This window comes from Mesorhizobium sp. M0292, from assembly GCF_040321695.1.
In the GTDB taxonomy this organism is placed as follows: domain Bacteria; phylum Pseudomonadota; class Alphaproteobacteria; order Rhizobiales; family Rhizobiaceae; genus Mesorhizobium.
Genome location: NZ_JAMYSB010000015.1, coordinates 56,391 through 144,772, shown reverse-complemented (window position 1 = coordinate 144,772; position 88,382 = coordinate 56,391). Strand labels below are relative to the sequence as shown.

At 63.2% G+C, this 88,382-nt stretch carries 89 protein-coding genes, 1 tRNA gene, 1 other RNA gene and 3 pseudogenes (1 of these 94 only partly in view); 52 read left to right on the top strand and 42 right to left on the bottom strand.

The features are described from left to right. Window positions 1-953: ATP-dependent helicase (locus NKI96_RS22330; RefSeq protein ID WP_352806184.1), on the bottom strand; the 953-nt coding region annotated here is incomplete at its 3' end. An 80-nt stretch (window positions 954-1,033) separates the two neighbouring features. After that, entirely contained in the window at window positions 1,034-1,897 is an 864-nt protein-coding gene (locus NKI96_RS22325) for a DUF2059 domain-containing protein (RefSeq protein WP_352806182.1), read from the bottom strand. Between the two features lie 215 nt (window positions 1,898-2,112). Between NKI96_RS22325 and NKI96_RS22320 the strand changes: the two genes are divergently transcribed. After that, window positions 2,113-4,452: a glucose/quinate/shikimate family membrane-bound PQQ-dependent dehydrogenase gene (locus NKI96_RS22320; protein WP_502900287.1), complete on the top strand. Its 2,340-nt coding sequence runs from the start codon at window positions 2,113-2,115 to the stop codon at window positions 4,450-4,452. Window positions 4,453-5,112: 660 nt separating this feature from the next. After that, window positions 5,113-6,018 (top strand): dienelactone hydrolase family protein, encoded by a 906-nt coding sequence (locus tag NKI96_RS22315; RefSeq protein WP_023682108.1) that lies wholly within the window; start codon window positions 5,113-5,115, stop codon window positions 6,016-6,018. 3 nt (window positions 6,019-6,021) lie between these two features. On the opposite strand, the gene NKI96_RS22310 is transcribed toward NKI96_RS22315, so the two are convergent. The 5 genes from NKI96_RS22310 to NKI96_RS22290 all read right to left on the bottom strand — a co-directional run bounded on the left by NKI96_RS22310 (window position 6,022) and on the right by NKI96_RS22290 (window position 8,706). Next, window positions 6,022-6,471, bottom strand: coding sequence for a response regulator (locus tag NKI96_RS22310; protein ID WP_023668313.1), 450 nt, complete (start codon window positions 6,469-6,471; stop codon window positions 6,022-6,024). Next, on the bottom strand, window positions 6,468-7,616 hold the full coding sequence (locus tag NKI96_RS22305) for a histidine kinase dimerization/phosphoacceptor domain -containing protein (protein ID WP_023682107.1): 1,149 nt from the start codon (window positions 7,614-7,616) through the stop codon (window positions 6,468-6,470). The genes NKI96_RS22310 and NKI96_RS22305 overlap by 4 nt, the downstream gene beginning before the upstream one ends. Before the next feature lie 55 nt (window positions 7,617-7,671). Beyond that, complete coding sequence (locus NKI96_RS22300; RefSeq protein WP_155929625.1) at window positions 7,672-7,890, bottom strand: hypothetical protein; 219 nt, start codon at window positions 7,888-7,890, stop codon at window positions 7,672-7,674. Continuing rightward, window positions 7,877-8,074, bottom strand: coding sequence for a hypothetical protein (locus NKI96_RS22295; protein ID WP_013531006.1), 198 nt, complete (start codon window positions 8,072-8,074; stop codon window positions 7,877-7,879). Before NKI96_RS22295 ends, NKI96_RS22300 begins: the two co-directional genes overlap by 14 nt. A gap of 146 nt (window positions 8,075-8,220) precedes the next feature. Then, window positions 8,221-8,706 (bottom strand): thioesterase family protein, encoded by a 486-nt coding sequence (locus NKI96_RS22290; protein WP_023699589.1) that lies wholly within the window; start codon window positions 8,704-8,706, stop codon window positions 8,221-8,223. Between the two features lie 102 nt (window positions 8,707-8,808). Here NKI96_RS22290 and NKI96_RS22285 point away from each other — a divergent pair, with 102 nt between their 5' ends. The 3 genes from NKI96_RS22285 (at window position 8,809) to NKI96_RS22275 (ending at window position 14,814) form a co-directional block, all read left to right on the top strand. Then, window positions 8,809-10,218 carry an FAD-binding oxidoreductase gene (locus tag NKI96_RS22285; RefSeq protein WP_023729328.1) on the top strand — a complete coding sequence of 470 codons (1,410 nt, stop codon included), beginning with the start codon at window positions 8,809-8,811 and terminating at the stop codon, window positions 10,216-10,218. A 20-nt stretch (window positions 10,219-10,238) separates the two neighbouring features. Continuing rightward, on the top strand, window positions 10,239-10,718 hold the full coding sequence (locus NKI96_RS22280) for a hypothetical protein (protein ID WP_023833892.1): 480 nt from the start codon (window positions 10,239-10,241) through the stop codon (window positions 10,716-10,718). A 157-nt stretch (window positions 10,719-10,875) separates the two neighbouring features. Then, a complete protein-coding gene (locus NKI96_RS22275; protein WP_352806176.1) occupies window positions 10,876-14,814 on the top strand; it encodes an AsmA family protein in 3,939 nt (1,312 codons plus the stop codon). A 7-nt stretch (window positions 14,815-14,821) separates the two neighbouring features. Here NKI96_RS22275 and NKI96_RS22270 read toward each other — a convergent pair whose 3' ends face one another. From NKI96_RS22270 to NKI96_RS22255, 4 genes are all read right to left on the bottom strand, one after another. Beyond that, window positions 14,822-15,043: a ribbon-helix-helix domain-containing protein gene (locus NKI96_RS22270; RefSeq protein WP_023668319.1), complete on the bottom strand. Its 222-nt coding sequence runs from the start codon at window positions 15,041-15,043 to the stop codon at window positions 14,822-14,824. Between the two features lie 13 nt (window positions 15,044-15,056). Beyond that, the gene (locus NKI96_RS22265; protein ID WP_023667420.1) at window positions 15,057-15,251 is read right to left on the bottom strand and encodes a DUF4169 family protein; all 195 of its coding nucleotides are present in this window, start codon (window positions 15,249-15,251) and stop codon (window positions 15,057-15,059) included. An 18-nt stretch (window positions 15,252-15,269) separates the two neighbouring features. Next, complete coding sequence (locus NKI96_RS22260; protein ID WP_352806174.1) at window positions 15,270-15,815, bottom strand: SspB family protein; 546 nt, start codon at window positions 15,813-15,815, stop codon at window positions 15,270-15,272. A gap of 130 nt (window positions 15,816-15,945) precedes the next feature. Continuing rightward, entirely contained in the window at window positions 15,946-16,629 is a 684-nt protein-coding gene (locus NKI96_RS22255) for a TetR/AcrR family transcriptional regulator (RefSeq protein WP_023746897.1), read from the bottom strand. Between the two features lie 187 nt (window positions 16,630-16,816). On the opposite strand from NKI96_RS22255, the gene NKI96_RS22250 reads away from it, so the two are divergent. After that, window positions 16,817-18,022: a multidrug effflux MFS transporter gene (locus NKI96_RS22250; protein ID WP_023712465.1), complete on the top strand. Its 1,206-nt coding sequence runs from the start codon at window positions 16,817-16,819 to the stop codon at window positions 18,020-18,022. 212 nt (window positions 18,023-18,234) lie between these two features. Here NKI96_RS22250 and ssrA read toward each other — a convergent pair. Then, window positions 18,235-18,593, bottom strand: a transfer-messenger RNA (tmRNA) gene (gene ssrA, locus NKI96_RS22245). Between the two features lie 168 nt (window positions 18,594-18,761). Between ssrA and NKI96_RS22240 the strand changes: the two genes are divergently transcribed. Next, the gene (locus NKI96_RS22240) at window positions 18,762-19,073 is read left to right on the top strand and encodes a DUF2853 family protein (RefSeq protein WP_023668323.1); all 312 of its coding nucleotides are present in this window, start codon (window positions 18,762-18,764) and stop codon (window positions 19,071-19,073) included. A 341-nt stretch (window positions 19,074-19,414) separates the two neighbouring features. Next, window positions 19,415-20,209, top strand: a complete 795-nt coding sequence (locus tag NKI96_RS22235; RefSeq protein ID WP_023733849.1) for a thymidylate synthase — start codon at window positions 19,415-19,417, stop codon at window positions 20,207-20,209. Between the two features lie 28 nt (window positions 20,210-20,237). On the opposite strand, the pseudogene NKI96_RS22230 reads toward NKI96_RS22235, so the two are convergent. Continuing rightward, window positions 20,238-20,435, bottom strand: a pseudogene (locus NKI96_RS22230) (TOBE domain-containing protein). Window positions 20,436-20,594: 159 nt separating this feature from the next. On the opposite strand from NKI96_RS22230, the gene modA reads away from it, so the two are divergent. The 4 genes from modA (at window position 20,595) to NKI96_RS22210 (ending at window position 23,629) form a co-directional block, all read left to right on the top strand. Further along, window positions 20,595-21,389 (top strand): molybdate ABC transporter substrate-binding protein, encoded by a 795-nt coding sequence (modA, locus tag NKI96_RS22225; protein WP_156939240.1) that lies wholly within the window; start codon window positions 20,595-20,597, stop codon window positions 21,387-21,389. Window positions 21,390-21,404: 15 nt separating this feature from the next. Next, window positions 21,405-22,109, top strand: a complete 705-nt coding sequence (modB, locus tag NKI96_RS22220) for a molybdate ABC transporter permease subunit (protein ID WP_023667413.1) — start codon at window positions 21,405-21,407, stop codon at window positions 22,107-22,109. Beyond that, window positions 22,106-23,218 carry a molybdenum ABC transporter ATP-binding protein gene (gene modC, locus NKI96_RS22215; RefSeq protein ID WP_352806171.1) on the top strand — a complete coding sequence of 371 codons (1,113 nt, stop codon included), beginning with the start codon at window positions 22,106-22,108 and terminating at the stop codon, window positions 23,216-23,218. Before modB ends, modC begins: the two co-directional genes overlap by 4 nt. A gap of 69 nt (window positions 23,219-23,287) precedes the next feature. Then, window positions 23,288-23,629 (top strand): winged helix-turn-helix domain-containing protein, encoded by a 342-nt coding sequence (locus tag NKI96_RS22210; protein ID WP_023667411.1) that lies wholly within the window; start codon window positions 23,288-23,290, stop codon window positions 23,627-23,629. 202 nt (window positions 23,630-23,831) lie between these two features. Here the strand turns inward: NKI96_RS22210 and cobF are convergent, their stop codons facing one another. Beyond that, window positions 23,832-24,605 (bottom strand): precorrin-6A synthase (deacetylating), encoded by a 774-nt coding sequence (gene cobF / locus NKI96_RS22205; RefSeq protein ID WP_352806169.1) that lies wholly within the window; start codon window positions 24,603-24,605, stop codon window positions 23,832-23,834. 147 nt (window positions 24,606-24,752) lie between these two features. Between cobF and NKI96_RS22200 the strand changes: the two genes are divergently transcribed. The 6 genes from NKI96_RS22200 (at window position 24,753) to NKI96_RS22175 (ending at window position 30,465) form a co-directional block, all read left to right on the top strand. Next, window positions 24,753-25,769 (top strand): DUF4424 domain-containing protein, encoded by a 1,017-nt coding sequence (locus NKI96_RS22200; protein ID WP_023735947.1) that lies wholly within the window; start codon window positions 24,753-24,755, stop codon window positions 25,767-25,769. Continuing rightward, on the top strand, window positions 25,769-26,287 hold the full coding sequence (locus tag NKI96_RS22195) for a dihydrofolate reductase (protein ID WP_352806166.1): 519 nt from the start codon (window positions 25,769-25,771) through the stop codon (window positions 26,285-26,287). Before NKI96_RS22200 ends, NKI96_RS22195 begins: the two co-directional genes overlap by 1 nt. 145 nt (window positions 26,288-26,432) lie before the next feature. Next, window positions 26,433-27,542: an FtsH protease activity modulator HflK gene (gene hflK / locus NKI96_RS22190; RefSeq protein ID WP_023682090.1), complete on the top strand. Its 1,110-nt coding sequence runs from the start codon at window positions 26,433-26,435 to the stop codon at window positions 27,540-27,542. Then, on the top strand, window positions 27,542-28,519 hold the full coding sequence (gene hflC, locus NKI96_RS22185; RefSeq protein WP_023668332.1) for a protease modulator HflC: 978 nt from the start codon (window positions 27,542-27,544) through the stop codon (window positions 28,517-28,519). Before hflK ends, hflC begins: the two co-directional genes overlap by 1 nt. Before the next feature lie 4 nt (window positions 28,520-28,523). Further along, window positions 28,524-28,709 carry a DUF2065 domain-containing protein gene (locus NKI96_RS22180; protein WP_023668333.1) on the top strand — a complete coding sequence of 62 codons (186 nt, stop codon included), beginning with the start codon at window positions 28,524-28,526 and terminating at the stop codon, window positions 28,707-28,709. 238 nt (window positions 28,710-28,947) lie between these two features. After that, window positions 28,948-30,465 (top strand): DegQ family serine endoprotease, encoded by a 1,518-nt coding sequence (locus tag NKI96_RS22175; protein WP_023668334.1) that lies wholly within the window; start codon window positions 28,948-28,950, stop codon window positions 30,463-30,465. A gap of 43 nt (window positions 30,466-30,508) precedes the next feature. On the opposite strand, the gene NKI96_RS22170 is transcribed toward NKI96_RS22175, so the two are convergent. Both NKI96_RS22170 and serB read right to left on the bottom strand, forming a co-directional pair. Further along, window positions 30,509-31,081: a GNAT family N-acetyltransferase gene (locus NKI96_RS22170; protein ID WP_023744631.1), complete on the bottom strand. Its 573-nt coding sequence runs from the start codon at window positions 31,079-31,081 to the stop codon at window positions 30,509-30,511. Further along, on the bottom strand, window positions 31,078-31,965 hold the full coding sequence (gene serB / locus NKI96_RS22165) for a phosphoserine phosphatase SerB (RefSeq protein ID WP_352513021.1): 888 nt from the start codon (window positions 31,963-31,965) through the stop codon (window positions 31,078-31,080). Before serB ends, NKI96_RS22170 begins: the two co-directional genes overlap by 4 nt. On the opposite strand from serB, the gene miaA reads away from it, so the two are divergent. Together miaA and NKI96_RS22155 are read left to right on the top strand one after the other, a co-directional pair. Beyond that, complete coding sequence (miaA, locus tag NKI96_RS22160) at window positions 31,955-32,938, top strand: tRNA (adenosine(37)-N6)-dimethylallyltransferase MiaA (RefSeq protein ID WP_352806163.1); 984 nt, start codon at window positions 31,955-31,957, stop codon at window positions 32,936-32,938. The genes serB and miaA overlap by 11 nt on opposite strands. Window positions 32,939-33,068: 130 nt before the next feature. Then, window positions 33,069-33,860 carry a GGDEF domain-containing protein gene (locus NKI96_RS22155; protein ID WP_352806160.1) on the top strand — a complete coding sequence of 264 codons (792 nt, stop codon included), beginning with the start codon at window positions 33,069-33,071 and terminating at the stop codon, window positions 33,858-33,860. Window positions 33,861-34,073: 213 nt separating this feature from the next. Here NKI96_RS22155 and NKI96_RS22150 read toward each other — a convergent pair whose 3' ends face one another. Next, window positions 34,074-35,906: an ATP-binding protein gene (locus NKI96_RS22150; protein WP_352806157.1), complete on the bottom strand. Its 1,833-nt coding sequence runs from the start codon at window positions 35,904-35,906 to the stop codon at window positions 34,074-34,076. A gap of 151 nt (window positions 35,907-36,057) precedes the next feature. On the opposite strand from NKI96_RS22150, the gene NKI96_RS22145 reads away from it, so the two are divergent. From NKI96_RS22145 to NKI96_RS22135, 3 genes are read left to right on the top strand one after another with little or no spacing between them, the layout of a single operon-like run. Continuing rightward, on the top strand, window positions 36,058-36,624 hold the full coding sequence (locus tag NKI96_RS22145) for a helix-turn-helix domain-containing protein (RefSeq protein ID WP_352536195.1): 567 nt from the start codon (window positions 36,058-36,060) through the stop codon (window positions 36,622-36,624). 4 nt (window positions 36,625-36,628) lie between these two features. Continuing rightward, on the top strand, window positions 36,629-36,937 hold the full coding sequence (locus tag NKI96_RS22140; protein WP_023682084.1) for a hypothetical protein: 309 nt from the start codon (window positions 36,629-36,631) through the stop codon (window positions 36,935-36,937). Between the two features lie 15 nt (window positions 36,938-36,952). Further along, the gene (locus NKI96_RS22135; protein ID WP_023690909.1) at window positions 36,953-37,474 is read left to right on the top strand and encodes a GNAT family N-acetyltransferase; all 522 of its coding nucleotides are present in this window, start codon (window positions 36,953-36,955) and stop codon (window positions 37,472-37,474) included. Here the strand turns inward: NKI96_RS22135 and NKI96_RS22130 are convergent. Both NKI96_RS22130 and NKI96_RS22125 read right to left on the bottom strand, forming a co-directional pair. Beyond that, on the bottom strand, window positions 37,471-39,273 hold the full coding sequence (locus NKI96_RS22130; protein WP_023668342.1) for an NAD(P)/FAD-dependent oxidoreductase: 1,803 nt from the start codon (window positions 39,271-39,273) through the stop codon (window positions 37,471-37,473). The genes NKI96_RS22135 and NKI96_RS22130 overlap by 4 nt on opposite strands. Before the next feature lie 138 nt (window positions 39,274-39,411). Next, window positions 39,412-40,302 (bottom strand): LysR family transcriptional regulator, encoded by an 891-nt coding sequence (locus NKI96_RS22125; protein ID WP_023682083.1) that lies wholly within the window; start codon window positions 40,300-40,302, stop codon window positions 39,412-39,414. 121 nt (window positions 40,303-40,423) lie between these two features. Here NKI96_RS22125 and tmpA point away from each other — a divergent pair, with 121 nt between their 5' ends. The 3 genes from tmpA to NKI96_RS22110 all read left to right on the top strand — a co-directional run bounded on the left by tmpA (window position 40,424) and on the right by NKI96_RS22110 (window position 42,979). Continuing rightward, window positions 40,424-41,575 carry a 2-trimethylaminoethylphosphonate dioxygenase gene (tmpA, locus tag NKI96_RS22120; RefSeq protein WP_023682082.1) on the top strand — a complete coding sequence of 384 codons (1,152 nt, stop codon included), beginning with the start codon at window positions 40,424-40,426 and terminating at the stop codon, window positions 41,573-41,575. Then, window positions 41,572-42,156, top strand: a complete 585-nt coding sequence (gene tmpB, locus NKI96_RS22115) for a (R)-1-hydroxy-2-trimethylaminoethylphosphonate oxygenase (protein ID WP_023707734.1) — start codon at window positions 41,572-41,574, stop codon at window positions 42,154-42,156. The genes tmpA and tmpB overlap by 4 nt, the downstream gene beginning before the upstream one ends. Before the next feature lie 394 nt (window positions 42,157-42,550). Further along, window positions 42,551-42,979: a hypothetical protein gene (locus NKI96_RS22110; RefSeq protein ID WP_023731683.1), complete on the top strand. Its 429-nt coding sequence runs from the start codon at window positions 42,551-42,553 to the stop codon at window positions 42,977-42,979. 49 nt (window positions 42,980-43,028) lie between these two features. Here the strand turns inward: NKI96_RS22110 and NKI96_RS22105 are convergent, their stop codons facing one another. The 3 genes from NKI96_RS22105 to NKI96_RS22095 all read right to left on the bottom strand — a co-directional run bounded on the left by NKI96_RS22105 (window position 43,029) and on the right by NKI96_RS22095 (window position 45,530). Further along, complete coding sequence (locus NKI96_RS22105) at window positions 43,029-43,676, bottom strand: LuxR C-terminal-related transcriptional regulator (protein WP_023668347.1); 648 nt, start codon at window positions 43,674-43,676, stop codon at window positions 43,029-43,031. After that, window positions 43,673-45,064: a sensor histidine kinase gene (locus tag NKI96_RS22100; RefSeq protein ID WP_023668348.1), complete on the bottom strand. Its 1,392-nt coding sequence runs from the start codon at window positions 45,062-45,064 to the stop codon at window positions 43,673-43,675. The genes NKI96_RS22105 and NKI96_RS22100 overlap by 4 nt, the downstream gene beginning before the upstream one ends. Before the next feature lie 163 nt (window positions 45,065-45,227). Beyond that, window positions 45,228-45,530: a DUF1236 domain-containing protein gene (locus NKI96_RS22095; RefSeq protein WP_023731684.1), complete on the bottom strand. Its 303-nt coding sequence runs from the start codon at window positions 45,528-45,530 to the stop codon at window positions 45,228-45,230. Between the two features lie 608 nt (window positions 45,531-46,138). Between NKI96_RS22095 and NKI96_RS22090 the strand changes: the two genes are divergently transcribed. The 3 genes from NKI96_RS22090 (at window position 46,139) to ilvN (ending at window position 49,859) form a co-directional block, all read left to right on the top strand. Next, window positions 46,139-47,077 (top strand): DUF1236 domain-containing protein, encoded by a 939-nt coding sequence (locus tag NKI96_RS22090; protein ID WP_352806153.1) that lies wholly within the window; start codon window positions 46,139-46,141, stop codon window positions 47,075-47,077. A 331-nt stretch (window positions 47,078-47,408) separates the two neighbouring features. Beyond that, on the top strand, window positions 47,409-49,205 hold the full coding sequence (locus tag NKI96_RS22085; protein WP_023668351.1) for an acetolactate synthase 3 large subunit: 1,797 nt from the start codon (window positions 47,409-47,411) through the stop codon (window positions 49,203-49,205). An 81-nt stretch (window positions 49,206-49,286) separates the two neighbouring features. Further along, window positions 49,287-49,859, top strand: a complete 573-nt coding sequence (gene ilvN / locus NKI96_RS22080; protein ID WP_023668352.1) for an acetolactate synthase small subunit — start codon at window positions 49,287-49,289, stop codon at window positions 49,857-49,859. 11 nt (window positions 49,860-49,870) lie between these two features. Here the strand turns inward: ilvN and NKI96_RS22075 are convergent, their stop codons facing one another. Then, on the bottom strand, window positions 49,871-50,251 hold the full coding sequence (locus NKI96_RS22075; RefSeq protein WP_023702997.1) for a metalloregulator ArsR/SmtB family transcription factor: 381 nt from the start codon (window positions 50,249-50,251) through the stop codon (window positions 49,871-49,873). A gap of 156 nt (window positions 50,252-50,407) precedes the next feature. Between NKI96_RS22075 and NKI96_RS22070 the strand changes: the two are divergent. The 7 genes and pseudogenes from NKI96_RS22070 (at window position 50,408) to NKI96_RS22040 (ending at window position 58,462) form a co-directional block, all read left to right on the top strand. Continuing rightward, window positions 50,408-51,363 (top strand): annotated as a pseudogene (locus NKI96_RS22070) (acyl-CoA desaturase). Between the two features lie 123 nt (window positions 51,364-51,486). Continuing rightward, the gene (locus tag NKI96_RS22065; RefSeq protein WP_023688075.1) at window positions 51,487-52,083 is read left to right on the top strand and encodes a LysE family translocator; all 597 of its coding nucleotides are present in this window, start codon (window positions 51,487-51,489) and stop codon (window positions 52,081-52,083) included. 225 nt (window positions 52,084-52,308) lie between these two features. Beyond that, window positions 52,309-53,598 (top strand): efflux RND transporter periplasmic adaptor subunit, encoded by a 1,290-nt coding sequence (locus tag NKI96_RS22060; protein WP_023688076.1) that lies wholly within the window; start codon window positions 52,309-52,311, stop codon window positions 53,596-53,598. Then, window positions 53,595-56,756, top strand: a complete 3,162-nt coding sequence (locus tag NKI96_RS22055; RefSeq protein ID WP_352789981.1) for an efflux RND transporter permease subunit — start codon at window positions 53,595-53,597, stop codon at window positions 56,754-56,756. The genes NKI96_RS22060 and NKI96_RS22055 overlap by 4 nt, the downstream gene beginning before the upstream one ends. A 65-nt stretch (window positions 56,757-56,821) precedes the next feature. Next, window positions 56,822-57,445 carry a nitrile hydratase subunit alpha gene (nthA, locus tag NKI96_RS22050; protein ID WP_023668357.1) on the top strand — a complete coding sequence of 208 codons (624 nt, stop codon included), beginning with the start codon at window positions 56,822-56,824 and terminating at the stop codon, window positions 57,443-57,445. Then, entirely contained in the window at window positions 57,442-58,101 is a 660-nt protein-coding gene (gene nthB, locus NKI96_RS22045; RefSeq protein ID WP_352806148.1) for a nitrile hydratase subunit beta, read from the top strand. Before nthA ends, nthB begins: the two co-directional genes overlap by 4 nt. After that, entirely contained in the window at window positions 58,088-58,462 is a 375-nt protein-coding gene (locus tag NKI96_RS22040; RefSeq protein WP_023735937.1) for a nitrile hydratase accessory protein, read from the top strand. The genes nthB and NKI96_RS22040 overlap by 14 nt, the downstream gene beginning before the upstream one ends. 41 nt (window positions 58,463-58,503) lie before the next feature. On the opposite strand, the gene NKI96_RS22035 is transcribed toward NKI96_RS22040, so the two are convergent. Next, entirely contained in the window at window positions 58,504-58,806 is a 303-nt protein-coding gene (locus tag NKI96_RS22035; RefSeq protein WP_023668360.1) for a hypothetical protein, read from the bottom strand. A 242-nt stretch (window positions 58,807-59,048) separates the two neighbouring features. Between NKI96_RS22035 and NKI96_RS22030 the strand changes: the two genes are divergently transcribed. Next, a complete protein-coding gene (locus NKI96_RS22030; protein WP_352806145.1) occupies window positions 59,049-60,176 on the top strand; it encodes an ATP-dependent DNA helicase in 1,128 nt (375 codons plus the stop codon). Between the two features lie 34 nt (window positions 60,177-60,210). Here NKI96_RS22030 and NKI96_RS22025 read toward each other — a convergent pair whose 3' ends face one another. Then, the gene (locus NKI96_RS22025) at window positions 60,211-60,630 is read right to left on the bottom strand and encodes a SpoIIAA family protein (RefSeq protein WP_023682069.1); all 420 of its coding nucleotides are present in this window, start codon (window positions 60,628-60,630) and stop codon (window positions 60,211-60,213) included. A gap of 112 nt (window positions 60,631-60,742) precedes the next feature. Here NKI96_RS22025 and NKI96_RS22020 point away from each other — a divergent pair, with 112 nt between their 5' ends. The 4 genes from NKI96_RS22020 to NKI96_RS22005 all read left to right on the top strand — a co-directional run bounded on the left by NKI96_RS22020 (window position 60,743) and on the right by NKI96_RS22005 (window position 66,612). After that, window positions 60,743-61,483 (top strand): pyridoxine 5'-phosphate synthase, encoded by a 741-nt coding sequence (locus tag NKI96_RS22020; protein WP_352806142.1) that lies wholly within the window; start codon window positions 60,743-60,745, stop codon window positions 61,481-61,483. A 77-nt stretch (window positions 61,484-61,560) separates the two neighbouring features. Next, entirely contained in the window at window positions 61,561-63,474 is a 1,914-nt protein-coding gene (locus NKI96_RS22015; RefSeq protein ID WP_352806139.1) for a potassium transporter Kup, read from the top strand. 141 nt (window positions 63,475-63,615) lie between these two features. Next, window positions 63,616-65,535: a potassium transporter Kup gene (locus NKI96_RS22010; RefSeq protein WP_023815543.1), complete on the top strand. Its 1,920-nt coding sequence runs from the start codon at window positions 63,616-63,618 to the stop codon at window positions 65,533-65,535. Window positions 65,536-65,571: 36 nt separating this feature from the next. Further along, the gene (locus tag NKI96_RS22005; protein ID WP_352806136.1) at window positions 65,572-66,612 is read left to right on the top strand and encodes an SDR family oxidoreductase; all 1,041 of its coding nucleotides are present in this window, start codon (window positions 65,572-65,574) and stop codon (window positions 66,610-66,612) included. 50 nt (window positions 66,613-66,662) lie between these two features. On the opposite strand, the gene NKI96_RS22000 is transcribed toward NKI96_RS22005, so the two are convergent. After that, complete coding sequence (locus tag NKI96_RS22000; RefSeq protein WP_023706160.1) at window positions 66,663-67,553, bottom strand: SDR family oxidoreductase; 891 nt, start codon at window positions 67,551-67,553, stop codon at window positions 66,663-66,665. A gap of 138 nt (window positions 67,554-67,691) precedes the next feature. On the opposite strand from NKI96_RS22000, the gene NKI96_RS21995 reads away from it, so the two are divergent. Together NKI96_RS21995 and NKI96_RS21990 are read left to right on the top strand one after the other, a co-directional pair. Next, the gene (locus tag NKI96_RS21995; protein WP_023690335.1) at window positions 67,692-68,099 is read left to right on the top strand and encodes a winged helix-turn-helix transcriptional regulator; all 408 of its coding nucleotides are present in this window, start codon (window positions 67,692-67,694) and stop codon (window positions 68,097-68,099) included. 75 nt (window positions 68,100-68,174) lie between these two features. Next, window positions 68,175-69,410 (top strand): annotated as a pseudogene (locus NKI96_RS21990) (FAD-dependent oxidoreductase); the annotation flags it as partial. Here the strand turns inward: NKI96_RS21990 and NKI96_RS21985 are convergent. Both NKI96_RS21985 and NKI96_RS21980 read right to left on the bottom strand, forming a co-directional pair. Next, window positions 69,373-70,095: a glutathione S-transferase family protein gene (locus NKI96_RS21985; RefSeq protein ID WP_352806188.1), complete on the bottom strand. Its 723-nt coding sequence runs from the start codon at window positions 70,093-70,095 to the stop codon at window positions 69,373-69,375. The pseudogene NKI96_RS21990 and the gene NKI96_RS21985 sit on opposite strands and share 38 nt — an antisense overlap. Window positions 70,096-70,132: 37 nt before the next feature. Continuing rightward, window positions 70,133-70,438, bottom strand: a complete 306-nt coding sequence (locus NKI96_RS21980) for a Rieske (2Fe-2S) protein (RefSeq protein WP_032900229.1) — start codon at window positions 70,436-70,438, stop codon at window positions 70,133-70,135. A gap of 122 nt (window positions 70,439-70,560) precedes the next feature. Between NKI96_RS21980 and NKI96_RS21975 the strand changes: the two genes are divergently transcribed. The 3 genes from NKI96_RS21975 to ilvC all read left to right on the top strand — a co-directional run bounded on the left by NKI96_RS21975 (window position 70,561) and on the right by ilvC (window position 72,871). Further along, on the top strand, window positions 70,561-71,019 hold the full coding sequence (locus tag NKI96_RS21975) for a MarR family winged helix-turn-helix transcriptional regulator (protein ID WP_023690331.1): 459 nt from the start codon (window positions 70,561-70,563) through the stop codon (window positions 71,017-71,019). 143 nt (window positions 71,020-71,162) lie between these two features. Then, window positions 71,163-71,828, top strand: coding sequence for a TetR/AcrR family transcriptional regulator (locus NKI96_RS21970; protein WP_245270422.1), 666 nt, complete (start codon window positions 71,163-71,165; stop codon window positions 71,826-71,828). 23 nt (window positions 71,829-71,851) lie between these two features. Further along, window positions 71,852-72,871, top strand: coding sequence for a ketol-acid reductoisomerase (gene ilvC / locus NKI96_RS21965; RefSeq protein ID WP_013531065.1), 1,020 nt, complete (start codon window positions 71,852-71,854; stop codon window positions 72,869-72,871). A gap of 81 nt (window positions 72,872-72,952) precedes the next feature. Here the strand turns inward: ilvC and NKI96_RS21960 are convergent, their stop codons facing one another. Then, window positions 72,953-73,237: a PilZ domain-containing protein gene (locus tag NKI96_RS21960; RefSeq protein WP_023685169.1), complete on the bottom strand. Its 285-nt coding sequence runs from the start codon at window positions 73,235-73,237 to the stop codon at window positions 72,953-72,955. A gap of 169 nt (window positions 73,238-73,406) precedes the next feature. Beyond that, window positions 73,407-74,000: a BA14K family protein gene (locus NKI96_RS21955; RefSeq protein WP_023698358.1), complete on the bottom strand. Its 594-nt coding sequence runs from the start codon at window positions 73,998-74,000 to the stop codon at window positions 73,407-73,409. Window positions 74,001-74,157: 157 nt separating this feature from the next. On the opposite strand from NKI96_RS21955, the gene NKI96_RS21950 reads away from it, so the two are divergent. Then, a complete protein-coding gene (locus NKI96_RS21950; RefSeq protein ID WP_352806132.1) occupies window positions 74,158-75,270 on the top strand; it encodes an endonuclease/exonuclease/phosphatase family protein in 1,113 nt (370 codons plus the stop codon). A 5-nt stretch (window positions 75,271-75,275) separates the two neighbouring features. Beyond that, window positions 75,276-75,995 carry an NUDIX hydrolase gene (locus NKI96_RS21945; protein WP_023712689.1) on the top strand — a complete coding sequence of 240 codons (720 nt, stop codon included), beginning with the start codon at window positions 75,276-75,278 and terminating at the stop codon, window positions 75,993-75,995. On the opposite strand, the gene NKI96_RS21940 is transcribed toward NKI96_RS21945, so the two are convergent. From NKI96_RS21940 to NKI96_RS21925, 4 genes are all read right to left on the bottom strand, one after another. Beyond that, on the bottom strand, window positions 75,992-76,234 hold the full coding sequence (locus NKI96_RS21940) for a hypothetical protein (protein ID WP_023690325.1): 243 nt from the start codon (window positions 76,232-76,234) through the stop codon (window positions 75,992-75,994). The two genes, NKI96_RS21945 and NKI96_RS21940, sit on opposite strands and share 4 nt — an antisense overlap. A gap of 129 nt (window positions 76,235-76,363) precedes the next feature. Further along, window positions 76,364-77,581 (bottom strand): ABC transporter permease, encoded by a 1,218-nt coding sequence (locus NKI96_RS21935; RefSeq protein ID WP_352806129.1) that lies wholly within the window; start codon window positions 77,579-77,581, stop codon window positions 76,364-76,366. Further along, window positions 77,578-78,282, bottom strand: a complete 705-nt coding sequence (locus tag NKI96_RS21930; protein WP_023685174.1) for an ABC transporter ATP-binding protein — start codon at window positions 78,280-78,282, stop codon at window positions 77,578-77,580. Before NKI96_RS21930 ends, NKI96_RS21935 begins: the two co-directional genes overlap by 4 nt. A 4-nt stretch (window positions 78,283-78,286) precedes the next feature. Further along, entirely contained in the window at window positions 78,287-79,573 is a 1,287-nt protein-coding gene (locus NKI96_RS21925; protein ID WP_352806127.1) for an efflux RND transporter periplasmic adaptor subunit, read from the bottom strand. A gap of 112 nt (window positions 79,574-79,685) precedes the next feature. On the opposite strand from NKI96_RS21925, the gene NKI96_RS21920 reads away from it, so the two are divergent. The 3 genes from NKI96_RS21920 to NKI96_RS21910 all read left to right on the top strand — a co-directional run bounded on the left by NKI96_RS21920 (window position 79,686) and on the right by NKI96_RS21910 (window position 81,198). After that, a complete protein-coding gene (locus NKI96_RS21920; protein ID WP_352806124.1) occupies window positions 79,686-80,594 on the top strand; it encodes a PhzF family phenazine biosynthesis protein in 909 nt (302 codons plus the stop codon). 343 nt (window positions 80,595-80,937) lie between these two features. Next, a tRNA-Lys gene (locus NKI96_RS21915) sits at window positions 80,938-81,013 on the top strand. Window positions 81,014-81,045: 32 nt separating this feature from the next. Then, complete coding sequence (locus NKI96_RS21910) at window positions 81,046-81,198, top strand: hypothetical protein (protein WP_023731248.1); 153 nt, start codon at window positions 81,046-81,048, stop codon at window positions 81,196-81,198. Here NKI96_RS21910 and NKI96_RS21905 read toward each other — a convergent pair. The 8 genes from NKI96_RS21905 to cbiE form a co-directional block, all read right to left on the bottom strand. Continuing rightward, window positions 81,191-81,463 (bottom strand): hypothetical protein, encoded by a 273-nt coding sequence (locus NKI96_RS21905; RefSeq protein WP_155923157.1) that lies wholly within the window; start codon window positions 81,461-81,463, stop codon window positions 81,191-81,193. The two genes, NKI96_RS21910 and NKI96_RS21905, sit on opposite strands and share 8 nt — an antisense overlap. 250 nt (window positions 81,464-81,713) lie before the next feature. Next, on the bottom strand, window positions 81,714-82,724 hold the full coding sequence (gene cobT, locus NKI96_RS21900) for a nicotinate-nucleotide--dimethylbenzimidazole phosphoribosyltransferase (RefSeq protein WP_352806122.1): 1,011 nt from the start codon (window positions 82,722-82,724) through the stop codon (window positions 81,714-81,716). A gap of 24 nt (window positions 82,725-82,748) precedes the next feature. Next, window positions 82,749-83,516, bottom strand: coding sequence for an adenosylcobinamide-GDP ribazoletransferase (locus NKI96_RS21895; RefSeq protein ID WP_352445529.1), 768 nt, complete (start codon window positions 83,514-83,516; stop codon window positions 82,749-82,751). After that, a complete protein-coding gene (locus NKI96_RS21890; protein WP_352445528.1) occupies window positions 83,513-84,826 on the bottom strand; it encodes a cobyrinic acid a,c-diamide synthase CobB in 1,314 nt (437 codons plus the stop codon). Before NKI96_RS21890 ends, NKI96_RS21895 begins: the two co-directional genes overlap by 4 nt. Next, window positions 84,823-85,629 carry a uroporphyrinogen-III C-methyltransferase gene (gene cobA, locus NKI96_RS21885; protein ID WP_023746870.1) on the bottom strand — a complete coding sequence of 269 codons (807 nt, stop codon included), beginning with the start codon at window positions 85,627-85,629 and terminating at the stop codon, window positions 84,823-84,825. Before cobA ends, NKI96_RS21890 begins: the two co-directional genes overlap by 4 nt. Next, window positions 85,619-86,389: a precorrin-4 C(11)-methyltransferase gene (gene cobM, locus NKI96_RS21880; RefSeq protein WP_352445526.1), complete on the bottom strand. Its 771-nt coding sequence runs from the start codon at window positions 86,387-86,389 to the stop codon at window positions 85,619-85,621. Before cobM ends, cobA begins: the two co-directional genes overlap by 11 nt. After that, the gene (locus NKI96_RS21875) at window positions 86,386-86,772 is read right to left on the bottom strand and encodes a cobalamin biosynthesis protein (RefSeq protein WP_023690940.1); all 387 of its coding nucleotides are present in this window, start codon (window positions 86,770-86,772) and stop codon (window positions 86,386-86,388) included. Before NKI96_RS21875 ends, cobM begins: the two co-directional genes overlap by 4 nt. Further along, window positions 86,769-87,995 (bottom strand): precorrin-6y C5,15-methyltransferase (decarboxylating) subunit CbiE, encoded by a 1,227-nt coding sequence (gene cbiE / locus NKI96_RS21870; RefSeq protein ID WP_352806118.1) that lies wholly within the window; start codon window positions 87,993-87,995, stop codon window positions 86,769-86,771. Before cbiE ends, NKI96_RS21875 begins: the two co-directional genes overlap by 4 nt. Window positions 87,996-88,203: 208 nt before the next feature. Between cbiE and NKI96_RS21865 the strand changes: the two genes are divergently transcribed. Beyond that, window positions 88,204-88,382: the 5' portion of a cobalt-precorrin-6A reductase gene (locus tag NKI96_RS21865; protein WP_352806116.1), read on the top strand. Its footprint extends 580 nt past the window's final position; only the first 179 of its 759 coding nucleotides appear in the window; it begins with the start codon at window positions 88,204-88,206; its stop codon lies beyond the right edge, outside the window.

Sequence of the window (88,382 nt, the reverse complement as noted above, 5' to 3'; positions counted from 1 at the left end):
CCCCGGGGGGGGGGGGCGCCGGCGCCGGGCGCGGGGGCGCCGGCCCGGCCCGGCGGGGGGCGCGCCCCCCCCCCCGCGGCCCGCTGCCGGCGCCCGACCTCCCCCATCGAGGGGGAGGTAGGTCTTTGCGCCAGCAGCCGCAGCCACATGTATTGCGCGGTGTTGGTGTCCTGGTACTCGTCGACGAGGATGTATTTGAAGCGCTTGTGGTAGTCCTTCAGCACGTCCGGATTGGCGCGGAAGATGCGGATCGGGTGGCAGAGCAGATCGCCGAAGTCGCAGGCGTTCAGCGTCTTCAGCCGCTCCTGATAGGCCTTGTAGAGTTCCCGGCCCTTGCCGTTGGCGAAGCTGCGCGCGTCGCCCTCGGCAATGTCGGCGGGGCCTTGGCCCTTGTTCTTCCAGCCGTCGATCATCTGCGCGAACTGCTTGGCCGGCCAGCGCTTGTCGTCGAGGCCTTCGGCCTGGATCAGCTGCTTGATCAGCCGTACGACATCGTCGGTGTCGAGGATGGTGAAATCGGATTTGAGCCCGGCCAGCTCAGCGTGGCGGCGCAAGAGCTTGACGCCGATGGAGTGGAAGGTGCCGAGCCACGGCATGCCCTCGACGGCTTCGCCGACGAGATGGCCGATGCGCTGCTTCATCTCGCGCGCGGCCTTGTTGGTGAAGGTCACCGCCAGGATCTGCGAGGGGAAAGCCCTGCCGGTGGCCAGGATATGGGCGATGCGGGTGGTCAGCACGCGGGTCTTGCCGGTGCCGGCGCCGGCCAGCACCAGGACCGGGCCTTCGGTGGTTTCCACCGCCAGCCGCTGCTCGGGGTTGAGGCCGTTGAGATAATCGGGCGCGCTGTTGGGGCCGCTGCGGGCCGCCATGGCGCGCGCGGCTATGCCCGACGGGGCCGCAGGCCGCGCATTGGGTTCGTCGAAAAAGGGCATGTCTTCCGCAAAGCCGGACATCTCCCCCGAATGTAGTGATTCGGGAGCGAAAGACCAGAAGTGTCTACGTTTTGTTCTGCTAAAGTGCCCGATACTGCGGCTCAGGCCTTTCGGTAACCGAGCGCGACGAACAATCGATGTCCGAACGAGCGCGCTTCCTCTGTCATCACCATGCCAAAGGCCGTCAGCATCTGGTCGTAATAGCGGCTGCCCGCGGGTGACGCCAGGAATGTCGAGTACAGTCTGAGATCGCCGAGCGAGAGATCCCGGTACGTATAAGCGCTACCCTGGATGGCATTCTGTTCGCTGTTCTGGCGAATTTTCACGGATTGCTGACGCACCAGCGCCATGATCTGTTCGTCCGACAGAGGCTTTCCGGCTGCGCCCAGCATCCCCGTAACCATCGCGTAGCTCATGTTCAGCGCTATCGCCTCGCCGGTGTCGACAGCGCTGATATCGTCGATGATCTTGCGGTACAATTCGAGCCGGGCTGGATCCTTGGTCGGAAGCTCGGCGAGGATTTGCTTGCCCTCTGTCTTCTTGCTTTGCCTGCCTTCCGGGCCAGACGACTGAATTTCCAAAGCGGTGACGTGCTTGCCCAACGGGGAAGCGTAAAACGCTGCGAGGTCGGACAGATCGGTGGCCGACAGCCTGTCCGCCATCCGCGATTCGATGGCAGTCTCCATTTTGACTGCGTCGAAGGCGCCTTCCAGCGCGACCGACAAGGCGTCCTGGAAATTTGCCGGTAACGGTTCGGGTATGGATTTCGTGGCTGCGGCGATGCCGGGACCGATGCCCATCAGCATCTCGTGAAAGCCGTTTGCCTTGTTGATCTCGCTAAGCGTCTGTGCCGGCGCGGCCACTGTGCCGGCCGTGAGCGCGACGAAGCTACAGAGGACAAGGACTACGCGCGTCAGAGGCGAGGCGAATAACGTCACTCTGGTTGCTCCTGATGGTTGGTCCAAAGCAGACTGCTGGAAAACCCGGATGCCGGCAAGGCGGGATTGCCACCTTGGCGTGTGGCCTCGAAAAACGCCCTGTTACGCAAGAGAGCCTGCGGCATGGCCTTTTGGTTTCGCCATGGATCGCTCCCCGGCGGCTTGACAGGCACGGCGGCCGGGAGAAGGTTGTACCGCGGGGGGCAGGATTGGCATACCTTTGCCCATGGCCGCGTCGCGGAATGCGCATCAGTCGAAGGAGTATCGTCTTGGCTGTCGTCATCACCTCCCTCATCCTGTTCCTCATCGGCCTCGCACTTGGCGGCGGCGGCGTCTGGCTCGCGATGCTGGGCGGCAGCTGGTACTATGTCGTCACCGGTCTCGCCTTCCTCATCGCCGCATGGCTGCTCTTCCGGCGCAAATCGACGGCGCTCTGGCTCTACGCGGCGATCGTGCTCGGCACGCTGGCCTGGGCGGTGTGGGAAATCGGCTTCGACTGGTGGGAACTCGGACCGCGCGGCGGCATCATCGTGCTTCTGGCGCTGTGGCTGCTGACGCCTTGGGCAAGGCGGGGCCTGACCGGCCCCGACGCGCGAGCGCCGCTCATTCTGGCCGTGCTCGCTTCGCTCGCCGTCGCCGGTTATTCGATGACGGCCGATCCCAAGGACATCGCCGGCGACCTCAGCGCCGACAAGGTGACGCCGACTGCCGATCTCGGCGGCAACGTGCCTCCGGGTGAATGGCACTTCTACGGCCGCACGCAATTTGGCCAGCGCTATTCGCCGCTCGACCAGATCACGCCCGAAAATGTCGCCAAATTGCAGCCGGCCTGGACATACCAGACCGGCGACGTGAAAGGGCCGGACGATGTCGGCGAAACCACCTATCAGGTGACGCCGCTGAAGGTGGGCGACGCGCTCTATATCTGCACGCCGCACAATTTCGCCATCGCCATCGATGCCGCCACCGGCAAGGAGAAATGGCGTTTCGATCCCAAGATCAAGCTCGACAAGGACCGCCAGCACCAGACCTGCCGCGGCGTGTCCTATTATGCCGATGCCAAGATCGCCGCCGGCCAGCCTTGCGCGACGCGCGTCTATCTGCCGACCTCGGATGCGCGGCTGATCGCGCTCGACGCCGCCAACGGCCAGGTCTGCCCGTCCTTCGCCGAAGCCGGCACGCTCAATTTGTTGACCAACATGCCGTATCCGAAGTCGGGCTATTATTACTCGACCTCGGCGCCGCTGATTGCGGGCGGCAAGATCATCATCGGCGGCGCGGTCAACGACAATTATTCGACGCAAGAGCCGTCCGGCGTCATCCGGGCCTTCGACGTCGACACCGGCGCCCTGGTGTGGAACTGGGATTCCGGCAATCCGGACCAGACAACGCCGCTGGCGGCAGGCCAGACCTACACCCACAACTCGCCCAACATGTGGTCGACGGCAAGCGCCGACGAGAAGCTCGGCCTGCTCTATGTGCCGCTCGGCAACCAGACGCCGGACCAGCTCGGGATGGGCCGCAGCGCCAATGTCGAGAAGTTTTCCTCCTCGATCACCGCGCTCGATCTGGCCACCGGACAAGTGCGCTGGGTGCGGCAGACCGTGCATCACGACCTCTGGGACATGGATGTGCCGGCACAGCCGACCCTGGTCGACATCACCACCGCTGCCGGCGTCGTTCCGGGCCTGGTTGGACCGACCAAGCAGGGCGACCTCTACGTGCTCGACCGGCGCAGCGGCGAGCCGATCATCCCGATCAAGGAAGTGCCGGCGCCGGGCGGCGCTGTCGAGGGCGATCACACGTCGCCGACGCAGCCGGTCTCGGATCTCTCCTTCAATCCGAGGCCGCTGACCGGCGCCGACATGTGGGGCATCACCATGTTCGACCAGCTGGCCTGCCGGATCGAATTCCAGGGCCTGCGCTACGAGGGCCGCTACACCCCGCCATCGGTGCAGGGGTCGCTGGTCTATCCCGGTAATTTCGGCACATTCAACTGGGGCGGCGTCGCCGTCGATCCGGTGCGGCAGGTGATGTTCGGCATGCCGACCTATCTGGCGTTCAAATCGCAGCTCATTCCGCGCGACCAGGTGCCGCCGCCGGATGAGGGGCGCGGCAGCGAGCAGGGGCTGAACCGCAATGAGGGCGCACCCTATGCGGTGGTGATGGGGCCGTTCCTGTCGCCGCTCGGCGTGCCCTGCCAGGCGCCGCCATGGGGCTATGTGGCGGGAGCGGACCTCAGAACCGGCAAGATCGCCTACAAGCACCGCAACGGCACCGTCTACGACATGACGCCGTTGCCCTTGCCGCTGAAGGTCGGTGTTCCCGGCATTGGCGGGCCGATGATCACCGCCGGCGGCGTCGTCTTCCTGGGCGCGGCGGTCGACGACTATCTCCGCGCCTATGACCTGACATCGGGCAAGCAGCTTTGGCAGGCCAGGCTGCCGGCCGGTGGGCAGTCGACGCCGATGACCTACACCGTCGCCGACGGCCGCCAGTTCGTGGTCATCGTCGCCGGCGGCCATGGCTCGGTCGGCACCAAGCCCGGCGACTATGTGATGGCCTATACGCTGCCGAAGTAGCAGCGATGTGACTTAGGTAAGTGATCGGCCCGGCAGATATTCTGTCGCGCCGCCCCTCATCTGCCTGCCGGCATCTATACGGGGAGAAGTGCCCGGCAGGGCGATGAGGGCAGCAGCAGCCTTGGTCAGCTTGCGTAAGAGATGGCCTTTGAGGCTGGGCACGGAGCCCAGTACTTCATTGGTTAGCTGCGGCCCTGTTTCGGCCTGCTGGATCAGCGTGGTGCCGGTCGACGCGGACCTTCACCATCCGAGCGGCGGCTGCGGCAGCAGCGGAGCGCATTGCCAGCAAGGCAGCAACAGCAAGCACGGGCGCGCTTGCAAGGATCGGAGTAGACAAGGTCATGGCGTTGTTCCTTCTCGTCGGGCTCGCCGCTACGAGCGAGACCATCATCAGCTTCCTTCCATATTGTGGCGGCACCATCGACATTCTCTGAAATGACCAAAATGTGATGGGCGCGTTCGGCGGGGCGGCCGCATCGTTCGATGGCGCAAGCGTCACCCATCCGAGACTGGACCGTGCGAGCTTGCACCCTATCTTGATCCGCGAGTCATCCCGGAGTGACCGCGAGGTCATCCCGGAGTGACCGCGAGGTCATCCCGGAGTGACCATGAGGTCATCCCGGAGTGACCGTGAGATCATCTCCTAACGAGGAGCACGCCATGACGAAACCCACCGCCGAAGCCGTCAAACCTGCCAAACCTGCCATCACCCAGGCGATGATCGATGCCTATGACGAATACACGCATCTGACGCTCGACCGCCGCCGCTTCATGGAACAGCTGACCAGGCTTGCCGGATCGGGCGCGGCGGCGGCCGCGATCGCGCCGCTGCTTGCGGCGAATTCGGCGCAGGCGGCAATCGTCGCCGACAACGATCCGCGCGTGAAGGCTGAAGATATCACCTATTCCGGCAGCAGCGGTGAGATGAAGGGCTATCTGGTCAGGCCGGCGGACCAGTCCGGCAAGCTCGGCACCGTCATCGTGGTGCATGAGAACAGGGGGCTCAACCCGCATATCAAGGATGTTGCGCGGCGCGTTGCGCTGGAAGGGTTCGTGGCGCTGGCGCCGGATTTCCTGTCGCCGCTCGGCGGCACGCCCGCTGACGAAGACAAGGCGCGCGACATGTTCACCAAGCTCGACGCCAGCCAGGTCACCGCCGATGGCCTGGCGACCATCGCCTATCTCAAGGGCGAGAAGGACGGCAACGGCAAGGTCGGTGCTGTCGGCTTCTGCTGGGGCGGCGGCACGGTCAACAATCTGGCGGTCAACGCGCCCGATCTCGCCGTCGGCGTCGCCTATTACGGCATGCAGCCGAAGGCCGAGGATGTGGCGAAGATCAAGGCGGCGCTGTTGCTGCACTATGCCGGGCTCGACGAGCGCATCGACGCCGGCATCGATGCCTACAAGAAAGCGCTCGACGCCGCCCATGTCGAATACACGCTCTATGTCTATGACGGCGTCAACCATGCCTTCAACAACGACACCTCGGCCGCGCGCTACGACAAGAAGGCAGCCGATCTCGCCTGGGGACGGACGATCGCTTTCCTCAAGGAGAAGCTGGCGTAGGCTTCAGGCCGCCGACGACGCCCATACGCTTTCATAGGCCGGCGACAGCGTAAAACCGGCCGGCAGCACCGAGACCGGGGGCGGGCGCCGCACGCCCTCCTGCAGATAGCGCAACGCCGACACCAGTCCGTTCATCGTGTAGGGCTTGGCGATGACGCCGATCGCGCCGGCGAAATGGTCGGGGATGCGTTTTGGATTGGCGGTCATGAACACCACCATGGAACGGTTACCCTCGCGGATATGCTCGGCAACCTCGACCCCGGTTGGTCCGTCGGCGAGGTGGATATCGACAAAGGCAATATCGGCATCGGCGGTATCAATCATACCTCTTGCTTCGGCCAAGGATGTCGCCCAACCCACAACGCTGTGGCCGGCTTCCTCGACGAGGCTTTCCAGTTCCATCGCCAGCAACGCCTCGTCCTCGACGATCAGGACCTTGAGCGGTTCGTTCATGACAGCTTCCCTTTCTGCTGCGGTTCGTTCGGCATCGAGATGACGACCTTTGTGCCCGGGCCGGCGTCGCGCCATTCGATGTCGGCATGCAACTGCCGGGCAAGCGACTTGATCAGCCGCATGCCGAAGGAAGCATCGCCACTGGCCTCGGCCATGCCGACGCCGTCATCGGAAACCTCGATGTTGAAGTGGCCGTCGGGCTGGCTCATCTTGATGCCGATGCGCCCCGCGGTGGTGCCGTCCGGCTTTGCCTTGAAGGCGTGCTTCAGCGCGTTGGTGACAAGCTCATTGACCATCAAGGCAACAGGCGTGGCTTTTTCGGCCGGAATGACGATGGGTTCGAGGTCCAGCGTCGGCTTGATCTCGGCGCGTCCGGATGCGGTCAGCAGGTCGGTGACCAGATCCCTGGCGAAATCCGAGACATCGAAGCGGCTGACATCCTTTGACTGGTAGAGACGGCGATGCACCGTGCTCAGCGCCTCGATGCGCTCCAGCATGGTGGCCAGCGATCGCTTTGTCGCTTCATCCTTGATTGCCCGGCTTTGCATGATGATCAGCGAGGAGATCATCTGCAGGTTGTTTTTCACCCGATGGTCGACCTCGTGCAGCAGCGTGGTCTGCGCCTCAAGGGCGGCCTCAAGCTCGCGCGTGCGTTCCTTGACAGCCTTTTCAAAGCGGTTCTTGTCGGCGGTGATGCGATCCTCCGAGCGCTTGCGATCGGAGACATCGAGCTGTGAGGCAAAGAAGAACAGGAGTTCGCCTTTGTCGTTGGAAACCGGGCTGATGTAGAGCGCATTCCAGAATGTCGAGCCGTCCTTGCGGTAGTTCAACAGATCGATGGCGATATCGGTTCCCGCTGCTATCGCGTCGCGCACGCTAGCCACAGCTGCCTTGTCTGTCTCTGGCCCCTGCAGGAAGCGGCAGTTCTTGCCCATGACCTCGTCGCGCTCGTAGCCGGTCAGGCGCAGGAACGCGTCATTGGCAAAGACGATCGGATTGTCCGCCTGACGGGGATCGGTGATGACCATCGACATGCGGGTGGCGCGGATGGCGGCCGCGAACGGATCGCCCTTGCCGTGCTCGGCATGCAGATTGTCCGTCATGTGCCATGCGTCGGCCGGTTCCCTGGTCCTTTTCCAGTCCATGCTTTCACTCCAAGCCGTTTTTCAGGGGTCACAACGGCTTAGACGTGGAATTGGTTCAATCTTGATCTTCTTGTCGCAGGCAGCCGTTTGCGAAACCGAATCGCCGGTTGCGCAAACTGTCGAAATGAACGGTTTTTGAAGGTTGTCGGATGCAGCCGATTCGCTGAAAGCGGGGCTGGCGCAGACCTTTGGAAATGATCAGGTCGCAATGGTCCGTGGCGGCGCTCGCCGGTGGCGGCTTTCTCAGAACAGCGGAAACATCAGGCGTGGCCACGCTTCATGCGCGCCTGCTTCAGGATGGCGCGCCAGCGGATCATGTCGAAGGGGATAGGCTCGTTGTTGTTGGCGATGTGGAAGATCTCGTTGTTGACGTTCTTCAACGAGCGCCAGAAATCATAGTCGGTGATGCGCGGATCGGCAGCCAGCCTGTCCACCTCGACCTTGATGTCGGTTTTCATGCACGTTCCTCGAACCGCCTGTTGCCCGCCGCCCGCGTCACAACTCGCATGGCACCGTTCTCAAACGGTCAGCTGAGTCGTTCAATGGCCCAAATGGCTTGTTCACGTTAAAACCTTGGTAAGGTTAACGCGGGCGCGGCAGCGCTTCAAGCGGTCCTGCGGCGAATACCGATCGAACGGCCGGCGCGCTCGGGCATCGGCAGTGCAGAATGGGCGGCGCGCATGGCTTCCACCTTGGCCTGCACATCGGCGGGGAAGGGCGCGACTTTCGGCCCGGACATGTCGACATGCAGCGACAGGGTTTCGGAGGTGGCGGCAAGCCAGCCATCGACATGGCGGATTTCCTGGTAGGCCCTCAGCCGCTTGTCGTCGTGATCGATCAGCTGGAAGGATACGACGACCTTGTGTTCGAGGTGCAGTTCCTGGACATAGCAAACATGGACTTCGGCCGTGTAGATGGTCAGGCGCCGCTCTTCGACATAGTCCAGCCCCATGCCCATCGCCTCGAACGCCTCATCCGAGCAGCGGTCGAACAACACGTTGTAATAGGCCATGTTGAGATGGCCGTTGTAGTCGATCCAGTCCTTCTCGATGTCCATCGGTTTGGAAACTAAGGGGGCGGGAACAGGCATGGAAAGTTCCTTGTTCTGGTGCTGGACAGAGCGCGGCAGTCGAGACTACGCATCCATAATCGCATAACAAGCGTGGACGCTGGTCCATTCGCGGAGGAATTCATGGCTCTGAGCGACCTCAATCCGGTCGAACGCAACGAGGAAGGCATCGCCGCCGTGCTCGGCATCCTCAAGCAGCAGTTCGGCGAACGCTTCCAGACCGGCGCGGCGATCCGCTCGCAGCATGCGCACACCACCACCTATATTCCGACGCAGGCGCCTGACGGTGTCGCGCTCCCGGAGACGACAGAAGAGGTGCAAGAGATCGTACGTGCCTGCGCCGCGCACCGCGTGCCGGTCATCGCCTTCGGCGTCGGTTCCTCGCTGGAGGGCCACACCAACGCGCCGGGTGGCGGCATCTCGGTCGACACCTCGCGCATGAACCGCATCCTGTCGGTCAACCCCGAGGATCTCGACTGCACGGTCGAGCCTGGCGTAACGCGCGAGGATTTGAATCGGCACCTGCGCGATACCGGCCTGTTCTTCCCCATCGATCCCGGCGCCAATGCTTCGCTCGGCGGCATGGCGGCAACGCGGGCCTCCGGCACCAATGCGGTGCGCTACGGCACGATGCGTGAAAACGTGCTGTCGCTGACGGCCGTCATGGCCGATGGCGAGACGGTGACGACCGGCAAGCGGGCGAAAAAGAGTTCGGCCGGCTACGATCTGACGCGGCTTCTGGTCGGCTCGGAAGGCACGCTCGGCATCATCACCTCGCTGACCTTGAAGCTGCAAGGCATTCCGCAGGCGATCTCCGGCGGCGTCTGCCCGTTTCCAAACCTCGAGGCGGCCTGCAACGCGGTCATCGCGACCATCCAGATGGGCATTCCGGTGGCGCGCATCGAACTGGTGAATGGACTGCAGATGCGGGCGATGAAGAATTACTCGAAGCTCGATTACCCCGAGAGCCCGTGCCTGTTCGTCGAGTTCCACGGCAGCGATGCCGGTGTCGCCGAACAGGCCGAAACCTTCGGTGCCATTGCTGAAGACAATGGCGGCGGGCCATTCCTGTGGACGAGCGTCGCCGAGGAGCGCACGAAACTCTGGAAGGCCAGGCACGATGCTTATTGGGCGTCGCTGACGCTGCGGCCGGGCACCAAGGGCCTGTCGACCGATGTCTGCGTGCCGATCTCGCGGCTGGCCGAATGCGTTGCCGAAACCGAGGCCGACATTGCCGAGATGGGCCTGGTTGCGCCGATCGTCGGCCATGCCGGCGACGGCAATTTCCATGTGCTGGTGCTGATGGATGTCAACGACCCCAAAGAGATCGCGCTGGCGGAGAAATTCGTCTCGCGGCTGAACATGCGGGCGATCGCCATGGACGGCACCTGCACCGGCGAACACGGCATCGGCCAGGGCAAGATCGGCTTCCTGCGCCATGAGCTCGGCCATGCTGTCGACATCATGCGCTCCATAAAAAAAGCGCTCGACCCGCAAGACATCATGAACCCAGGCAAGATATTACCTGCATAGCCGAAATGTGAGGAGCGGCAATGGATACTCTGATTATAAGGGCATCGCTTGGCAAGACACTGTTACTGCTGTCGGCCAGCCTCTTCTTTGTCCTGGCCTGCGCTTTCCTGATTTATGTCTCCGAGGACGGCGACACCGCCGGCCTTTGGTGGTGCGTGGCCTTTTTCGGGCTGGTCGCGTTGGTGTTTGCCTGGCAGCTTGTGCGGCCGCAGATTCTGGTGCTGAACGGACAAGGTTTCAGTCTCGGCGGAGGCCTTGTTCGATCGCCCAAGCTGGTCCCCTGGAAGGATATCGAAAGCTTCTTCGTCGTCCATCGCCGGCGCAGGATAGGCGATATGATCGGGTACAATTTCGCACCGGGGGTCAAGAAAAGCTCCGTCATGGGCAGCGTGACCAAAAGCCTGGGCGCCGAAGCCGCATTACCCCAGGGCTGGACATTGTCCCCCGAGGAGATGGTGGTGCTGCTGAACGAATATCACCGACGGGCCATGGCAGGATAGTCTCTTACGCACAGGCCGGACCGCGGTCAAAGGCGTCCAAAAATCTCTGCTCTTCCAGATACATCAGAGATCAAGCAACTCTGGATGAATTGCCTCTTTATCGACACGCTGATGCGGGTAGAGTGCGGCTGACTTTCAATCAACCCGTTCGGAGCTGATGCTCGCACGCCTGTTCGTGATCTTCGGTGGCTTGTTTGTGCTGGTGCTGGTAGCGGCGCTGGTGGTGCCGTATTTTGTCGACTGGACCGGGTACCGCGCCCAATTCGAGCGCGAGGCGAGCGCCATTCTCGGCCGCAAGGTGACGGTGCAAGGCGACGCCACGGCGCGGCTGTTGCCGTTCCCCTCGGTGACCTTCTCAAACGTCACGGTCGCCGGCGGCCCCGGCGGCCAGCCGGCAATGACCGTCGAGACCTTTTCGATGGACGCGGAACTGGCGCCGTTCCTGCGTGGCGAAGTGCTGATTTTCGACATGCGGCTGGTGCATCCGAAGGCGACGATCGACATCGCCGATAACGGCACGGTCGACTGGGCGATACGGCCGTCCTCGCCCTTCGATCTCAACCAGATCTCGATCGAGAAGCTCACGGTGACGGAGGGAGAAATTGCGCTCCGCCATGCCGCAGGCGGGCGCAGCCATCTGATTTCCGAGATCAATTCGACCATCTCTGCCAAGTCGCTGGCCGGGCCGTGGCGCATGGACGGAACGTTGCTGCTCGACGGACTGCGTTCGACGGTTGCGGCTTCGACCGGCAAGGCCGAAGGCAGCGGCCAGATGCGGCTGAGGCTCAAGGTCGATCCCGATGCCTATCCACTGGTCATCGAAACCGACGGCAATGCCGGCATCGTCAATGGGGCTGCCGTCTATTCCGGCCAGTTCAAGATTTCCGGCAACGACAAAAACAGCGCCGAACTGCGCGGCGGCGATGGCGAGAGCGTCAAAATCAGCGCCGGCAAACCCGATCCGGGGTTCAGGCTGAACGGCAAGTTCTCGCTCGACCACCAGAAGCTTGGCGTCGACGAATTCCGCTTCGAGACCGGGCCGCTCGACAATCCCTACACAGCCGACGGCAAGGCTTCGGTCGATCTCGGCCTTAGGCCGAACTTCGCCATCGAGGCCAATGGCGCGCAGGTGCAACTGGACGAGGCGGTGGGCGCTGAGAAGGGCGCCGGCCTGACGCTGGACCAGCGCATTGCCGGGATCGAGCAGGCGCTGCTCGAACTGCCGAAGCCGAGCATCGCCGGCACTGTCGAGGTCAAGCTGCCGGCGGTGGTGGCTGGCGACACCACGGTGCGCGACGTGCATCTCTCGGCCGAGCCGGTCGAGGGCGGCTGGTCGGTGAAATCGCTGGCCGCGACCTTGCCCGGGCGCACGACGCTGGAAGCCAGCGGCATGCTCAGCGTCGAAGATCATTTCGGTTTCAGCGGCTCCATGCTGCTGGCGGTGGCGCAGCCTTCCGGCTTTGCTGCCTGGTTGTCCAAAGATGTCGACGAGGCGATCCGCCGGCTGCCGGCCGCCGGCTTCAAGGCCAAGGTGGACCTGTCGGAGAAGCGCCAGGCGTTCAGCGATCTCGAACTGATCCTCGGCAAGTCGAAGTTCACCGGCCGCATCGATTCCAGCCAGCCCGACGACGCCAAGTCCTCGGTGCTGATGCGGCTCGCGGGCGGCGAACTCGATGTCGACGGGCTGACGGCCTTCGCCTCGATCTTCGTCAGCGACAAGGGCGCCAACCGCTTTTCCGACCGTGACCTCGATTTTCAGATCAAGGCAGGGCCGGTCAATGCCGGCGGGCTCACCGCCGACACGGTCGACACAGCGCTCCGGCTCCGCGACGGGCTGCTCGAAATCGACCGGCTGTCGATTGGCGGCCTTGCCGGCGCCTCGATCAGCGCCACCGGCCGGATCAAGGATTTTCCGGCAAGCCCGACCGGCAAGCTCGATGCCTCGGTGGTCGCCGTCGATCTGAAGCCGCTGATCGACATTGCCGCGCAACATTATCCCGACAATCAGGTGCTGAAGGGGCTGGCTGGCCGCACGGCCGCCTATCCTGAACTGTTCCAGGACGCGCGCGTCGATCTGGTGGCGAGCGCCGCCGACAATGGCGACGGCACGACCGGGCTGGCGGTGAGCGGACAAGGCAAGGCCGGCGGTTCGGCCTTTTCGGCGTCGCTGTCGGGCAAGGGTGCCGTCGGCCAGTTGCTCGACGCGCCGGTGACGCTGACCTTCAACGCCAAAAATCCCGACGCCACCGTGCTGCTGGCGCTCTACGGCCTGCCGGCGCTGCCGCTCGGCATGCTCGGCCAGGCAAGCACCGATATTTCGGCCAAAGGCACGTTTGGCGGCGGCCTGGCGACGAGCTTCAATTTCGCCGCCGACGACTTCAGGGCGACGTTCGACGGCACCGTTGCTCAGACACCGCAAGGCGCCACCGCCAAGGGCAAGATCGGCGTCGACGCCTCCGACATCGAGCCCTGGCTGATGACGACCGGCGCCGGCCTGCCGGGCATGGGAACGGGCACCTCGACCTCGCTCAGCGCGGATGCCGATTTCGGCAATGGCCTGCTGGTGTTGAGCGGTCTCAGCGGATCCATCAACGAGTCGGAGATTTCGGGCGACGTCAACATCGATGCGAAGCAGGGGCTGCCGCATTTTGCCGGTGCGCTGGCGCTCGACGAACTGGACCTCGACCCGATTGCGGTTGCGCTGTTCGGTGACCAGTCGTTCCTCAGCAGCAACGCGAACTGGCCGACGGCGCCATTCAGCCAGAAATCCAGCCTGCCGTTCAGCGCCGATCTCGATCTGACGACGGCGACGCTTGCCGCCGGACCGCTGGCGACAGCCTATGACGCGTCGCTGTCGTTGAAACTGGACCAGGAAGGCATCCGCGTTTCGGACCTGAAGGCAAAACTGCTCGGCGGCGCGCTCACCGGATTGTTCGAGTTGAAGAACACAGACGGCACGGGCCTGTTCTCCGGCCAGATGAGGCTTGCCGGCGCTGACCTGGCGACTGTGCTGCCGGCTGCCGGATTGAGTGGCAACGGCGATTTCTCGACAGGGCTGTCGACCAGCGGCAAATCGGTCGACGCGATGATTGCCGCACTCTCCGGCTCGGGCACGGCGGCGCTGAAAGGCCTCACCATTGCCGGCGTCAATGCCGATGCCTTCGGCGCGTTGATTGCCAAGGCCGATGCGATCGGGCGCGACATCGACGTGGCCAAGACTGCGGGCTTTGCACCTGAGATCGCTGGCGACGGCAGCTTTGCTGCCGGCGATGCCGACATCGCCTTCACGGTCGCCGGCGGCACGTTGCGGGCACCACCGATCAAATTCGAAAACCAGGCGGCGACGCTGTCTGCCGACATCACGGCCGACCTCAACACCGGCACCGTCGCCACCAAGGGCGCGGTCACCTACAAGCCTGGCGACGAGGCGCTGGTCGGCTCAGATCCGACGGTCAATTTCAGCGTCGATGGGCCGTTCGGGGCGCTGAAGAAGCAGTTCGACAGCGAGCCGCTGGCGCAATTTTTGACCCAGCGTGCCCTGGAAAAGGAGCAGCAGCGGGTCGAGGCGATGCAGGCAGCACTGCTCGAGAAGCAGCGGCTGCGGCGCGAGGTGCGCTACTACTCCGCCCTGCAGACCGAGCGCGACAACGCCGCCGAGGAATTGCGCAAGCAGGAGGAAGCGGCATGGCTCAAAGCTGAGGCCGACGCCAAGGCGAAGGCACAGGCCGACGCAAAGGCACAGGCCGAAGCGGATGCCAAGGCCAAGGCGGATGCCGAAGCAAAGGCCGATGCCGATGCGAAAGCGCAGGCAGAGGCTGACGCAAAGGCCAAGGCAGATGCGGACGCGAAAGCCCAGGCGGAAGAGCAGGCTGCCGAAGACGCCGCCAAGGCCGAGGACGAACGGAAGAAGGCCGAACAGGCTCGGATCGCTTCGCAGGAAAAAGCCAGGCTGGAGGCCGAGCGCAAGGCTCAGGAGCAGGCGCCGAAGGTCGACCGCTCACTTCCCGGCGTCAATGACGGTTCGGCCCCGGCGCCGCCGAAGCCCAGGACAAATCCGTTCTCGGTCGACAATTTGCTGAAGTCGCTGGGCAATTAAAAACCATTCAGACAGCGCCGCGCTTGGCCCAGTCCAGCACATGCAGCCTGAGCGCCGAGGACAGGTTCGCATCGCGCGGTCTTGTCTCGTCGATCTCCGCGACTAGGGCAGCAAGCGTCAGCTTGCGCGCGGCGGCGATGGCGACGAGATCGTCATAAAAGGGTTTTTCGAGGGAATAGCTGGTGCGATGGCCGCGGATGGTCACGGAGCGTTTTTCGACCGGGCTCACCGCAGGCGGTCCATCAATCGCCCTGGTCTTCCGGGCGTTCGCGGCGGTGGCCGGCGACGAATTTTTCGGCCTTGTCCGATGTCAGACGGTCACGAGTTCTTTCGGCTTTGGAACGGCCGTGCAGAGCGCGGTTCTCGCCGGCGAGCTTTTCCTTTTCGGTGCGCGCCTTCTGCTTGCGGACCTGGCGAAGGTTGACGATTTCGCCCATGTCGCGCCGACCGTCCCGCTACTTCTTGCGGAAGGCGTCGAGCGACACGACGTCGGCGCCCTTGCCGGCGGCGGCATCGGCCACGGCGGGCTTTTTCTCCGCCTCAGTGGCAGCTGCCTTCTTCTCGGCCTTCGGCTTTTTCTCGGAGACGATAGTCAAAGGCTCGGCAGCCGGCTGGGCGGCTGCATCGGCTTCCGCCGGGACGTCGGTCTTGACGTCGAATTCGAGTTCGAAATTGACCGATGGGTCGTAGAAGCCGCGTACGGCCGAGAACGGAATTTCCAGCTTCTCCGGCACGTCGGAGAAGGACAGCCCGACCTCGAAGCCGGTATCGGTCACCTTGAGGTCCCAATACTGGAACTGGATGACGATGGTCATCTGTTCGGGATAGCGCTCGCGCAGCCTGGAGGACACCCGCACGCCCGGCGCGCCGGTCAGGAATGTGATGAAGAAATGATGATTGCCGGGAAGGCCGGTGCGCGCGACTTCGGCCAGGACCTTGCGCATGACGCCGCGCAATGCCTCCTGGGCCAGAATGTCGTAGCGGATGTGGTCGTCGGCCATGTGCTGGTCGGGTTCCGTTGAATCGTCCGCATAGCTGTAATCAAGCTTGAGCGCGGCGTAAACCGGATATAGATCGCTGATGCGCCGAAGCGAAGCCCGTAACGGACGATTTGATCGCCTGCTTTGGCGTTCAGGCGCTGGCCAGCTGTTTTTCCACCGCTGCCGCTGATCTGCGCTTGCCGAAGGCGCGCAGGAATGTGCGCACGCCGTGGGTCGCGGATTGCAGCACTTCATCTTCCGACGGCATGCCGCCGAGCATGAAGGTGGTCTGCAGTTCGGCATTTGCCAAGGCCAGGAACTGGCGCGCGGCGACATCGGGATCGTCGACCGCGAGATGGCCGGCATGGGCGAGGCGGGCAAAACGGGCGGCAAGTGCGGGCCAGGTCCGGCCCGGCCCCTGGTCGCGCCATTCTGCGAAGAGCTCGGGATAGCGCTCGCCCTCGGTCTGGATCAGCTTGCGCAGGAAGCGTCCGTCGCGGTTGCAGATGCAGTTCTGATTCAGGCGCACGGCAAAGCCGATCAGGTCGGCTTCCAGATCCTTCGGCTGGTCTGGGAAAGAGGCGAAGGTGGCGAAGATGCCGGCATTGCAGCGCTCCGTCAGATCCCGCACCACAGCCATGAAGAGCCTTTCCTTGTCGCGGTGGTGATTGTAGATGGTCTGGCGCGACACGCCCGCCTCCACCGCGATCAGGTCGATATTGGCGCCGGCAAAGCCTTCCCGGCAGAAGACCGAAGCCGCCGCATCGATAATCGACATACGCTTGGCCTCGTGGCCGCGTGGCGGGAAAATGTCAGGAGAAACGGCAAGCTTCATAGAAATCTATATAGAGGTGATTGACGAATTAGACAAGGCTGTCTAAATTTGTGGACACAATAAATGGGAATTCGCTCCGTAGAGACGAATAATCTCGCTCTGAGCCGTCGGATTTCAACGGGATGGAACGTCCTAGGGTTAGTCGTCGCGTTGGCGGCGCCAACCAGACTTGAAAGAAGCCTTTATCATGAGTCCCAAATTCCTCCGCATCGCGGTCGTGCTCGGCCTGTTGTCCGCTATCGGCCCCTTCGCTATCGACATGTATCTGCCGGCGTTGCCTTCGATCGGCGAGGATCTGCATGCCGGCACCGCCGCCGTTCAGATGAGCCTTTTGATCTTCTTCCTGTCGATGGGCTTCGGCCAGATCGTCGTCGGACCGATCTCCGACATGGTCGGCCGCAAGCTGCCGCTTTACGGCGGCCTTGCGCTGTTCATGGTCGGCGGTATCGGTTCGGCCATGAGCCCGACCATCGAATGGCTGATCGCCTTCCGCTTCCTGCAGGGACTGGGCGCCAGCGCCGGCATGGCGGTGCCGCGCGCCATCGTGCGCGACCTGCACACCGGCACCGAGGCCGCCAAGCTGATGTCGCTGCTGATGCTGGTGTTTTCGGTGTCGCCGATCCTGGCGCCGCTGACCGGCAGCCAGATCATCGAGAATCTCGGCTGGCGCGCCGTGTTCTGGACGGTGACGGGCGCGGCCCTGCTGGCCACCATTCTGCTGGCGACCTCGCTGAAGGAGACGCGGCCGGCGGAAGAACGCGTCGGTTCCTCCTTCGGAACCGCACTCGCCGGCTATCGCTTCCTCATGGGTGACCGCAATTTCCTCGGCCTGGTGGCGATCGCCGGCTTCGGCATCGCCAGCTTCTTCGTCTACCTCTCGAGTTCGTCCTTCATCCTGATCGACCATTACGGGCTGTCGCCTTCCGTCTACAGCGTGTTCTTCTCGATCAATGCGGTGGCCTTCATCGGCATGTCGCAACTGACGGGGATGCTGTCGGAGCGCTTCGGGCTGAAGCGCGTCGTCTGGGTGGCGGTAACCGGCTATGCCACGACGATGGTTGTGCTGTTCGCAGTCATGGCGACCGGCGTCGACCGGCTCGATGTTATGGCGGCACTGCTGTTCGTCGGCTACGGCTTCCTTGGCCTGGTCATCCCGACGACGTCGGTGCTGGCCATGGAAGAGCATGGCGAGATCGCGGGCACGGCCTCGGCGCTGATGGGCACGCTGCACTTCGCCATCGGTGCGCTGGCGATGGGCGTCGCCGGCATCTTCTTCGACGGCACCCCGCTGCCCATGGTGGCCGGCATCACGCTCTGCGCGGTGATCTCGTTCACGCTGGCCAAACTGACGCTTGGCCGCTCGCGCGAAGCCGTTGAAGCGCCGGCCGAGTAAGCTGACCGCAATCGACCGGAAAGGCCGGGTCATCCCGGCCTTTTTCACGTCTGGGGTAATCCGGCCCCGGCCAGAACCACGGCCTTCGACCGACGCCGGCGGCAAATTGCACCAGCTCATGGCTCAATTTGGTGTAGGCTTCGCGGCCCATCGTCATGCGAAATCCGGCCAGCGGCAGCCGGCATTGAGCGTACGATATCGAGGAGGGGAGAAGTGGAGGTTTCTGTTGCCAGGTACCTCCGAACCCCGCCTAGAAGTGCGAACCTCTAGGACTTGATTTGAAGCTATCGCACCGCTTACGCGGCGAGACGTGCTTCCGCATAGTTGTCATTTGCAACTACAGGTTTAGCCCGATGACGGTGGTACCATGCCGGGCAAAAGTACGATCTTTACACCTTCGTCGATCCTATTTCGCCCCCAGCAACAGCCGCTCTGGTCACAGAGCGGTTCTTGGTGGAGGCGCCGGGTACCGCCCCCGGGTCCGAACGGCTTATTACATCGCCCATTTATCGCCATAGTCGGTCAAGCCGACAAAACGAATATAGGGGGCGGGCGCACAAAATGAAAGGCCGCAATGACACTTCTTGGCCGCACCAAACTGCGGCGCCGAGGGTTGACTCGCGCGCGGTCTCAACCGAAGCTTTGCGATGGTGAGGAGTATCGACCGAGCGCACAAGTTGCGGCAGCGCGCCACAGCCCTCATCGATCGGATCCCGTGGCGCCGACATGGGGAAATTTGATGGCCGATTATCTCGCAGACGTGAAGAAATACGACGCCGCCGCAAATGCCGATGTGGTTGCCAAGATTGTGAAACATCTGGGCATCGCGCTGCGCAACCGCGATTCCTCGCTGGTATCCTGCACCGACCCCAAGGAATTGGAGCGCGTCAAGACCAACTGGGTTGCCAAGAAACTCGGCGTGACCGACGGGGCGAAAGCCGACTCAGCGATCGAGAAGACCTGCAAGGCGTTGGCCGCCGACAGCTCCAAGAGCCGCGTGACTTTCTACTATCTGGTCGCCAAGGATCTGGGCAAGCTCGGCTCTTTGTAGAGATTATTGCCGATAGGCAGAGCGCGCGTTTGATTTTGCTCCTCACCGGAGGTCAGCACCGCCCCTCATTGCCCTGCCGGGCATTTCTCCCCGTATAGTGACGGGGAGAAATGGCTGACCGCAGCCTTGGCTCTCTCTCTCGAACAAGCTTGTGATTGGCGAAACCGCTGATGACAGCGCCCCTCTCCCCGTCCCTATACGAGGAGAGGATGCCGGCAGGCAGGTGAGGGGCAGCGCCACCTCTTGAGAGATGGGGCAAGCCGCGTTCTGGTCCCTTTTGCTGTGTTCGGCCGGCGGCCAGTCGGTTATGATGGCGGTAACCCCGAATCGAGGCGAAGCCGATGCGCCAGTATCTCGACCTTTTGCAGCATGTGCTGGACAATGGCGCCGATCGTGGCGACCGCACGGGCACCGGCACGCGTGGGGTGTTCGGGTACCAGATGCGCTTCGACCTGTCGCGCGGCTTTCCCGTCACCACCACCAAGAAGCTGCATCTGAAGTCGATCATCCATGAACTCCTGTGGTTCCTGGCCGGCGACACCAACATCAAATACCTTAGAGATCATGGCGTTTCGATCTGGGACGAATGGGCCGACGAGAATGGCGATCTCGGCCCGGTCTATGGCAAGCAGTGGCGCTCTTGGCCGGATGGCCGTGGCGGGTCGATCGACCAGATTGCCAATGTTCTGAAGGAGATACGCAGGAATCCGAATTCACGCCGGCTGATCGTTTCGGCGTGGAACCCGGCCGAAGTGGAGGCGATGGCGCTGCCGCCCTGCCACTGCCTGTTCCAGTTCTACGTCTCGGACGGCAAGCTGTCCTGCCAGCTCTACCAGCGCTCGGCCGACATTTTTCTCGGCGTACCCTTCAACATCGCTTCCTACGCGCTGCTGACCCTGATGGTGGCGCAGGTGACCGGGCTGAAGCCCGGCGAGTTCGTCCATACGCTGGGCGATGCGCATCTCTATTCCAACCATTTCGAGCAGGCGCGCGAGCAATTGCGGCGCACACCCAAGGCGCTGCCGACGCTGTGGATCAATCCGGAGGTGAAGGACCTGTTCGCCTTCCGCTTCGAGGATTTCCGGCTGGAAAACTATTTTGCCGACGCGTCGATCAAGGCGCCGATCGCGGTCTGATCCGTCCACCGTCAATCAATTCCGACCCTCAATCGATGTCGACCATGACGTCGGTTGCCTTGATCATGGCATAGGCTGCTTGCCTTTTTCGAGCTTGAGATCGGCAACGGCCTCGTTGGTGATCGAAGCGTGACGACGGAGCCGGCGACATCACCGCGGACAGGCGAGGTGCTTTGACGATCTCGACGATCGTTCCCTTGAGGATGTTGCGGGCGCTGATCTTCATCGAAGTTCCTTTCCGGGTTTCGGTGCACGTCCAAACCAGAACAATCGATGCCGAACATACGCTTTCGCAGGAGGCGGCCTTCCCTTGTTATATTCATCCAGATATATCGGTCGGCAGGAGTCGAGCCAGCAGATTTCAAGCCCAGGGAGAGTTTTCATGTTGGGGCACAAAGGTTTTGGATTGAGGGCGATCGCGATTGGCGGCTTTGCCGCAGCGGTGATGGCCGCGATGCCGGCCGCGCATGCAGAAGACAAGGTGATCGTGTTCGCGGCAGCCAGCCTCAAGGACGGGCTCGACGCCGTCACCAAGGCCTGCGAAGCCGATGTCGGTGAATTGGCGACCGTCTCCTACGCCGCGAGCTCGGCGCTGGCCAAGCAGATCGAACTCGGGGCGCCCGCCGATGTGTTCATCTCGGCTGATCTTGACTGGATGAAATATCTCTCCGACAAGAAATTGACCAAGCCGGACACCGAGGTGAAATTGCTCGGCAACCAGATCGTGCTGGTGGCGCCGAAGGATTCGACTGTCGAAACCAGGATCGAGAAAGGCTTCGATCTCGCCAAGCTGATCGGCGACGGCAAGCTCGCCATGGGCGATTTCAAGGCGGTGCCGGCCGGCAAATACGGCAAGGCGGCACTTGAATCGCTCGGCGTCTGGTCGTCGGTCGAAGGCAAGGTGGCGCAGGCCGAGAATGTGCGCGCCGCGCTGAAGCTGGTTTCAACGGGCGAGGCCGCGCTCGGCATCGTCTATGCCACCGACGCGCATGCCGACATGGGAGTCAAGGTGGTCGGCACCTTCCCGGAGGATTCGCACCCGCCGATCATCTATCCGGTTGCCCAGACCACCGATTCGAAGGACAAGGATACCCCGGCTTTCCTGAAGTGCCTGCAGTCCGCCAAGGCGGTGGAGCTGTTTAGGGATCAGGGTTTCACCGTGCTCACGCCGAGCAATTAAGGTAGCGGCTGACGCATGAACTGGCTGCTGGACCTCACTCCCGACGAATGGAATGCGGTCCGGCTGTCGATCAAGGTGGCGACGGTGGCGATGCTGTTCAGCCTGCCGCCGGGCATCTTGATGGCGCTTTTGCTGGCCCGCGGAAAATTCTGGGGCAAGACGCTGCTCAACGGCGTGGTTCACCTGCCGTTGATCCTGCCGCCGGTGGTGACAGGTTATCTCTTGCTGCTTACCTTCGGCCGGCGCGGGCCGGCGGGAGCGTTCCTGGCCGAGCATTTCGGCATCGTCTTCTCGTTTCGCTGGACCGGCGCCGCACTGGCCTGCGGTATCATGGGCTTTCCCCTGATGGTGCGGGCGATCCGGCTGTCGATCGAGGCGGTCGACCGCAAAATGGAGGCAGCGGCGGGAACGCTCGGCGCCAACCCGATTTGGGTCTTCGCCACCATCACGCTGCCGCTGATCCTGCCCGGGCTGATCGCCGGCTCGATCCTGTCCTTCGCCAAGGCGATGGGCGAGTTCGGCGCCACCATCACCTTCGTCTCCAACATTCCCAACGAGACGCAGACGCTGCCTTCGGCGATCTACACCTTCACGCAGGTGCCTGGCGGCGATGACGGGGCGCTCAGGCTGACGCTAATCTCCATCGTCATCTCGATGGCCGCATTGGTCGCCTCGGAAGTGCTGGCGCGGCGCGTCGGCCGGCGGATGGACATCGAATGAGCGTGCTGGTGGACATCAGCCATCGGCTCGGCGGTTTCGCCGTCGACGCGCGTTTCGAAAGCGCCGGGCGGCTGACGGCGCTGTTCGGGCCATCGGGCTCCGGCAAGACGACGCTGATCAACGTGATCGCCGGCCTGATCCGGCCGACCAAGGGCCGTATCGCGGTCGACGGCTGTGTGCTGGTCGACACCGATGCCGGCATTTTCGTGCCGAAGCACAAGCGCCGGATCGGCATGGTGTTCCAGGACGCGCGGCTGTTTCCGCATATGAGCGTGGCCGGCAATCTGCGCTATGGCCGCTGGTTCACGCCACCGGCGGAGCGCTATGCGGATATCGACGCGGTCGTCGAACTGCTCGGCATCGGTCCTCTGCTCGACCGGCGACCGGCAAAGCTCTCGGGCGGCGAGAAGCAGCGCGTGGCGATCGGCCGGGCGCTGCTTGCCAGCCCGAAACTGCTGTTGATGGACGAGCCGCTGGCCTCGCTCGACGATGCGCGCAAAGCCGAGATCCTGCCCTATATCGAGCGGCTGCGCGACGAGACCAAGCTGCCCATCGTATATGTCAGCCACTCCGTCGCCGAGGTGGCGCGGCTGGCCAGCGACGTGGTGGTGATGGCGCAAGGCAAGGTCGCTGCCTCAGGCCCGACCGGCGCGATCATGCAACGGCTCGAATTGCTGCCGGCGGAGGAACGCGGCGAGGGCGGCGCGGTTCTCGACACCAAGGTGCTGCGCCATGATGAGATCTTCGGGATGACCGTGCTCGGCTCGGCGGCGGGCGAAATCCGGGTGCCGCTTCTGGCGGTCTCGGTCGGCGCGCCTGTGCGCATCCGAATCCGCGCCCGCGACGTGATGATCGCCACCGAACAGCCGAAAGGTCTCAGTGCGCTCAACATCCTGCCGGGCGCCATCGTCGCAATCGGCTCGGGCGAGGGGCCGACGGTCGAAATCGGCATCGACTGCAATGGCGCAACCGTGCTTGCGCGCATTACCGAACAATCCAGGCAGGTACTGAACCTTCAACTCGGCGGCAAGGTGTTCGCGGTGATCAAGACGGTCAGTTTCGACCGTGCCAACACCGGCGCCGGGCTGCCGGCCGAAGCGGATGGCTGATAGCCGCTATATCGTTTTGGAATAGCGCTATGGGTCGAGAGGGGCTAGTGTGACTGTGGAGGACAAGAGATGCCGTCGCTGAGCCTGCGGATAAATCTCGATCCGGACGGGCGCATAGGTCCGGGCAAGATCGAATTGCTGGAGCAGATCGCCACTTTCGGCTCGATCTCGGCTGCAGCACGCGGCATGGAGATGTCCTACAAGCACGCCTGGGATCTGGTGGAAGATATGAACCGTGTGTTCGGCAAGCCGCTGGTCGCGGCGCAGACCGGCGGCAAAAAGGGCGGCGGCGCACAGCTGACCTCAGTTGGCCTTGCAGTTGTCAGCCGTTTTCGCGCTATCGAGCGCGCTGCGGCGGCAGCGGCGGCCACGCATATGGACGCCTTGCAGGCGGAGATTGATGCTGGGTGAGGGTTGAAGCTTGCGATCCGTCACACCCCCCTCTGTCCTGCCGGACATCTCCCCCGCAAGGGGGGAGATCAGCTAGCCCGTAGACGGGCGCTAATCTGTTAGGCGATTGGCGAAATCCTCCGTGACGGCCAATCTCCCCACTAGAGGGGGAGATGTCCGGCAGGACAGAGGGGGGCGCGAAGGAACTCGACCTTTGAGCGCGCTATTCCTCGGGCTCTCCTGCTTTACGCAGCAGATAGGTGTCCATGATCCAGCCCTTTCTTTTCCGGGCTTCTTCTCTCGTCCTCTCAATCTCCTCGCCGACATCACCCAGGCGACCGGAAACGATGATCTCGTCCGGTGTGCCGAGATAGGCGCCCCAATGGATGATCAGATCCTTGTCTGCCAGCGTGTTGAAGGCGCATTTGCCGTCGAGCATGACCACGGCGCTGCCGGCATTGTGCGGCATGCCTTGTTCGGCGAGGCGGCGGCCGGTGGTGATCAGCACGGGGTCGCCGATGCGGTTCAGCGCCATTTTGTGGCTGGCGGCGAGCGCCTGGACGGCGGTGATGCCGGGGATGACTTCCAATTCGAATGCGACATTGCCCCTCAGTCTTACGCGCGCGAGGATGCGCAGCGCGCTGTCATAGAGCGAGGGGTCGCCCCAGATCAGGAAGGCGCCGCAGCCGTCCTCGGCAAGTTCGTCGCGGACCAGGCTCTCATAGATCTGGGCGATGGCCTCGTGCCAGTCATCGACGGTCGAGCGATAGGAAGGCGCCGGCTCGGCGCGCACCGGCACGTCGAACTCGACGCGGCGCGATTTCGGATTGCTGACGAAACGGTCGCAGATCTGGCGGCGCAATTCGGCAAGGTCGTTCTTCTTCGCCCCTTTGTCGGGAACAAACAGGACGTCCGCCCGGTTCAGGCCATCAATCGCCTGCACGGTCATATGATCGGGATTGCCGGCGCCGATGCCGATGACGAGAAGCTTGCGCATGACGCGAACTCCTGCCCGATCGAAACCTGTTAGTCCAGACCGCCGATTGGCGTGTCCAGACACTGTGGCGTCCTGTTGGGAGACGGAAGGCTTTGAAACGCCACACTGAAACGGCTAGGGTCGCGGCATTCTTGGCGAGGGGCTTCGATGTTGCAATATGTTCTGACCGTAGCGCTGGCGCTTTCAGCAGCGCCCGCGCTGGCCAATGATACGACCGCCGAACTCGGCACAGGTGGCCTGATCCTGTCGCGTAGCGACGCGGTGTCGATGCAAAGCGAGGACCTCTATATCTCGCCGGAAAAGGTCACGGTCGACTACGTCTTCCACAACAACACGGACAAGGATGTAAATGCCATCGTCGCTTTTCCGCTGCCGGACATCGAAGGCAATCCGGAGGAAATGCCGGCCATCCCGGAAAACCAGAGCGACAATTTCCTTGGCTTCGAGGTGACGATCGACGGAGCGCCGGCAAAGCCGCAGCTCGAGCAGAAAGTGTTCGCTGTCGGCATCGATATCGGCGCCGATCTGAAGGCGCAGAACGTGCCGTTCAATCCGTTCGGCGATGCGGCCAAGGCGGCCCTGGCGAATCTGCCGAAAACGGTCGCCGAGGATTGGGAAAACCGCGGCATCATCATCGAGGATACGGGCAGCGACGGTACCGAGGCGAAAAAGGTCTATACGCCGTGGTGGCAGTTGCGCTCGACCTATTGGTGGCGCGCGACCTTTCCGGCCAACAAGGATGTCCACGTCTCGCACCGCTACAAACCGAGCGTCGGCGGCACGTCATCGGTGAGTTTCTTCTATGACGGCAAGTTCTCCGAGGGCAGCCAGTATACGACCTACAAGACCCGCTACTGCATGGACGACAGCTTCGAGAATGCGGTGCGGCAGGCCGCCAAGGCCGACGGTTATCCGCATTTTTACGAGAACCGCATAGCCTATATCCTGACCACCGGCGGCAACTGGGCCAATGGCAGCATCGGCAAGTTCAAGCTAACCGTCGACAAGGGCAATCCGAAAGCGCTGATCTCGTTTTGCGGCGACAATGTCAAGAAGGTCGGGCCGACGACCTTCGAGACGGCGGCGCAGGATCTCTATCCCGAGCACAACATCGACATATTGCTTTTGGAGCCGTCGGATGACGGCGCCCGGGGAGCCAACTGATGGACGTCGCGATCTATGTCGCCATTGCGCAGAACGGCGTCATCGGGCGCGACGGCGGCTTACCGTGGCGGCTGTCCACCGATCTCAAGCGCTTCAAGGCCGATACGATGGGCAAGCCCGTCATCATGGGCCGCAAGACTTATGAAGGCATCGGCCGGCCGCTGCCGGGCCGATTGAACATCGTGGTGACCCGCGACAAGGCCTGGCGCGCCGAGGGCATAGAGGTGGCGCACTCGCTGGAGGCAGCGATCCAGCTGGCCACGGTGCACGGGCGTTGCATGGCCGGCGTCGACGAAATCTGCATCATCGGCGGCGGCGAGATCTATGCGCAGGCGCTGCCGCTGGCAGACCGGCTGCACGTCACCCATGTGCTGGCGGCGGTCGATGGCGACGCGCATTTTCCCGATATCGATCCGGATTTGTGGCGCCTTGTCAGCGCTCAGGACGTTCCGGCCGGTGAAAAGGACAGCCATGCGACGCGCTATTCGGTTTACGAGCGACGCCGCGGCGTGCATTGAGACGATAAAAGGGTCGCGAACGTCCAAAACGGACATGCTCGGCAGCGGATCGCGTTGAAAGCGCATCGCTGCGTCCCTATAGAAGAACAACTGGATTTTGCGCCGCAACGTCGGCGCTGAGGGAATCCCAAGCGAAAGGACATTCATGCCCTGGAACGACAAGAGCGGCGGCGGCGGCCCATGGGGCGGCGGCGGCAACAATCAGGGACCCTGGGGGCAGGGACCGAAGGGGCCCAGCGGCCCGCCGGGGTCACCTCCCGATCTCGAAGACATCATCCGCCGCGGCCAGGACCGGCTGCGGCGCGCGCTGCCCGGTGGCGGCGGCGCCAGCCCGGCCGTGTTTGCGCTGATCGCAGCGGCTCTGATCGTGCTGTGGGCGTTCAAGGCGGTCTACACCGTGCAGCCGGACGAGGTTGCGGTCGAGCTGCGCTTCGGCAAGCCGAAGGCGGAGCTGTCGCAGCCAGGTCTGCATTTCCATTGGTGGCCCGTCGAAACCGTCGAGACGGCCAACATCGCCGAACAACTCGTCGATATCGGTGGTGGCGGCGCGACGAGCGGCAACTCGTCGGGGCTGATGCTTACCGGCGACCAGAACATCGTCAACGTCCAGTTTTCGGTGGCCTACCAGGTCTCCGATCCCCGGGCCTATCTGTTCGACGTCTCCGACCCAGAAGGCATGCTGCAGCAGGTCGCAGAGAGCGCCATGCGCGAAGCGGTCGGCCGGCGACCGGCCCAGGACATCTTCCGGGACGATCGCCAGGGCATCGCCGCCTCGGTGCGTGAAATCATTCAGACGACGCTGGACGGCTACAAGGCCGGCCTGAACGTCAACGCGGTTTCGATCGAGGACGCGGCCCCGCCGCGTGAAGTTGCCGATGCCTTCGACGAAGTGCAGCGCGCCGAGCAGGACGAAGACAAGTTCGTCGAGCAGGCCAACCAGTATTCCAACCAGAAGCTCGGCCAGGCGCGTGGCGCCGCGGCGCAGATCCGCGAGGACGCGGCAGCCTACAAGAACCGTGTCGTCCAGGAAGCCGAAGGTGAGGCGCAGCGCTTCATCTCGGTCTATGACGAATACGCCAAGGCGCCCGACGTGACGCGCCGGCGGCTTTATCTGGAAACGATGGAGAAGGTGCTGAAGGATTCCAACAAGGTCATCGTCGAACAGGGCAATGGGCAAGGGGTCGTTCCCTATCTGCCGCTGCCGGCACTGCAGCCGAAGGCGCCGCCGCCTGCGACCACGGGAGGAGCCCAGTGATGGCCAATCGTCTTCCCATTATCGCGGTCATCGCGGCCGTGCTTCTGTTCCTGCTCTACTCCTCGGTCTTCGTGGTCAACGCGCGCCAGCAGGCGCTCGTGCTGCGGTTCGGCGAGATCGTCGACGTGAAGAATGAACCCGGCATCTATTTCAAGGCGCCTTTCGCCTTCTTCGACGCCGACAGCGTGCAATTGATCGAAAACAGGGTGCTGCGCTTCGATCTCGACAACATCCGCGTCCAGGTTTCGGGCGGCAAGTTCTACGAGGTCGACGCTTTCATCGCGTACCGCATCTCGGATCCGCGCGTGTTCCGCTCAGCCGTGTCCGGCCAGATCACACTGGCCGAAGCACGACTGAGGACGCGTCTCGATGCGGCGCTGCGCCGTGTCTACGGTCTGCGCGACTTCGAGGCGGCGCTTTCGGAAGAGCGGGCCGTGATGATGCGCGAAGTGCGCGATCAGCTTCGGCCCGACGCCACCTCGCTCGGCCTGCAGATCGAGGATGTGCGCATCCGCCGAACCGATCTGACGGCCGAGGTTTCGCAGCAGACCTTCGACCGCATGAAGGCCGAACGTTTGGCCGAGGCCGAACGGCTGAGGGCACGCGGCAAAGAGGCCGCGCAGCGCATCACCGCCCGCGCCGACCGCGAAGTGGTGGAAATCGTCGCCGAAGCGCGCAAGGAATCGGAAATCCTGCGTGGTGAAGGTGAAGCCCAGCGCAGCGCGACCTTTGCCGACGCCTACAAACGCGATCCGGCGTTCTTCGACTTCTACCGGTCGATGAATGCCTATGGCACGGCGCTGGACAACTCCGGGACGACGATGGTGCTGTCGCCGAACTCGGAGTTCTTCCGCTTCTTCCGCAATCCGGACGGTACGGACGCGAAGCCGGCGACACCTGCGGCTCCGGCGACGGCACCTGCCGCGCCGGCGACGGCACCTGCCGCGCCGGCTGCACAACCTGCACCCGCCCAGTAGGGCGGTGCAGGATTTCCTTGCGGCCATAGGCCTGGTCCTCGTCGTAGAGGGTCTGGTCTATGGCGGCTTTCCCGGCCTTGCCAAACGTCTTGCCGGCGAAGTGCTGTCGACGCCGGAAATTGCGCTGCGCATCGTCGGGCTGGTGGCGATCGCCATCGGCGTCGGCATCGTCTGGTTGGTGCGTGGCTGAGGACCGCTGATCTGCAATTCCAGGAAAGTGTGAGCGGTTTTCCGTCCGGAATTGCGTAAAAGCAAAGGGATCGAACGGTTCGCCGTTTCCGCGAAACGGCGAACCGTTCTAAGGTGTAACGGAGGATTTATCCTCCTGATGTGGCCATAGCCGCAAACGTGCCGTATTTCTTGCCAACATGACGCGACGCGGCGTTTTGCCGAAGCGCTTTTCTTTTCAGCAATCCGGGAGGCTTTCGATGACATCCAACACCCTTCTGCGCGCGGCGCGGCGGACGTTCATCGCAGGTGCTGCGGCACTTCTGGTCGGCGCGCTTGCCGTTCCAGCTTTCGTGACGCCGACGATGGCCGCGGACGGACCGGCTTCGGTTGCCGACCTCGCCGAAGGCCTGCTCGGTGCGGTGGTCAACATCTCGACCTCGCAGACCGTGAAGGGCACGGAAGGTCCGGGCGCGGTGCCGATGCCGCAGCTGCCCGAGGGTTCGCCGTTCCAGGATTTCTTCGACGACTTCTTCAAGAACCGTGGCGGCGACAAGGATGGCGGCGCGCAAAAGGTACAGTCGCTGGGCTCCGGCTTCGTGGTCGACGCCGAGCAAGGCATTGTCGTCACCAACAACCACGTCATCGCCGATGCAGACGACATCGAGGTGAATTTCTCCGACGGCGTGACGCTCAAGGCGACGCTGGTCGGCACCGACACCAAGACCGACGTCGCGGTGCTCAAGGTCGACCCGAAGGGCCACAAGCTGACGGCGGTGAAATTCGGCGATTCCAACAAGATGCGCGTCGGCGACTGGGTGATGGCGATCGGCAATCCGTTCGGCCTTGGCGGCACGGTGACGGTCGGCATCGTCTCGGCCCGCAACCGCGACATCAATTCCGGCCCCTATGACGACTTCATCCAAACCGACGCCGCCATCAACCGCGGCAATTCCGGCGGGCCGCTGTTCAACAGCCTGGGCGAGGTCATCGGCATCAACACGGCGATCATCTCGCCGTCGGGCGGCTCGATCGGCATCGGCTTCTCCATCCCCTCGCAGCTTGCCTCGGGCGTCGTCGACCAGCTGCGCCAGTTCGGCGAGACCCGTCGCGGCTGGCTCGGCGTGCGCATCCAGCCGGTGACCGACGACATCGCCGAGAGCCTCGGCATGGCGACCGCCAAGGGCGCGCTGGTGGCCGGCGTCATCAAGGGCGGACCGGTCGACAACGGCACAATTCTCGCCGGCGACGTCATCATCAAGTTCGATGGCAAGGACATCCATGAAATGCGCGACCTGCCGCGCGTCGTGGCGGAAAGCCCGGTCGGCAAGGCGGTCGACGTGATCATCGTGCGCAAGGGCGTCGAGCAGACGGTGAAGGTGACGCTCGGCCGGCTTGAGGACGGCGAGAAGGTCGCTGCCGGTGAGGACGGCACTACCGATGAGGACAAGGGCGGCGACAAGGCGCCCGCGGTCTCCACGGCCTCGGTGCTCGGCATGACCGTCGGCGAGCTCAATGACGACACACGGAAAAAATTCGGCATCGCGGCCGACGTCTCCGGCGTCGTCATCACCGACGTCACCAAGGATTCGGCCGCCGCCGAGCGCGGCATCCAGGCCGGCGAGGTGATCACCGAAATCGCCCAGGAATCGGTCGCGACCCCGAAGGACGTGATGGACCGGATCGGCGCGCTGAAGGAGCAGGGCCGCAAGAACGCGCTCTTGATGCTGGCCTCGAAGACCGGCGAGTTGCGCTTCGTGACGATCCGGATGGATTGAGTCCGGAAAGCCCCATAACCGGTTGTTTTCAGGGAAAGGGCGGCTAGCGAGCCGCCCTTTTTCGTGCCTGCCAGTCCGTCCGCGACAGTTTGTAGAGGACATGCCGCTTGAGGTGCGGGTGGCTGTCAGGGATGGATGGGTGGTCGAAATCGCGAGCCGGGTCAGGGCTCATGCCAAGACGCTCCATGACGGCCGTCGAGCGGCGGTTGGCCGCGACGGCGAAGGAGACGATCTCGTCCCGGTCAAGCGTTTCGAAGCCAAAGGCGAGCCAGGCTTCGGAGGCCTCCGTGACATAGCCCTTGCGCCAGAATTCCGGCGCCAACCGCCAGCCGATCTCGATCGTATCGGAAGGCAGGGACGGCACGTGATCGGTCTTTAAGAGACCGACGAAGCCGATGCATTCCCCAGTCGCGGCGATCTCGGCGGCGGCAAAACCAAAGCCGTCCTCGGCGATCCAGCCCCGAAACTCGTCCATCTTGGCATCCGTCTCGGCGCGGTCGCGGCGGAACGGAAAGAATTCCATCACCCGCTCGTCCGAATTGATGCGGTGGAAGAGTTCGCGATCGCGGTCTTCCCAGTTGCGCAGGATGAGGCGCTCGGTGCGCATCGGTTTCATTGGGCGAACTCTTCCTGGCGGTAGCCCTGGAGATAAAGCAGCGCGGTGAGATCGCCATGGTCGATGCGGACCTTGGCTTCGGCAGCAACGGCCGGCTTGGCGTGGAGCGCGACACCGGTGCCGGCCAGACGGATCATGTCGAGGTCGTTGGCGCCGTCGCCGACCGCAATCGCATCAAATGGCGTCAGGCCGAGGCGGGCCGAGATCTCGCTCAGCGCATCGGCCTTGGCGGCGCGGCCGAGGATCGGCTCGGCGACGAGGCCGGCAAAGCGCCCGTTCTCCTCGATCAGGCGGTTGGCACGGTTTTCCTGGAAGCCGAGCATGGCGGCGACACGGCTGGTGAAGACGTCGAAGCCGCCGGAGACAAGCGCCGTCCAGGCGCCATTGGCGCGCATCGTCCGCACCAGGGCGCGGCCGCCCGACGCCAGCGTCAGGCGGTTCGCGATGATGCGGCCGACGACGGCCGTATCGAGGCCTTTCAGCAACGCTACGCGTTCCCGTAAGGCGGGCTCGAAGGCGATCTCGCCGTTCATCGAGCGTGCGGTGATGGCGGCGACGCGGTCCTTGACGCCGATCTCGTCGGCGAGTTCGTCGATGCATTCCTGGTCGATCATGGTTGAATCCATATCGGCAAGCAGGATTGTCTTGCGGCGGCTTTCGGCCTGCTGAACGATCACGTCGACCGGCTCTGAACCAAGTGCTGTGCGCAAGGCCGCACTTGCCTCAGCGGCTTCTGCCCCCTCGGGCAACACCAGATCGCAGGCGACGCCATCGCCCAGCCAGCGAACAGCGCTTGCACCGACCGACCGTGAGGCGATATTCGCAAGCGAGGCCGACATCGCGCGGCGGAGGGGGTGGGACACAAGCGTGGCAATGAGCGGCATCGAGACTTCCAAGCAGCTAGGCGAGGGCGGGCAGGCGGGCGAGGGCCGCGTGAAGAACGCGATCCTGATAGCCGGGCCGACAGCCAGCGGCAAGTCGGCGCTGGCGCTCGATCTCGCCGAGCGCAAGGGCGGCGTCATCGTCAACACCGATTCCATGCAGGGCTATTCGGTGCTCGATGTGCTGACGGCGCGGCCGAGCGCCGCCGAACTCGGCCGCGCGCCGCACTTTCTCTATGGCCATGTGCATCCCTCCACCGCCTATTCCACCGGCGCCTGGCTGCGCGACGTGATGAAGCTGATCGATGACGGCACGCTCGCCCGACAGCCCGACGACGCCGCCTTTGAACGTCCGGTGATTTTCGTCGGCGGCACCGGGCTCTATTTTCGCGCACTTGCCGAGGGCATTTCGGAAATGCCCGACATTCCGCAGCAGGTACGCGACCGCTGGCGCTACGAGTTAAAGGAGCAAGGCGCAGCCAAGCTGCACCGCATCCTGATGCATGAGGATTCGGCGGTCGCCATGCAGCTGAAGCCGACCGACGGCCAGCGCATCGTGCGGGCGCTGGAGGTGCTCGACGCATCCGGCCGCTCCATCCTAGAATGGCAGGCAGCGCGCGGCCGGCCGCTGATCGACCGCGACAGCGCTCGGTTCTTCGTTATCGAGCCGGACCGCGCCCCCCTTGTCGAGCGGATCGAAACAAGGTTCGACCGCATGCTCGATCTCGGCGCGCTCGATGAGGTCAAACGGCTTGCGGCGCTTGGCCTCGATCCCGGCCTGCCGGCGATGAAGGCGATCGGCGTTCGCGAACTTTCGGCTGCCATGGCGGGTGACATCAGCTTTCCTCAGGCCATCGAGCGCTGCAAGGCAGCGACGCGGCAATATGCCAAACGGCAAACGACGTGGTTTCGCCATCAGCTGGGGCCGGAATGGCTGAGATTGCAGCCCGGCGGCCGCTTGCAAACCGCGATTTGATTTTCGTGCTGCCAATACAATTAAAGAAACAGAAGTAGGAATGAACATTCCCGCTCCGGTTGTCTGGATTAACCGTCCGTAAGGCGCCGGCATGCCATAGATCCGGCGGGTACTTTGCAACGGGAAGCAGATGCGTTTCCACAAGGCGGAATCCGCATTTTTCGTCTTTATTTTCGTGATCCTGGCCGCAGGCCTGGTGACGCTTTATGCCTATGGTCAATTGCAGTTCATCGCGGTCGGTCACGATACGACTTCCCGGGTCGAGAGGATCGCCTATCTCAACACGCTGCTGTTTGTCACCGGGGTGCTGCTGGCGACAGCGCTGTTCTTCGGCGTGTTCTTCATCTACCCGCTGATCCGTAGGCAGGCCACGGAAGAGGGCAAGCTGCGTGCCATGACGGTTTCGCTCAGCGCCCGCTCGGAAACGCTGCAGCATGCGGCATTGACCGACGGCCTTACCGGCATGCAGAACCGGCGCTACTTCGATGATGCGCTGAAGGAATATCTCGAGGAATTCCGCCGCATCGAAAAGCCCGTCGGGCTGATGATCCTCGACCTCGATCATTTCAAGCAGGTCAACGACACGCATGGCCACGATGTCGGCGACGAGGTGCTTAGGGCAGTCGCCAATTGCCTCAAAGGCATGACGCGCTACCACGATGTGGTGGCGCGGCTTGGGGGCGAGGAGTTCGCCGTCGTCACGCCCAACATGGATGCGGAGTTGTTGGGGAAGTTCGCCGAACGCATCCGCAAAGCGATTGCCAACATGTCGGTGCTGTCGGGCAATGTCCGCCTCAAGATCACCACCAGCGTCGGACTAGCCGTCTGGGATCGGAAGGAAACCGCCGAGGAATTCTACCGCCGCGCCGACCGCCTGCTCTACGAGGCGAAGAGGCAAGGCCGCAACCGCGTCTGCGCCTGAAATCCCGGCATTTAAATTCGTGAGGCTGGCCGTTTGATGCCGTCTTCTGCGCTTCCGGTGGCTCACGGACTCAATGTCCGCTCCGCTCCGGTTCTCGAAGTCGACACCGACCGACTCAGCCTGACGAATTTCTGGCGTGATTTACCCAAGCTGGCTGACGAAGCTGATCTCGGAAGTTGACGCGGCTTGCCGGTGGCCAGAAGGGTGTGCAGGCTAATCGTTCTGCGGGCGCATGCCGAAGGTTGTGGGCTTGAGGCCGTAGCGCAGGTCGAAATCGTCGTCCGGCTGGACGCGCTGGGCGGTCGCCGGCTTGCGGTAATCGGGATCGCCGGCCTGGCGGCCGGAATCCACTGCTTCGGCGAAGGCCATCTGCTGCTGCGGTTTCGGGACGTTGCGCAGCCGCTCGACGATGGCGGCGAGATCGACGTCGTTGCCGTCCTGCGAGAACTCGTCCTGCTCTCGCTTGGCGGTGCCGGGGATCAGGTTCTCCGCCAGTTTTTCGAACTTCAGCCGCATGGTCGTCGCCACGCCTTCACCGAAGGCGATGGCTTCGCGCTGGCCCATGGAGGACAGGAAGGCCAGCGTCGAGGCGGAGGAATCGGCGATCGCCGAGCGGATGATTGCCTGGTCCTGCTCGTTGGCCAGCCGCATGGCGAAAAAGGTCGAGCATTGCGACAGGATGGTCGGATCGAGTTCACCCGGGCGCTGGGTGACGACGCCGAGATAGCAGCCATATTTGCGGCCTTCCTTGGCGATGCGCGACAGTGCATGCCTTGTCGGGGCGAAGCCTAGGCGCGGATCGGCCGGCATATAGCGGTGTGCTTCCTCGCACAGCAGCAACAGCTTCAGCCGGCCCTCGCTCCACAGCGCAAGGTCGAAGGCGAGCCGAGCCAGCACCGAACAGACGGAGTTGACCACTTCGGACGGCATGCCGGCCATCTCGAAGCAGGTCACCGGGCGGCCATGATGCGGCACACGGAAAATATTGCCGATCGTCTCGTGGATCGTGTCCTCGATCAGCCGCGAATTGAACATGAAGCGATAGCGCGGGTCGGACGCGGCGGACTCGATGCGCGTCTTCAGCGATTTCAGCGTCGGGCGGTCGTTCTTGCTTTCCAAGAGGCCCATGCGCTCGTCGATCTGCTTGATGAGATCGACCATGCGGTAGGGCACCGGCGTGTCGGCGGTCAGCGCATCGCTGCCGCGGCGCACGTAAGAGCCTGAATTGGGATTGCGATAGAGGTTCTTGGCGGCGGGGATCAGGTCGCGCAGGACATCGACTTCTTCCGGCACGATCTCTCGGCCGCGAAACAGCACTTCGGCGAATTCTTCGAGCCTGAACATCCAGAACGGCAGATCAAGCGTCTTGGAATCGACCCGGACGCAGAACTCAGGCAGGGATGCCGCGAATTCATTGTGCGGATCGAGAATGAGGATTCGCAGATCGGGCCGGGCGGCGATCGATTTGCGCAGCAGCAGCGAGATGGCGGTGGATTTGCCGACGCCGGTTGTGCCGACAACCGCAAAATGGCGCGCCAGCGTGTCGTCGATGGCGATGTTGGCGTCGATCGACTCATCCTGCGACAGCGTACCGATGGTGATCGAATGACGCCCGGCGAGATCGTAGACCGCCTGCAGATCACGGGTACGGATGCGGTGCGCTATGGCGCCGATATGAGGATAGGTGGTGATGCCGCGGTCGAACACCGGTTTGGCCCCCGGTTCGGCGCCGTCGCGCACTTCGCCGATCAGCTCGACGCTGACCTCGATGGGATTTTGTCCCTCATTGCTCCAGGCGCGATCCGACTTGCCGATTTCGTAGACCAGACCAACGGTGCGCGATGTCCCGAGATTGATGGAGATCATCTTGCCGACGGTCCACAGGCCGGTGACCGCGCCTTCGATGTCGTCGGCATAGGCGCTGATGGTGGCGCGCGCACCGTCGCACTGCACGACGTTGCCGAGAATGCGCTTGTCGCTCTGCTCTGCGCGGCGGCGCTCCTGCGAGGTCGGTTCGCCGACGGAGGCTTCGCGCTCGACAAACATACGATCCGATCCCATTCCCGTGGAGCCTCGATCCTACACAGACGGGGTTAAGGTGGCGTGATGCGGGATGGTGTAGCAGGGGTTAACCCGTCAGCGAAAATTCAACCGGCCGTCCTCTTCCCCCAATCCGAAGATTCGATATATTGGACGAATGACTGATATAGCGAATGACATGTCGGCCACGATAGGCAGACGAATCCACGCCGAAAGAGCCTTGCGGGACTGGTCGTTGGCCGACCTGGCGAACCGCTCCGGCGTCTCCAAAGCCATGCTCAGCACCATCGAGCGCGGCATGACCAGCCCGACGGCCGCGCTGCTGGTGCGCATCGCCGCTGCTTTCGGCATGACGCTGTCGACGCTGATTGCACGCGCCGAGCAGCAAGGTGGCGGCCTGCTGCGCGAGAGTGAGCAACCGGTCTGGAGCGACCCCGGTACGGGCTATGTCCGGCGGCATCTGTCGCCGGTCTCCGACATGCCGCTCGAATTGATCCGGGTGCAGTTGCCGGCGGGCGCCAGTGTGAGTTTCCCGGCGGCGTCCTATGCCTTCATCAAGCAGCAGATGTGGCTGATCTCCGGGCGACTTGAGTTCACCGAGGGCGATGTCGTGCACAGGCTCGAGCCCGGCGACTGCCTGGCGCTCGGCGCGCCGTCGGACTGCACGTTCCATGCCGTCGGGCAGCTGCCCGCCGACTATCTGGTCGCGCTGGTCAGGGGCTGAAATCGTGGCAAGACGTCCCAAGCGCTCCGACAATGGCGGACCGCCGCTCGATGATTACAAGGGCCCGCCATGGGGCAAGGGCGATCCCTACATCTTCCTGGCCTGGCAGGCAGCGCATGCCAAGGCGTGGAAGGCGCCAAGCCGTGACGTGATGCTGATGCGCATGGAAAAGGCCGAGCGGCTTGGCCTGACCTATGAGGAATACACGCTCGAAATCCTCGAACGCGGGCTGCATCTGCAGCCGAAAGACACCGATCGCATCGCCGCGATCAAGGCGAGACGAAAGCGGCGCCGCGTCGCGCGTCTGGATTAGCAAGGGAAAGTGCAGGTGAGTCCCATCGAAATCAGGTCGCTGACTGCGGGAACACGCGACATGCTGGCCGACCTCCTGATCGAGACGGTCGCGGCCGGCGGCTCCGTCAGCTTCATGCATCCCTTATCCAGGCAAGCGGCGGAAACTTTCTGGAGCAACTCGTTGATGGCAGCAGAGAGAGGCGAAAGAGCGGTGCTGGGCGCTTGGTATGGCGACGCGTTGGTCGGCACCGTCACCTTGCTGCTCGACTTTCCGGTCAATCAGCCGCACCGGGCCGAGATCGCCAAGCTCATGACCCGCGTCGAACACCGCGGCAAGGGCATAGCGAGCCGGCTGATGCGGGCGGCCGAAACGCTCGCCGTCGAGAAAGGCCGCACGCTTCTGGTGCTGGACACCGCAACCGAGGAGGGCGCTTCCGGCCTTTACGAAAAACTCGGCTTCACGCTCACTGGCGAAATACCGGACTTTGCCCTGAAACCGCATGGCGGGCTGACCGGCACGCTCATCTACTGGAAGCGCATCGGCGGCGCTGCCTAAGCCTTGTGGTGAACCTCTTGCAGCGCGTAGACCGGCGTCGCGATGCCTTCCATGCGCGCCTTCAGCTGCAGCGCCAGGAACTGGGAGTAATGGCGCGACTGGTGCAAATTGCCGCCATGGAACCACAGCGCCTCCTGCTGCGTCGGCTTCCACATGTTGCGCAGCTCGCCTTCCCAGGGGCCTGGGTCCTTCGTGGTGTTGGAGCCGAGGCCCCAGCATTTGCCGACCTTGTCTGCGACCTCCCGTGAGATCAAATCGGCCGCCCAGCCATTCATCGAACCGTAGCCGGTGGCGTAGACGATGAGATCGGCCGGCAGTTCCGATCCATCGCTGAGCAGGACCGAATGCTCCTTGATCTCCTTCACGTCGACACCGCTTTTCAGCTTGATCGACCCGTCGATGATCAGGTCGGAGGCGCCGACATCGATGTAATAGCCCGAGCCGCGTCGCAGATATTTCATGAACAGGCCGGAGCCGTCGTCGCCCCAGTCGAGCATGAAGCCGGCCTTCTCCAGGCCTTTGTAGAAGTTGGCGTCGCGCTTCTTCATCTCGGCATAGGCCGGAATCTGGAATTCGTGCAGGATCTTGTAGGGCAGGGAGGCGAAGACGAGGTCGGCCTTGGCTGTGGTCATGCCGCTCGCAACCGCCTTTTCCGAATAGAGCGAGCCCAGGCCGATCTCCATCAGCGTGTCCGACTTGACGATGTGCGTGGTCGAGCGCTGCACCATGGTGACGTCGGCGCCGGCCTCCCAAAGGGCTGCTGCAATGTCGTGGGCGGAGTTGTTCGAGCCGATGACGACAGCTTGTCTGCCGACATAGGCATCGGGTCCCGGATGCTTCGAGGAGTGATGCTGGTCGCCCTTGAATGTGTCCATGCCCTTGAAGTTCGGCATGTTGGCCTTGCCGGATTGCCCCGTGGCCAGCACCAATTGTTTCGGCTTCAGCGTGATGTCCTTGCCGTCGCGGCGCACCACCACCGTCCATTCCTTCTTGCTGTCGTCATAGACAGCGCTCATGGCCTCGGTCGACGACCAGTAGTTCAGCTCCATTACCTTGGCGTACATTTCCAGCCAGTCGCCGATCTTGTCCTTGGGCGCGAAGACCGGCCAGTTCCTGGGAAAGTCGATATAGGGCAGATGGTCGTACCAGACCGGATCGTGCAGGCAGAGCGATTTGTAGCGCTTGCGCCAGCTGTCGCCGGCCCGTTCGTTCTTCTCGACGATGATGGTCGGCACGCCGAGCTGCCGCAGCCGCGCGCCGAGCGCGATGCCGCCCTGGCCGCCGCCAATGATGAGCGTATAGGGCTGCGTCTTGAAGCCGAGCTCGGCGGCCTCCTTCTCGCGCTCCTCCTTCCAGGTCGGGCGGTTCTTGCCATGGCCGTGCTTGGCGCCGAGCGGGCGGTCGAAACCGGCCGGCTCCTCATGGCCCTTCAGCTCGACCATGGTGGTGAGCAACGTCCAGATCTTGCCGTCCTTCAGCCGGATGTGGCCGAAGCCGCGCGCCACAGACGTTTCGAAACTGATCCAGCCGTCGAGCAGGCCATCGTTTTCCGTGGCGTCCTCGCCCCTGGCGATCGCCCAGTTCGATGGGTTGGTTTTGGCCAGCTGGCTCACCAGCATGTCGCGCACCTGGTCACGGCCTTCCATGGTCTTGATGTTCCAGGTGAAGCTGACGAGATCGCGCCAAAAACAATCCTCCTGAAAGCAGGCGACCGCCTTGTCGATGTCACCGGCGGCGAGTGCCGCGCCGAAGCGATCGAGCAGGTCGGAAAGCTTCTTGTTGGGGGCCTTGTCGAGCATTGAATTTCCTCCGCGATTTTTCTTGGCCGCCTGTAGCGAGCGGAACCCTGCCGAAGCTTGACGTCCGGCCTGGCGCAGTATCGCGACAAATTATGCGCCGCGTCACGTCGTCCAATAGTTTGCCGCGTATTCAGGGGCTTATCGGGAAATCGGGACGCCGAAGACCGTTGCGAACCAGCGGCGGACCGCTTCTTCGGCCGGGCTCAGATGCGCGCCCGAAGGTGCGGTCAGATAGTGGCCGGCACCGCTCGACAGCGTAAAGCCGGACAGGGTAACGAGAGATCCTTCGCGCAGTGCCGCGTCGGCCAACGGTCGCGATCCCAGCACCATGCCGGCGCCGTGCTTCGCCGCCTCCAACGCGGTAACGAAACTGTCGAATTTGTGCGTGGGCCCGAGCGCCGGCTTCATCCGGGCGACGGCGAACCACTCGCCCCACATTTCCCGCGCGCCGACCACTGTAAGTCTCGGCAATCCTGTCCAATCCTTGGCCTTGGCGACATTTGGCGACGCCATCGGCGTTAAGGTTTCGCGGGTGAGGCGGTCGGCCTGCCGTCCGGCAAAGGAGCCGGAGCCAATGCCGAATCGGATGTCGAGACCCACAAAGCGCTCGCCGTAATCGGCCGGTGTGTGGATGGTCTCGATCTGCAGCTGGACGAAGGGCAGGTCCTTGGCCATTTGCGGCAGCTTCGGCGCGATCATCAGCACGGCAAACGAGATCGGCGAGCGTATCGTCACGCTCTGGACGGTCTTGGGTTCGAACAACTCGCGCGTGCTGTTGGCGATCACGGCAAAGGCCGATTGCAGATGCGGCAGGTAGGCGGCACCCTCCGGCGTCAATTCGACGCCGCGCGCCAGGCGGATGAACAGCGGCTGCTTCAACCGCTCTTCGAGAGAACGGATGTGCTGGCTGACCGCAGCCTGGGTCAGGCCAAGCTCGGCCGCGGCGGCGGTGAAATTCGACAGCCGCGCGGCGGCCTCGAAACTCCGCAGCCAGTCGAGCGGCGGCAAGGGCAGGGTTGTTTGAGGCATAAACCGTTTATGGCCTTTGGCCGCAAAATGATAATTTGAGTTATGCCTTCGACATCATCACGATGCAACCGGAAACCCTGCGGAGTTGGCTGCGGGGCGCAGCGGACAGGAACGGATCTCCATGCTTACCCAGGCGCTGATCGGCGACGAAGGAAGAACGATCGACCTCGGTTGGAAGGACGGCGCGCGCACTCGCTTTCACGCCATGTGGTTGCGCGACAATGCGCTCGACGACAAGACGCGCAGCGCCGGCAACGGCCAGCGGCTGATCACCATTCTCGACATTCCGGCGCAAACGCGGATCGGCGCAGCCGCGATCAAGGGCGATGCGCTTGAAGTCAGTTTCGAACCGGAGGGAAAGACGGTGCGCTTTCCTGCGGCATGGCTGAGCGCCAATGCCTATGACCGCGATGCCGCCCGACAGCCCGGCTGGACAGGCGAGGGCACCGTGCGATGGACCAGGGCCTCTATGCAGAATTCGGTGCCGCGCGCCGGCTATGTCGCGGCCAGCCGCGACCGCGCCGTCTTGCGGCAATGGCTGTCGGCGGTGAAGACCTACGGCTTCGCGGTGATGGACGATCTGCCGGCCGAATCCGGGGCGCTGTGCAAAGTGTCCGATCTGTTCGGCTATATCAGGGAGACCAATTACGGCCGCTGGTTCGAGGTGCGCGCCGAGGTCAATCCAACCAATCTGGCCTACACCAATCTTGGCCTGCAGGCGCATACCGACAACCCCTATCGTGATCCGGTGCCGACCTTGCAGATCCTGTCGTGTATCGAAAACACGGTCGAGGGCGGCGAATCCAGCGTCGTCGATGGTTTTGCCGTGGCGGCCGCGCTGCAGGCCGAAAACCCCGAAGGCTTCCGGCTGTTGAGTTCATACCCGGCGCGCTTCGAATATGCCGGCTCGTCGGGCGTGCGATTGCAGGCCAAGCGGCCGATGATCGAGCTCGGGCCGGATGGCGAACTCATCGCCATCCGCTTCAACAACCGCTCGCTGGCGCCGACCGTCGATGTGCCGTTCGCGGAGATGGAGGCCTACTACGCCGCCTATCGCCGGTTTGCCGAACTGATCGAGGATCCGTCCTTCGAAGTGACCTTCAAGCTCGAGGCGGGCCAGGCCTTCATCGTCGACAACACCCGCGTCATGCATGCCCGCAAGCAGTTCTCCGGCGCCGGCAAGCGCTGGCTGCAGGGCTGCTACGCCGACAAGGATGGCCTTTTGTCGACGCTGTCGGCGATCGAACACGAATTCAAGGAAGCAGCGGAATGAGCAGCCAGGATTTGAACGCGAGCAACATCGTCGAATTCATCGCCGATATTTTCGAACGCCGAGGGGCTGAATCCTATCTCGGCGAACCCGTCACCATGTCGGAGCACATGTTGCAGGGCGCCTGGTTCGCCGAAAAGGACGGCGCGCCCGATGTGCTGGTGGCGGCAGCACTGCTGCACGATATCGGCCACTACACCAGCGAGTTCGGCACCTATTCGCCCGACGATGTCGAGGACAAGCATCATGACGAAGCCGGCGGCGAGGTGCTGGCGCCGTTCTTTCCACCGGTGATCGTCGAATGCGTCAGGCTGCATGTCGCGGCCAAGCGCTACCTCTGCGCTACCGACCCCACCTATTTCGGCAGGCTGTCGCAGGCCTCGGTCCACACGCTGTCGCTGCAAGGCGGGCCGATGAATGCCGAAGAGGTGGCCGAGTTCCGCAAGAACCCGTTCCACGAGGAAGCGGTGCGGGTTCGCATCTGGGACGAGGCCGGCAAGATCGCCAACATGAAGACCCGGGCATTTCGCGACTACATGCCGCTGCTGCAGCGGGTTGTCCGCGACTTCGCCAATCGCGCCTGATCGCAATCCGGGGAAGGAACGGCATATGCACCGTTTCGACGGCAAACATGCGCTAACCGTATGCCGCCGCAGACTTGCCGCGAGCGTCTGCGTGCGCAGGCGCTCGCGCCTCGCTGCCGATCCCTACCGGTGACGAGCCTTGTCACCGCGGATTTTATTGCGACATCCGTCGGCGCGGCCCAAGATCAGTAGGTCAGACTTCGGTGTATATTTGACTCAGACGAAGGTCTGAGAATCGAGCTGCAAGCACGAAAGGAGAGTTTCCTCAGCGTTTGTGAGCCGCAATTTTGGGCTGTTCATTCTTGAATACCGTGACACATCATGATGTGATGGTGGCATGAATGGAGAAAGGCAGCCCCTGTTTTCATCCGTGCGTCGCCGGGCGTACTTTAGCTTGCGCGTATTCGCGGCGGTTGCGGTGACGATGCCGGTGCTTGGTCTGCGGTTGAGCCATGTCGACGGTTACAAGATCGAATTCGCCGCTGCCAGCGCCAAGAGCGGAAACAATGGCAATGGTAACGGTGGTGGCAACGGTAGTGGTAACGGTAATGGCTCAGGCGGCAACGCCGGGAATGGCAACGCCAACGGAAAGGGAAAAAATGGTGCCGGCGACAACGCCGCCGGTAGCCAAGCTCCCAGTAGCCAAGTCAATGCCGCTGGCGACACGGTGACGGTACAGGGCGCCAAAATCCAGGTCGTGCATCGCGATGGATTCAGCGAAAGCATCGAGGCCGGCCGCTTCACTATGAAGGATCCGCTTGGAAGGACAATTGTCGAACGCGCCGTAAGGGCCTCCGACATTGCTCGTCTGAAAGGGCTGTAACTGTTGGTTCGCCAACCAGCATCCGACCTTCAGACAAGCCCCGATCTCCCTATACAAGACCCGTTTTGGGCGCGTGCATAAGAATGGCTGCTTCGGTGCGGTTTCGCACCTTTAGCTTTTGAAATATCCGAGTCATGTGGTGTTTTACCGTTTTCTCCTGCAGGTTGAGACGTTTGGCGACTTCTTTATTGCTCAGTCCTTCGCCTACCAAGGAGATTATCCCAAGCTCGCGTCCCGAGAGATTGGCAACGAGATCGGTTGTGCGCTTTTCCGGCCGGATCAGTTCATTCAAAAGCTGCGCTGACAGGGTCGGCGAAACATATTTTTTTCCTGCGGCTATATAAGTCAGCACCTCGGCCAGCGATGCCGCCCCAATCCCTTTCAGCACATATCCGCGTACGCCCAGCCTGAGCGCCGTTGCCAAATCGGCGTTCGCCTCCGAGACGGTGAGCATGACGATCTTGCAGTCAGGCTGAGTTGCAAGAATATTTTCCGCTGCCGCCAGACCCCCTCCCGGCAAACTGATGTCGAGCAGCAATATGTCGGGATTTGCCAAGGCCGCAAGCTGTTCGGCATCCGTCGCGGTTTCGCCCGCACCAACGACTTCGAAGCCGCCGATTTCGGCGAGGCTGCGAGCCACACCCTCGCGAAACAGCGGATGATCATCAACAATGGCAATCCTTATGGGAGCGGTCATTTCTGGTCCTCGATGTTGAGCGTTATCGTCAGCCGGGTCCCCCTGGGGCTCGAAAAGGTCTCGAAGTGACCTCCGATACTCTCGATACGTTCCCTCATACCGGCGAGTCCAAGTCCTTCACACGATCCCGACTGGAATCCAGGGCCGCGATCAAGCACTTGAATGAGGAGCTTGCCCTGCGTCACTCGCGCCTTGACAGCCTGCCCCTTGCCCAGACCGTGTCGCCAGGCATTGTTCAGCCCCTCCTGCGCGAAGCGAAAGATGCTTATTTTCTCGGACGTCCCCAGGTCGGGCAGGCGAGATGGCAGTGAAAGCGATACGGAAGAGGCCGTCCGGCGTTCATGTTCGGCAACCGCAAGCCGCAATATCTCCGCGACTGTCGAAGCTTCGATCTGTGGCAGTACGAGGCCGGTGCAGATGGCGCGGATCTCCCGCATCGCCTCGTCCAACGTATGATGGATATCGGCGATCTCGGTCTTGCGGTGGCTTGGGGATGCGGCGGGATCGAGCAGCAGAGGGCTGTCCATGCGCAGCGCAGCCAGTGCGACGAGCTGAGCTGGACCGTCATGCAAATCAGACCCAATGCGGCGCAAGTAACGCTCGTTGATTGCCGTTGCGCGGCGCGACGCCTGCTGGACGCGCTCCCGCAAAGCGGAATTCTGCTCCAAAAGCAACTGAAGTTCGGCCACTTGTGTCTCAAGCGCTGAACGCTGCGTTTCGATAGTGCTGCTGCCGCGAAGCACGATTCCCGAGAGCATCGCCAAGGCGACCGCGGTCGCGCCAGCCACGAGCAGCCAGCTCGACCATAGTGCCGAGTTTAAAGTGCCCTGAAGATCGTCGGCTATCTCGTAGAACTCGGAAACGGCCACAACATCGCCCGACCACGGCTCTCGAACCGGATTGTAGATCTCGAGCAGCGAGGCGGTGGGGCTCTTGCGTTCCTTCCTTTCATTTTCGTCCAGATCATTGAATTGCGCCACCACGTTTCCACCGAACGCATGCAGCAAGTTCGCATTTGGCTCGAAGGTCTGGCCGATAAGAGCCGCGTCTTTGGCGTACAGCACCTTGCCATCACGCCGCCAAAGCACGAAGGACGCCAGTTTTTTTCCGAGAGCACCCTGGTCCAGGGTTTCATCGAGTGCCCGTTTAACGGTGTCGCTGAGCTGCTGGCTTTTGCGCATGTCCGGCAGGATTGGCGCGATGACACTGTCGACGTAAAGCGCGGTCGTGCTTGCAGAGTTGCGGATCACTCCATCTCGTATTTGCGAGGTGACCCATAGGCCGACGACCAGCATCAGCGACAGCAGCCCAATGCTTCCGACTATGATGAACTGCCAAGCCAACGATAGCCTGTTCCAGTTTTGATAGAGACTATCAATGTAGCGCACGTCTCAACCGACCCCGCGAGCTTTGGCCGTGCCAAAATCCTAAGCCATCCTACAACTAGAACGGTCGATGGTGCGAGCAAGCGCTAGGTTGAATTGCCGGGGAAACCGCAATTTCAGGGCATGATCCCACCGCCACCCGCGGGGAACGGCGGTGGGATCAGCGTTACTGTATGATCTTGACGATCTTCCGCGTGCCGGGGTCGACCAGCACGGTTCGCCCGTCGACCACAACGTAGCGATACTTGACGCTCGGCACTTCATGCAGTTCCACCGTGTCGGGAATGGCGGTCCCCACGTTCAATTCGACACCTGGAATCTTCACCGACGCAAGGGGCTGCTTTTTCACGTATTCGCGCACAACCGTTTCCTGCTCCGGCGCGATGATGACGTCTTGAGCAGCAACTACGCCCGCGCTCGCGAGCAGCAAGAATCCGGCAATTGCGGTCGACTGGTACATGGTCGTCATGATTCTCTCCTTCATGCGAGCAACGCTCATGCTTCTTGCGCGAGCTCGATTCCGATACGGTGGTTGTTGGTGAGGTTGATGCACACCGCAAGCCGAACGGGCTTTTCGCGGCTGCGTTCCCGCGTGGGGCTTCGGTCCGGGCGTCATCGGGCCAATGGACTATAAAGAGAGGGACCAAAGTCTGGTGCCAGGCTGTAGAGGTCCTAGAGCCTCCTCAGGGCGGAACACAGGGTTCTCGGCATCGTTGAGATCAGCACTTGTGGGAGGCGTTAATGGACAACAGCGTCCATCAGGCACGATGGTTGCTCTTGCCTGTTTTCGGGGTAGCCATCCTGGTCATGACGACGGGAGTATTTCTAAGCTTGTGAGGCTGGTGTCATCGCTATGGGATCACAAGCTCAGAAAAAAGCAAAAATCTTGCGTTGCATTAATTTTTTGATGCAATTTGTAGCTGATTGTTGGCAAAACTACTGCCTACATTTATTGGTCTTCTTAGAAGCCCGATTTTATTAACAAAATGTGGAACAAAGTATTTTTGGCAGAGTTGGCTAGGCTGAGGGACCGACTCTTTAAGGAGAAAGCAGATGAAACATGTGTTGATCACAAGCATGATTGCGCTTGGCGTCGGGTGCGGCGCCGCGATCGCCCAGACCCAGGCCGTGCAGCCGAGCGGTGGCGACAACTGCGCCGCCGGCGCGGCCGATTGCCAGAAGGGCGGCAAGGCCGGAGAACAGGCGCAAGGCAAGATGAAGTCACAGACCGATCAGAATGCACAGGGCCAGGCTGGCGCCACGACCGATCAGCAGGCTCAGGGCAAAGCCAAGCTCAAGACGGATGAACAGGCACAGGGCAAGGCCGGGACCAGTACCGAGCAGAATGCTCAGGGTCAGGCCGGCGCCACGACCGATCAGCAGGCTCAGGGCAAGGCCAAGCTCAAGACCGATGAACAGGCCCAGGGCAAGGCTGGGACCAGCACCGAGCAGAATGCTCAGGGCCAGACCGGCACCAGCACCGAGAAGCAGGCCCAGGGCAAGGCCAAGCTCAAGACCGATGAACAGGCCCAAGGCAAGGCCGGGACCAGCACCGAGCAGAACGCTCAGGGCCAGACCAGCACCAGCACCGAGAAGCAGGCTCAGGGCAAAGCCGGGACCAGCACCGAGCAGAACGCTCAGGGCCAGACCGGCACCAGCACGGACCAGCAGGCCCAGGGCAAGGCCGGGACCACCACCGAGCAGAACGCTCAGGGCAACACAAACGTCCAGACCGACCAGGGCAATACGGCCTCGATCAACAACGTGACCGTCGAGCAGAAGACGCAGGTCACGCAGATCATCCACGAGACCAGGGTTGAGCCGGTGAAGAACGTCGACTTCGACATTTCGGTCGGCATCGAGGTGCCGCGGCACAAAGTGCGCCTGCACCGTCTGCCGGCGCGCATTGTCAAGATCGTCCCGGCCTACGAATCCTATGAGTACTTCGTGCTGGCCGACGGGCGCATCGTCATCGTCGACCCGGATACGTACAAGATCGTGCTGATCCTGACGTGACACGGCAGTGGCTCTTGTTCCCGGCGCGGTGCGATTGAGGGGTATCGTATGCGCCGCGGTGGCCCGCCGACCAGAGGCGGCGGGCCACTTGCTTTGTCTTTCGCATCGCGCGTTTTTCCCGTTGACACCTTGCCTTTCACCCTCGTACTGTCCGCCACGATGAAAAAGGCACTCATTCTCGTAGGAAAGCGCGTGGGCAAGGCGGTGTAACCGCCGGGCGAAAACCTCCCATGCGCAACACACAGGCTCCCATCGGGGGCCTTTTTTATTGCCCGAAACACGACTAAACGACCAGCAATCGCCTCATGGCTAGAAGTACGGGACCAGACCGATGAGCAACGGACAGAACGAACGGCGCGAAATGCCAAACAGGGAAATGACTGGCGCCGAAATGGTGGTGCAGGCGCTGAAGGACAATGGCGTCAAGCATGTCTTCGGTTATCCCGGCGGCGCGGTGCTTCCGATCTATGACGAAATCTTCCAGCAGGACGAGGTCGAGCATATCCTCGTCCGCCACGAGCAAGGCGCAGGGCATGCGGCCGAAGGCTATGCCCGCTCGACCGGCAAGGCCGGCGTCATGCTGGTGACCTCCGGCCCGGGCGCCACCAATGCGGTGACGCCGCTGCAGGATGCGCTGATGGATTCGATCCCGCTGGTCTGCCTGACCGGGCAGGTGCCGACTTCGCTGATCGGCTCCGACGCGTTCCAGGAGTGCGACACGGTCGGCATCACGCGCCCCTGCACCAAGCACAACTGGCTGGTGAAGGACGTCAACGAATTGGCCGCCACCATCCATGAGGCCTTCCATGTCGCGACGACCGGCCGCCCCGGCCCGGTGGTGGTCGACATTCCGAAGGATGTGCAGTTCGCCAAAGGCATCTATGTGCCGCCGCAGGCGGCGCCGCGCACCAGCTACCAGCCGAAGGTCCAGGGCGACCTGGAAAAGATCAAGGCCGCCGTCGAACTGATGGCCAGCGCCAAGAAGCCGATCATTTATTCCGGCGGCGGCGTCATCAACTCCGGTCCGGAGGCCAGCCATTTGCTGCGCGAACTGGTCGATCTCACCGGCTTCCCGATCACCTCGACGCTGATGGGCCTCGGGGCCTACCCGGCATCGGGCAAGAACTGGATGGGCATGCTGGGCATGCACGGCACTTATGAAGCCAATATGGCGATGCATGATTGCGACGTGATGATCTGCATCGGCGCGCGCTTCGACGACCGCATCACCGGACGGCTGACCGCCTTCTCGCCCAACTCGAAGAAGATCCACATCGACATCGATCCATCGTCGATCAACAAGAACGTGCACACGGAAGTGCCCATCATCGGCGATGTCGGCCGGGTGCTGGAGGACATGGTGCGGCTGTGGCGGGCGAGCGCCAAGGCCGACAAGAAGGCGCTCCATCCCTGGTGGGAGCAGATCGCCAAATGGCGCGCGCGTGACTCGCTCGCGTTCAAGATGAACCACGATGTGATCATGCCGCAATATGCCATCCAGCGGCTCTACGAACTGACTAAGGACATGGACACCTACATCACCACCGAGGTCGGCCAGCACCAGATGTGGGCGGCGCAGCACTATCATTTCGAGAAGCCGAACCGCTGGATGACGTCGGGCGGGTTGGGCACGATGGGCTACGGTCTGCCGGCTGCGCTCGGCGTGCAGATCGCGCACCCGGACGCGCTGGTCATCGACATCGCAGGCGACGCCTCGGTGCAGATGACCATGCAGGAGATGAGCGCGGCGGTGCAGCACAATGCGCCGATCAAGATCTTCATCCTCAACAACCAGTATATGGGCATGGTGCGTCAGTGGCAGCAGCTGCTGCACGGCAACCGCCTGTCGCATTCCTATACCGAAGCGATGCCCGACTTCGTCAAGCTGGCTGACGCCTATGGCGGCCACGGCATTCGTTGCGAGAAGCCGGACGAGTTGGACGATGCGATCAAGGAGATGATCGCGGTGAAGAAGCCGGTGCTGTTCGATTGCCGGGTGGCGACGCTCGCCAACTGCTTCCCGATGATCCCGTCGGGCAAGGCGCATAATGAAATGCTCCTGCCCGACGAGGCGACCGACGAAGCCGTGGCCAACGCCATCGACGCCAAGGGCAGGGAACTGGTCTAGGTCCAAGCCGGGGCAGGGCTGTCGCGAGAAGCCGTGCGCAAACAGAGAATTAGCTCAAAGTCTGAAATCGAGATTCATGTCATGAACGCACAGCTTCAACCGACCGGCTCCGCCTATTTCATCGCCAAGGAAACGGAAAAGCCGGAGAACCACACGCTCTCCGTTCTGGTCGACAATGAGCCCGGCGTGCTTGCCCGGGTCATCGGCCTGTTTTCCGGCCGCGGTTATAACATCGAGAGCCTCACCGTCTCCGAGACCGAACACGAGAAGCACCTGTCACGCATCACCATCGTGACGCGCGGCACGCCGCATGTGCTGGAGCAGATCAAGCATCAGCTCGAGCGCATCGTGCCGGTGCACCGCGTCGTCGATCTCACCGTGCGCTCGCACGAGTTCGGCCAGGAGCGGCCGCTGGAACGCGAGCTGGCGCTGGTCAAGGTCGCCGGCACTGGCGAAGCCCGCGTCGAGGCGCTGCGTCTGGCGGATGCTTTTCGCGCGTCGGTCATCGACGCCAACACCGAGCACTTCATCTTCGAGATTACCGGCAAGGGTTCGAAGCTCGACCAGTTCATCGCCATCATGAAGCCGCTCGGCCTGGTCGAGATCTGCCGCACCGGCGTGGCGGCGATGAACCGGGGCCCGCAGGGGATGTAGTCTCAGTCCAACTATTTTACCGGCTTGGGATCGACCTTGCCGCTCGCCAGATTCTTACTCTCCCTTTTGATCGGGCGTGATACCGGACAGACGTCCTGGACGAAGCCGTTCAGCGTGTTAACCAGATTGTTCTGGACCAGCGAGTAGCGGATGAATTGTCCCTGCCGCTCCCTGGCGATGAGGCCGGCCGTCTCCAGGATGCTCAGATGCTGCGAGATCGACGGCTTCGACATGTCGAAGCGCGCCGCGATCTCGCCCGCGGTCAGCGAGGAGTGGGCGAGATAGGCGAGGATCTTGCGCCTCGGCTGCGATGACAGCGCCTCGAACACGCGCTGTATGGCGCTGCTTGCCCCGATAGCCGTGTCGCCATCCGCTGCATTGTCTTCGATCACCGCCTGCCTCTGTCGTTTCGCTTCCGGTATTTAGTCTATTGCCTAAATACCTAAATCGGAATAGTAGATAGTTAGCTTATTGCCTAAATAAGCGCCGGCGCGCCGGAAGGCAAGGCTCTTTGGTACGGAAATGTTTCCTGCAGAGGAGGGGTACCGATGAAGACCATATCCACAGGCAGAATGATCTCGCAGCCCTGAGCGATGCCGAAGATGGCGAGGTCGTCTGGATGCCGGCCAAGTCGATCTGGGTCGGTGCGATGACGCTGATTGCGTTGGTGTTCGGGCCGCTGACCTTCAGCTGGAGCGCTTTCGCCCTGTTCGTAGCGACGACGGCGGTGACGATCTGCGCCGGACACTCGGTCGGCATGCATCGCCTGCTCATCCATCGCTCGTTCAAGGTTCACATCTGGCTCGAACACGCGCTGGTCTATCTCGGCACGCTCGTCGGCATGGCCGGTCCGTTCGGCATGATCTATGCGCATGACATACGAGACTGGGCGCAGCGCCAGACGGCCTGCCACGAGCTGCACGCCCACCGCCGGCCTTTCTTCACCGACGCTTTCTGGAAAATGCATTGCGCCGTGGCGTTGCGCAATCCGCCTGACTTCGTCATCGAGCCGTCGATCCGCAACGACCGCTTCTACAGATTTGTCGAGCGGACCTGGATGCTGCAGCAACTGCCGTGGACGATCCTTTTCTTTCTGCTCGGCGGGTGGAGCTGGGTGGTCTGGGGCATTGCGGTGCGGATCTCGGTGTCGCTGACCGGGCATTGGCTGGTCGGGCATTTCGCACATCGCAGCGGGCAGCAGGGCTGGCGCGTCGATGGCGTTGCCGTGCAGGGCTACAACCTGCCGCGTTTCGGCCTGGTGACCTTTGGCGAGAGTTTCCACGGCAATCACCATGCGTTTCCCGAATCCGCAAAGCTCGGCCTGGAACGCGGGCAGATCGATCTCGGCTGGCTCTTCATCCGCATCCTGGCTGCCCTCGGCCTCGCGCATGGCGTGAAGCTTCCCGGGAACACGCCGAGGCGCAAAGGCCTGCGGCGTGTGGCTGGCCGTCAGGAGGCCGCCGCCGCTCCCAGCCTGTTGTCGGCGCGGGCCCACGGCAGGTAGACTGTGCCGGCCTGGCTGGCTCGGGATAGGCGGATCACGGCGGAGCGCTTTGGACCAATGGAATGAGGTTGCGTCCAGCGCTCTGTCGATTTAAGTCAGCATTGCTGACCTTTGTGAGCCGTCATGACCCTCGACGCTTTCCTTGCCCTTTTGGTCTACGCCTTCGTGACCTCGATCACGCCGGGGCCGAACAACCTCATGCTCTTGGCGTCGGGCGTGAATTTCGGCCTGGTCAGAACCATCCCGCATATGCTGGGCATCAGCATGGGTTTCCTGGTGCTGTTGCTTGCTGTCGGCTTTGGCCTGGGCGCGGTGCTTACGGCGTTTCCGGCCTTGCACACCGGATTGAAGATCGCCGGCGCTGCCTATCTGCTCTATCTCGCCTGGAAGATCGCCATGTCGCGCTCGCTGTCCAGCAAGGGTGAGACGGAGGCACGGCCGATGCGGTTCATCGAGGCAGCCGCATTCCAGTGGGTCAATGCGAAAGCCTGGGTGATGGCGATCACCGCCATGGCCGTCTACTCCAATCCGGACCACCCGTTCCTGTCGGTGGCGCTGATCGCGATCGCCTTCACCGTCGTCAACCTGCCGAGCGTCTCGATGTGGGCCGGTTTCGGCACAGCGCTGCGCGGGTTCCTGTCGGATCCGGTGCGGCTGAAATGGTTCAACATCGCCATGGGCGTGCTCTTGGCGGCGACGCTCTGGCCGATGCTGAAATAGACGCATCCCGCCTGAGATCTCAACCGCATCCTGGCTGGTTTTCCGACTGCTGAGCCGGCTGCATAGTCATTGTGCAGTGCACATTAAATCTTCGTAATGCCGTGTTTTGGCCCTTTTCCGACAAATGTGCGTCCTATCTACTTCGGCGAGATCGCGGCAAGGCGCCGTGATTGCGTAGAATGAGACCACCGGGTTCGGCGTGTCGGATCATAGGGCTTTTAGTCGATGCGCGGTAAAGTCGTTCTGGCGGTGGTGGTGGCAGCGGCCTGTGTCGCCGCGGCATGGGTCTATTTTTCGCCGGCGGCGATGAGCAGTCTGCAGCAGATGCTGCCGGGCGCCAGGCAGACGGCAGCGGCGGACAAGCCGGCTGGATCGGACAAGGCTTCGGCCGACAAGGCAGGGGGCAAATCCGGCGCCGGCGGCAATGCCGCCCGTTCGGCCTCGATCGTCTCGGCCACCGCGACAACGGCCGATTTTCCGATCCGCCGTTACGCCATCGGCTTCGTGTCGTCGCCGGCCGTGGTCAACATCAACGCCCGCGTGTCCAGCCAGATCGTATCGATCGACGTCAAGGACGGCCAGATGGTGAAGGCCGGCGACCTGCTGTTCTCGCTCGACGACAGGGCGCTCAAGGCGCAGCTTGCCAAGGATCAGGCGACGCTCGCCAAGGACCAGGCGCTGCTAACCAGTTCGGGCTCCGACCTTCAGCGCGCCAAGGATCTCGTCGCCAAGCAGGCCGGCACGCAGCAGACTTACGATCAGGCGGTGGCGGCGCAAAAGGCTGCCGCGGCGACGGTCGATGCCGACAAGGCGACGATCGACGCCGACAATGTCCAGCTCGGCTTTGCCAGCATCAAGGCGCCGATTGCCGGCCGGCTGGGCGCGGTCAACGTTTCGGTCGGTGACCTCGTCACCTTGAGCAACGGCAACTCGAGCACGGCCACGCCGCTGGTGACGATCACCGAGATGGATCCGCTGCAAGTCAACTTCAACCTGCCGGAGAGCAACCTGGCGCTGCTGCACAAGGCGCTGGCCAACCCGCAGCAAGGCGCGGTGACGCTGACCAAGGATGGCGATCCGACGCCGATCGGCAACGGCACGCTCGACTTCGTCGATTCCAGCGTCGACACCGCGTCCGGCACCATCGCGACACGGGCGAGCATTCCCAACGCCGATCTTTCACTGTGGCCCGGCCAATATGTGAATGTCGTGCTCGACGCTGGCATCATGCCGCAGATGACATCCATCCCGACCGTTGCCGTGCAGCCCAGCCAAAAGGGACCGTTCGTCTATGTCGTCAAGCCCGACAACACGGTCGAGATGCGACCGGTGCAGGTGGCGCTGACCGAAGGCGAAAACAGCGCCATCAGCGAGGGCGTCAAATCAGGCGAGAAGGTGGTGGTCGAGGGCCAGACCAGGCTGAAGGACGGCGCCGCCATTCACGAAGGCAAGGCGGCCGGCGGTGATCAAGCTGCTCCCAAGGTCGCCGAGGCCGGCAAGGCGGCTGCCCAATGATTTCCGAATTCTGCATACGCAGGCCTGTCGCCACGCTGCTGATGTCGTTCGCCCTCGTGCTGGGCGGGCTGTTCGCCTACAAGTTCCTGCCGGTGGCGGCGCTGCCGAGCGCCGAATTCCCGGTCGTCAACGTCTCGGCCACCCTGGCCGGCGCTTCGCCCGAAACCATGGCCACTTCGGTGGCGACGCCGCTGATCAAGCAGTTCGCCACCATTGCCGGCATCGATTCGATCTCGACCAGCAATTCGCTGGGACGCACCTCGATCGCCATCCAGTTCGTGCTCAACAGGGATATCGACGCTGCCGCCGCCGATGTGCAGGCAGCGATCGCGCGCACGCAGCGCCAGCTGCCGCCCGAGATGACGGCGCCGCCGAGCTATCGCAAGGTCAATCCGGCCGACGCGCCGATCCTTTTGATGTCGCTGGTCAGCGACACGGTTCCGCTCACCGACCTCGACGCCTTCGCCGAAAACGTCATCTCGCCCTCGCTGTCGACCATCGACGGCGTGGCGCAGGTGTCGATCTTCGGCCAGCAGAAATATGCGGTGCGCGTGCAGATCGATCCGACCGCACTTGCCGCGCGCGGCATTTCGATCGATCAGCTGCAGACGGCGATCGCCTCGGCCAACTCAAACACGCCGCTTGGCGTGTTGCAGAACGACAAGCAGCAGCTGACCATCACGGCCAATACGCAGCTCACCGATGCCGCCGGGTTCTCCAACCTCATCATCGCCACCAAGAACGGCCATCCGGTGCGGCTGGGCGAGGTGACCCGCGTCATCGACTCGGTCGAGACCACGACGACTGCAAGCTGGTATGACGGCACGCGCGCCATCATCCTGGCGGTGCAGCGCCAGCCCGACGCCAACACCGTCGACGTCGTCGACAAGGTCAAGGCGATGCTGCCGTCGTTCAAGGACCAAATGCCGGCCGCCGCCGACATCAAGCTGCTCAACGACCGTTCGACCTCGATCCGCCAGGCCGTCGACGACGTCCAGTTCACGCTGCTTCTGACGATCGCTTTGGTGGTGACGGTGATCTTCGTCTTCCTGCGCCGGGTGACCGCAACCATCATTCCGGCCGTGGCGGTGCCGATCTCGCTGATCGCGACGCTCGGCGCCATGTTCCTGTTCGGCTTTTCCATCGACAACATCTCGCTGATGGGACTGACGCTCGCAGTCGGCCTCGTCGTCGACGACGCCATCGTCATGCTGGAAAACATCTTTCGCCACATGGAGGAGGACGGTCTCTCGGCCTTCGATGCCTCGCTGAAGGGCGCGCGCGAAATCGGCTTCACCATCATCTCGATCTCGATCTCGCTGGTGGCGGTGTTCATCCCCGTGCTTCTAATGGGCGGCGTCATCGGCCGCATCTTCAACGAATTCGCCGTCGTGGTGACGGTCGCGATCCTTGCCTCGATGTTCGTCTCGCTGACGCTGACGCCGATGCTGTGCTCAAGGCTGCTGTCGGTGACCAAGGCCGATCGCGACAAGCACGCCCCCGGCCACAAGCAGGACTTCGTCACCCGCGGCTATGATCGGCTTCTGACATTCTGCCTGCGCCACACTTTCCTGGTGTTCCTCGTTTTTGTCGGCACGGCGGCAGGGTCGGTGTGGCTGATCGAAGTCTCGCCGAAAGGCTTTTTCCCGCAAGAGGATATCGGCCAGATCTCGGTGACGACGATCGCCAGGCAGGACATCTCCTACGACGCCATGGTCAAGCTGCAGAACCAGGCGGCAAGTGTCTTCTCGCGTTCGCCCTATGTCTCGCATGTGGCCTGGTCAGCCGGCGGCGGCAACAATGCGCTGAACCAGGGCCAGCTCTATGTGCAGCTGAAGGACAAGAGCCAGCGCCCCGACATCGATAAGGTGCTGTCGGATCTGCGGCGGCAGCTGGCCGTCGTGCCGGGGATCGATGCCTATATGCAGCCGGTGCAGAACCTGCGACTTGGCGCGCGTTCTTCCGCCAGCGCCTACCAGCTCGTCGTTCAGGGCCTCGATACCGGCCTGACCGACACATGGGCGCAAAAGCTCAACGATGCGATGGCGGCCGATCATGCGAATTTCACCGACGTCACCAGCGATCTGCAGAACAATTCATTGCAGGCGACGCTGGTGGTCGATCGCGACAAGGCGGCGTCGCTCGGCATCGACACCGACACGCTGCGCTCCAGTCTCTATGGCGGCTTCGGCACGGAGCAGGTCTCGACGATCTTCGGCTCGGCCGACAGCTACGAAGTCATCATGGAGCTCGATCCCAACATCGAATGGTCGCCCGAGCGCATGCTGGCCATCCAGGTCAGGACGGCAAGCGGCAGCCTGGTGCCGCTCGGCGCCTTTGCCCGCGTCGACCGCACCGCCGGCGCGCTGACGGTCAACCAGCTCGGCCAGCTGCCGGCGGTGACCATCTCCTACAACCTGCCGCAAGGCGTGGCGCTGGGCGACAGCACGGCCCGCATCGCCGCGCTGAAGGAGCAGATCGGCATGCCGCCGGCGATTTCGACCAGCTTTGCCGGCACCGCCAAGACCTTCCAGGATTCGCTGGCCAATCAGGGCCTGCTGATCGGCGGCGCCGTTCTGACCATCTATATCGTACTCGGCATCCTCTATGAGAGCTTTATCCATCCGCTGACCATTCTGACCGGCCTGCCTTCGGCGGTGCTGGGCGCGGTGGTCGCGCTGCGCTTTGCCGGCATGGACCTGTCGGTGATCGCGGTGATCGGCATCCTGATGCTGATCGGCATCGTCAAGAAGAACGGCATCATGATGGTCGACGTCGCGCTGGAGCTGCGACGAGAAGGCATGTCGGCCAAGGAATCCATACACAAGGCGTGCCTGATGCGTTTCAGGCCGATCATGATGACGACGTTGGCGGCGCTGATGGGCACGTTCCCGATCGCGCTCGGCACCGGCGCCAGTGCTGAGCTGCGCCAGCCGCTCGGTGTCGCGGTGGTTGGCGGTCTCCTGGCGTCGCAGGCGCTGACGCTGTTCGTCACCCCTGTCATCTATGTCTATTTCGAGAATTTCTCCGGCTGGCTGGTGAGCTTCTTCTCTTGGAAAAAGAACAGGCCGGAGCTGCATGCGGTCGAGAGCGGCGAGCAGGCCTCGCTGTTCGCTCCCGAGGATCGGCTCGAGCCGCAAAGGGCCGCCGCCGAATAGGCGATAGCCCGTGGCCCAAGCTGTCATGCTTGCGGCCGCGTGCCGCCGATCCTAATCTGAGGGTCATGTCCCATGATCATGACCACGACAATGAGCTCGACCCGTTTGCGGCGCGCGTGCGCGCGCTGGAGACCATCCTCACCGAAAAAGGCCTGATCGATCCGGCGGCGATCGACGTCATCGTCGACACCTACGAGACCAAGATCGGGCCGCGCAACGGCGCCAGGGTGGTGGCGAAAGCCTGGAGCGATCCGGCCTATGCCGAGTGGCTGAAGCGCGATGCGACGGGAGCGATCGCTTCGCTGAGCTATAGCGGCCGCCAGGGCGAGCACATGCAGGCGGTGTTCAACAGCGACGAGACGCACAACCTCGTCGTCTGCACGCTGTGCTCCTGCTATCCGTGGTCGGTGCTCGGGCTGCCGCCGGTCTGGTACAAGGCGCCGCCCTATCGCTCGCGGGCGGTTATCGATCCGCGCGGCGTGCTGGAGGAGTTCGGGCTGACCTTGCCGGCGGAGAAAAAGATCCGCGTCTGGGATTCCACCGCCGAACTGCGCTATCTCGTGGTGCCGATGCGGCCTGACGGTACCGAAGGCTGGAGCGAGGACCAACTCGCCGAACTGGTCAGCCGCGATGCCATGATCGGCACGGCGGTGGCCAAAGAACCCGGGACAAAGAAGGTACCGGCATGAACGGGCCGCAGGATCTCGGTGGGCAGATGGGTTTCGGGCCGGTCGCGCCCGAAAAGGACGAACCGTATTTTCATGCGGATTGGGAAAGGCGGGCGCTCGGCGTCACGCTGACTGCCGGCGCCATGGGCGCGTGGAACATCGACGAGAGCCGGCACGCCAGGGAATCGCTGCATCCGGCCGTCTATTATTCCTCAAGCTACTACCAGATATGGATCAAAGCGCTCGAGGTGCTGCTGAAGCGCCATGGCTTCGTCAGCGAGCGCGATCTGACGGAAGGTCGGGCGGTCGATCCGGCGGCGACGCCCAAAAGGGTGTTGAAGGCCGAAAACGTTCCGGCGGTGCTGGCCAAGGGCAGTCCCTGCGACCGGCCGGTCGAGACGGCGCCGCGCTTCAAGGCCGGCGACCCGGTGCAGACAAGGAATTTCAATCCCACCGCCCACACGAGGCTGCCGCGTTATGCGCGCGGCAAGCACGGAGTTATCGAGGCCGTGCGTGACGGTTTTGTGTTCCCCGACAGCAACGCGCATGGCAACGGTGAAAATCCGCAATGGGTCTATACCGTGGTCTTCGATGGCTCGGAAATCTGGGGCGAGGGCGCCGACCCGACGCTGACCGTCTCCATCGACGCCTGGGAGAGCTATCTTGAGCCGGCCTGAAGGTGCACTGCCGGCGGGTCTGGACGAACCGGTATTCGCCGAACCCTGGCAGGCCGAAGCCTTCGCCATGACGGTGGCGCTGCATGACAAGGGCCTGTTTTCGTGGAGCGAATGGGCCGATGCGCTGTCGGCGCAAGTGAAGAAGCCGGGCGCCGCAAGCGATGGCCACGATTATTACGAGCATTGGCTGGCGGCGCTGGAAACGCTGCTGGCGGCCAAGGGCGTCGCCGGCAAAAACGATGTCGACACGCTCGCCGCCGCCTGGGAACGCGCCGCGCATGCAACTCCGCACGGCAAGCCGATTTTGTTGGAGAACGATCCCGGGCCGACCAGAGGTAGCGGCGGCGGCGCGAACATATAGTCCGCCTGTGGTTGGTGTTTGAAATCTGGCGGCCGATACAACTAATTTTCGACGACCATGCCTTCGTCGTCCCCATAGACAAACGCCTCAACGACGGCGAAGCGGCCACGGTTTTTGGAAATGGCGACGAAGTCGTTGTCACCCAAGTGGAGGATCACTTGCTCGTCGCTGATGGTAACACGTTCTATGGTTCTGGCATTTTCGTCGCTCAGACAGGCCGTGACCTCGGTATATATCGCGAACCCTGCGTCATCCGACAAGGAGACAACGATGCCATAACCAGGTTCGCCGATTTCGATCTTCTTTATCGACTTTCCGATCAGCCTGTCTGCGAACGACCTCATCAATATCCTCGCTTATAGGTGTCTGCGCCGATCTGCATCTCGATCATGTCCGTGATAGTGGCATTGCCCGATCTAGGTTCAAATGCCTGAATTCAAATCGTTCGTTATCCGCTTGCATGTTCACTTTACGTTCGCATTTGCGCCTGCTAGTTTGTCCCGTTGAAGGTGAGGCAATCCCATCGTTTTAAGCGGTGGTTGGCACCAAGCTTGTCTTTCTCTCGCGAATCCGGTCTGTCGAACCGATGGAATTCTCCCCCCAACAGGACGAGGCTCTGAAAGCGGTGGCGCGCTGGCTGAAAGAGGGCCGGCCGCAGGTCTTCCGGCTGTTCGGCTATGCCGGCACCGGCAAGACCACGCTGGCGCGCTATTTTGCCGAGCATGTCGACGGGCAGGTGCAGTTCGCCGCCTTCACCGGCAAGGCGGCGCAGGTGCTGCGTTCCAAGGGCGCGGTCAATGCCCGCACCATCCATTCGTTGATCTACCGGCCGAAGGGCGAGGAATCGGTGTCGGACGAGGTGACCGGCAAGACCTCGATGTCGCCGACCTTCTCGCTCAATCGCCAAAGCCCTATTTCACGGGCGAAGCTGGTGGTCATCGACGAATGCTCGATGGTCGACGAGCAGCTTGGCCGCGACCTTCTGAGTTTTGGCACGCCGATCCTGGTGCTTGGCGATCCGGCGCAGCTGCCGCCGATCTCGGGCGGCGGCTTTTTCACCGAGCATGAGCCGGATGTGCTCTTGACCGAAATCCACCGCCAGGCGCGCGACAATCCGATCATCCAGCTGGCGCTCGACGTGCGCGAGGGCCGCGAGTTCATGCGCGGCGACTACGGCAGCGCGCAGGTCATCGGCAAGGGGGACGTCACCCAGGAGCTGGTGCTGAAGGCGGACCAGGTGTTGGTCGGCACCAACCGCACACGCCGCCGCTACAATCAGCGCCTGCGCGAGCTGAAGGGTTTCAATGCCGGTTATCCGCAGGCCGGAGACAAGCTGGTCTGCCTGCGCAACGACCCCGCCAAGGGCCTGCTCAACGGTTCGCTGTGGAAGGTAATGACCTCGTCGCGCGAAACGGTGAAGCCGGGCATCAACCTTCTGGTCTCGCCCGAGGAGGACGATCCCGACCGCGGCGTCGCCAAGATCAAGCTGCTCAAGTCGGCTTTCGAGGATCCGGACGCCGATATCCCCTGGCAGCAGAAGAAGCGCTTTGACGATTTCGACTATGGCTACGCGCTGACCGTGCACAAGGCGCAGGGTTCGCAGTGGAACGATGTCGTGCTGTTCGACGAGAGCTGGGCGTTCAAGGAAACCCGCCAGCGCTGGCTTTATACCGCCATCACGCGGGCGGCAGAGCGGCTGACAATTGTTAGATAACTGGCGTTGGATAGCTGGCGTTAGATAGCCGGCGTCAGGTAGCAGCCGGCGCAGCAGGGCTGAGTGGCGTCGCACCCAGCCATTGCCAGGCATCCGCTTCATCCTCGGCCGCGAAGTGCCTGAACTCGATGGGTGGCGAAGCCGGAAGGAAGTTCCGCGCATCCGCTATCCAGTCGGGCTCACCGATCGTCGCGCACCGGGCGATATGCTCTAGCGCATGAACCGTACCTTGTTTCAGCGTCTCGTCGTCCATATCGATCCAGTCGACGCCCTCATGGTCGACCAGCCGCACCAAGACATCGATCCTCGGGTGCAGCGCGTAGGCAGCTTCCAGCAATCCAAACAGATTTTCGCCGTCGGCGGCAGAGACATGGCCGACGACGTCGATGGCGAAAAGGTCCTCACGGTCGGTTTCGAGGCGGCGGATCGCGGGCACGGACTGGAGAAAATTCATTGGCTGGGTTCCCCCTTGCGAGCAGATGTCATCACTGGAACACCCGAAAGCCCCTGTCTGTTCCCATCAAAGGCAGTATAGATGCGCTGCACAAACAGCCGGACCTCACGCCATGCCCGCGAAACTCTCGGTCAATCTCAACGCCATCGCCATGCTGCGCAACCGCCGCGACCTGCCGTGGCCGAGCGTCACCGGGCTCGGCCGCCTGGCGCTGGCGGCCGGCGCGCACGGGCTGACGGTTCATCCGCGGCCCGACGAGCGCCACACCAGGCATTCCGACCTGCCGGAGATCCGGGCGCTGATCGACGACGAGTTTCCCAAGGCGGAATTCAACATCGAGGGCTACCCGACCGAGGATTTTCTGGCGCTTGTGGAAAGGCACCAGCCGGAGCAGGTGACGCTGGTGCCCGACGATCCGGCGCAGGCGACATCGGACCATGGCTGGAACTTTGCCGCCGAGGCGGCGTTCCTTAACCCGATCGTCAAGCATCTGAAAAAAGGGGGCTTCCGCGTGTCGCTGTTTTCCGATCCGGATCCCACCGGCGTCAATGCCGCGCGCGACACCGGCGCCGACCGCATCGAGCTCTATACCGGGCCCTACGGCAGCTACCATTCCGATTCCGCCAAGGCGCGGAAGGAGCTGGAAAGATTGGGAAAAACCGCGGATGCCGCACTCGCCGCCGGGCTCCAGGTCAATGCCGGGCACGATCTGGTGGTGAACAACCTTCCGGCATTGGCAAAGCGCATTCCGGCATTGGCCGAAGTGTCTATCGGACACGGGTTGACAGCCGATGCGTTGGAGTATGGCATGGCCGGCACGGTGGGGCGGTTTCTGAAGGCTTGCGGTTGGTAGCGGTGGAAGGCTCGTGTCGAAGGTGATATCGCATGACAGCAAGCAAGGCGCACCGCACGATGATCGGGGAGTAGTCGATGGCTCTTTCCAGCATCGGTAGCGAGGCTGAACCCGTCGAACAACCGAACCACTCCCACACTGAACAGCACAGCACCAAAGTTCTGATGCTGGGCGCGCTTGGCGTCGTCTATGGCGATATCGGCACCAGCCCGATCTATGCCTTCCGCGAGGCGCTTCACGCTTCGCCTGGTACCGACACGCGTATAGATGTCCTTGGCGTGCTGTCGCTGATCGTCTGGGCGCTGACGATTATCGTCACCATAAAATACGTCGCTTTCGTGCTTCGCGCCGACAACAAGGGCGAGGGCGGCACGCTGTCCCTGATGGCGCTGGCGCGCAGCGCCTATCCAAAAGGCGCCAAGCTTATCCTCGGCATCGGACTTTGCGGGGCGTCGCTTTTTTTCGGAGACGCTATCATAACTCCGGCCATTTCCGTGCTGTCGGCAGTTGAGGGCCTGGAAGTGGTGACACCGACGCTGGAGGCCTATGTCGTTCCGATCACCTTGGTCATCCTGGCATTTCTGTTCTCCGTGCAGCGCTTCGGCACGGGGAAGGTGGCGGCAGTATTCGGGCCGGTGACGGCGCTATGGTTCCTGGCCATCGGCGTTTCCGGGCTCTACCACCTGATGGATGATCCTTCGGTGCTGTTGGCGATCAACCCGTATTATGCGATCGCCTACTTAGCCGGCACGCCGACCGCCGCTTTCGTGACCGTTGGTGCAGTGTTCCTGGCGGTAACGGGGGCCGAGGCGCTTTATGTCGACCTTGGACATTTCGGGCGCAAGCCGATCGTGCTCGCGTGGTTTTCCGTGGTGTTTCCTTGCCTGCTGCTCAACTACTTCGGCCAGGGCGCCTTTGTATTGGCGAATGGCGGCAGGCCGACCAATCCATTCTTCGAGATGTTGCCGGATTGGGCGCTGATGCCAATGGTCGGCTTGGCAACGGCCGCCACCGTGATCGCCAGTCAGGCGGTGATCTCGGGTGCTTTTTCGCTGGCACGTCAGGCAGTGCAACTCAACCTGCTGCCCCGCATCGAGGTGCAGCACACGTCCGAAATGCAGAGCGGCCAGATTTATATGCCGCGCGTCAACCTGCTCATCACCATGGGAGTGATGCTGCTGGTTGTCGGCTTCGGCAGCTCGAGTTCGCTGGCTTCCGCTTACGGAATTTCGGTGACCGGCGAGATGCTGATGACAACCATTCTGCTGTTCGTTGTCATGCGCAATTTGTGGAAATGGCAGCTTGGGCTCGCCCTGGCATTGGCGCTGCTGTTCGGCACCATCGACATGGGTTTCTTCCTGGCGAATGTCGTCAAGATCGTGGAAGGCGGATGGGTGTCAATATCCGTTGCCTGCCTCATGGGGCTGATCATGACCACCTGGATACGCGGCAGCCGCTATCTGTTCGACAAGACCCGTCGCAACGAAATCCCGCTCGATTTCCTCGCCGGCAATCTGTTGAAGAAGAAGCCGCAGCTGGTGTCCGGCACCGCCGTGTTCCTGACCAGCGATCCGCAAAGCGCGCCGACAGCGCTGATGCACAGCCTGAAGCACTACAAGGTGCTGCACGAGCAGAACGTCATTCTGTCGGTGGTCACCGCACCGCAGCCGCTGGTGCCCGACAGCGAGCGGGTCAAGATGGAGACAGTCAACGAGTTGTTCATGCGGGTGACGCTGACCTTCGGCTATATGGAGCAGCCCAACATTCCGCGCGCGCTGGCGATCTGCCGCAAGCAGGGCTGGAAGTTCGACATCATGACGACGTCGTTCTTCCTGTCGCGGCGCTCGCTCAAGGCATCGCCCAATTCCGGCATGCCGGTGTGGCAGGACAAGCTGTTCATCGGGCTCGCCCGCTCGGCGGCCGATGCGACGGAGTATTTCCAGATCCCGACCGGACGTGTGGTCGAGATCGGCACGCAGGTGGCGATCTGAGGTTTCCGGCAGCCTTTGACGCCACGCACCGGTCATTGCGGGGCAAGCCCTGCGCTGGGAACATGGTAGCCCTACCGTCACGGCACTTGATATTGCATCGCAGCAAGCGTAGAGCACCGCGCGCTTATCGGAGTGTCGTCCATGGCCCTTACCAATGCTGGTATTGAGGCAGAACCCGTCGAACAATCGAGCCATCCCGAAATCGAACAGCACAGCACCAAAGTTCTGATGCTGGGCGCGCTCGGTGTGGTCTATGGCGACATCGGCACCAGCCCGATCTACGCCTTCCGGGAAGCGCTTGTTGCGTCCTCCGGCGGCGAAATCGCCGAGCGCGGCGATATTCTGGGCGTGCTGTCGCTGATCATCTGGTCGTTGACGATTATCGTCACCATCAAATACATCATGTTCGTGCTCAGAGCCGACAACCGAGGCGAGGGCGGCGTGCTGTCGCTGATGGCGCTGGCGCGCGGCAGTTTCCCGACCCGCTCGGCGATCATCCTGGCCATCGGTGTTGTCGGCGCGTCATTGTTCTTCGGTGACGCCGTCATCACGCCGGCAATCTCGGTGCTTTCGGCGGTTGAAGGCATGAATGTCGTTACCCCGACCTTCCAGCCCTACGTCGTGCCGCTGACGCTGGTCATCCTGGCGATCCTGTTTTCGGTGCAGCGCTTCGGGACCGGCGGTGTGGCGCTGATCTTTGGCCCGATCACGGCGGTCTGGTTCCTGGCTATCGGTCTTTCGGGCTTGAACCACATCATCGCCGATCCCGAAATCCTGTGGGCGGTCAGCCCGCACTACATCGTCGCCTTCCTGATCAATTCGCCCGATGTCGCCTTCGTCACCATCGGCGCCATCTTCCTCGCCGTCACCGGCGCCGAAGCGCTTTATGCCGATCTCGGCCATTTCGGCCGCAAGCCCATCGTGCTCGCCTGGCTGGCCATCGTGTTTCCCTGCCTACTGCTAAACTATGCCGGGCAGGGCGCTTTCGTGCTGGCGAAGAACGGTCACGTCGGCCATCCATTCTTCGAGATGAACGAAGGCTGGACGCTGATCCCGATGGTGGTATTGGCAACCGCGGCGACGGTTATCGCCAGCCAGGCGGTCATCTCCGGCGCCTTCTCGCTGACCCGGCAGGCGGTGCAGCTCAATATGCTGCCGCGCCTCGAAATCCTGCACACGTCGGAACGGCAGTCGGGCCAGATCTACATGCCCCGCGTCAATGTTTTGCTGGCGTTGGCGGTGATGTTGCTGGTCGTCGGTTTCGGCGAATCGAGCAAGCTGGCCTCCGCCTATGGCATCTCGGTGACCGGCAACATGCTGGTGACGACGGTGCTGCTGTTCGTCGTCATGACGCGCATCTGGAAATGGCGGCTGTGGGTGGCGGTCGCCATGACGGCGGTGTTCGGCTTCATCGACATCGGCTTCTTCGCCTCCAACATCGTGAAGGTGTTCGAGGGCGGCTGGGCGTCGCTTGCGGTGGCCTTCACCATCGTTCTGGCGATGTGGACCTGGGTGCGCGGCAGCCGCTATCTGTTCGACAAGACCCGGCGCAACGAAATCCCGCTCGATTTCCTCGCCGGCAATCTGCTGAAGAAGAAGCCGCAGCTGGTGTCCGGCACCGCCGTGTTCCTGACCAGCGATCCGCAAAGCGCGCCGACAGCGCTGATGCACAGCCTGAAGCACTACAAGGTGCTGCACGAGCAGAACGTCATTCTGTCGGTGGTCACCGCACCGCAGCCGCTGGTGCCCGACAGCGAGCGGGTCAAGATGGAGACAGTCAACGAGCTGTTCATGCGGGTGACGCTGACCTTCGGCTATATGGAGCAGCCCAACATTCCGCGCGCGCTGGCGATCTGCCGCAAGCAGGGCTGGAAGTTCGACATCATGACGACTTCGTTCTTCCTGTCGCGGCGCTCGCTCAAGGCATCGCCCAATTCCGGCATGCCGGTGTGGCAGGACAAGCTGTTCATCGGGCTCGCCCGCTCGGCGGCCGATGCGACGGAGTATTTCCAGATCCCGACCGGACGTGTGGTCGAGATCGGCACGCAGGTGGCGATCTGAGGGGTCTCGAAGGGATAAATCGTCGAGGAGGCTAATATGAGCGGCGAATTGGTGCTGGTCACCGGCGGGTCCGGCTTCCTCGGCGCTCACTGCATCCTCGAACTGTTGAAGGCCGGCTACCGCGTCCGCACCTCCGTGCGATCGGCCAGGCGCGAAGCCGATGTGCTCGCCATGCTCAAGGCAGGTGGCACGGAGCCCGGTGACGCCCTTTCATTCGCCCATGCCGATCTGATGGCCGACGCAGGCTGGCCGGCGGCGGTGGCCGGCTGCGATTACGTGCTGCATGTCGCATCGCCTTTTCCGCCCGGCGTGCCCACGCATGAGGATGACCTGATCCTTCCGGCGCGCGAGGGCGCGTTGCGCGTGCTGCGGGCGGCGCGGGATACCGGGGTCAGGCGCGTCGTGCTCACCTCATCCTTCGCGGCCGTCGGCTATGGCAAAATGCGCGCGGATGGGCAGCCTTTCAACGAGGAAAACTGGACCGATCCGGCAGGCAAGGTCAGCGCCTATGTGAAGTCCAAGACGCTCGCCGAGCGCGCGGCCTGGGATTTCATCGCCGAGCAGGGCGGCGCGCTGGAGCTTGCGGTCGTCAATCCCGTTGGCATCTTTGGACCGGTGCTCGGCGCGGACCATTCGACCTCGACCGAATTTGTCCAGCGCATGCTGAACGGCGCCGTGCCTGGGCTGCCGCGCCTGTCCTTCGGCGTCGTCGACGCGCGCGACGTGGCGGATCTGCATGTTCGCGCCATGACCCACCCCGCCGCCAAGGGCGAACGGTTCCTCGCTGTCGCCGGCGATTTCATGACGGTCCGCGAGATCGCGCAGACCCTGACGACGCGGCTCGGGCCGGCGGCGTCGCGCGTCTCGACGCGGGAGTTTCCCGATTGGCTGGTGCGCATCATCGGGCTGTTCAATCCGGAAGCGGCCCAACTCGCAACGGAACTGGGCAAGATCAAGAACGCCACCAACGCCAAGGCGGTGCGCGTGCTCGGCTGGGCGCCACGCTCGCGCGAAGATGCTTTGATTGCCACGGGCGAAAGCCTGATCCGGCTGGGACTGGTCAAGCGACGTAAGTAATTGTGCGGGAGGCCGAACCTTAAGGGCTCGGCGTCCCGCAACGGCAGCTTTCAGCCGGCCAGTGCAGCCTTGTTCGTCTCCAGAAACTGCTTCAGCGGCACCGACTTTCGGCCGGAGAGTTTTTCGACCGCGTCTGTCACCATGCCGAGGTCACCTGCGCGTGCGGCAGCGTCGAACGACACCAGCACCTTGGCGAAGGGTTCAGGCAGGCCGGCCGACTTCATTCCCTCGGTCAGGGCTTCGTCGGAAAGCTGGATGACCTTGATCGGCTTGCTGGTGACCTCGGTGACCAACGCCGCCACTTCGGCAGCCGTATACGCACTGGGGCCGGTGAGCGTGTAAGTCGCGCTTTCGCTGCTGTCCGAGGCGAGCCCCGCTGCGATCGCCGCCGCGAAATCGTCACGCGTGCCGTAGGAAATGGCGCCGTCGCCGGCGGAGGTGTACCACTGACCCGACGCCAGAACCTGCGGCAACGCCATGAACAGGTTCTCGTTATACCAGCCATTGCGGAATATCGTGTAGGGGATCCCGCTCGCCTTGATCGCCTGTTCGGTGTCGTAGTGGTCGGGCGCGAAAACAACCGGCGAACCAGGCTCGGGGTTGGGCATCGAGGTGTACAGCAGGTGGCCGACGCCAGCCTGTTTGGCCGCCGTCACCGCCGCAAGCTGCTGCTCGCGCCGCTTCCCCTGTACCTCAAGTTCGTTGGTCGAGATGACGAGTGCCCGGTCGGCTCCCGCGAAGGCCTCGGCAAGCGATTGCGGGTCGTTGAAGTCAGCGGCTCTGACGACGACGCCGCGCGCCGCCAGATCGGCAAGGTTGGCGGGTGTACGGGTGGTGGCGATGATGCGGTTTGCGGGGATCTTTAATGTGTCCAGCAGGTGGTTGATGACGCCGCGGCCAAGCTGGCCGGAAGCGCCGGTGACGAGAAGGGTTGCGGTCATGGGGGATCCTGAGATTGCGCCGGGTGGCGGGTGCTTCTGACAGTCTCAAAAAGAGACCAGCACTAAAATAAGAATTGACCGGCCACCGTAAAGAAGGCAGTTTTTAGGGAGGTAGGCACCGCCAGGGAACCAGCAGCCATGGACGGCAAGGTCGTCAATCTGAGAACCAAGCTCAATATATTCAAAGCCACCAGCGATGGCGCAAACATTGCCGATTGCCCGGTTCGCGACGTGATGCAGGGCGTGAACGGCAAATGGAGTTCGCTGCTGATGGCGGCGCTCGCAGAGCAGCCCTATCGTTTCGGCGAGTTGCGGCGCCTGGTGCCCGACATCTCGCAGCGCATGCTCACCCAGACGCTCCACGATCTGCAGCGCGACGGCTTTGTTCATCGCGAAGTGTTCCCGACCAAGCCGCCAAGCGTCGAATACAGCCTGACCGATCTCGGCCGTTCGATGTTCGGCGCCTTGCATCAATTGATCCTGTGGGCCGAACTCAACCATGGTGCGGTGCGCAAGGCGCGCGCTGCCTTCGACGCCGGTGGCTGATATTTTGGTCCATGCAGCAAAGGCTTGATTTGACAATGGCGCTGAAGGATTGTCCGGCCAGTAGTTGGGCGGGCAATGGAAAAATCTCTCGACATCCCGATTGCGGGCGCCGGCCCGGCGGGGCTCGCCACCGCGCTCTATCTCAAGCGCGCGGGCCACAACGTCACCATCTTCGAACGTTTCGAGGAACCCAAGCCCGTCGGTTCCGGACTGATCCTGCAGCCGACCGGGCTGAGCGTGCTCGCCGATCTCGGCCTGCTCGACGACATTCTGGCGCTGGGGAGCCGCATCGAGCGTCTGCATGGCGCCGATGCCTCGAGCGGCCGCACCGTGCTCGCCGTGCGCTACGATGCGCAGCCTGGCGGCCGTTTCGGGCTGGCGGTGCACCGGGCGGCGTTGTTCAACATGTTGTTTCGCGCCGCGCAGCGCCAAGGCATCGCCATCGAAACCGGTGTCGAGATCGAGACGCTGGACGTCGGTGAGCGGGCGATCCTGATCTTCGACAAGAGCCGAACGGTGGGGGGCCGCAGGGCAGGGCCGTTCGACCTCGTGGTCGACGCCAGCGGCTCGCGTTCGAAGCTGCGCCGGTGCCTCAACGATCCGGCCCAGCCGCGGCAGCTCACTTACGGCGCGTTCTGGGCCTCGCTCGGCTGGCGCCAAGGCTTCGACGAAAATGCGCTGCTGCAGCGCTACGACAAGGCCAGCGTGATGATCGGCGTCCTGCCGATCGGCCGACCGGAACCGGGCGGGGAAAAGATGGCGGCGTTCTTCTGGAGCCTGAAGCCGGCGGATGCCGAAAACGTGCGCGCGGCAGGGCTCGACGCCTGGAAGGCGAGACTGGTCTCGCTGTGGCCACAGTGCGAGGCGTTCACCAGCCAGATCGACAGCTTCGACCAGCTGTCGCTGGCGCGCTACGGCCATCACACGATGAAGCTGCCGACCGGCCGCCGGCTGGCGGTGATCGGCGACGCCGCGCATTCGACCAGCCCGCAGCTCGGGCAAGGCGCCAACATGGCGCTGCTCGACGCGGCAGCGCTCAGCCATGCCTTGGCACAGACGGGCAACGTCGAGGCAGCGCTGGAAAGCTACGCCCGGGCGCGGCGATGGCATGTCCGGATCTTCCAGCTGCTGTCGCTGGCGCTGACGCCGTTCTACCAGTCGGACGGCACGATGCTGCCCTTCTTCCGCGACAGGCTGGTGGCAACCATCGCCAAAATCCCGCCAGTGCCAAGCGTGCTTGCCTCGATGGTGGCCGGCACGCTGATCGATCCGTTCAGGCGGATCGGGCTAGAGGAGGTGCACTGGCCAGATCATCCGGCGGGATCAGGGTCGAGAAAAGCGAATTTCTCGCACACAGGAATAGACGCAGCCGCTGCGGATAGTCCGGCGCCACGGCACCCTTGATCGAGGCGCGTTCGCTCAACGCCTTGCGCCAGGCCTGGACCAATGGCTTGCCGTCCAGAATGCCGAAATTGCCGATCCGGTCGAAGGCGTCGAGATAGCGGAAGACCGGGCCGTAGACGGCATCGACGAGGCAAAAGCACTCGCCATTGAACCACGGTCCGGCCTGGTCGGCCAGTTCGTCCTCCAGACGATCGAACATGGCCGAAAGTGCCGTGGACTCTGCCAGGAAGGCGGCCTCCGTCGAAGCCGTGTAGAACCGGCCGATGGCGTTCAATGTCGCCGAGCCGAACTCGATCCAGGCGCGATGCCGGGCACGGGCGTAGGCGTCGGCCGGATGCAGAGGATTGGCTTGCGTCTCCTCGAGGAATTCGAGAATGACGGCGGATTCGAAGATCACCGTCTCCTCGCCATTTGCCTGGACGATCAGCAGCGGCACCTTGCCCAGCGGCGAAATCGCCTTGAACCAGTCCGGCTTGTTGGCGAGGTCGATGGTGACACGATCAAACGGCACGCCTTTCTCGGCCAGCGAGATCGCCGCGCGCTGCACATAGGGGCATAGATGATGGCTGACGAGAATGAGCTTGCCAGTCATTTCATTCTTCTCAGGCATTTCATTCTTCTCAGGCATGTCACTCTCCCCAGACATAGTTCAACGCGCCGGCCTCGACGCGCGTCGACAGGAACATCAGTCGCGACGCTTTTGGCGCCGGACCTTCGATCCGGTCGCCTGATGTCATGTCGAAGGCGGCGCCGTGCCATTGGCAGACCAGCTTGCCGTCCTTGCAGTCGAGCGGCCCGCCGAAATGCAGGCAGACATTGGCGGCGGCGCGGATGCGCTCACCGCTGCGCCAAATATGGACCTCGCGGCCGAAGAATGGCGCGATCAGGCTGCCCGTCTGTGGGACGTCGGCGACTTTGCAGATTTCGTGTTTCATGGATCTTTCCCGGATTGATGCAGTTGCATGCATATAGATGCAAGTGCATCGATCGTCAAGCTTGATGCTAGTGCATCGATCGTCAAGCTTGATGCAACTGCATCTATCGCCTAGGATGGGTCATGACCAAAACAACCACGCCTTCGCCCGAAGCCGTCAAGGCCTGGGCCCGCCTGATGCGGGTTTCGCGCCAGCTCATCGAAAAGGCGGAAGAGGCTTTGAAGACCAGCGGCTTGCCGCCGCTCGACTGGTATGACGTGCTGCATGAACTCGCCGAGGCGGGTGAGGGCGGGCTGCGGCCATTCCAGCTAACCGAGCGCACACTGTTTGCGCAGTATAATATCTCGCGGCTTCTGGCGCGGCTCGAGGCCGAAGGACTGGTCGAGAAACTCAGGGTTGCCGATGACGGCCGCGGCCAGACCATCCGCATCTCGGCCAAGGGCCGTCAGACGCGGCGACGGATGTGGGCTGTCTATGGACGGTCGATTGCGGAATTGGTCGGCGCAAAACTCTCCGCGGAGGAGCTGAAGATACTGGCGAGCCTGCTTGGAGAGCTGCGCCATCCGCCCGCCGATGATTGATCCGTCAGAATCTCGTGGTTTGCTCGGCGGCTCTCACGTCGACGATTTTTCTACCGAACCCCTTGCGTCGAGCACAGGATTGCGCAATATGCCGAACCGTAACGTACGGTACGCCGTTTGAGGCGACCCGGCGACCTCATCGAATGGGCAGGAAATTGTTGCAGGCAAGGGCCGAGATCGATACCAGCGAAGTGCTGACAGAGCGGCAAAAGGCCGTCCTGGACGCGGCTTTGCGGCTGCTGGTCGAGGAGGGCGACAATCTGACCATGACGGCGGTGGCGCGCCGCGCCAGCTGCTCGAAGGAAACGCTCTACAAATGGTTCGGCGACCGCGACGGACTGCTGACGGCGACCGTGCAGTGGCAGGCATCGAAAGTGCGCGTGGTGCCGGTCGACGGTGAGCGGCTCGATCTTGCCTCGCTGACGGCAAGCCTGGAAGGCTTCGCCTCGGACTGGCTGAAGGTGATTTCGAGCGATACCTCGATCGCGCTGAACCGCGTCGCGATCGGCCATGCCGGATCCGGAAAGGACGATCTCGGCGCGATCGTGCTGGAGAATGGCCGTTTCGCGCTGGCCAGACGGTTGAAGCCGGTGCTGCTTGCCGGCAAGCAGGCCGGGCTGCTCGACTTTACGGACGCCGAAATGGCGTTCCGGACCTTTTTCGGGCTGGTCGCCCGCGACGTGCAGATCCGTCTGCTGCTCGGCGACAGGCTGGAATTGACTGAAGCGGCGATCGGCGGCGATGCCGCCCGGGCGACGCAGCAGTTTCTCGCTCTTTATGGAGCAAAAACCGGGCCGCAAGGCCTCTAATCTCTGTGGGAAGGAAGCAAAAGATGCGTGTCTATTACGATCGCGACGCCGATCTCAATCTGATCAAGGGCAAGAAGGTCGCCATTATCGGCTATGGCAGCCAGGGCCGGGCGCACGCGCTCAACCTCAAGGATTCCGGCGCCAAGGAAATCGCCATCGGCCTCAAGGCGGGATCGGCGACCGCCAAGAAGGTCGAGGCTGACGGGCTCAAGGTGATGAGCGTGGCGGACGCTGCCAAATGGGCCGATTTGATGATGATGGCGACGCCTGACGAATTGCAGGCCGACATCTACAAAAACGAAATCGCGCCAAACATTCGTGACGGCGCCGCGATTGCCTTCGCGCACGGCCTCAACGTGCATTTCGGCCTCATCGAGCCGAAGTCGACCGTCGATGTCGTCATGATCGCGCCGAAAGGCCCCGGCCACACGGTGCGCGGCGAATACCAGAAGGGCGGCGGCGTGCCGTGCCTGGTCGCCGTCAACCAGGATGCTTCCGGCAACGCGCTCGATCTCGCTCTGTCCTACGCCTGCGGCGTCGGCGGCGGCCGTTCGGGCATCATCGAGACCAATTTCCGCGAGGAATGCGAGACCGATCTGTTCGGCGAGCAGGTCGTGCTCTGCGGCGGCCTGGTCGAACTGATCCGCGCCGGTTTTGAGACGCTGGTGGAAGCCGGCTATGCGCCCGAAATGGCCTATTTCGAGTGCCTGCACGAGGTCAAGCTGATCGTCGACCTGATTTATGAAGGCGGCATCGCCAACATGAACTACTCGATCTCGAACACCGCCGAATGGGGCGAATATGTCTCGGGCCCGCGCATCATCACCGCCGAGACCAAGGCCGAGATGAAGCGCGTGCTGAAGGACATCCAGACCGGTAAGTTCACCTCGGAATGGATGCAGGAATACCGCGCCGGCATGTCGCGCTTCAAAGGCATCCGCCGCAACAATGACAGCCACCAGATCGAGGAAGTCGGCGCCAAGCTGCGCGCCATGATGCCCTGGATTTCCAAGAACAAGCTGGTCGACAAGGCCAAGAACTAACCCGCAGTCGTCGGGATTGGGAGCAAAGAGCCGGCGGAGCGATCCGCCGGCTCTTTCATGCCGGTTTATCGATCAGGATACTCAGCCATAGTGCCAATGGGGCTTCGGCTCGGTGCCGGTGAACTCGACGCCGATGCGGTCGTCGCGGCGCCAGCGCACGATGGCCTTGTAGCCGATGCCGTCGACCGGCACATAGAGCAGGAACTCGTCCGGGACGCGCGCGTCTATAGACACTTTCAGCTCGGCGCCGCCGGCATGCATGTTGCGCACCGTGCACTTGACCTCGGAATTGGTGAGGCCGGTCAGAATCGTCGCGCCTTTCAGCACGCGCTGCCGGTGTTTGTTTCGCAATTCGTTGTCGGCCATGACGGCACGTCCTTCGCGACCGGATCGGCGCGATCGTCAGATGGGGCACGATATCACGGATAGGCTGAGCCGATAAACATATGGTTAGCGGTGACCGAGACCAGCCGTCTTTCCCAAATGAAAACGGCGCCGCGATGGGGCGGCGCCGTCGTGTATTGTCGTTTATAGTTCAGCTGTAGGGCGACCAGCATTGCTGGCGCGGGCCACCATAGGGCTGGAACGTGTTGTCCCAGGCCCGGTAGGACCGATAGCGGTCGTAGCACCACTGGACATGGGCGCTGGACAGACGCTGCGTGCGGTAATAGCGGCGGGGCGCCGGCTGCACGTAATAGCCGTCATTGTAATAGCCGTTGTTGTAGTAGCCGTTGTTGTAGATGCTGCCGAGGCCGAGACCCAGGCCGAGGCCGAGAACTGCTGCGGCGCCGCTGTCAAAATCACGGCCGCGATGGTGACGGTGATGGCGCCAGCGCCAGTTGTCGCCGCCGTTCCAGTTGCCGCCATTCCAGTTGCCGTTGTTCCAGTTGCCTGACCGGGCAAAGTGACGGCCGTCGTGGCGGCGCCACTGCCAATCGTTGAAGGAGCGGCGGTCATTGCCGCCCGCCCAGCTGTCGCGAACCGGTGTGATGTCAGACAATGCGGTGCTTGTCGGCACCGCCAGGTTTGGCTGCAGGATCGGGCCGGCGGCGGATGGCGCCGTGAGACCCGAGAAAAGACCGAGCGCTAACAGCCCGGATTTGACTGTGGACGAAAAGAGCGAGCTCATTGCACTCTCCAAGTGATACAGGCCCCACGCCCGGATACCCCAGGGAAGTGGCCTATTGATGGACCTTGGCGTCTGAACGGAGGATGAACAGAAAGGTTCCATCAGCCATGACAAGCAGCCCTTGTTTTCATGGGCGCTTGCAGGCAAAGGTCAGTCCATGTCGCTGCGCCTCGCCACTTTCAATGTCGAAAACCTGATGAACAGGTTCGATTTCTCGGGCTTCCGCAACCAGCTCAACGAAGACCGCACGCTGGCGCTTTTCGACATCCAGAGCGAAGCCGAATACCGGATGCTGGAGCAGGCGCGCGCCATCGCGCAATCCGACGATACGCGCCAGTTGACCGCGCTCGCCATTGCCGCCACCCGTGCGGACATCATCTGCATGCAGGAGGTCGACAACATCGAGGCGCTGAAGGCCTTCGAGTACGGCTATCTCTTCAAGATGGTGGGCGAGGGTTACCGGCAGAAATACACCACCGCCGGCAATGATTCGCGCGGCATCGACGTTGCCGTGATGATGCGCAACGAGACCGCGCAAGGTCAGCCGATCGAGTTCGTGCGAATGACCAGCCATGCCTATGTCACGTTCGAGCAGTTCGGATTGCACACGCCTGAACTCGAGGCGCTCGGCAACCTGGCCAATGAACGCATCTTCCGGCGCGACTGCCTGGAGGTCGACATCAAGGTCGGCGGCGTGCCGCTGACGCTTTACCTCGTCCATTTCAAATCGATGGGCTCGCCGCGCAATGGGCTCGACGGCCGCGAGGCGACGATGCCGGTGCGCATCGCCGAGGCGCAAGCGGTGCGCCGCATTATCGAGGAGCGCTTCGGCAAAGAGCACGCAGCCGACAAAAACTGGGCGATCTGCGGCGACATGAACGACTACCGGCAGCGGGTGAAGATCGAGGGCGACGCTATCGACGGCTACCGCTTCCAGGTGATCGACGAGAGCCAGTCCTGTATCGATGTGCTCACCGCCGGCGGCTTTTGCGAGAATGTCGTCGAACGCCGGCCGGAGATGGACCGCTGGAGTTTCTACCACACGCGCGGGCCGAAGGAGCGGCATCTGTGCCAGCTCGACTACATCCTGCTGTCGAAAGGGCTGGCGGCGAAGAATGCGACGGCGGTTCCCGACATCATCCGCAACGGCCAGCCCTGGCGCACCATCTTTCCGGCCGGACAGGCGGTGGAGCGCTTTCCGCGCGCCGGCTGGGACCGGCCGAAGGCGTCGGACCATTGTCCCGTCGCAATTACCCTGGACATGGCTTGAGCACGGTGAGCTTCGACCTGCCGCGCAACGTCATCCTGCCCGTCGACGAAATCGACGTCCGGCTCGACCCCGGCCCGCATCCGTTCGAGCGCGACAACGCGCAGGCGATCACTGACAACTGGCGGCGCGAGGTCACGGCCAATCCGGCGTTGTTCGACGGCACGGTGGTGCTGCTCTCGGCGCTCGCCTGGCGCGACAAGCGGATCGTCGGGCGTTGTCACGCGGTGAAGTACTCGACCTTCCTGCTGTGGCGAAAGAACCGGCAGGGGACGGGCGCCGAGCATGCCTATGGCCACGCCATGCTGGTCGCCGGCGACAACGCCCTGGTGGCGATCCGCATGGGCGCGCACACGGTCCCGGCCGGCAGTGTCTACTTCGCTGCCGGCTCGTTCGAGCCGATCGATTTTCGCGATGGCCGCGTCGATGTCGATTTCAACATGATCCGTGAAGTGCGCGAGGAGACCGGGCTTGACCTGACAGGCGCTGCGCGCGGCAAGCGCTACCATGCGCTGTCGACTTCGACCGGCACGGTCCTCTTCCGCCGCTACCACGTCGATGCGCCGGCCGACGAGGTTGCGCGGCGCATCGGCGCCTTCGTCGCGACCGAGACCGAGCCGGAGATCGAGGGGCCGGTGATCATCCGCCACGCCGCCGACCTGCCGGAAGGGCTGGCACCGCATATGAAGCCGCTGGTCGAGTGGCATTTTGGCGGTGGCGGGGGCTAACGGCGCGGATTGTTCTGCGCCGCCTTGCGGTCGTTGCGGGCGGCGACGAGGAACAGGATAACGCCGATGCCCAGCAATCCACCCATGACCATGCCCATCGTCTGGCCGACGACTGCCTGAAAATCGGCGGTGACACGATCGGGATTGGCCATGCCGTAGCGGGCGAGATACCACCAAAGTCCCGCAAGGGCGCCTTCGATGATCACCATCGTCAGAATCAGCCGCGCCTTCTTGCTCATTGCAACTCCTTGACTAGATGCTTTGCTCTAAAATTAGCATCGCAGACCGGACGACAACAAGTATTGCCGATGTCGACAAGCACCCATCCTTGTGGATAGCGGTTGGTTGCGGTGGAGCTGATCTGGCGCTTATTCGTGGCGCAGCGCGTCGATCGGGTCGAGCCTGGCGCCGCGCAGCGCCGGGAAGAAGCCGAACACCATGCCGATCAGCGCCGAAAAACCGACGGCGAGCAGGATGACCGCCGGGCTCGGCGCAAACGGTATGGCCAGCGTTGCCGAGGCGAGGCCGGCCAGCGCCAGGCCGATCAGGATGCCGATAATGCCGCCGAGCAGCGACAGCACCGTCGCCTCGACCAGGAACTGGATGAGGATGTGCTTTTCATGCGCGCCGATGGCGAGCCTGATGCCGATCTCGCGGGTGCGCTCAGTGACCGAGACCAGCATGATGTTCATGATCCCGATGCCGCCGACCAGCAGGCTGACGCCCGCGACGGCGCCCAGCATGCCGGTCATGGTGGTGGTGGCGCTGGCCATGGCGTCGGCGATCTGGGTCATGTCGCGGATCGAGAAATCGTCTTCGCGGTCCGGCGTGATGCGGCGGGTGTCGCGCAAAATGTCCTCGACTCGCGGCTGCAATTCGGTGGTCGGCGTGCGGTCGTCGGCGACGACGTAGATGTTGTCGATGTCGCGGTTGCCGGCGATGCGGCGCTGATAGGCGGCAAGCGGCATCAAGACGACATTGTCCTGGTCCTGGCCGAAGCCGGTATAGCCCTTGGGTTCGAGCAGGCCGATGATCTTGCACGAGGTGCGGTTGACGCGGATGATCTCGCCCTCGGGTTCGCCGGCGCCGAAGAATTGCTGGCGCACCGTCTCGCCGATCAGGCAGACGCCGGTGCCCGAGCGTGTCTCCGAATCGCTGAATGGGCGGCCCGACACCAGCTTCCAGTCGCGGGCGTCGAGATAGGCGCTGTCGGTGCCGGTGACGCCCGAGGTCAGGCTCTCGGTGCCGAAGATGACGCGGACTTGTTTCTGCGACGCCGGCGCGATGGCGCGCGCACCGGTCAGATGCGCGACGAGGGCGGCTACATCCTTGTCGGCCAGAGGCCGTACCGCCTGGTCGAGCCCGCCTGGTCCGCCAGTGCCTGCCGGGCGGCCGGAACGGACGACGAGCAGGTTCGAGCCGAGCTTGGCGATGTCCGACTTGACCTTGGCGGTGGTGCCGGAGCCGATGGTCAGCATGGCGATGACGGCGGCGACACCGATGACGATGCCGAGCAGCGTCAGGAACGAGCGCAGCACATTGCGGCGGATGGAGCGCAGAGAGAGGCGGACGGTTTCCCAGATCATGACGCCAACTCCGACTTGGCCGTGTCGGACGCGACGTGGCCGTCGAGGAAGCGGATGGTGCGCTCGGCATAATCGGCGACATCGGCCTCGTGGGTGACCATGGCGATGGTCAAGCCGAGCTCCCGGTTCAGCCGCGTCAACAGCTCCATGATCTCATGCGTGCGGGCGGTGTCGAGATTGCCGGTCGGCTCGTCGGCGACGAGCAGCGTCGGCCTGGTGACGATGGCGCGCGCGATCGCCACGCGCTGTTGCTGACCACCGGAGAGTTCGGCCGGCGTGTGATGTTCGCGCCCGACCAGGCCGACCTCCGCCAGCGCCTGCATGGCAAGATCGCGGCGCTCGCGGGCCGGCGCGCCGCGATAGATCAGCGGCAGCTCGACATTTTCCGCCGCCGTGGTGCGCGGCAACAGATTGTAACCCTGGAAGACGAAGCCGATATAGAGATTGCGCAGAAGCGCCCGGCGGTTGCGGTCGAGCCGCCCGGCGTCGATGCCCATGAAGGAGTAGGTTCCGGCCGTCGGCGTGTCGAGGCAACCGATGATGTTCATCGCGGTCGATTTGCCCGAACCGGACGGGCCCATGATGGCGACGAATTCGCCACGCTGGATGGCGAGGTCGACGCCGGCCAGCGCATGGACCTTGGCTTCGCCCTGGCCATAGCTCTTCCAGACCGTGTCGAAACCGATGAGGCCCGCGGCCATGGCGTCAGCTCCGCAGCTGCGAGGTCGTGATAACCTCTGCACCTTCATCCAGCCCGGAGGTGATCTCGGTCAGTTCGCCGTCGGTGGAGCCGATCTTGACGTTGACCGGGTGCGGCCGGCCGTTCTCCAGCACATAGAGCGTGCGTGAGCCGTCGGTGGGCGCCTTCACCGGCTGGCGGCGGTTGCCGCCACGACCCATGCGGCCGGTGAACAGATCGCTGAGGCTCCACGTGCGGGCAGCAGGTGCCGATGGCCGATAGCGAAACGCTGTTGAAGGCACGGTGAGCACGCTCTTGGCCTGCCTGGTGACGACCGAAACCGTGGCGGTCATGCCGGGCCGCAGCAAAAGCTCGTTATTGTCGACTTCCAACCGTGCATTGTAGGTGACGACGCCGTCGGTGGTGACCGAGGCGTAGGAGATGTCGCGGATCTCGGCGTCGAACGGCCGCTCCGGAAAGGCATCGACGGTGAAGCGTGCATGCTGGCCTGGTTTGACCGCGCCGATATCGGCCTCGTCGACCGCCGCCACCAATTCCATGTTCCTCAAATCGGCGGCGATGATGAACAGAACCGGCGCCTGCAGCGAGGAGGCGACCGTCTGGCCGGGGTCGACGGAACGCGTCAAGACGATGCCGTCGATCGGCGCATAGATGGTGCTCTTGGCAAGGTCGGTCTGCTGCGCCTTGAGATCGGCCTGGGCGATGGCGAGATTGGCCTGCGCACTATCGAGCGCCGCCTTGGAGCGGTCGCGCGTGGCAGTCGCCGCCTCGAGCGACTGATCGGTCGCCATGCCACGCCTGGTCAGTTCGGCCGCGCGGGTGAGGGCGCTTTCGTTCTCCTTCAGGGTTACCGTGGCGTCCTCGACATTGGCGGCAGCGGCCTTGGCCGAGGCTTCGGCGCGTTCGATCTGGACCTCGAGTTTCACCGTGTCGAGCGTCGCCAGCACGTCGCCCTTCTTGACCTGCTGGTTCTCTTCGGCCGAGACCGAGCGGATGATACCGGACAGCTCGCTTGAAATGTCGACCTGGGTGAGGGGCTGCAGCGTGCCGGTCGCCGAAAACGCGACGGTGAGGTCAGCAATGGTAGCCGGCGTGGTGGTGTAGTCGATCTTGGCCGGGGAGCCGGCAAACCACTGGTAGCCAGCCAACCCGGCGGCAAGTGCGATCAGCGCCAGCAGCGCGTAAAGCCAGCCCCGGCGGCGCGTCTTGCGCACGCCGCTCTGATCAAGCCCGAGCGCCGCCTCGATGGCGGAATCCGATTCCGTCTTTGGCAGATTGACAAGCTGGTCCACGCCGGACCCCTATGAAAGCGTAATGTCCCTATAGGTGGACAGATCAGGCTTGGTGGTTCGAATATCAAATTAAATTTCGGCCATGTTCGGATTGAGGCGGAAGGTTTCCAAGATGCAGATGCGCAATTACTTGCTTTACGATGTGTTTACGACGGAACGGCTGGCCGGCAATCCGCTGGCCGTCGTGCTCGACAGCCAAGGGCTGGATACAGCCGCCATGCAGGCCATTGCGCGCGAGTTCAACCTGTCCGAATCGGTCTTCGTACTGCCGCCGGACAATCCAAAACATCGCAACCGCATCCGCATTTTCACGCCCGACTATGAGATGCCGTTCGCCGGACATCCGACCGTTGGCGCCGCGATCGCGCTGGCCGAACTGACAGGCGAGGGCGAAGCCGGCATCTTCGTGCTGGAGGAGAATATCGGCCCGGTGCGCTGCGCCGTCAGCCGGCACGATGGCGCCACCTTTGCCGAGTTCGACCTGGCGAAGCTGCCGGAGCCGCTGAAGCTCGATGCCGACCCGGAGGCGATCGGCGCCGCCCTCGGGCTGGCGCCGCACGAGATCGGCTTCGAGAATCACCTGGTGTCGTTCTGGTCGGCAGGCGTGCCTTACGTCACCATTCCGGTTGCCAATCTGGAGGCTGCCGGCCGGATCAAGCTCGACAACCAGGCCTGGTCGGAACTGGCGCCGCGCAAGAGCGAATGGGCCTTCGCCAGCCCGTATGTCTATTGCCGCCAGACGGTGAACCATGACAGCGCCTTCCATGTCCGCATGATCGTGCCGGGCACGCCGTCCTATGAAGACCCGGCGACCGGGTCGGCGGCGGCGGCCTTTGCCGGCGCCATCATGCAGTTCGATGGCCCGACCGACGGCATTTCGCAGCTGTGGATCGAGCAGGGGCTGGAGATGGGCCGGCCATCGCGTATCCGGCTCGAACTCACTGTCGAGGGCGGAAAACTGGCCTCGGCGCGCATCGGCGGCCATGCCATCAAGGTGGCGGAAGGCAAGCTGTTCGTTTGAGCCCGTGGCTGAGATCGTCGCTGTCGGCGATCCTTCACGCCCCCCTCTGTCCTGCCGGACATCTCCCCCACGAGGGGGGAGATCGGATGTCGCATTGGCTTTCGCCAATCTCCAACGCCGAAAGACAGGCGAAACGGCAAGGCTGCCAATCTCCCCCCAAGTGGGGGAGATGCCCGGCAGGGCAGAGGGGGGCGCTGTCCCGCCGACGACTCTGGTTTTTGCTTCGCTGCAACACTCGAAACCGAAGCCCGGAGCGATTTGTCGGGAAATGATTCCGGCAGGGCTGGACAGGACCGGTATCGGCGGCTATATGCCCGCCAACGCCGGTTTTTGCCGGCCGAGTGGGTGCGTAGCTCAGTTGGTAGAGCAGCTGACTCTTAATCAGCGGGTCCACAGTTCAATCCTGTGCGCACCCACCAAATTTCTAGAAAAGTTGGTGGAAGACCTTGGAATGCCGGACGCGTTGACGCGCCTCGACATGCCTCAATCATGGGGCAGGTTTGCCTTAAACTCGGCGGCCGGTAAGCCGGTGCGCTATTTGGCGAAGGAGGGAAGGCCGCGCTGGATCAAGAAAGGCCCGGAAGCCGAAGCCGCCATCAATTAAAGCCAGTTTGAAACCACGGACTGGTGTCATACCCTAAGCGCGGATTATAATGATCCAGGAAGTTTTCGGCCCTATTTGACGGTCGCGCAACCACGGTGCCTGTCGATTTGCAATCCGGTTTCGCGGTCGGCTTGCTGCCAGCCTTCTTATGAGCTGTAGAACACGAGGTTGTAGCCTGAGCGGTGGCCACCTTTTTCTTCTCTTTCGCAACAGCTGCTCCGGTAACGGCCAATACTATTGCTACGCCAAAGACAACGAGTTTCATTGAAAACGCCCTCACCCTGCACAATCCGTAATGATTGCGCCTGGTCACCGTTACGTCAATCACATTTTGTCGGCAACGGCGGCGAATAGTGCCAGTAAAAAGAGCCTACCACAGAAGCAGCGGGCCAACCCCCAGGTGGGGAATCTTTCAGCGGCCGTGCTGTTCGAGCCACCAGCCCGGAATGCCAGTGACCGGCCCGACGATGGTCAGTGAAGGTTCGGGCCGGCGCCCTCCCGTCAAATCGCTCTAGCTACTTCTCCGACACGCCAGCCTCGGCAAAACTCGCCATCCTCGCATGGCATTCCAGTGCCGAGCGGACGATGTTGACGGCGAGGCAGGCGCCCGAGCCTTCGCCGAGCCGCATGCCGAGGTCGAGCAGCGGCGGCAGGCCGAGCGCTTCGAGCAGGCGGCGGTGGCCGGATTCGGCTGAGACATGGGCGGCGATGGTGTGGGCAAGGCCGTTGGGGTGCAGCCGCGCCAGGGGTGCTGCGGCGGCCGTGCAGACGAAGCCGTCGAGCAGCACCGGGACGTTCTTGCGGCGGGCGGCGAGCGTGGCGCCGAAGATGGCGGCGAGTTCGCGGCCGCCAAGGGCGGCGGCGATCTTCAGCGGGTCGGACAGCGCGTCGGCATGGCGCTTAAGGCCGGATTCAATGGCGGTGACCTTGCGCTTCAGCCCGGCATCGTCGACGCCGGTGCCGCGCCCGGTCCATTTTTCAGCGCCGCCGCCGAACAGGGCGGTCGAGATGGCGGCCGCCGGCGTGGTGTTGCCGATGCCCATCTCGCCGAAACAGACGAGGTCGAGGTCGTTCGTCACCGCGTCATAGCCAGCCGAGACGGCGGCGAGGAAGTTTTTTTCGTCCATTGCCGGCACGTCAGTGAAGTCGCCTGTCGGATGATCGAGATGGAGCGGGATGACGTCGAGTTCCGCGCCGGCGATGCGGGCAAGCTGGTTGATGGCGGCGCCGCCGCCGGCAAAATTCGCCAACATCTGCACGGTCACTTCCGACGGGAAGGCCGACACGCCCTGCGCGGTGACGCCGTGATTGCCGGCGAACACGAAGACTTTGACGCGATCGAGTTTCGGCATGTCGCGGCCCTGCCAGCGTGCCAGCCAGGCGGCGAGGGTTTCCAGCCGGCCCAGGCTGCCTTGCGGCTTCGTCAGCGTGTCCTGGCGGCGGGCGACTGCATTGGCGGCGGTATCGCTGCCGGCAGGCAGATCGAAACAGGCGGCGCGCAGTTCATCGAATGATTTGAAGGGCATGGGGAAGGAATCTCCGGGGAAGAATCAGGACAGGGAAATGGAAGCGACGAGCAGGACAGTGATCTCGCCCAACTGCTGCAGGGCGCCGATCGTGTCACCGGTGTGGCCGCCAATCTGGTTGAGGCAGAGCGCGCGCAAGGCGCTGAACACGAGAGCGAGCAGGATCAGTGCGGCAAAGGCGCCGCCGAGCCCCAGAGTCAGAAGCGGGATGGCCCCGAGCACGGCGCCGAGAACAGCTGTCTGGGTCGAGACGGTCCCGGCGCCGGCAGACAGGCCGTCACTGCGCGCCGCCGGCGCCAAATGCATGAACGCGCCGAGCAGGCCGCGCGATGCGGCGTGGGCGGCGATCAGCGCGAAGAGCACGCCTGTCGGATTGGCCAGTTGCGACAGCGCGCTCCAGCGGATGAGCATCGACAGGCCAAGAGCTGCTGCGCCATAGGCGCCGATGCGGCTGTCGCGCATGATCTCCAGTTTTTTATCGCGTGTCTTGCCGCCGCCAAAGCCATCTGCGACATCCGACAGCCCGTCCTCATGCAGGCAGCCCGTGGCGAGCAGGGTTGCTGCAAGCGCAAGGGCTGCTGCCGGGCCGGGGGCGAGGCCGAGCTGTACGCCCGCGGCGTAGACGACAGCACCAGCCACAGCGACGGCGAGGCCGGCGACAGGCGCCGCCCAGATCGCATCGGCCAGGCTGCGGCCACGAAGGTCGAAGACCGGCAGCGGCAGCCGGGTGAAGAAGACGAGGCAAAGCGCGACGTCGTCGAGCGCTTGCCGGGGCGAGGGCACGGAGGTCATGCACCCCTCGCAATGGCGTGGAAGAAGGTGCCGCTGACATGGCCGCGGCGATAGCCGGAGGCGCCGAGCGGATTGCCCTGGCCGTCGGCGAGATCGGCCAACGGCTCGTCATTGCCGGTGGCGATCATCTGCGCATAGTGGAATTCATGGCCACGGATCAGCGCGCCTTGCGGCCCCAGCGGACAGGCGACGCGCAGGCGTGCCTCGCGGTAGCCGAGGTTCATCTTGCGCTTGGCAAAGCTGGTGGAATGGCCGAGCAGGCCAAGCATGGCGTGCGTCTCGCCGGCCGCGTCCTCCAGCGCTTCGCCCAGCACCATGAAGCCGCCGCACTCGCCATGGATCGGCTTGGTCTCGGCAAACCTGGCCATGCCAGCTCGGAAATTGGTCGCCGCCGCGAGGCGGCCGGAGTGGAGCTCGGGATAGCCGCCGGGCAGCCAGCAGACATCGCAATTCTGCGCCGGTGCTTCGTCGGCGAGCGGCGAGAACGGCACGAGCTCGGCGCCGGCCTGACGCCAGTGGGCGGCGACATGCGGATAGAGGAAGGTGAAGGCGGCATCTTCGGCGAGTGCGATGCGCTGGCCGGGCGGCTGCAAGGCATTTTCGAAACTGCCCGGTGACGGCGAAAACGGCGCGGCCAGCGCCATGATGGCGTCAAGGTCGAGGGATTTCTCGACCATGTCGGCGAGGCGGTCGAGATGCGTCATCAGGTCGGCATATTCGCCGGCCTGGACGAGGCCGAGATGGCGCTCCGGCAAATTGAGCGTGGGATCGCGCAGGATGGCACCGACGACCGGCAGGCCGAGCGTTTCGATCGCCTCGCTGCACAGCTTGCGGTGCCGCTCGCTGCCGAGACGGTTGAGCACGATTCCGGCCATGCGCACATCCGGGTCGTAGGTGGCAAAACCCTTCGCGACGGCGGCCGCCGTCGTCGACTGTCCCGAGACGTCGAGCACCAAAAGCACCGGCAGGTGGTAGAGCCGCGCCAGATCGGCGGCCGAGCCGGTGCGGCCTTGTCCGGCCGGGATGCCGTCGAACAGGCCCATGGCGCTTTCGAGGAAGATAAAATCGGCGTCCTCGGTGGCATTGCCGGCCAACGCGTTGAGCAGGTCAGGCGACATCGCCCAGCTGTCCAGGTTGACGCCGGACAGGCCAGTGGCGGCGGTATGAAAACCCGGATCGATATAGTCGGGGCCGGACTTGGCGCCGCGCACCTTGATGCCGCGCCGGGCGAGCGCGCGCAAAATGCCGATGGTGACGCTGGTCTTGCCGGAGCCGGAACGCGGCGCGCCGATGATGATGGCGCGGGTCATGCGTTACCCGCCAGTGCTGCGCGCATGGCGACGATGCCGCCGACGACAATGAGGGCCGGCGAGGCCAATTCCGCCGCGGCGGCCGCTTCGGAAATGGTGGCGAGTGTCGCGACGACGGTCCGCTCCTGCGGTGTCGTCGCCGAAACGATGACAGCCGCCGGCGTCGACGGCGCCAGCCCGCCTTCGAGCAGCGACGCGGCGATAACAGGCAGATTGGCCATGCCCATATAGATGACCACCGGCTGGCCGGTGCGGGCGATCGCGCCCCAGTCGAGATCGTCATCTGTGCCGGCGGCATGACCTGTCGCCAGGATGATCGCCTTGTTGATGCCGCGCATGGTTGCGGGAATGCCGGTGGCGGCCAGCGCGCTCAGCCCCGATGTCAGGCCGGGCAGGACGCGGAACGGGATTTTTTCGCGCGCCAGCGCCAGCGCCTCTTCGCCGCCACGGCCGAAAATATAGGGATCGCCACCCTTCAGCCTGATGACGCGGCGGCCATCGCGCGCCAGCCGCACCAGCAAAGCGGTGATGTCGTCCTGCTTCATCGACGGCTTGCCGCCGCGCTTTCCCGCAAAGAACAGCTGGGCATTGTCCGCAACGGCGACAACGTCAGAGGAGACCAGCGCGTCATAGACCACAGCGTCGGCCTCGGCCAATGCCGCCAGCACTTCCAGCGTCAGGCAGCCGGGATCGCCGGGGCCGGCGCCGGCCAGCCAGACATGGCCCGGCTCAAGCCGGCGCGGCTTGAAGTTCAGCCGGGCAAGGGCCTGTTCGAGCGTGGTGTTTTCGCTTTTACCGCTCACAATCCGTCCGTCCCCGGAAACGCCGCTGATAGTGGGCGTCGTACAATGAACTCTCGCCAAAACCTTCCGCTGCCAGCGAGCGGCCGACGAAGATGATCGCCGTGCGCTCCATCGGGTCGGCGGCGAGCAGTGCCTCGATCGTGGCGAGCGTGCCGGTCAGCACGCGCTCGTCCGGCCATGAAGCGCGAAAGACGATCGCCACCGGGCAATCGCCGCCATAATGCGGCGACAATTCGGCGACGACTCGGTCGATGGCGTGGATGGCGAGATGAATGGCCATCGTCGCGCCGGTGCGGCCGAAGCCGGCCAGCGTTTCGCCCGGCGGCATTTTCGAGGCGCGGCCGGAGACGCGGGTCAGCACCAGGCTTTGCGCCACCTCGGGAATGGTCAGTTCGCGGCGAAGGGCTGCGGCTGCGGCGGCGAAAGAGGGAACGCCCGGCGTCAGCGTGTAGGGGATGCCGTGCTTTTCCAGCCGGCGGATCTGCTCGGCAACCGCACTCCACACCGAGAGATCGCCGGAATGCAGTCGGGCGATGTCATGGCCGGCCTGATGGGCTTCCAGATACGCGGCCTCGATCTCGTCGAGCGACATGGGCGCGGTGTCGATCAGTTTTGTGCCAGGCGCGCAGTGCTGCAGCAATTCCGGCGCGACGATCGAGCCGGCATGCAGACAGACCGGGCAGCTTGCCAGCAGCTTGGCGCCGCGCAGTGTCATGAGGTCGGCGGCACCGGGACCGGCGCCGATGAAATGCACGGTCATGGCGCGTCTCCGCTGATGGCGATGGCGCAGGTGACCGGGCCGAGCACGGTGCGTGGACCAAGCAGCTTTGCACCGGGGCCGGCAACGGCAAGGGCGGAGGCTTCTGAGACTGAGGGTGTGCCGGCGAGATCCTGCGAGAGATCGGATTTGCTGAGTGCCTCCGACGAGACGGCCTGAAGTGCTGCGTCATCAACGATGATGACGGGAAGGTTGAGCGTGCGGCCAGCGGCAGAGATCGCTTCTTCGTCTTTCTTGAGCGCGGCGGTGGCCAAGGCCGACAGCGCCGTTATCGCCAGCCCGTGCGCTTCGAGGGCGGTTTCGATCGCCGCGAGCACGTCTTCGACGCTCACGCCCTTCCGGCTGCCGATGCCCGCCACCATCATGGCTTCACCCAGCTCCACTGGGTGACCGGCATGGCCGGGCGCCAGGCCTGCATCGAACCGACAGGAGAAGCGCGGGAAATGGTGATGCGGGTAAGGTCGCCGCCGCGCTTGATGTGCTCCGCGAGAAGCAGCGCCTCCATCTCCAGCGTCACCGCATTAGCAACGAGACGGCCACGGGATGGCAGCAACTTGATGGCGGCGTTCAGTAAGCCGGCGTCGCTGCCACCTCCGCCGATGAAGATCGCATCCGGCGTGTCCAGCCCGGCCAGTGCCTTGGGCGCCGACCCTTCCACCACGACAAGACCGGGCACGCCGCAATGCGTGGCGTTGCGGACGATGCGGGCGGCGCGGTCGCTGTTGGCCTCGATGGCAATGGCGCGCATCGAGGGATGGGCGAGCATCCATTCGATGCCGATGGAGCCGGAACCGGCGCCGATGTCCCACAGCAATTCGCCACGCCTCGGCGCCAGCGCCGCAAGCGTGATGGCGCGGATGTCGTGCTTGGTGATCTGGCCGTCGTGCTCGAACAGATGGTCGGCGCGGCCAACGGTCAGCGGCAGGATGCGGGCCTCTTGTGTCGATTCAAGCTCAAGCGCCAGCACGTTGAGCGGATTGATGTCTCTGAGATCGAAAGCGTCGGCACGTGCCGAGCGAAGCTTCTCGTTCGGTCCGCCCAGCGCTTCCAGAACGGTCAGCCGCGAACCGCCGAAGTCGAGCTCTACGAGCAGGCGCGCTATTGTCGCTGGTGCGTCGCCGTCCGATGTCAGCGCCAGGATGCGCGCCCTGGGATGCAGCAGCGGCCGGATCAGATCGAGTGGGCGGCCATGCAGCGAGATCGTCTCGATGTCCTGCAACGCCCAGCCGAGCCGGGCGGCAGCCAGCGAAATCGCCGATGGCGCGGGGATAACATGCATTTGCCCAGGCTTCACCTTGCGGGCAAGCGTAGCGCCGACACCATGGAAGAACGGATCGCCGGAGGCGAGCACGCAGACCTGCCGGCCGGCCAGCGCCAGCACGTCTGCCATGCCGGCATCGAAAGGAACCGGCCAGGCGCGCGCCTCGCCCTTGGCCAGGGAGGCCACCAGCGCCAGATGCCGCTTGCCGCCGAAGACGAATTCGGCCTCGGCGATCAACCGCTTGGCCTTGTCGCCGAGACCCGCTAAACCGTCCTCGCCGATGCCGATGATTGTAAGCCATTTTGGCGTGGGCTGTTTTTTTGACATGTCGCGCCGCCCCTCATCCGCCTGAGGCGTTCGTCGTTCGAAAAGTCAAGCAATTGACTTTTCGTCTGCCAGCCAGACCACTCCTCACCTCCCCGTGTAGTGACGGGGAGAAGGGAGACGCTCCGGCGCTGACGCCTCCCTCTCCCCGTTCTTCAGGGGGAGAGGGTAGGGGTGAGGGGCAGCGCCGACGCTGTTCAACATGGTGCTCATGAAGAAGATTCTGATCCTTGGCGGCACGACAGAAGCGCGCCAATTGGCCGAAAAACTGGTGGAAGATTTCCGTGTCACCCTGTCGCTGGCCGGCCGCACCGAAAGCCCGGTCGCGCAAGGCGTGCCGGTGCGCAGCGGCGGATTTGGCGGCGCCGACGGGCTGGCCGCCTATCTCAG

Bases quoted from the DNA above. Each gene is read 5' to 3' on its own strand.
- NKI96_RS22320 (WP_502900287.1), top strand. From the start codon at position 2,113: ATGCGCATCAGTCGAAGGAGTATCGTCTTGGCTGTCGTCATCACCTCC.
- NKI96_RS22315 (WP_023682108.1), top strand. From the start codon at position 5,113: ATGACGAAACCCACCGCCGAAGCCGTCAAACCTGCCAAACCTGCCATC.
- NKI96_RS22310 (WP_023668313.1), bottom strand. From the start codon at position 6,471: ATGAACGAACCGCTCAAGGTCCTGATCGTCGAGGACGAGGCGTTGCTG.
- NKI96_RS22305 (WP_023682107.1), bottom strand. From the start codon at position 7,616: ATGGACTGGAAAAGGACCAGGGAACCGGCCGACGCATGGCACATGACG.
- NKI96_RS22295 (WP_013531006.1), bottom strand. From the start codon at position 8,074: ATGAAAACCGACATCAAGGTCGAGGTGGACAGGCTGGCTGCCGATCCG.
- NKI96_RS22290 (WP_023699589.1), bottom strand. From the start codon at position 8,706: ATGCCTGTTCCCGCCCCCTTAGTTTCCAAACCGATGGACATCGAGAAG.
- NKI96_RS22285 (WP_023729328.1), top strand. From the start codon at position 8,809: ATGGCTCTGAGCGACCTCAATCCGGTCGAACGCAACGAGGAAGGCATC.
- NKI96_RS22280 (WP_023833892.1), top strand. From the start codon at position 10,239: ATGGATACTCTGATTATAAGGGCATCGCTTGGCAAGACACTGTTACTG.
- NKI96_RS22275 (WP_352806176.1), top strand. From the start codon at position 10,876: ATGCTCGCACGCCTGTTCGTGATCTTCGGTGGCTTGTTTGTGCTGGTG.
- NKI96_RS22265 (WP_023667420.1), bottom strand. From the start codon at position 15,251: ATGGGCGAAATCGTCAACCTTCGCCAGGTCCGCAAGCAGAAGGCGCGC.
- NKI96_RS22260 (WP_352806174.1), bottom strand. From the start codon at position 15,815: ATGGCCGACGACCACATCCGCTACGACATTCTGGCCCAGGAGGCATTG.
- NKI96_RS22255 (WP_023746897.1), bottom strand. From the start codon at position 16,629: ATGAAGCTTGCCGTTTCTCCTGACATTTTCCCGCCACGCGGCCACGAG.
- NKI96_RS22250 (WP_023712465.1), top strand. From the start codon at position 16,817: ATGAGTCCCAAATTCCTCCGCATCGCGGTCGTGCTCGGCCTGTTGTCC.
- NKI96_RS22240 (WP_023668323.1), top strand. From the start codon at position 18,762: ATGGCCGATTATCTCGCAGACGTGAAGAAATACGACGCCGCCGCAAAT.
- NKI96_RS22235 (WP_023733849.1), top strand. From the start codon at position 19,415: ATGCGCCAGTATCTCGACCTTTTGCAGCATGTGCTGGACAATGGCGCC.
- modB (WP_023667413.1), top strand. From the start codon at position 21,405: ATGAACTGGCTGCTGGACCTCACTCCCGACGAATGGAATGCGGTCCGG.
- modC (WP_352806171.1), top strand. From the start codon at position 22,106: ATGAGCGTGCTGGTGGACATCAGCCATCGGCTCGGCGGTTTCGCCGTC.
- NKI96_RS22210 (WP_023667411.1), top strand. From the start codon at position 23,288: ATGCCGTCGCTGAGCCTGCGGATAAATCTCGATCCGGACGGGCGCATA.
- cobF (WP_352806169.1), bottom strand. From the start codon at position 24,605: ATGCGCAAGCTTCTCGTCATCGGCATCGGCGCCGGCAATCCCGATCAT.
- NKI96_RS22200 (WP_023735947.1), top strand. From the start codon at position 24,753: ATGTTGCAATATGTTCTGACCGTAGCGCTGGCGCTTTCAGCAGCGCCC.
- NKI96_RS22195 (WP_352806166.1), top strand. From the start codon at position 25,769: ATGGACGTCGCGATCTATGTCGCCATTGCGCAGAACGGCGTCATCGGG.
- hflK (WP_023682090.1), top strand. From the start codon at position 26,433: ATGCCCTGGAACGACAAGAGCGGCGGCGGCGGCCCATGGGGCGGCGGC.
- hflC (WP_023668332.1), top strand. From the start codon at position 27,542: ATGGCCAATCGTCTTCCCATTATCGCGGTCATCGCGGCCGTGCTTCTG.
- NKI96_RS22175 (WP_023668334.1), top strand. From the start codon at position 28,948: ATGACATCCAACACCCTTCTGCGCGCGGCGCGGCGGACGTTCATCGCA.
- NKI96_RS22170 (WP_023744631.1), bottom strand. From the start codon at position 31,081: ATGAAACCGATGCGCACCGAGCGCCTCATCCTGCGCAACTGGGAAGAC.
- miaA (WP_352806163.1), top strand. From the start codon at position 31,955: ATGAGCGGCATCGAGACTTCCAAGCAGCTAGGCGAGGGCGGGCAGGCG.
- serB (WP_352513021.1), bottom strand. From the start codon at position 31,965: ATGCCGCTCATTGCCACGCTTGTGTCCCACCCCCTCCGCCGCGCGATG.
- NKI96_RS22155 (WP_352806160.1), top strand. From the start codon at position 33,069: ATGCGTTTCCACAAGGCGGAATCCGCATTTTTCGTCTTTATTTTCGTG.
- NKI96_RS22150 (WP_352806157.1), bottom strand. From the start codon at position 35,906: ATGTTTGTCGAGCGCGAAGCCTCCGTCGGCGAACCGACCTCGCAGGAG.
- NKI96_RS22145 (WP_352536195.1), top strand. From the start codon at position 36,058: ATGACTGATATAGCGAATGACATGTCGGCCACGATAGGCAGACGAATC.
- NKI96_RS22130 (WP_023668342.1), bottom strand. From the start codon at position 39,273: ATGCTCGACAAGGCCCCCAACAAGAAGCTTTCCGACCTGCTCGATCGC.
- NKI96_RS22125 (WP_023682083.1), bottom strand. From the start codon at position 40,302: ATGCCTCAAACAACCCTGCCCTTGCCGCCGCTCGACTGGCTGCGGAGT.
- tmpA (WP_023682082.1), top strand. From the start codon at position 40,424: ATGCTTACCCAGGCGCTGATCGGCGACGAAGGAAGAACGATCGACCTC.
- tmpB (WP_023707734.1), top strand. From the start codon at position 41,572: ATGAGCAGCCAGGATTTGAACGCGAGCAACATCGTCGAATTCATCGCC.
- NKI96_RS22105 (WP_023668347.1), bottom strand. From the start codon at position 43,676: ATGACCGCTCCCATAAGGATTGCCATTGTTGATGATCATCCGCTGTTT.
- NKI96_RS22095 (WP_023731684.1), bottom strand. From the start codon at position 45,530: ATGACGACCATGTACCAGTCGACCGCAATTGCCGGATTCTTGCTGCTC.
- NKI96_RS22090 (WP_352806153.1), top strand. From the start codon at position 46,139: ATGATTGCGCTTGGCGTCGGGTGCGGCGCCGCGATCGCCCAGACCCAG.
- NKI96_RS22085 (WP_023668351.1), top strand. From the start codon at position 47,409: ATGAGCAACGGACAGAACGAACGGCGCGAAATGCCAAACAGGGAAATG.
- ilvN (WP_023668352.1), top strand. From the start codon at position 49,287: ATGAACGCACAGCTTCAACCGACCGGCTCCGCCTATTTCATCGCCAAG.
- NKI96_RS22065 (WP_023688075.1), top strand. From the start codon at position 51,487: ATGACCCTCGACGCTTTCCTTGCCCTTTTGGTCTACGCCTTCGTGACC.
- NKI96_RS22060 (WP_023688076.1), top strand. From the start codon at position 52,309: ATGCGCGGTAAAGTCGTTCTGGCGGTGGTGGTGGCAGCGGCCTGTGTC.
- NKI96_RS22055 (WP_352789981.1), top strand. From the start codon at position 53,595: ATGATTTCCGAATTCTGCATACGCAGGCCTGTCGCCACGCTGCTGATG.
- nthA (WP_023668357.1), top strand. From the start codon at position 56,822: ATGTCCCATGATCATGACCACGACAATGAGCTCGACCCGTTTGCGGCG.
- nthB (WP_352806148.1), top strand. From the start codon at position 57,442: ATGAACGGGCCGCAGGATCTCGGTGGGCAGATGGGTTTCGGGCCGGTC.
- NKI96_RS22035 (WP_023668360.1), bottom strand. From the start codon at position 58,806: ATGAGGTCGTTCGCAGACAGGCTGATCGGAAAGTCGATAAAGAAGATC.
- NKI96_RS22030 (WP_352806145.1), top strand. From the start codon at position 59,049: ATGGAATTCTCCCCCCAACAGGACGAGGCTCTGAAAGCGGTGGCGCGC.
- NKI96_RS22025 (WP_023682069.1), bottom strand. From the start codon at position 60,630: ATGAATTTTCTCCAGTCCGTGCCCGCGATCCGCCGCCTCGAAACCGAC.
- NKI96_RS22020 (WP_352806142.1), top strand. From the start codon at position 60,743: ATGCCCGCGAAACTCTCGGTCAATCTCAACGCCATCGCCATGCTGCGC.
- NKI96_RS22015 (WP_352806139.1), top strand. From the start codon at position 61,561: ATGGCTCTTTCCAGCATCGGTAGCGAGGCTGAACCCGTCGAACAACCG.
- NKI96_RS22010 (WP_023815543.1), top strand. From the start codon at position 63,616: ATGGCCCTTACCAATGCTGGTATTGAGGCAGAACCCGTCGAACAATCG.
- NKI96_RS22005 (WP_352806136.1), top strand. From the start codon at position 65,572: ATGAGCGGCGAATTGGTGCTGGTCACCGGCGGGTCCGGCTTCCTCGGC.
- NKI96_RS22000 (WP_023706160.1), bottom strand. From the start codon at position 67,553: ATGACCGCAACCCTTCTCGTCACCGGCGCTTCCGGCCAGCTTGGCCGC.
- NKI96_RS21995 (WP_023690335.1), top strand. From the start codon at position 67,692: ATGGACGGCAAGGTCGTCAATCTGAGAACCAAGCTCAATATATTCAAA.
- NKI96_RS21985 (WP_352806188.1), bottom strand. From the start codon at position 70,095: ATGACTGGCAAGCTCATTCTCGTCAGCCATCATCTATGCCCCTATGTG.
- NKI96_RS21980 (WP_032900229.1), bottom strand. From the start codon at position 70,438: ATGAAACACGAAATCTGCAAAGTCGCCGACGTCCCACAGACGGGCAGC.
- NKI96_RS21975 (WP_023690331.1), top strand. From the start codon at position 70,561: ATGACCAAAACAACCACGCCTTCGCCCGAAGCCGTCAAGGCCTGGGCC.
- NKI96_RS21970 (WP_245270422.1), top strand. From the start codon at position 71,163: ATGGGCAGGAAATTGTTGCAGGCAAGGGCCGAGATCGATACCAGCGAA.
- ilvC (WP_013531065.1), top strand. From the start codon at position 71,852: ATGCGTGTCTATTACGATCGCGACGCCGATCTCAATCTGATCAAGGGC.
- NKI96_RS21960 (WP_023685169.1), bottom strand. From the start codon at position 73,237: ATGGCCGACAACGAATTGCGAAACAAACACCGGCAGCGCGTGCTGAAA.
- NKI96_RS21955 (WP_023698358.1), bottom strand. From the start codon at position 74,000: ATGAGCTCGCTCTTTTCGTCCACAGTCAAATCCGGGCTGTTAGCGCTC.
- NKI96_RS21950 (WP_352806132.1), top strand. From the start codon at position 74,158: ATGTCGCTGCGCCTCGCCACTTTCAATGTCGAAAACCTGATGAACAGG.
- NKI96_RS21940 (WP_023690325.1), bottom strand. From the start codon at position 76,234: ATGAGCAAGAAGGCGCGGCTGATTCTGACGATGGTGATCATCGAAGGC.
- NKI96_RS21935 (WP_352806129.1), bottom strand. From the start codon at position 77,581: ATGATCTGGGAAACCGTCCGCCTCTCTCTGCGCTCCATCCGCCGCAAT.
- NKI96_RS21930 (WP_023685174.1), bottom strand. From the start codon at position 78,282: ATGGCCGCGGGCCTCATCGGTTTCGACACGGTCTGGAAGAGCTATGGC.
- NKI96_RS21920 (WP_352806124.1), top strand. From the start codon at position 79,686: ATGCAGATGCGCAATTACTTGCTTTACGATGTGTTTACGACGGAACGG.
- NKI96_RS21910 (WP_023731248.1), top strand. From the start codon at position 81,046: ATGCCGGACGCGTTGACGCGCCTCGACATGCCTCAATCATGGGGCAGG.
- NKI96_RS21905 (WP_155923157.1), bottom strand. From the start codon at position 81,463: ATGAAACTCGTTGTCTTTGGCGTAGCAATAGTATTGGCCGTTACCGGA.
- cobT (WP_352806122.1), bottom strand. From the start codon at position 82,724: ATGCCCTTCAAATCATTCGATGAACTGCGCGCCGCCTGTTTCGATCTG.
- NKI96_RS21895 (WP_352445529.1), bottom strand. From the start codon at position 83,516: ATGACCTCCGTGCCCTCGCCCCGGCAAGCGCTCGACGACGTCGCGCTT.
- NKI96_RS21890 (WP_352445528.1), bottom strand. From the start codon at position 84,826: ATGACCCGCGCCATCATCATCGGCGCGCCGCGTTCCGGCTCCGGCAAG.
- cobM (WP_352445526.1), bottom strand. From the start codon at position 86,389: ATGACCGTGCATTTCATCGGCGCCGGTCCCGGTGCCGCCGACCTCATG.
- NKI96_RS21875 (WP_023690940.1), bottom strand. From the start codon at position 86,772: ATGATGGTGGCGGGCATCGGCAGCCGGAAGGGCGTGAGCGTCGAAGAC.
- cbiE (WP_352806118.1), bottom strand. From the start codon at position 87,995: ATGTCAAAAAAACAGCCCACGCCAAAATGGCTTACAATCATCGGCATC.